The 100,258-nt window shown below is 61.4% G+C and carries 149 protein-coding genes, 1 tRNA gene and 1 pseudogene (2 of these 151 cut by a window edge); 80 read left to right on the forward strand and 71 right to left on the reverse strand.

Features of this window, described 5'->3' with window-relative positions; all coding sequences use genetic code 11:
* A protein-coding gene (locus tag ACLM42_RS06485) for an APC family permease (protein WP_415400143.1) crosses the window boundary here: on the reverse strand, positions 1 to 105 show its 5' portion. The gene continues 1,743 nt to the left of window position 1, outside the view; only the first 105 of its 1,848 coding nucleotides appear in the window; it begins with the start codon at positions 103 to 105; its stop codon lies beyond the left edge, outside the window.
* A gap of 70 nt (positions 106 to 175) precedes the next feature.
* Here ACLM42_RS06485 and ACLM42_RS06490 point away from each other — a divergent pair, with 70 nt between their 5' ends.
* Positions 176 to 574 (forward strand): hypothetical protein, encoded by a 399-nt coding sequence (locus ACLM42_RS06490; RefSeq protein ID WP_415398567.1) that lies wholly within the window; start codon positions 176 to 178, stop codon positions 572 to 574.
* Here the strand turns inward: ACLM42_RS06490 and ACLM42_RS06495 are convergent, their stop codons facing one another.
* Positions 575 to 1,009, reverse strand: a complete 435-nt coding sequence (locus tag ACLM42_RS06495) for a hypothetical protein (RefSeq protein WP_247910716.1) — start codon at positions 1,007 to 1,009, stop codon at positions 575 to 577.
* Between the two features lie 314 nt (positions 1,010 to 1,323).
* Between ACLM42_RS06495 and ACLM42_RS06500 the strand changes: the two genes are divergently transcribed.
* Positions 1,324 to 2,076: a BMC domain-containing protein gene (locus ACLM42_RS06500; protein WP_371820727.1), complete on the forward strand. Its 753-nt coding sequence runs from the start codon at positions 1,324 to 1,326 to the stop codon at positions 2,074 to 2,076.
* Between the two features lie 2 nt (positions 2,077 to 2,078).
* Here the strand turns inward: ACLM42_RS06500 and rdgB are convergent, their stop codons facing one another.
* Positions 2,079 to 2,675: an RdgB/HAM1 family non-canonical purine NTP pyrophosphatase gene (rdgB, locus tag ACLM42_RS06505; RefSeq protein ID WP_247910714.1), complete on the reverse strand. Its 597-nt coding sequence runs from the start codon at positions 2,673 to 2,675 to the stop codon at positions 2,079 to 2,081.
* Positions 2,676 to 2,893: 218 nt separating this feature from the next.
* Between rdgB and ACLM42_RS06510 the strand changes: the two genes are divergently transcribed.
* The 16 genes from ACLM42_RS06510 (at position 2,894) to cbbX (ending at position 18,493) form a co-directional block, all read left to right on the forward strand.
* On the forward strand, positions 2,894 to 3,889 hold the full coding sequence (locus ACLM42_RS06510; protein WP_415398568.1) for a sodium-dependent bicarbonate transport family permease: 996 nt from the start codon (positions 2,894 to 2,896) through the stop codon (positions 3,887 to 3,889).
* A 4-nt stretch (positions 3,890 to 3,893) separates the two neighbouring features.
* Positions 3,894 to 4,175 carry a P-II family nitrogen regulator gene (locus ACLM42_RS06515; RefSeq protein WP_415398569.1) on the forward strand — a complete coding sequence of 94 codons (282 nt, stop codon included), beginning with the start codon at positions 3,894 to 3,896 and terminating at the stop codon, positions 4,173 to 4,175.
* A gap of 204 nt (positions 4,176 to 4,379) precedes the next feature.
* Positions 4,380 to 4,694: a BMC domain-containing protein gene (locus tag ACLM42_RS06520; protein WP_094587519.1), complete on the forward strand. Its 315-nt coding sequence runs from the start codon at positions 4,380 to 4,382 to the stop codon at positions 4,692 to 4,694.
* A 71-nt stretch (positions 4,695 to 4,765) separates the two neighbouring features.
* The gene (locus ACLM42_RS06525) at positions 4,766 to 6,178 is read left to right on the forward strand and encodes a form I ribulose bisphosphate carboxylase large subunit (RefSeq protein ID WP_247910711.1); all 1,413 of its coding nucleotides are present in this window, start codon (positions 4,766 to 4,768) and stop codon (positions 6,176 to 6,178) included.
* 116 nt (positions 6,179 to 6,294) lie between these two features.
* Positions 6,295 to 6,636 (forward strand): ribulose bisphosphate carboxylase small subunit, encoded by a 342-nt coding sequence (locus tag ACLM42_RS06530; protein WP_010316537.1) that lies wholly within the window; start codon positions 6,295 to 6,297, stop codon positions 6,634 to 6,636.
* A 174-nt stretch (positions 6,637 to 6,810) separates the two neighbouring features.
* Positions 6,811 to 9,174: a CsoS2 family carboxysome shell protein gene (locus tag ACLM42_RS06535; RefSeq protein ID WP_415398570.1), complete on the forward strand. Its 2,364-nt coding sequence runs from the start codon at positions 6,811 to 6,813 to the stop codon at positions 9,172 to 9,174.
* A 13-nt stretch (positions 9,175 to 9,187) separates the two neighbouring features.
* On the forward strand, positions 9,188 to 10,924 hold the full coding sequence (locus ACLM42_RS06540) for a carboxysome shell carbonic anhydrase (protein ID WP_247910708.1): 1,737 nt from the start codon (positions 9,188 to 9,190) through the stop codon (positions 10,922 to 10,924).
* A gap of 1 nt (position 10,925) precedes the next feature.
* The gene (locus tag ACLM42_RS06545; RefSeq protein ID WP_247477759.1) at positions 10,926 to 11,216 is read left to right on the forward strand and encodes a carboxysome peptide A; all 291 of its coding nucleotides are present in this window, start codon (positions 10,926 to 10,928) and stop codon (positions 11,214 to 11,216) included.
* Positions 11,216 to 11,467, forward strand: a complete 252-nt coding sequence (locus tag ACLM42_RS06550) for a carboxysome peptide B (protein WP_415398571.1) — start codon at positions 11,216 to 11,218, stop codon at positions 11,465 to 11,467. The genes ACLM42_RS06545 and ACLM42_RS06550 overlap by 1 nt, the downstream gene beginning before the upstream one ends.
* 82 nt (positions 11,468 to 11,549) lie before the next feature.
* On the forward strand, positions 11,550 to 12,191 hold the full coding sequence (locus ACLM42_RS06555; RefSeq protein WP_415398572.1) for a BMC domain-containing protein: 642 nt from the start codon (positions 11,550 to 11,552) through the stop codon (positions 12,189 to 12,191).
* Entirely contained in the window at positions 12,191 to 12,700 is a 510-nt protein-coding gene (locus ACLM42_RS06560) for a ferritin-like domain-containing protein (protein WP_247910704.1), read from the forward strand. Before ACLM42_RS06555 ends, ACLM42_RS06560 begins: the two co-directional genes overlap by 1 nt.
* Positions 12,701 to 12,794: 94 nt before the next feature.
* Positions 12,795 to 14,654 carry an NAD(P)H-quinone oxidoreductase subunit F gene (locus ACLM42_RS06565; RefSeq protein WP_415398573.1) on the forward strand — a complete coding sequence of 620 codons (1,860 nt, stop codon included), beginning with the start codon at positions 12,795 to 12,797 and terminating at the stop codon, positions 14,652 to 14,654.
* 3 nt (positions 14,655 to 14,657) lie between these two features.
* Positions 14,658 to 16,166 (forward strand): NADH-quinone oxidoreductase subunit M, encoded by a 1,509-nt coding sequence (locus ACLM42_RS06570; protein ID WP_415398574.1) that lies wholly within the window; start codon positions 14,658 to 14,660, stop codon positions 16,164 to 16,166.
* A gap of 1 nt (position 16,167) precedes the next feature.
* Positions 16,168 to 17,310 (forward strand): CO2 hydration protein, encoded by a 1,143-nt coding sequence (locus tag ACLM42_RS06575; RefSeq protein WP_415398575.1) that lies wholly within the window; start codon positions 16,168 to 16,170, stop codon positions 17,308 to 17,310.
* A gap of 9 nt (positions 17,311 to 17,319) precedes the next feature.
* Positions 17,320 to 17,574 (forward strand): 4a-hydroxytetrahydrobiopterin dehydratase, encoded by a 255-nt coding sequence (locus ACLM42_RS06580; protein WP_415398576.1) that lies wholly within the window; start codon positions 17,320 to 17,322, stop codon positions 17,572 to 17,574.
* The gene (gene cbbX / locus ACLM42_RS06585; protein ID WP_415398577.1) at positions 17,561 to 18,493 is read left to right on the forward strand and encodes a CbbX protein; all 933 of its coding nucleotides are present in this window, start codon (positions 17,561 to 17,563) and stop codon (positions 18,491 to 18,493) included. Before ACLM42_RS06580 ends, cbbX begins: the two co-directional genes overlap by 14 nt.
* 3 nt (positions 18,494 to 18,496) lie before the next feature.
* On the opposite strand, the gene dnaA is transcribed toward cbbX, so the two are convergent.
* On the reverse strand, positions 18,497 to 19,903 hold the full coding sequence (gene dnaA / locus ACLM42_RS06590; protein ID WP_247910698.1) for a chromosomal replication initiator protein DnaA: 1,407 nt from the start codon (positions 19,901 to 19,903) through the stop codon (positions 18,497 to 18,499).
* Between the two features lie 105 nt (positions 19,904 to 20,008).
* On the opposite strand from dnaA, the gene ACLM42_RS06595 reads away from it, so the two are divergent.
* The 3 genes from ACLM42_RS06595 to ACLM42_RS06605 are packed head-to-tail and all read left to right on the forward strand — an operon-like array spanning position 20,009 to position 22,499.
* The gene (locus tag ACLM42_RS06595) at positions 20,009 to 21,142 is read left to right on the forward strand and encodes a trypsin-like peptidase domain-containing protein (protein ID WP_371820726.1); all 1,134 of its coding nucleotides are present in this window, start codon (positions 20,009 to 20,011) and stop codon (positions 21,140 to 21,142) included.
* Positions 21,143 to 21,150: 8 nt separating this feature from the next.
* Positions 21,151 to 21,810 carry a TIGR04282 family arsenosugar biosynthesis glycosyltransferase gene (locus ACLM42_RS06600; protein ID WP_415398578.1) on the forward strand — a complete coding sequence of 220 codons (660 nt, stop codon included), beginning with the start codon at positions 21,151 to 21,153 and terminating at the stop codon, positions 21,808 to 21,810.
* The gene (locus ACLM42_RS06605) at positions 21,807 to 22,499 is read left to right on the forward strand and encodes a TIGR04283 family arsenosugar biosynthesis glycosyltransferase (protein ID WP_415398579.1); all 693 of its coding nucleotides are present in this window, start codon (positions 21,807 to 21,809) and stop codon (positions 22,497 to 22,499) included. The genes ACLM42_RS06600 and ACLM42_RS06605 overlap by 4 nt, the downstream gene beginning before the upstream one ends.
* Here the strand turns inward: ACLM42_RS06605 and ACLM42_RS06610 are convergent.
* Positions 22,496 to 22,990 (reverse strand): GNAT family N-acetyltransferase, encoded by a 495-nt coding sequence (locus ACLM42_RS06610; protein ID WP_415400144.1) that lies wholly within the window; start codon positions 22,988 to 22,990, stop codon positions 22,496 to 22,498. The two genes, ACLM42_RS06605 and ACLM42_RS06610, sit on opposite strands and share 4 nt — an antisense overlap.
* 79 nt (positions 22,991 to 23,069) lie before the next feature.
* Here ACLM42_RS06610 and ACLM42_RS06615 point away from each other — a divergent pair, with 79 nt between their 5' ends.
* Entirely contained in the window at positions 23,070 to 23,798 is a 729-nt protein-coding gene (locus ACLM42_RS06615; protein WP_371820623.1) for an alpha/beta fold hydrolase, read from the forward strand.
* Here ACLM42_RS06615 and ACLM42_RS06620 read toward each other — a convergent pair.
* Together ACLM42_RS06620 and hisG are read right to left on the reverse strand one after the other, a co-directional pair.
* On the reverse strand, positions 23,795 to 25,594 hold the full coding sequence (locus ACLM42_RS06620; protein WP_415398580.1) for an ABC transporter ATP-binding protein: 1,800 nt from the start codon (positions 25,592 to 25,594) through the stop codon (positions 23,795 to 23,797). The two genes, ACLM42_RS06615 and ACLM42_RS06620, sit on opposite strands and share 4 nt — an antisense overlap.
* A complete protein-coding gene (gene hisG / locus ACLM42_RS06625) occupies positions 25,594 to 26,229 on the reverse strand; it encodes an ATP phosphoribosyltransferase (protein ID WP_247910692.1) in 636 nt (211 codons plus the stop codon). The genes ACLM42_RS06620 and hisG overlap by 1 nt, the downstream gene beginning before the upstream one ends.
* A gap of 29 nt (positions 26,230 to 26,258) precedes the next feature.
* Between hisG and gloB the strand changes: the two genes are divergently transcribed.
* Entirely contained in the window at positions 26,259 to 27,008 is a 750-nt protein-coding gene (gloB, locus tag ACLM42_RS06630) for a hydroxyacylglutathione hydrolase (RefSeq protein WP_415398581.1), read from the forward strand.
* A gap of 3 nt (positions 27,009 to 27,011) precedes the next feature.
* Here gloB and ACLM42_RS06635 read toward each other — a convergent pair whose 3' ends face one another.
* Positions 27,012 to 28,106 carry an ABC transporter ATP-binding protein gene (locus tag ACLM42_RS06635; protein ID WP_415398582.1) on the reverse strand — a complete coding sequence of 365 codons (1,095 nt, stop codon included), beginning with the start codon at positions 28,104 to 28,106 and terminating at the stop codon, positions 27,012 to 27,014.
* 55 nt (positions 28,107 to 28,161) lie between these two features.
* Here ACLM42_RS06635 and ACLM42_RS06640 point away from each other — a divergent pair, with 55 nt between their 5' ends.
* The gene (locus tag ACLM42_RS06640; RefSeq protein ID WP_247910688.1) at positions 28,162 to 28,560 is read left to right on the forward strand and encodes a Rid family detoxifying hydrolase; all 399 of its coding nucleotides are present in this window, start codon (positions 28,162 to 28,164) and stop codon (positions 28,558 to 28,560) included.
* On the opposite strand, the gene ACLM42_RS06645 is transcribed toward ACLM42_RS06640, so the two are convergent.
* Positions 28,449 to 29,138 carry an alpha-ketoglutarate-dependent dioxygenase AlkB family protein gene (locus ACLM42_RS06645; RefSeq protein ID WP_415398583.1) on the reverse strand — a complete coding sequence of 230 codons (690 nt, stop codon included), beginning with the start codon at positions 29,136 to 29,138 and terminating at the stop codon, positions 28,449 to 28,451. The two genes, ACLM42_RS06640 and ACLM42_RS06645, sit on opposite strands and share 112 nt — an antisense overlap.
* The gene (locus tag ACLM42_RS06650; protein WP_415398584.1) at positions 29,135 to 29,830 is read right to left on the reverse strand and encodes a M23 family metallopeptidase; all 696 of its coding nucleotides are present in this window, start codon (positions 29,828 to 29,830) and stop codon (positions 29,135 to 29,137) included. Before ACLM42_RS06650 ends, ACLM42_RS06645 begins: the two co-directional genes overlap by 4 nt.
* Positions 29,831 to 29,878: 48 nt before the next feature.
* On the opposite strand from ACLM42_RS06650, the gene ACLM42_RS06655 reads away from it, so the two are divergent.
* From ACLM42_RS06655 to ACLM42_RS06675, 5 genes are all read left to right on the forward strand, one after another.
* Positions 29,879 to 29,952 (forward strand) — tRNA-Pro (locus ACLM42_RS06655).
* A gap of 166 nt (positions 29,953 to 30,118) precedes the next feature.
* Positions 30,119 to 30,358: a hypothetical protein gene (locus ACLM42_RS06660; protein ID WP_247910683.1), complete on the forward strand. Its 240-nt coding sequence runs from the start codon at positions 30,119 to 30,121 to the stop codon at positions 30,356 to 30,358.
* A 36-nt stretch (positions 30,359 to 30,394) separates the two neighbouring features.
* Positions 30,395 to 30,535 (forward strand): hypothetical protein, encoded by a 141-nt coding sequence (locus tag ACLM42_RS06665; protein WP_247910682.1) that lies wholly within the window; start codon positions 30,395 to 30,397, stop codon positions 30,533 to 30,535.
* Positions 30,536 to 31,144: 609 nt separating this feature from the next.
* Positions 31,145 to 31,387, forward strand: coding sequence for a hypothetical protein (locus ACLM42_RS06670; RefSeq protein ID WP_247910681.1), 243 nt, complete (start codon positions 31,145 to 31,147; stop codon positions 31,385 to 31,387).
* 1,514 nt (positions 31,388 to 32,901) lie between these two features.
* A complete protein-coding gene (locus ACLM42_RS06675) occupies positions 32,902 to 33,192 on the forward strand; it encodes a hypothetical protein (protein WP_247910680.1) in 291 nt (96 codons plus the stop codon).
* A gap of 47 nt (positions 33,193 to 33,239) precedes the next feature.
* Here ACLM42_RS06675 and ACLM42_RS06680 read toward each other — a convergent pair whose 3' ends face one another.
* A complete protein-coding gene (locus tag ACLM42_RS06680) occupies positions 33,240 to 33,587 on the reverse strand; it encodes a DUF3104 domain-containing protein (protein WP_415398585.1) in 348 nt (115 codons plus the stop codon).
* A gap of 322 nt (positions 33,588 to 33,909) precedes the next feature.
* Here ACLM42_RS06680 and ACLM42_RS06685 point away from each other — a divergent pair, with 322 nt between their 5' ends.
* The 3 genes from ACLM42_RS06685 to ACLM42_RS06695 all read left to right on the forward strand — a co-directional run bounded on the left by ACLM42_RS06685 (position 33,910) and on the right by ACLM42_RS06695 (position 34,754).
* Positions 33,910 to 34,149: a hypothetical protein gene (locus ACLM42_RS06685; RefSeq protein WP_415398586.1), complete on the forward strand. Its 240-nt coding sequence runs from the start codon at positions 33,910 to 33,912 to the stop codon at positions 34,147 to 34,149.
* 170 nt (positions 34,150 to 34,319) lie between these two features.
* Positions 34,320 to 34,493: a metallothionein gene (locus ACLM42_RS06690; RefSeq protein WP_247910677.1), complete on the forward strand. Its 174-nt coding sequence runs from the start codon at positions 34,320 to 34,322 to the stop codon at positions 34,491 to 34,493.
* A 96-nt stretch (positions 34,494 to 34,589) separates the two neighbouring features.
* Positions 34,590 to 34,754 (forward strand): hypothetical protein, encoded by a 165-nt coding sequence (locus ACLM42_RS06695; RefSeq protein WP_415398587.1) that lies wholly within the window; start codon positions 34,590 to 34,592, stop codon positions 34,752 to 34,754.
* A gap of 421 nt (positions 34,755 to 35,175) precedes the next feature.
* On the opposite strand, the gene ACLM42_RS06700 is transcribed toward ACLM42_RS06695, so the two are convergent.
* Positions 35,176 to 35,862, reverse strand: a complete 687-nt coding sequence (locus tag ACLM42_RS06700) for a LysR substrate-binding domain-containing protein (protein WP_415398588.1) — start codon at positions 35,860 to 35,862, stop codon at positions 35,176 to 35,178.
* Between the two features lie 364 nt (positions 35,863 to 36,226).
* Complete coding sequence (locus tag ACLM42_RS06705; RefSeq protein WP_415398589.1) at positions 36,227 to 36,358, reverse strand: hypothetical protein; 132 nt, start codon at positions 36,356 to 36,358, stop codon at positions 36,227 to 36,229.
* A 281-nt stretch (positions 36,359 to 36,639) separates the two neighbouring features.
* Between ACLM42_RS06705 and ACLM42_RS06710 the strand changes: the two genes are divergently transcribed.
* Positions 36,640 to 36,870, forward strand: coding sequence for a ribbon-helix-helix domain-containing protein (locus ACLM42_RS06710; protein WP_415398590.1), 231 nt, complete (start codon positions 36,640 to 36,642; stop codon positions 36,868 to 36,870).
* Between the two features lie 59 nt (positions 36,871 to 36,929).
* Here ACLM42_RS06710 and ACLM42_RS06715 read toward each other — a convergent pair whose 3' ends face one another.
* Both ACLM42_RS06715 and ACLM42_RS06720 read right to left on the reverse strand, forming a co-directional pair.
* Positions 36,930 to 37,178 carry a hypothetical protein gene (locus ACLM42_RS06715; protein WP_247910673.1) on the reverse strand — a complete coding sequence of 83 codons (249 nt, stop codon included), beginning with the start codon at positions 37,176 to 37,178 and terminating at the stop codon, positions 36,930 to 36,932.
* The gene (locus ACLM42_RS06720; protein ID WP_415398591.1) at positions 37,175 to 37,531 is read right to left on the reverse strand and encodes a hypothetical protein; all 357 of its coding nucleotides are present in this window, start codon (positions 37,529 to 37,531) and stop codon (positions 37,175 to 37,177) included. Before ACLM42_RS06720 ends, ACLM42_RS06715 begins: the two co-directional genes overlap by 4 nt.
* Before the next feature lie 280 nt (positions 37,532 to 37,811).
* On the opposite strand from ACLM42_RS06720, the gene ACLM42_RS06725 reads away from it, so the two are divergent.
* Positions 37,812 to 38,096, forward strand: a complete 285-nt coding sequence (locus tag ACLM42_RS06725) for a hypothetical protein (protein WP_415398592.1) — start codon at positions 37,812 to 37,814, stop codon at positions 38,094 to 38,096.
* A gap of 177 nt (positions 38,097 to 38,273) precedes the next feature.
* Here the strand turns inward: ACLM42_RS06725 and ACLM42_RS06730 are convergent, their stop codons facing one another.
* The 6 genes from ACLM42_RS06730 to ACLM42_RS06755 form a co-directional block, all read right to left on the reverse strand.
* Entirely contained in the window at positions 38,274 to 39,053 is a 780-nt protein-coding gene (locus ACLM42_RS06730; protein ID WP_415398593.1) for a prohibitin family protein, read from the reverse strand.
* A 363-nt stretch (positions 39,054 to 39,416) separates the two neighbouring features.
* A complete protein-coding gene (locus ACLM42_RS06735) occupies positions 39,417 to 39,587 on the reverse strand; it encodes a DUF2973 domain-containing protein (RefSeq protein WP_415398594.1) in 171 nt (56 codons plus the stop codon).
* 1,007 nt (positions 39,588 to 40,594) lie between these two features.
* The gene (locus ACLM42_RS06740; RefSeq protein ID WP_247910668.1) at positions 40,595 to 40,990 is read right to left on the reverse strand and encodes a hypothetical protein; all 396 of its coding nucleotides are present in this window, start codon (positions 40,988 to 40,990) and stop codon (positions 40,595 to 40,597) included.
* 152 nt (positions 40,991 to 41,142) lie between these two features.
* Positions 41,143 to 41,820 (reverse strand): alpha/beta hydrolase, encoded by a 678-nt coding sequence (locus ACLM42_RS06745; RefSeq protein ID WP_415398595.1) that lies wholly within the window; start codon positions 41,818 to 41,820, stop codon positions 41,143 to 41,145.
* Between the two features lie 224 nt (positions 41,821 to 42,044).
* Positions 42,045 to 42,293 carry a hypothetical protein gene (locus ACLM42_RS06750; RefSeq protein WP_247910666.1) on the reverse strand — a complete coding sequence of 83 codons (249 nt, stop codon included), beginning with the start codon at positions 42,291 to 42,293 and terminating at the stop codon, positions 42,045 to 42,047.
* A 369-nt stretch (positions 42,294 to 42,662) separates the two neighbouring features.
* On the reverse strand, positions 42,663 to 42,869 hold the full coding sequence (locus ACLM42_RS06755) for a hypothetical protein (protein ID WP_415398596.1): 207 nt from the start codon (positions 42,867 to 42,869) through the stop codon (positions 42,663 to 42,665).
* A 381-nt stretch (positions 42,870 to 43,250) separates the two neighbouring features.
* Here ACLM42_RS06755 and ACLM42_RS06760 point away from each other — a divergent pair, with 381 nt between their 5' ends.
* From ACLM42_RS06760 to ACLM42_RS06785, 6 genes are all read left to right on the forward strand, one after another.
* On the forward strand, positions 43,251 to 43,400 hold the full coding sequence (locus ACLM42_RS06760) for a hypothetical protein (RefSeq protein ID WP_247910664.1): 150 nt from the start codon (positions 43,251 to 43,253) through the stop codon (positions 43,398 to 43,400).
* Positions 43,401 to 43,460: 60 nt separating this feature from the next.
* Positions 43,461 to 43,637, forward strand: a complete 177-nt coding sequence (locus tag ACLM42_RS06765; protein WP_415398597.1) for a hypothetical protein — start codon at positions 43,461 to 43,463, stop codon at positions 43,635 to 43,637.
* Positions 43,638 to 43,639: 2 nt separating this feature from the next.
* Positions 43,640 to 43,813, forward strand: a complete 174-nt coding sequence (locus tag ACLM42_RS06770) for a hypothetical protein (RefSeq protein ID WP_247910662.1) — start codon at positions 43,640 to 43,642, stop codon at positions 43,811 to 43,813.
* A 168-nt stretch (positions 43,814 to 43,981) separates the two neighbouring features.
* Positions 43,982 to 44,110 carry a hypothetical protein gene (locus tag ACLM42_RS06775; RefSeq protein ID WP_255439396.1) on the forward strand — a complete coding sequence of 43 codons (129 nt, stop codon included), beginning with the start codon at positions 43,982 to 43,984 and terminating at the stop codon, positions 44,108 to 44,110.
* 271 nt (positions 44,111 to 44,381) lie between these two features.
* Positions 44,382 to 44,561 (forward strand): hypothetical protein, encoded by a 180-nt coding sequence (locus tag ACLM42_RS06780; RefSeq protein WP_247910661.1) that lies wholly within the window; start codon positions 44,382 to 44,384, stop codon positions 44,559 to 44,561.
* A 58-nt stretch (positions 44,562 to 44,619) separates the two neighbouring features.
* On the forward strand, positions 44,620 to 44,799 hold the full coding sequence (locus ACLM42_RS06785) for a hypothetical protein (protein WP_247910660.1): 180 nt from the start codon (positions 44,620 to 44,622) through the stop codon (positions 44,797 to 44,799).
* Between the two features lie 10 nt (positions 44,800 to 44,809).
* Here the strand turns inward: ACLM42_RS06785 and ACLM42_RS06790 are convergent, their stop codons facing one another.
* From ACLM42_RS06790 to ACLM42_RS06805, 4 genes are all read right to left on the reverse strand, one after another.
* Positions 44,810 to 45,073 (reverse strand): DUF3764 family protein, encoded by a 264-nt coding sequence (locus ACLM42_RS06790; RefSeq protein ID WP_247910659.1) that lies wholly within the window; start codon positions 45,071 to 45,073, stop codon positions 44,810 to 44,812.
* 71 nt (positions 45,074 to 45,144) lie between these two features.
* Positions 45,145 to 45,357: a hypothetical protein gene (locus ACLM42_RS06795; RefSeq protein WP_415398598.1), complete on the reverse strand. Its 213-nt coding sequence runs from the start codon at positions 45,355 to 45,357 to the stop codon at positions 45,145 to 45,147.
* A 465-nt stretch (positions 45,358 to 45,822) separates the two neighbouring features.
* A complete protein-coding gene (locus ACLM42_RS06800; protein WP_415398599.1) occupies positions 45,823 to 46,047 on the reverse strand; it encodes a hypothetical protein in 225 nt (74 codons plus the stop codon).
* Positions 46,048 to 46,086: 39 nt separating this feature from the next.
* Entirely contained in the window at positions 46,087 to 46,485 is a 399-nt protein-coding gene (locus tag ACLM42_RS06805) for a hypothetical protein (protein ID WP_415398600.1), read from the reverse strand.
* A gap of 242 nt (positions 46,486 to 46,727) precedes the next feature.
* Here ACLM42_RS06805 and ACLM42_RS06810 point away from each other — a divergent pair, with 242 nt between their 5' ends.
* Entirely contained in the window at positions 46,728 to 47,069 is a 342-nt protein-coding gene (locus ACLM42_RS06810; RefSeq protein WP_415398601.1) for a hypothetical protein, read from the forward strand.
* On the opposite strand, the gene ACLM42_RS06815 is transcribed toward ACLM42_RS06810, so the two are convergent.
* Entirely contained in the window at positions 47,066 to 47,209 is a 144-nt protein-coding gene (locus tag ACLM42_RS06815; protein WP_247910654.1) for a hypothetical protein, read from the reverse strand. The genes ACLM42_RS06810 and ACLM42_RS06815 overlap by 4 nt on opposite strands.
* A gap of 61 nt (positions 47,210 to 47,270) precedes the next feature.
* Positions 47,271 to 47,801: a dienelactone hydrolase gene (locus ACLM42_RS06820; protein WP_415398602.1), complete on the reverse strand. Its 531-nt coding sequence runs from the start codon at positions 47,799 to 47,801 to the stop codon at positions 47,271 to 47,273.
* A gap of 129 nt (positions 47,802 to 47,930) precedes the next feature.
* Here ACLM42_RS06820 and ACLM42_RS06825 point away from each other — a divergent pair, with 129 nt between their 5' ends.
* The 3 genes from ACLM42_RS06825 (at position 47,931) to ACLM42_RS06835 (ending at position 48,866) form a co-directional block, all read left to right on the forward strand.
* The gene (locus ACLM42_RS06825) at positions 47,931 to 48,143 is read left to right on the forward strand and encodes a galactose oxidase (protein WP_415398603.1); all 213 of its coding nucleotides are present in this window, start codon (positions 47,931 to 47,933) and stop codon (positions 48,141 to 48,143) included.
* An 82-nt stretch (positions 48,144 to 48,225) separates the two neighbouring features.
* Positions 48,226 to 48,447 (forward strand): hypothetical protein, encoded by a 222-nt coding sequence (locus ACLM42_RS06830; RefSeq protein ID WP_247910651.1) that lies wholly within the window; start codon positions 48,226 to 48,228, stop codon positions 48,445 to 48,447.
* A gap of 149 nt (positions 48,448 to 48,596) precedes the next feature.
* The gene (locus tag ACLM42_RS06835; protein ID WP_415398604.1) at positions 48,597 to 48,866 is read left to right on the forward strand and encodes a hypothetical protein; all 270 of its coding nucleotides are present in this window, start codon (positions 48,597 to 48,599) and stop codon (positions 48,864 to 48,866) included.
* On the opposite strand, the gene ACLM42_RS06840 is transcribed toward ACLM42_RS06835, so the two are convergent.
* A complete protein-coding gene (locus ACLM42_RS06840) occupies positions 48,850 to 49,035 on the reverse strand; it encodes a hypothetical protein (RefSeq protein ID WP_415398605.1) in 186 nt (61 codons plus the stop codon). The genes ACLM42_RS06835 and ACLM42_RS06840 overlap by 17 nt on opposite strands.
* Before the next feature lie 74 nt (positions 49,036 to 49,109).
* On the opposite strand from ACLM42_RS06840, the gene ACLM42_RS06845 reads away from it, so the two are divergent.
* From ACLM42_RS06845 to ACLM42_RS06865, 5 genes are all read left to right on the forward strand, one after another.
* Positions 49,110 to 49,364 carry a hypothetical protein gene (locus ACLM42_RS06845; RefSeq protein WP_415398606.1) on the forward strand — a complete coding sequence of 85 codons (255 nt, stop codon included), beginning with the start codon at positions 49,110 to 49,112 and terminating at the stop codon, positions 49,362 to 49,364.
* Between the two features lie 58 nt (positions 49,365 to 49,422).
* Complete coding sequence (locus tag ACLM42_RS06850) at positions 49,423 to 49,593, forward strand: hypothetical protein (RefSeq protein WP_247910647.1); 171 nt, start codon at positions 49,423 to 49,425, stop codon at positions 49,591 to 49,593.
* Between the two features lie 203 nt (positions 49,594 to 49,796).
* Positions 49,797 to 51,524, forward strand: coding sequence for a SulP family inorganic anion transporter (locus tag ACLM42_RS06855; RefSeq protein WP_415398607.1), 1,728 nt, complete (start codon positions 49,797 to 49,799; stop codon positions 51,522 to 51,524).
* 46 nt (positions 51,525 to 51,570) lie between these two features.
* The gene (locus tag ACLM42_RS06860; RefSeq protein ID WP_371820725.1) at positions 51,571 to 51,813 is read left to right on the forward strand and encodes a hypothetical protein; all 243 of its coding nucleotides are present in this window, start codon (positions 51,571 to 51,573) and stop codon (positions 51,811 to 51,813) included.
* A 266-nt stretch (positions 51,814 to 52,079) separates the two neighbouring features.
* Complete coding sequence (locus tag ACLM42_RS06865; RefSeq protein WP_247910644.1) at positions 52,080 to 52,226, forward strand: hypothetical protein; 147 nt, start codon at positions 52,080 to 52,082, stop codon at positions 52,224 to 52,226.
* A gap of 9 nt (positions 52,227 to 52,235) precedes the next feature.
* Here ACLM42_RS06865 and ACLM42_RS06870 read toward each other — a convergent pair whose 3' ends face one another.
* The 8 genes from ACLM42_RS06870 to ACLM42_RS06905 all read right to left on the reverse strand — a co-directional run bounded on the left by ACLM42_RS06870 (position 52,236) and on the right by ACLM42_RS06905 (position 54,982).
* Positions 52,236 to 52,415, reverse strand: a complete 180-nt coding sequence (locus tag ACLM42_RS06870) for a hypothetical protein (RefSeq protein WP_247910643.1) — start codon at positions 52,413 to 52,415, stop codon at positions 52,236 to 52,238.
* On the reverse strand, positions 52,400 to 52,489 hold the full coding sequence (locus ACLM42_RS06875; RefSeq protein ID WP_415398608.1) for a hypothetical protein: 90 nt from the start codon (positions 52,487 to 52,489) through the stop codon (positions 52,400 to 52,402). The genes ACLM42_RS06870 and ACLM42_RS06875 overlap by 16 nt, the downstream gene beginning before the upstream one ends.
* Before the next feature lie 54 nt (positions 52,490 to 52,543).
* Positions 52,544 to 52,726, reverse strand: coding sequence for a hypothetical protein (locus ACLM42_RS06880; RefSeq protein ID WP_247910642.1), 183 nt, complete (start codon positions 52,724 to 52,726; stop codon positions 52,544 to 52,546).
* Between the two features lie 75 nt (positions 52,727 to 52,801).
* A complete protein-coding gene (locus ACLM42_RS06885) occupies positions 52,802 to 52,963 on the reverse strand; it encodes a hypothetical protein (RefSeq protein WP_247910641.1) in 162 nt (53 codons plus the stop codon).
* A gap of 268 nt (positions 52,964 to 53,231) precedes the next feature.
* Positions 53,232 to 53,378, reverse strand: coding sequence for a hypothetical protein (locus ACLM42_RS06890; RefSeq protein ID WP_247910640.1), 147 nt, complete (start codon positions 53,376 to 53,378; stop codon positions 53,232 to 53,234).
* A gap of 242 nt (positions 53,379 to 53,620) precedes the next feature.
* Positions 53,621 to 54,088: a cupin domain-containing protein gene (locus ACLM42_RS06895; protein ID WP_415398609.1), complete on the reverse strand. Its 468-nt coding sequence runs from the start codon at positions 54,086 to 54,088 to the stop codon at positions 53,621 to 53,623.
* 36 nt (positions 54,089 to 54,124) lie between these two features.
* Positions 54,125 to 54,361: a hypothetical protein gene (locus ACLM42_RS06900; RefSeq protein ID WP_415398610.1), complete on the reverse strand. Its 237-nt coding sequence runs from the start codon at positions 54,359 to 54,361 to the stop codon at positions 54,125 to 54,127.
* Between the two features lie 219 nt (positions 54,362 to 54,580).
* Entirely contained in the window at positions 54,581 to 54,982 is a 402-nt protein-coding gene (locus tag ACLM42_RS06905; protein ID WP_415398611.1) for a YccF domain-containing protein, read from the reverse strand.
* Positions 54,983 to 55,276: 294 nt separating this feature from the next.
* Here ACLM42_RS06905 and ACLM42_RS06910 point away from each other — a divergent pair, with 294 nt between their 5' ends.
* The 3 genes from ACLM42_RS06910 to ACLM42_RS06920 are packed head-to-tail and all read left to right on the forward strand — an operon-like array spanning position 55,277 to position 56,003.
* Positions 55,277 to 55,513 (forward strand): high light inducible protein, encoded by a 237-nt coding sequence (locus ACLM42_RS06910; RefSeq protein ID WP_247910636.1) that lies wholly within the window; start codon positions 55,277 to 55,279, stop codon positions 55,511 to 55,513.
* A gap of 20 nt (positions 55,514 to 55,533) precedes the next feature.
* Positions 55,534 to 55,749: a chlorophyll a/b-binding protein gene (locus ACLM42_RS06915; protein WP_247910635.1), complete on the forward strand. Its 216-nt coding sequence runs from the start codon at positions 55,534 to 55,536 to the stop codon at positions 55,747 to 55,749.
* Positions 55,750 to 55,805: 56 nt separating this feature from the next.
* Positions 55,806 to 56,003, forward strand: coding sequence for a hypothetical protein (locus ACLM42_RS06920; RefSeq protein ID WP_415398612.1), 198 nt, complete (start codon positions 55,806 to 55,808; stop codon positions 56,001 to 56,003).
* A 19-nt stretch (positions 56,004 to 56,022) separates the two neighbouring features.
* Here ACLM42_RS06920 and ACLM42_RS06925 read toward each other — a convergent pair whose 3' ends face one another.
* On the reverse strand, positions 56,023 to 56,346 hold the full coding sequence (locus tag ACLM42_RS06925; RefSeq protein WP_415398613.1) for a hypothetical protein: 324 nt from the start codon (positions 56,344 to 56,346) through the stop codon (positions 56,023 to 56,025).
* Between the two features lie 89 nt (positions 56,347 to 56,435).
* On the opposite strand from ACLM42_RS06925, the gene ACLM42_RS06930 reads away from it, so the two are divergent.
* A complete protein-coding gene (locus tag ACLM42_RS06930) occupies positions 56,436 to 56,744 on the forward strand; it encodes a hypothetical protein (protein ID WP_415398614.1) in 309 nt (102 codons plus the stop codon).
* A gap of 45 nt (positions 56,745 to 56,789) precedes the next feature.
* A complete protein-coding gene (locus ACLM42_RS06935; protein WP_247910631.1) occupies positions 56,790 to 56,960 on the forward strand; it encodes a hypothetical protein in 171 nt (56 codons plus the stop codon).
* A gap of 61 nt (positions 56,961 to 57,021) precedes the next feature.
* Here the strand turns inward: ACLM42_RS06935 and ACLM42_RS06940 are convergent, their stop codons facing one another.
* From ACLM42_RS06940 to ACLM42_RS06950, 3 genes and pseudogenes are all read right to left on the reverse strand, one after another.
* Positions 57,022 to 58,044, reverse strand: a complete 1,023-nt coding sequence (locus tag ACLM42_RS06940) for a rod shape-determining protein (protein ID WP_247910630.1) — start codon at positions 58,042 to 58,044, stop codon at positions 57,022 to 57,024.
* A 101-nt stretch (positions 58,045 to 58,145) separates the two neighbouring features.
* Complete coding sequence (locus ACLM42_RS06945) at positions 58,146 to 59,474, reverse strand: FAD-dependent monooxygenase (RefSeq protein ID WP_415398615.1); 1,329 nt, start codon at positions 59,472 to 59,474, stop codon at positions 58,146 to 58,148.
* A 79-nt stretch (positions 59,475 to 59,553) separates the two neighbouring features.
* A pseudogene (locus ACLM42_RS06950) lies at positions 59,554 to 59,631 on the reverse strand (hypothetical protein); the annotation flags it as partial.
* A 149-nt stretch (positions 59,632 to 59,780) separates the two neighbouring features.
* On the opposite strand from ACLM42_RS06950, the gene ACLM42_RS06955 reads away from it, so the two are divergent.
* From ACLM42_RS06955 to ACLM42_RS06965, 3 genes are read left to right on the forward strand one after another with little or no spacing between them, the layout of a single operon-like run.
* Positions 59,781 to 59,915 (forward strand): hypothetical protein, encoded by a 135-nt coding sequence (locus ACLM42_RS06955; RefSeq protein WP_010316060.1) that lies wholly within the window; start codon positions 59,781 to 59,783, stop codon positions 59,913 to 59,915.
* A gap of 4 nt (positions 59,916 to 59,919) precedes the next feature.
* Positions 59,920 to 60,114: a hypothetical protein gene (locus ACLM42_RS06960; RefSeq protein WP_247910628.1), complete on the forward strand. Its 195-nt coding sequence runs from the start codon at positions 59,920 to 59,922 to the stop codon at positions 60,112 to 60,114.
* A gap of 2 nt (positions 60,115 to 60,116) precedes the next feature.
* Positions 60,117 to 60,326 carry a hypothetical protein gene (locus ACLM42_RS06965; protein ID WP_247910627.1) on the forward strand — a complete coding sequence of 70 codons (210 nt, stop codon included), beginning with the start codon at positions 60,117 to 60,119 and terminating at the stop codon, positions 60,324 to 60,326.
* Positions 60,327 to 60,329: 3 nt separating this feature from the next.
* Here ACLM42_RS06965 and ACLM42_RS06970 read toward each other — a convergent pair whose 3' ends face one another.
* A complete protein-coding gene (locus ACLM42_RS06970; protein WP_415398616.1) occupies positions 60,330 to 60,689 on the reverse strand; it encodes a hypothetical protein in 360 nt (119 codons plus the stop codon).
* 217 nt (positions 60,690 to 60,906) lie between these two features.
* Here ACLM42_RS06970 and ACLM42_RS06975 point away from each other — a divergent pair, with 217 nt between their 5' ends.
* The 4 genes from ACLM42_RS06975 (at position 60,907) to ACLM42_RS06990 (ending at position 62,388) form a co-directional block, all read left to right on the forward strand.
* Positions 60,907 to 61,074 carry a hypothetical protein gene (locus tag ACLM42_RS06975; protein WP_247910625.1) on the forward strand — a complete coding sequence of 56 codons (168 nt, stop codon included), beginning with the start codon at positions 60,907 to 60,909 and terminating at the stop codon, positions 61,072 to 61,074.
* Between the two features lie 348 nt (positions 61,075 to 61,422).
* On the forward strand, positions 61,423 to 61,752 hold the full coding sequence (locus tag ACLM42_RS06980) for a hypothetical protein (protein WP_415398617.1): 330 nt from the start codon (positions 61,423 to 61,425) through the stop codon (positions 61,750 to 61,752).
* A gap of 48 nt (positions 61,753 to 61,800) precedes the next feature.
* Positions 61,801 to 62,082 (forward strand): hypothetical protein, encoded by a 282-nt coding sequence (locus ACLM42_RS06985; protein WP_247910623.1) that lies wholly within the window; start codon positions 61,801 to 61,803, stop codon positions 62,080 to 62,082.
* Between the two features lie 6 nt (positions 62,083 to 62,088).
* Positions 62,089 to 62,388 carry a hypothetical protein gene (locus ACLM42_RS06990; protein ID WP_415398618.1) on the forward strand — a complete coding sequence of 100 codons (300 nt, stop codon included), beginning with the start codon at positions 62,089 to 62,091 and terminating at the stop codon, positions 62,386 to 62,388.
* Positions 62,389 to 62,411: 23 nt separating this feature from the next.
* Here the strand turns inward: ACLM42_RS06990 and ACLM42_RS06995 are convergent, their stop codons facing one another.
* The 3 genes from ACLM42_RS06995 to ACLM42_RS07005 all read right to left on the reverse strand — a co-directional run bounded on the left by ACLM42_RS06995 (position 62,412) and on the right by ACLM42_RS07005 (position 64,684).
* Complete coding sequence (locus ACLM42_RS06995) at positions 62,412 to 62,540, reverse strand: hypothetical protein (RefSeq protein ID WP_255439388.1); 129 nt, start codon at positions 62,538 to 62,540, stop codon at positions 62,412 to 62,414.
* A 122-nt stretch (positions 62,541 to 62,662) separates the two neighbouring features.
* Positions 62,663 to 63,691 (reverse strand): DUF4912 domain-containing protein, encoded by a 1,029-nt coding sequence (locus ACLM42_RS07000; protein WP_415398619.1) that lies wholly within the window; start codon positions 63,689 to 63,691, stop codon positions 62,663 to 62,665.
* Positions 63,692 to 63,784: 93 nt separating this feature from the next.
* Positions 63,785 to 64,684, reverse strand: coding sequence for a polyphosphate kinase 2 family protein (locus tag ACLM42_RS07005; protein WP_415398620.1), 900 nt, complete (start codon positions 64,682 to 64,684; stop codon positions 63,785 to 63,787).
* Between the two features lie 158 nt (positions 64,685 to 64,842).
* On the opposite strand from ACLM42_RS07005, the gene ACLM42_RS07010 reads away from it, so the two are divergent.
* Positions 64,843 to 65,370 (forward strand): L,D-transpeptidase, encoded by a 528-nt coding sequence (locus ACLM42_RS07010; RefSeq protein ID WP_247910619.1) that lies wholly within the window; start codon positions 64,843 to 64,845, stop codon positions 65,368 to 65,370.
* A 348-nt stretch (positions 65,371 to 65,718) separates the two neighbouring features.
* Here ACLM42_RS07010 and ACLM42_RS07015 read toward each other — a convergent pair whose 3' ends face one another.
* Both ACLM42_RS07015 and ACLM42_RS07020 read right to left on the reverse strand, forming a co-directional pair.
* A complete protein-coding gene (locus tag ACLM42_RS07015; protein WP_247910618.1) occupies positions 65,719 to 65,877 on the reverse strand; it encodes a hypothetical protein in 159 nt (52 codons plus the stop codon).
* Between the two features lie 14 nt (positions 65,878 to 65,891).
* Positions 65,892 to 67,166: a glycosyl transferase gene (locus ACLM42_RS07020; RefSeq protein WP_415398621.1), complete on the reverse strand. Its 1,275-nt coding sequence runs from the start codon at positions 67,164 to 67,166 to the stop codon at positions 65,892 to 65,894.
* Between the two features lie 193 nt (positions 67,167 to 67,359).
* Here ACLM42_RS07020 and ACLM42_RS07025 point away from each other — a divergent pair, with 193 nt between their 5' ends.
* Together ACLM42_RS07025 and ACLM42_RS07030 are read left to right on the forward strand one after the other, a co-directional pair.
* The gene (locus ACLM42_RS07025; protein WP_415398622.1) at positions 67,360 to 68,964 is read left to right on the forward strand and encodes an alpha-amylase family glycosyl hydrolase; all 1,605 of its coding nucleotides are present in this window, start codon (positions 67,360 to 67,362) and stop codon (positions 68,962 to 68,964) included.
* The gene (locus ACLM42_RS07030; RefSeq protein WP_415398623.1) at positions 68,961 to 69,743 is read left to right on the forward strand and encodes an HAD-IIB family hydrolase; all 783 of its coding nucleotides are present in this window, start codon (positions 68,961 to 68,963) and stop codon (positions 69,741 to 69,743) included. The genes ACLM42_RS07025 and ACLM42_RS07030 overlap by 4 nt, the downstream gene beginning before the upstream one ends.
* On the opposite strand, the gene ACLM42_RS07035 is transcribed toward ACLM42_RS07030, so the two are convergent.
* From ACLM42_RS07035 to ACLM42_RS07075, 9 genes are all read right to left on the reverse strand, one after another.
* Positions 69,740 to 70,459 (reverse strand): DUF1028 domain-containing protein, encoded by a 720-nt coding sequence (locus ACLM42_RS07035; protein WP_415398624.1) that lies wholly within the window; start codon positions 70,457 to 70,459, stop codon positions 69,740 to 69,742. The genes ACLM42_RS07030 and ACLM42_RS07035 overlap by 4 nt on opposite strands.
* Positions 70,456 to 71,736: a Zn-dependent hydrolase gene (locus tag ACLM42_RS07040; protein WP_415398625.1), complete on the reverse strand. Its 1,281-nt coding sequence runs from the start codon at positions 71,734 to 71,736 to the stop codon at positions 70,456 to 70,458. The genes ACLM42_RS07035 and ACLM42_RS07040 overlap by 4 nt, the downstream gene beginning before the upstream one ends.
* 90 nt (positions 71,737 to 71,826) lie before the next feature.
* A complete protein-coding gene (gene asnB / locus ACLM42_RS07045; RefSeq protein WP_415398626.1) occupies positions 71,827 to 73,875 on the reverse strand; it encodes an asparagine synthase (glutamine-hydrolyzing) in 2,049 nt (682 codons plus the stop codon).
* Positions 73,876 to 73,887: 12 nt separating this feature from the next.
* Complete coding sequence (locus ACLM42_RS07050) at positions 73,888 to 75,006, reverse strand: aspartate/ornithine carbamoyltransferase family protein (protein ID WP_415398627.1); 1,119 nt, start codon at positions 75,004 to 75,006, stop codon at positions 73,888 to 73,890.
* A 189-nt stretch (positions 75,007 to 75,195) separates the two neighbouring features.
* Positions 75,196 to 75,405 (reverse strand): hypothetical protein, encoded by a 210-nt coding sequence (locus ACLM42_RS07055; protein WP_415398628.1) that lies wholly within the window; start codon positions 75,403 to 75,405, stop codon positions 75,196 to 75,198.
* A gap of 18 nt (positions 75,406 to 75,423) precedes the next feature.
* Positions 75,424 to 76,863, reverse strand: a complete 1,440-nt coding sequence (locus ACLM42_RS07060) for a sodium:solute symporter family transporter (RefSeq protein ID WP_415398629.1) — start codon at positions 76,861 to 76,863, stop codon at positions 75,424 to 75,426.
* A 3-nt stretch (positions 76,864 to 76,866) separates the two neighbouring features.
* On the reverse strand, positions 76,867 to 76,992 hold the full coding sequence (locus ACLM42_RS07065) for a hypothetical protein (RefSeq protein ID WP_256463414.1): 126 nt from the start codon (positions 76,990 to 76,992) through the stop codon (positions 76,867 to 76,869).
* On the reverse strand, positions 76,992 to 77,843 hold the full coding sequence (locus ACLM42_RS07070) for an SAM-dependent methyltransferase (RefSeq protein WP_415398630.1): 852 nt from the start codon (positions 77,841 to 77,843) through the stop codon (positions 76,992 to 76,994). Before ACLM42_RS07070 ends, ACLM42_RS07065 begins: the two co-directional genes overlap by 1 nt.
* A 2-nt stretch (positions 77,844 to 77,845) precedes the next feature.
* A complete protein-coding gene (locus ACLM42_RS07075; RefSeq protein WP_415398631.1) occupies positions 77,846 to 78,718 on the reverse strand; it encodes a class I SAM-dependent methyltransferase in 873 nt (290 codons plus the stop codon).
* Positions 78,719 to 79,003: 285 nt separating this feature from the next.
* Here ACLM42_RS07075 and ACLM42_RS07080 point away from each other — a divergent pair, with 285 nt between their 5' ends.
* The 4 genes from ACLM42_RS07080 (at position 79,004) to ACLM42_RS07095 (ending at position 82,156) form a co-directional block, all read left to right on the forward strand.
* Positions 79,004 to 80,110: a quaternary amine ABC transporter ATP-binding protein gene (locus tag ACLM42_RS07080; protein ID WP_415398632.1), complete on the forward strand. Its 1,107-nt coding sequence runs from the start codon at positions 79,004 to 79,006 to the stop codon at positions 80,108 to 80,110.
* An 11-nt stretch (positions 80,111 to 80,121) separates the two neighbouring features.
* A complete protein-coding gene (locus ACLM42_RS07085) occupies positions 80,122 to 80,979 on the forward strand; it encodes an ABC transporter permease (protein ID WP_415398633.1) in 858 nt (285 codons plus the stop codon).
* Positions 80,980 to 81,158: 179 nt separating this feature from the next.
* Complete coding sequence (locus ACLM42_RS07090; RefSeq protein WP_415398634.1) at positions 81,159 to 81,950, forward strand: glycine betaine ABC transporter substrate-binding protein; 792 nt, start codon at positions 81,159 to 81,161, stop codon at positions 81,948 to 81,950.
* A gap of 50 nt (positions 81,951 to 82,000) precedes the next feature.
* Positions 82,001 to 82,156, forward strand: coding sequence for a hypothetical protein (locus ACLM42_RS07095; RefSeq protein WP_415398635.1), 156 nt, complete (start codon positions 82,001 to 82,003; stop codon positions 82,154 to 82,156).
* On the opposite strand, the gene ACLM42_RS07100 is transcribed toward ACLM42_RS07095, so the two are convergent.
* From ACLM42_RS07100 to ACLM42_RS07110, 3 genes are read right to left on the reverse strand one after another with little or no spacing between them, the layout of a single operon-like run.
* Complete coding sequence (locus ACLM42_RS07100; protein WP_415398636.1) at positions 82,131 to 83,000, reverse strand: MBL fold metallo-hydrolase; 870 nt, start codon at positions 82,998 to 83,000, stop codon at positions 82,131 to 82,133. The genes ACLM42_RS07095 and ACLM42_RS07100 overlap by 26 nt on opposite strands.
* The gene (locus ACLM42_RS07105; RefSeq protein WP_415398637.1) at positions 83,000 to 84,043 is read right to left on the reverse strand and encodes a methyltransferase domain-containing protein; all 1,044 of its coding nucleotides are present in this window, start codon (positions 84,041 to 84,043) and stop codon (positions 83,000 to 83,002) included. The genes ACLM42_RS07100 and ACLM42_RS07105 overlap by 1 nt, the downstream gene beginning before the upstream one ends.
* A 17-nt stretch (positions 84,044 to 84,060) precedes the next feature.
* The gene (locus ACLM42_RS07110; RefSeq protein WP_415398638.1) at positions 84,061 to 84,471 is read right to left on the reverse strand and encodes a DCC1-like thiol-disulfide oxidoreductase family protein; all 411 of its coding nucleotides are present in this window, start codon (positions 84,469 to 84,471) and stop codon (positions 84,061 to 84,063) included.
* Positions 84,472 to 84,503: 32 nt separating this feature from the next.
* On the opposite strand from ACLM42_RS07110, the gene ACLM42_RS07115 reads away from it, so the two are divergent.
* Both ACLM42_RS07115 and ACLM42_RS07120 read left to right on the forward strand, forming a co-directional pair.
* Positions 84,504 to 84,857 carry a hypothetical protein gene (locus ACLM42_RS07115; RefSeq protein WP_247910608.1) on the forward strand — a complete coding sequence of 118 codons (354 nt, stop codon included), beginning with the start codon at positions 84,504 to 84,506 and terminating at the stop codon, positions 84,855 to 84,857.
* The gene (locus ACLM42_RS07120; RefSeq protein ID WP_415398639.1) at positions 84,854 to 85,420 is read left to right on the forward strand and encodes a pyridoxamine 5'-phosphate oxidase family protein; all 567 of its coding nucleotides are present in this window, start codon (positions 84,854 to 84,856) and stop codon (positions 85,418 to 85,420) included. Before ACLM42_RS07115 ends, ACLM42_RS07120 begins: the two co-directional genes overlap by 4 nt.
* Here the strand turns inward: ACLM42_RS07120 and ACLM42_RS07125 are convergent.
* The 3 genes from ACLM42_RS07125 to ACLM42_RS07135 are packed head-to-tail and all read right to left on the reverse strand — an operon-like array spanning position 85,410 to position 86,249.
* Complete coding sequence (locus tag ACLM42_RS07125; RefSeq protein WP_415398640.1) at positions 85,410 to 85,817, reverse strand: DUF1499 domain-containing protein; 408 nt, start codon at positions 85,815 to 85,817, stop codon at positions 85,410 to 85,412. The genes ACLM42_RS07120 and ACLM42_RS07125 overlap by 11 nt on opposite strands.
* Entirely contained in the window at positions 85,814 to 85,954 is a 141-nt protein-coding gene (locus tag ACLM42_RS07130; RefSeq protein WP_415398641.1) for a hypothetical protein, read from the reverse strand. Before ACLM42_RS07130 ends, ACLM42_RS07125 begins: the two co-directional genes overlap by 4 nt.
* Before the next feature lie 37 nt (positions 85,955 to 85,991).
* Positions 85,992 to 86,249 carry a ribbon-helix-helix domain-containing protein gene (locus ACLM42_RS07135; RefSeq protein ID WP_247910604.1) on the reverse strand — a complete coding sequence of 86 codons (258 nt, stop codon included), beginning with the start codon at positions 86,247 to 86,249 and terminating at the stop codon, positions 85,992 to 85,994.
* Positions 86,250 to 86,567: 318 nt separating this feature from the next.
* On the opposite strand from ACLM42_RS07135, the gene ACLM42_RS07140 reads away from it, so the two are divergent.
* From ACLM42_RS07140 to ACLM42_RS07150, 3 genes are read left to right on the forward strand one after another with little or no spacing between them, the layout of a single operon-like run.
* Positions 86,568 to 87,251 carry an AhpC/TSA family protein gene (locus tag ACLM42_RS07140; RefSeq protein ID WP_415398642.1) on the forward strand — a complete coding sequence of 228 codons (684 nt, stop codon included), beginning with the start codon at positions 86,568 to 86,570 and terminating at the stop codon, positions 87,249 to 87,251.
* Between the two features lie 7 nt (positions 87,252 to 87,258).
* Entirely contained in the window at positions 87,259 to 87,777 is a 519-nt protein-coding gene (locus tag ACLM42_RS07145; RefSeq protein WP_247910588.1) for an HPP family protein, read from the forward strand.
* A gap of 40 nt (positions 87,778 to 87,817) precedes the next feature.
* Positions 87,818 to 88,033, forward strand: coding sequence for a Nif11-like leader peptide family natural product precursor (locus ACLM42_RS07150; RefSeq protein ID WP_415398643.1), 216 nt, complete (start codon positions 87,818 to 87,820; stop codon positions 88,031 to 88,033).
* Between the two features lie 4 nt (positions 88,034 to 88,037).
* Here the strand turns inward: ACLM42_RS07150 and ACLM42_RS07155 are convergent, their stop codons facing one another.
* The 3 genes from ACLM42_RS07155 to ACLM42_RS07165 are packed head-to-tail and all read right to left on the reverse strand — an operon-like array spanning position 88,038 to position 89,243.
* A complete protein-coding gene (locus ACLM42_RS07155; RefSeq protein ID WP_415398644.1) occupies positions 88,038 to 88,427 on the reverse strand; it encodes a hypothetical protein in 390 nt (129 codons plus the stop codon).
* A 37-nt stretch (positions 88,428 to 88,464) separates the two neighbouring features.
* Positions 88,465 to 88,728 (reverse strand): hypothetical protein, encoded by a 264-nt coding sequence (locus ACLM42_RS07160; protein ID WP_415398645.1) that lies wholly within the window; start codon positions 88,726 to 88,728, stop codon positions 88,465 to 88,467.
* A 14-nt stretch (positions 88,729 to 88,742) separates the two neighbouring features.
* Complete coding sequence (locus tag ACLM42_RS07165; protein ID WP_415398646.1) at positions 88,743 to 89,243, reverse strand: hypothetical protein; 501 nt, start codon at positions 89,241 to 89,243, stop codon at positions 88,743 to 88,745.
* 47 nt (positions 89,244 to 89,290) lie between these two features.
* Here ACLM42_RS07165 and ACLM42_RS07170 point away from each other — a divergent pair, with 47 nt between their 5' ends.
* Positions 89,291 to 90,490, forward strand: coding sequence for an NAD(P)-binding protein (locus ACLM42_RS07170; protein WP_415398647.1), 1,200 nt, complete (start codon positions 89,291 to 89,293; stop codon positions 90,488 to 90,490).
* A gap of 3 nt (positions 90,491 to 90,493) precedes the next feature.
* Here ACLM42_RS07170 and ACLM42_RS07175 read toward each other — a convergent pair whose 3' ends face one another.
* Together ACLM42_RS07175 and ACLM42_RS07180 are read right to left on the reverse strand one after the other, a co-directional pair.
* Positions 90,494 to 90,754, reverse strand: a complete 261-nt coding sequence (locus ACLM42_RS07175; protein WP_247910582.1) for a hypothetical protein — start codon at positions 90,752 to 90,754, stop codon at positions 90,494 to 90,496.
* Between the two features lie 106 nt (positions 90,755 to 90,860).
* Positions 90,861 to 91,199 carry an ArsR/SmtB family transcription factor gene (locus tag ACLM42_RS07180; RefSeq protein ID WP_415398648.1) on the reverse strand — a complete coding sequence of 113 codons (339 nt, stop codon included), beginning with the start codon at positions 91,197 to 91,199 and terminating at the stop codon, positions 90,861 to 90,863.
* A gap of 44 nt (positions 91,200 to 91,243) precedes the next feature.
* Between ACLM42_RS07180 and ACLM42_RS07185 the strand changes: the two genes are divergently transcribed.
* From ACLM42_RS07185 to ACLM42_RS07205, 5 genes are all read left to right on the forward strand, one after another.
* Entirely contained in the window at positions 91,244 to 91,849 is a 606-nt protein-coding gene (locus ACLM42_RS07185; protein ID WP_415398649.1) for a class I SAM-dependent methyltransferase, read from the forward strand.
* Positions 91,850 to 91,898: 49 nt separating this feature from the next.
* Positions 91,899 to 93,020, forward strand: a complete 1,122-nt coding sequence (locus ACLM42_RS07190; protein WP_415398650.1) for an MBL fold metallo-hydrolase — start codon at positions 91,899 to 91,901, stop codon at positions 93,018 to 93,020.
* A gap of 30 nt (positions 93,021 to 93,050) precedes the next feature.
* Positions 93,051 to 93,572: a rhodanese-like domain-containing protein gene (locus ACLM42_RS07195; RefSeq protein ID WP_415398651.1), complete on the forward strand. Its 522-nt coding sequence runs from the start codon at positions 93,051 to 93,053 to the stop codon at positions 93,570 to 93,572.
* Positions 93,569 to 94,252, forward strand: coding sequence for a TSUP family transporter (locus tag ACLM42_RS07200; RefSeq protein ID WP_415398652.1), 684 nt, complete (start codon positions 93,569 to 93,571; stop codon positions 94,250 to 94,252). Before ACLM42_RS07195 ends, ACLM42_RS07200 begins: the two co-directional genes overlap by 4 nt.
* Positions 94,253 to 94,678: 426 nt before the next feature.
* Positions 94,679 to 95,263 (forward strand): ferritin, encoded by a 585-nt coding sequence (locus tag ACLM42_RS07205; RefSeq protein WP_415398653.1) that lies wholly within the window; start codon positions 94,679 to 94,681, stop codon positions 95,261 to 95,263.
* Here the strand turns inward: ACLM42_RS07205 and ACLM42_RS07210 are convergent.
* The 3 genes from ACLM42_RS07210 to ACLM42_RS07220 form a co-directional block, all read right to left on the reverse strand.
* The gene (locus tag ACLM42_RS07210; protein WP_247910577.1) at positions 95,260 to 95,544 is read right to left on the reverse strand and encodes a hypothetical protein; all 285 of its coding nucleotides are present in this window, start codon (positions 95,542 to 95,544) and stop codon (positions 95,260 to 95,262) included. The two genes, ACLM42_RS07205 and ACLM42_RS07210, sit on opposite strands and share 4 nt — an antisense overlap.
* A gap of 3 nt (positions 95,545 to 95,547) precedes the next feature.
* Complete coding sequence (locus tag ACLM42_RS07215; RefSeq protein ID WP_415398654.1) at positions 95,548 to 96,147, reverse strand: Crp/Fnr family transcriptional regulator; 600 nt, start codon at positions 96,145 to 96,147, stop codon at positions 95,548 to 95,550.
* A gap of 174 nt (positions 96,148 to 96,321) precedes the next feature.
* Positions 96,322 to 97,374 (reverse strand): extracellular solute-binding protein, encoded by a 1,053-nt coding sequence (locus ACLM42_RS07220; RefSeq protein ID WP_247910575.1) that lies wholly within the window; start codon positions 97,372 to 97,374, stop codon positions 96,322 to 96,324.
* Positions 97,375 to 97,402: 28 nt separating this feature from the next.
* Here ACLM42_RS07220 and ACLM42_RS07225 point away from each other — a divergent pair, with 28 nt between their 5' ends.
* Positions 97,403 to 99,037, forward strand: a complete 1,635-nt coding sequence (locus ACLM42_RS07225; protein ID WP_415398655.1) for an ABC transporter permease — start codon at positions 97,403 to 97,405, stop codon at positions 99,035 to 99,037.
* Here ACLM42_RS07225 and ACLM42_RS07230 read toward each other — a convergent pair.
* A complete protein-coding gene (locus tag ACLM42_RS07230; RefSeq protein ID WP_415398656.1) occupies positions 99,034 to 99,894 on the reverse strand; it encodes a metallophosphoesterase in 861 nt (286 codons plus the stop codon). The two genes, ACLM42_RS07225 and ACLM42_RS07230, sit on opposite strands and share 4 nt — an antisense overlap.
* Positions 99,895 to 100,122: 228 nt before the next feature.
* Positions 100,123 to 100,258, reverse strand: the final stretch of a protein-coding gene (locus tag ACLM42_RS07235) for an esterase/lipase family protein (protein ID WP_415398657.1). The gene runs 542 nt beyond the window's last position; 136 of the gene's 678 nt are visible here — the last part of the coding sequence; its start codon lies off the right edge, out of view — the gene reads right to left on this strand; the stop codon is at positions 100,123 to 100,125.

The following is a 100,258-nucleotide window of genomic DNA, read 5'->3' on the forward strand; positions in this document are numbered from 1 at the left end:
GGCATCCGACGAGAGGATCGGCAGCGCAATCAGGCTGGGGAGACGCTGCGCGTCAGCCTCAGAGCGCGGCAGAGGACGCCCTAGAAGACGACGGGCAAAGGACAGCACCCCTGTGGCGTGCAACTGGCTTCACCATGGCCGGATCTGCGCTTGCTGGCATCCCACAACCCATGCCATGACAGAGGCACCCCATTGGGGGGAGTCCATGCGCACCAGCCTCAACGACCTTCTGGAACAACTGGTGCTGCGGGGTTGGGCCAAGCTTGACCTGCCATCCGGGGTTCCCAAAGTCACACCGGAGTGCCCCTGGTGGAGCATTGACCTGGGGCCCGTCACGACTGTTTCTCTCCACCCCTGGCCCGGCGGCCTATTGGAGTTCAGCATCTGCGTGCTGATCGATGCTGAGGACCACATCCAGTCCTACGAACTGGAATGCAATGCCATGCCCGTCCCCGTGGCCCTCATCAACTGGTGGGGAGGACTGGAGATTGCTCTGCTTCAGGGGGAAGCCCTGAAAGACCAGCTGATCGCCGCCTGGGACCAAGAGATCAGCGCTGGCGGCGAATTGCCTTAATCAGCCGAAGCGACGACGACCGTCGTTGAAGCTTGCAAAGCTCGTGACCTCACCCCGACGCTCCTGGGCAGAAGCGGTTTGGGCGAGCTTCCAGACGTTGCGGCTGATCCGCCGGGCACGCAGGCCACCACGCTCCACCTCAGCGCCGCCGGGGCGAGCTCCCATCAGATAGGTCACCTCAGCGGTGGAGAGGGGTGCGCCCGTTTGCAGAGCCAACTGGGTCAGCTCCAAGCGATGGCGCAGGGCCGAGACATCACAGGAACCGCCGTCCTCCGCCTCACTCCAAACCCAAGGCAGATCACCTTGGGCGGCGAGCTTCTGCATCAGGGTCATGCTGACGAGAGCCAGAGCCTGATCTGCGTTGAGATCACCGCCCTCTTGAACGGAAGCAGCGCCCTGGGCGGGCGCAGAAGAGGCAGAGCGCTTAGCAGCCACGGGCAGTCCTGCGGGGATGGCCGGACGGTACCGGCTCTCGCCCGCGGCGCAAGACCCCAGAGAAAAGCGGACATCAGCTGCGGCGCAACCAATCCGGGGCAAACCCAAACCAATCGCCGAGATCCCCTGGATCCTCTGGATCACCTCCCTCAAGCCAGCTCCGGGAAAACAGAGATCGGGCAGTAAGATCACCCCGCTCCTCCCGCTGGTCAGCTGAGGACCTCACCGCCGCTGAAGCGGCGCTGAACCAACTTCAGGGAGCACCCGACCCCTTGATCGAACGCAATCCCAGGCGACGCAGTTCATCGGTCCAGATCACTGGCACCGACCTGGGATTCAGCGGCAGTGGCACCTCGCTGGATGAGCTCCACCCATCGGCAGCCAGCTGCGTCATTACCACCGACAGCGAAGCGCGGCTGGTCAGTCAAGCCAGTGCGGTCGAATCGATCGAGCTGCGCACTTACGTTTTCCTCGATTCGCTTCAGCCCCAACTCGCCACCTATATGGGAACGGTGAGCCAGGGCTTTCTGCCCATTCCAGGCGACGCATGCCTCTGGCTGGAGGTTTCCCCGGGCATGGCCGTTCACCGGGTCACGGACATCGCCCTCAAGGCGAGCACGGTTCGGCTCGGCCAGATGATTGTCGAGCGGGCCTTCGGATCGCTCGCCCTCTATCACCGCGACCAGAGCAATGTGCTCCACTCCGGCGATGTGGTGCTCGAGGCGATCGGCAGCAGTGTCCATGAGCGAACCCGCTGCAGCGTGACCTGGACTGAAGTCATCCGGGCGATCACCCCGGACCACGCCGTGCTGATTAACCGTCAGAACCGGCGCGGCTCCATGATCCAGGCCGGCATGAGCATGTTCATCCTGGAGACCGAACCTGCCGGTTACGTCCTGCTGGCGGCCAACGAAGCCGAAAAGTCCAGCAACATCACGGTCGTTGACGTCAAAGCCGTGGGTGCCTTTGGCCGACTGACCCTGGCGGGCTGGGAAGGGGATGTGAACGAAGCAGCCGCCGCTGCCATGCGCGCGGTCGAACAAATCAACCTGCGCTCGGGCCGCTGAATTCAGGCCAAACCAAAGATCTCCTTTAAGCCTGGAGCCAAAGCGCGGGCAGCTTTGCCGCGGGAGCCCAATTTGTCCTTGAGGTGCTGGCCCATCTGGGCGTAGGTCAACCCTGCCTCACGCACCCAGAAGATCGGGTCATAGCCACCGCCTTGGCCCCGGGGGCTGGCGAGGATCTCACCGCGACAAATCCCCTGGGATTCGAGCACCGGGCGACCTTGCGGGTCTGACAGAACCATCGCACTGTTGAAGCTGCCGCTGCGGTAAGGGCTCGTGCCCAATTCCTTGAGCAGCCGTTGAATGCGTTCAGGGTCGCTCGCGGCGTAGCGCGCCGAATAGAGCCCAGGCGCACCACCGAGGGCATCCACCTCCAGGCCGGAATCGTCAGCCAAGGCCCATTGGCCCGTCAGCTGGGCCACGGCGCAAGCCTTCAAGCGAGCATTTTCCAGATAGGTCGTGCCAGTTTCTTCAACCTCCAGACCATCCGGCTGCTGACGGACCTCCAGGGCCACGGCGTCAAGCATCGACTGGATCTCGGCCACCTTGTAAGGGTTGCCACTGGCAATCACCAAGATCGGATGGGGAGTGCCAGGTCGCATCCAATAACGCCAGGGGACGCCATTGTGCCGTCAAAAGGGGTGAGGCAGGTTGGGTTGAACATTCCACCCCAGAAAAATCCAGGGGCACCTGCCTCAGTTGAACCGTAGGGAGACTCCCTTGGCCCTGCAAGAGCCTTATTGCCGGATATGTGAAGCCGTGAACAGCTTGAGACCTCACCCCTAGCGTCAAGAATCGGCGCCTCTGAGCGGGTTCATCAATGGATACCAGCCTGGTTCTCCAGAACCTGTTTACCCCCCCCGTCCTGTTCTTCTTTCTGGGCGTTCTCGCCGTGTTGCTGGGCTCGGATCTTGAGATTCCAGCGCCACTGCCGAAGCTCTTTTCGCTCTATCTCTTGCTGGCCATCGGCTTTAAAGGCGGCCTCGAACTACAGCACAGCGGCATCAGTGGTCAGGTCCTCCCGACGATTGGCGCGGCGGTCTTGATGTCGCTCGCCGTCCCCCTCTATTCCTATGGGGTCTTGCGCTGGAAGCTGGACAGCTTCAATGCGGCTGCGATCGCCGGGACCTATGGCTCAATTTCGGCGGTGACCTTCATTACGGCCGAAAGCTTCCTGGAAACCCAACAGCTGCAGCACGACGGGTTCATGGTGGCGGCGTTGGCCCTCATGGAATCGCCGGCGATCATTGTTGGGCTTCTGCTTGTGAAGCTGGCAGGGCCACAGCAACGTCCCAACGACGGGGGGATGCGATGGGGGGCGGTGCTGCACGAAGCGCTGCTGAATGGATCGGTTTACTTGTTGATCGGCAGCTTGTTGGTGGGTTTCCTTAGCGCCTCCCAGAGTCCAAGCAGTGTCGAAAAAATGCTGCCCTTCACCGACCAATTGTTCTACGGAGCCCTGAGCTTTTTCCTGCTGGACATGGGCATCGTTGCCGCCCAACGCATCCGCGAGCTGAAGGAAGTCGGAGGCTTTCTGATCGGCTTTGCCGTGCTGATGCCACTGTTTAACGCCGCCCTGGGCACCTTGATTGCCAAAGGATTAGGGCTAGGTCCAGGCAATGCTCTGCTGTTTGTGGTGCTTTGCGCGAGCGCCTCCTACATCGCGGTACCAGCGGCGATGCGGATGACGGTGCCGGAAGCCAACCCCAGCTTCTACATCTCCACGGCCCTGGGATTGACCTTTCCCTTCAACATCCTGATCGGGATCCCGCTCTACATGGCCCTGATCAATAAGGTCCTCCCTGCCGCCAGCTGAGCCGATGAAACGTCTCGATTTAATCGTCAGCGAGCGCGAGCTCGAGGCCATCCTCAAGGCGATCGACGGGGCGGGGTCCCCGGGTTACACGGTGATGAAACACGTCACAGGCAAGGGGCCCCATGGCGCTGTCTCCGAGTCAATGGACTTCAGCGGCCTTGGGGCCAATGCCCATGTCGTCGTTTTTTGCGAATCCGACATCGCTGAAGGACTGCGATCCGCACTCAGGCCACTGCTGGATTACTACGGCGGGGTGGGCTATCTCTCTGAGGCGGAATCGCTCTAGCTGCAGTGCTTTTGGAGACCTCAAGCGCGCTCTGCTCAGTCAGCTTCAGAAGCATCTCCAAAGTTTTGTGATGCACTGATCAGCCCCGCTTATCTGACACTGCTGTGACGGTGATCGTGATTGTCGACCAAATGTCTTGACTTACGGATCGTTGCCGAAGCAAGGTTGCTGGCGAACATTCCACCCCTCCTCCAGGAGCAGGTAATGGCTAACGAAACCATGGGCATCGCCCTCGGCATGATCGAGACCCGGGGTCTGGTCCCCGCGATCGAAGCCGCTGACGCCATGACCAAGGCAGCCGAAGTGCGCCTGATTGGTCGCGAATTCGTGGGCGGCGGTTACGTCACCGTTCTGGTCCGCGGCGAAACCGGTGCTGTGAACGCAGCCGTTCGCGCTGGCGCCGATGCATGCGAGCGCGTGGGTGATGGCCTGGTTGCCGCCCACATCATTGCCCGTCCCCACCGTGAAGTGGAGCCTGCTCTGAACAGCAGCGCCGGCTTCGTTGGTTCGAAGGATTGAGGCCTGAGTTAGGCCAGTGATGGCCACTCATCCCTCTGACTTATTTCCCTCGACCCACTCGGAGACTCTCCATGGCTAAGAAGTACGACGCTGGGGTTAAGGAGTACCGCGACACGTATTGGACTCCTGATTACGTACCCCTCGACACCGACCTGCTGGCTTGCTTCAAGTGCACCGGCCAGGAAGGCGTCCCCAAGGAAGAAGTTGCCGCTGCTGTGGCCGCTGAATCCTCCACCGGCACCTGGTCCACTGTGTGGTCCGAGCTCCTCACCGACCTCGACTTCTACAAAGGCCGTTGCTACCGCATCGAAGACGTTCCTGGCGACAAGGAAGCCTTCTATGCCTTCATTGCCTACCCCCTCGATCTGTTCGAAGAGGGTTCTGTCACCAACGTTCTGACCTCCCTGGTTGGCAACGTCTTCGGTTTCAAGGCTCTGCGCCACCTGCGTCTGGAAGACATCCGCTTCCCGATGGCGTTCATCAAGACCTGCATGGGTCCCCCGAACGGCATCCAGGTCGAGCGCGACCGTATGAACAAGTACGGCCGTCCCCTGCTGGGTTGCACCATCAAGCCGAAGCTCGGCCTGAGCGGTAAGAACTACGGCCGGGTTGTGTATGAATGCCTCCGCGGTGGTCTCGACTTCACCAAGGACGACGAAAACATCAACTCTCAGCCCTTCCAGCGCTGGCAGAACCGTTTCGAGTTCGTTGCCGAAGCTGTGAAGTCCGCTGAACAGGAGACCGGCGAGCGTAAGGGTCACTACCTGAACTGCACCGCCGCCACCCCTGAGCAGATGTACGAGCGGGCCGAGTTCGCCAAGGAACTCGGGCAGCCGATCATCATGCACGACTACATCACTGGTGGCTTCACCGCTAACACCGGTCTGTCCCACTGGTGCCGTAAGAACGGCATCCTGCTTCACATCCACCGCGCCATGCACGCGGTGATCGACCGTCACCCCAAGCACGGCATCCACTTCCGCGTTCTCGCCAAGTGCCTGCGTCTCTCCGGTGGTGACCAGCTCCACACCGGCACCGTGGTCGGCAAGCTCGAGGGCGACCGTCAGTCCACCCTCGGCTACATCGACCAGCTGCGCGAATCCTTCGTTCCCGAAGATCGCAGCCGCGGTAACTTCTTCGACCAGGATTGGGGCTCCATGGGCGGCGTGTTCGCCGTGGCCTCTGGCGGTATCCACGTCTGGCACATGCCAGCCCTGGTGAGCATCTTCGGCGACGACTCGGTGCTCCAGTTCGGTGGTGGTACCCACGGTCACCCCTGGGGTTCTGCTGCTGGTGCTGCCGCTAACCGTGTGGCACTGGAAGCCTGCGTTAAAGCCCGTAACGCCGGTCGCGAGATTGAGCGCGAAGGCCGCGACATCCTCATGGAAGCCGCGAAGCACAGCCCTGAGCTGGCCATCGCCCTCGAGACCTGGAAGGAAATCAAGTTCGAGTTCGACACCGTCGACAAGCTCGACGTCAACTGATTTCGAAACGATTGGGTATGGGAGTCAACTTCAGTTGGCTCCATCCCATTCAGTGATCGGAACAGGACATCGAACCAAATCAAGGTTCATTCATTCCATCCATCTCAAGGAACCCCATGCCTTTCAAGAGCACCGTGGGTGACTACCAAACAGTCGCCACCCTGGAGACCTTCGGCTTCCTCCCGCCGATGACCCAGGACGAGATCTACGACCAGATCGCGTACATCATTGCCCAGGGTTGGAGCCCGCTCGTTGAGCACGTCCATCCCAGCCGCTCCATGGCCACCTACTGGTCTTACTGGAAGCTGCCCTTCTTCGGTGAGAAGGATCTGAGCGTCATCGTGAACGAGCTCGAAGCTTGCCACCGCGCTTACCCCGACCACCACGTGCGCCTCGTGGGCTACGACGCCTACACCCAAAGCCAAGGCGCTTGCTTCGTGGTGTTCGAAGGCCGCTGATTCAGCGCCTTCATCAAGTTGTGGTCTCGAGTTCTCTCGAGACCACTCCTTCTTCTACTCATTAACTGTCTGATTGCGGATTTCCGTTCTCAGATTCCACGCATTACTGCGCTGGGTTGAATGTGATCAACCAGCCCACTGATGCCATCCAGTCATTCCATACACCGGGCGGACATGGCCACTAAATCGAGTCGCGAAGCAGCCCTGGAGCGCCGCAAGGCCCTCACTGATGGCGGCAAGAAAGCCTCCGGCCGCTATGGCAGCGGTGGCGGCCGTGTTCGCAGCGCCTCTGATGCCCGCCCGACCCGGACCAACGCTGCACCCAGCAGCGCTCCCCGTGCAGCCGCAGCTGAAGCTCCTGCTGCTGCCCATGCACCCGCTCGGCAGCTGTCAGCACCCAGCAGCTCCCACCGCTCCTCCCCCGGCAAGCGGGTCTCCAACCCCAGTCGCGACCTGGTTCTGTCCCGCCGAGAGGCCATGACCCGCGGTGGCAAGCGCGCAGATACCTCCAAAGACCGCACCCGCACCGACCTCGCCAAGGAAGCCCCGAAGGCAGTGGCAGCTTCGGCTGCGGAGCACAAGTGCAAGTGCGAAGAGAAGAAGAGCGATACCACCCAATCCCGTTCTGCCACCCTGTCGCTCTCCAGCGAGCGGGCCTCCGCGGGCTCGAGTCGCGCTAGCTCTGAACGCCGGGCAGCCTCCCGCAAGGGAACCGCTCAGCACAACGCCAGCCGCGCCGTGGTGCTGGCTCGCCGCGAAGCACTGAGCAAGCGCGGTAAGTCCGCCAGCAACGCCACCAAAACCGGTGCAGCTGCTGTTGCACGTCAGATCAACCCGGATCTGAGCGCCCGTGAACTGGCTCAAAAAGTCCGAGAACTGAAGAGCAAAACCGGTTCCGCAGGCAGCGCCCGCAATAGCGGAACCCGCCCGAGTGGCCCCAACCGTCATGGCGCCAAGCAAGCCGCGGCTGCCGACGCCGCTTGGAAGGTAGGGGCCAGCGAAACCCTCTCGGGTCAAACCGTCACCGGCACCCAAGCGAACCGTTCGGTGAAGACCACCGGGAACGAAGCTGCCACCTGTCGCTCAATCACCGGTACCGAATATCTCGGTGCGGAGGTCTTCCAAACCTTCTGCGGCGGACAACCGGCCAGCAGCAATCAGCCGGCCAAGGTCCGCGTTACCGCCACCAGCCATGGCAACCGTGTGACCGGCAACGAAGTCGGCCGCAGTGAGAAGGTCACCGGCGATGAGCCAGGCACCTGTAAGACCGTGACCGGCACCGAGTACATCTCGGCGAACCAGTCCAGTTCCTACTGCGGCGATGTGAATCCTTCCGTCCGCAAGGTCGGCCGCAGCCAGACCCAAGGTGGCCAGGCTGTAAGCGGCGTCATGGTGGGCCGCAGCGAGCGCGTCACCGGTGATGAGGCCGGTTCCGGACGCAACCTGACGGGCGACCAATACCTCGGCTCTGATGCCAGCGTCGCTGGTCGCGCTGCCACCAAGGTCAGCAGCCAGAACACCCTCCGCGGCACCGGTGTGACCGGCACCGCCGTGGGTCGCAGCAAGCAAGTCACCGGAGACGAGCCCGGAAGCTGCCGCAACGTCACCGGCGATGAGTACATCGGCAGTGAGCAGTTCGACGGTTTCTGCGGCGCTCGCCCTGCGCCTGAAGCCGCGAAGGTGGGCTTCAGCATTACCAACCGGAACCAGGTGGTCAGCGGCAGTCGCACCGGCCGTTCCGAAAAAGTGACTGGCGATGAACCCGGCAGCTGCAAGGTCGTGACCGGCACCCCCTACGCCGGCCTCGAGCAGGCTGGTGATTTCTGCAACACCACAGCCGTCCGCGCGGTGCGTGAGCGAACCCCCGTCCGCAACTCCAACCGCATGACCGGGATTCAACCCGGTATCGGTGGTGCGATGACCGGAGCAGAGCGAGGCGCATGCGAAGACGTCACCGGGACCCCCTACGTCGGTGCCGACCAACAAGCAAGTGCCTGCGGCACCGCACCCAGCCGTGATGCTGACTTTCCCCAGGCCCTCAATGGTGCCGCTTGGCAGGAATTCAGCGTTCAATCCCCCGCCCGCGCCGCTCAGGAAGAGCGTGAGAGCACCGGTCGCGTGACCGGCAGCACCTACGAGCAAGGCGGACGCATTACGGGCCCTTTCGACATGGCCAGCGGCAAGATCACCGGCACTGAACAGTTCCGCTTCGATCGCCGCTCTAGCCAGCGCCTGGCCCAGGCCCAAGAGCCCGTGGCCATCGCTGCCCAGGAAGCCCCGCTGTCCCGCGTGACCGGCGAGGGTTCGGGCACCAAAATCACCGGCGACGACTGGGACCGTGGTGATCGTGTCACCGGCACCGAAGGTCGCTCGGCCCGACGCCGGAACCCCACCCGCGTGGGCCCCATGAGTGCCATGCCCGGTGTTCAGCCCAAGCGCAACGACGAAGTCCCCGCCCCGAACAACAAGGTGACTGGCTCCAGCGGCAGCACCGATCAGGGTTCTCTGATCACGGTCTCCGGCGGCGCCCGGGGCTGAGGAGCACTTCGTAATGCCCCAGCGTTCCGCCAAAAACGAGCGGCCGCTAGCCCCTACGGCCCCCAGCCGCCGCCAACGCGGTGCTGGGGACCAGGTCTCGGTCAGCCCAGCGGACAATCCCGCTGAGCTCAACCCAAGCAGCGCCTTCAGCAAGGTTCTGCGCCAGCGTGAATTAGCGAACGCCTCCCGCACTCCCAGCGGGGCCTCACGCCCAAGCGGTCCAAGGGCCAAAAAGGCATCCATTGCAGCGACCAACACCAAATTGGGCAGCGCGCGCAGAGTTCGTCCTGTTGCGACCCAGGTCGTTCTGGACCGTCGCTCCAGCGGGCCGGTCAGTTCCGGTGGCTTGCATCCTCTGAGCAACGGCCAGGCCAATGCCGCTCTACGGGCCTACGAGGAACAGACCCTTGGCTCTTTTGATCGGATCGTTCCAGTCCTGAAGCGTCTTTCAGCGCTGCAGCACGACAACAATTTTGTTGAGCAGGCCCAGAGGCTGGCTCTAGCGGAACTGGGCCATGAATTGCCCCAGCCAATCCTTGAGACCGCATGGACCAGCCAGCTGGACATGCGCACGCTCTTCGCTTGGTGCGTGTTCGAGGCCTATGAGCAGGCCAGCCTCTCGTTCTTCAACGACGATCCGCTTGCTGCCCAGTCCGGCAGCAGCGATGCCGAAGCCTTCAACGCCTTTTTGTTGGAGTGCGGCTTCCATCTGTTGGATGTCACCCCTTGCGCCGATGGTCGCCTGGCCCATGCCATCGCCTACGCCCTGAGACTGCCCTTCAGTTCCGTGCGCCGCCGATCCCACGCCGGTGCGATGTTCGATGTCGAAAACACCGTCAACCGCTGGGTCAAGACCGAGCACCGGCGCTACCGCGAAGGACTGCCCAATCCAGCGCACTCCGACACCCGTTACCTGAAGACGGTCGTTTATCACTTCAGTTCGAAAGATCCCTGCCACGAGGGCTGCGCTGCCCATGGCAGCGACGACACCGCCGCCGCCGCCCAGGGGCTGCAACGTCTGCAGGACTTCCAACAAGCTGTCGAGAACAGCTTCTGCTGCGGGGCCTCCGTCGATCTGTTGTTGATCGGCATGGACACAGACACCGATGCCATTCGTGTCCACGTTCCCGGCGCCGACGGCAGCACCAACCTGGAGAGCTGGCTCGATGCCCGCGACGTCTATGAGGCGACCCGGGGCATGCGTGCGGACCAGGCCCGGGACGAGGTCGAGAAGCAGGTCAGCTCCGCTGCAGCCGGAAGCCCGGATCAGGGCATGGTCAAGCTCATCAGCCGGCTGATCGAAAACAACTTGTCCCAAATTGACTACGTCCGCCAGTATCACGGCGGCAACTACAGCGATTTCGGCCATGCCGAACGCTTCATTGGGGTTGGCATCGGGTTCAAGGAGATCCACCTCCGCAACCTGACCTACTTCGCCTACATGGACACCGTTGAAGAGGGTGCTCCCGATCTCGATGTCGGGGTCAAGATCTTCAAGGGCCTGAACGTCTCTCGCGGTCTACCGATTCCGGTCGTGCTGCGCTTCGACTACCACGGCGCTGTTCCCGGTGCGCGCGAGCGCGCTATCCAACACTGCGAGCGGGTCAAGGCTGCAATCGAGGCCCGTTACCGCGAACTCTGTGAGCAGGGGCTTCTGCACACCCTGCTCACCGTGCGGGATCGGGATCGGCACGTGCCAGCCGAAACCGTAAGTTCCTCAATCACGTTCAACACAGGAGGGGGGCACTGAGATGTTGATCTGCAAAGTGGTGAAGCCACTGGTTTCAACCAACCGCATCGCGGACTTCCAGCACAAGCACCTTCAGGTGGTGCTTGATGGCAGTACCCAAAAGGTTGCCGTCGATGCCGTCGGCGCCATCCCCGGAGATTGGGTGATCTGCGTCGGCAGCTCCGCTGCCCGTGAGGCAGCGGGAAGTAAGTCCTATCCCAGCGATCTCACGATCGTCGGGATCATTGACCACTGGGATCCTGAGGCTGGCAAGGAGATGGCGGCAGGCAAACCCCAAGGGGGTGCCAAGTAATGGAAATCATGCAGGTGATGGGATCGATGGTCTGCACCCAACGGGTGGAGGGCTTTGCGCACCAGAACCTGCGGATTTTGCGCAGCTCCAAAGGCAAATTGAGCGTGGCCACCGATCCAGTGGGCGCCTCCCCCGGCAACTGGGTGTTCACCGCGAGCGGCTCCGCTGCTCGCCACGCCACGGGCAACGCCAGCCTGTTCACCGATCTGACGATCGGCGGCATCATCGACCACTGGTCGCCCGACGGCTAAGGAGCAGTTCGTTCCTCCCAGCCAGCCTGGGTCCATTCCGTTCAAACCAGCGACCATCCACCGGGCTTAGCCCATCACCGTCATGGCCACTCCACGATCCCGAGCCACCAACACTTCGGCTAGCGCCAAGTCCAGCGTTAAACCCGCTGCCGCAAAGCCAGCTGCCGAGACCACTCTGGTGACCGCGATTCCAGCAGCGGCGGCCAAGGCCACCACCCCTGCTCCCGTGGCGGCCTCTGCCCCCGTGACGGTGACAGCCAAGACGGTCGCCTCGACCCCTGCGAAAACAACGGCCAGCTCGGCAGCCAAGGCTGCTCCGGCCGCGCGTCGCACCACCCGTGCTGCGACCTCTCGCTCCTCTGCCTCCGGCTCAGGCTCCGGCGGCAATCGCTCCACCCCCTCCACTCGCACCTCCCCCATGGCTTCTTCCGTTCAAGGCATCGCTCTCGGCATGATCGAGACCCGCGGTCTGGTGCCCGCGATCGAGGCCGCTGATGCCATGACCAAGGCAGCCGAAGTCACTCTGATCGCTCGCGAGTTCGTTGGTGGCGGCTACGTCACCGTTCTGGTGCGCGGTGAGACCGGTGCTGTGAATGCTGCCGTCCGCGCTGGCGCCGATGCCTGCGAGCGGGTGGGTGATGGACTGGTGGCAGCCCACATCATTGCCCGCCCCCACTCCGAAGTGGAGCCCGCCCTGGTCAGCACCAACAACCGCCGGGCCTGATGACCATGGACGCCGTCCATCCGCGCGTCCTGGGTTTTCTGGGGCGTGCCCTCAGCCTTGAGCTGACCGCTGTTCAGCAGTACATGACCCAGGCCTCCCTCGTGGGGCTCTGGGGTGATGCCGCATCATCCGAACGGTTCCGAGAGGAAACGGTCGAAGAGATGCAGCACGCTGAACGAATTGTGCAGCAGATGCTCTCGCTTGGCGTGGCACCGGCCGCCTCACAGCTGCAGCCGGTGACCCATGCCAGCGATTTGGTCGGACTGCTTGAGCAGAACGCCGATCTGGAGCAGCAACTCGTCAGCCACTACGACGAAGCCGTTCGCTTCTGTCGCCTGGTGAATGACCAGAACAACGCTGAATTCTTCCAGTCCCTGCTGGAGGACGAGCAGCACCACATGCGTGACCTTGAAAGCTGGCTCAACGAGCTCGGTGGTCGCCGTCCCCGCGGTTATGGCCGTTACGGCTCCCGCCGCCGTGGGTCCCTGCAAGACCGCGCCTCGTTCTGAGTCGATTCAGCGCTTCGCAGTCCGACCAATTTGGATCAGAAGCGCTTAGATTCCGCCGCCGAAGCCGCTTTCGGCGGCCCAATTCTTAAACCGTTTGAGCGCTGCTCTTCCCCTTCCCCTGCAACTGATCTGGCTGATCCCGCTGTACGGGTTCAGCGGGATGCTCCTGTCGTTGCCCTGGGCGACTGGCTGGATTAAGCGGAACGGCCCTCGGCCTGCGGCTTACCTCAATCTTCTCGTCACCCTGCTAGCGGTGATCCACGGCAGCGTCGTGATCAGCTCGGTCTACGAGATCGGTCCCCAGCATGTCGATCTGGCTTGGTTTCAAGCCGCTGACCTGGACCTGCGCATTGGCTTCGATCTCTCGCTGACGAACCTCGCGGCATTGGAGTTCGTCGCGACGATGAGCCTGATCTGCCAGGTCTATGCGCTGGGCTACCTCGATAAAGAGTGGTCCCTGGCCCGCTTCTACGCCCTGATTGGCTTCTTTGAAGGGGCCATGAGCGGGGTGGTGCTCAGCAGCAACCTTTTTATGAGCTATTTCCTGCTGGAGATGCTCACCCTCTCCACCTACCTGCTGGTGGGGTTCTGGTACGCCCAGCCCCTGGTCGTGACCGCCGCCCGCGACGCCTTCCTGACCAAGCGCGTTGGAGATGTTCTGCTGCTGATGGGGGTGGTCGCACTCTCGGCCTTTGCAGGCTCGATGGAGTTCACCGACCTCTACGACTGGGCCGGCAACCTCAAAGGAACGGGTGCCCTCGGACCGGTCGGCATCAGCCTGCTGGGCCTGGGACTAATCGCAGGTCCGATGGGCAAATGTGCCCAATTCCCAATGCACCTCTGGCTCGATGAAGCCATGGAGGGACCAAACCCGGCCTCGATCCTGAGGAATTCCGTCGTGGTGACCTGCGGCGCGATTGTGCTGATGAAGCTGATGCCGATCGTTCGGCTCTCTCCGGTCGCAACAGACGTCTTATTGGCGGTGGGAGCGATCAGTGCCATCGGCGGAGCGCTGGTCTCCCTGGCCCAGGTCGACCTCAAACGCGCCTTCAGTTATTCGACAACCTCCTATCTAGGTCTCGTCTTCATCGCGATCGCCCTCCAGCTGCCAGGCATTGCCCTGCTCTTGCTCTTTGCCCATGGCCTGGCCCGGGCGCTGCAGTTCATGGGCGTTGGAAGCATCATCGCCACCACCAACTGTCAGGACCTGACCGAACTAGGCGGCATTGGCACCCGCATGCCAGCCACGTCCTTGGCCTTCATCATCGGCAGCGCCGGTGTGGTCGGACTCCTGCCCCTGGGTTCCTTCTGGTGCTACGGCTTGATGGTCAACAGCCTCCAGGACAGCGCCCCGGGCTTTGCGGTGGTTTTCTTGCTCACCAACCTGCTGACAGCCACGAACTCCACCCGGGTCTATCGCTCCCTGTTCCTTGGCCAGCCTCTGCCGAAGACCAAGCGTGCACCTGAGGTCAATTGGTTGATGGCCCTGCCAATGGTCAGCCTGAGCGTGATCGTGCTACTGCTGCCCGCGATGATGCAGCGCATCGATCCCGTACCAGGGATCGCCTCCTTCAGTATTCCGGTGGGCGTTGCGGTCTCGGTCTCCGGACTGATCGGCGTGGTGATTGGAGCCCTGATTCCCCTTGATCAGTTCTGGTCCCGCTCAACGACACCTTGGGTACGAACCCTGCAGGACCTGCTGGCCTACGACTTCTACACACCGGAGATCTACAACCGCACGGTGGTGAGCCTGGTGGCCAACTTGGCGCAATTCACCCGCTGGTTTGATCTGAACGTGGTCAAAGGGATGGCCGATGGTGTGGGTCGCCTCTCGATGGCAACGGCCAACGGACTGAAGCTCAGTGTCAGCGGCCAGATGCAGAGCTACGTGCTCACAGTCCTTGTGGCCATCGTCTTGCTGCTCGGTGTTCTGCAGATCGGACGGGGTGGTTGATCGATGTTGCTGAGTTCTCTCCTTCTGATCCCCTTCCTGGGTGCCGCCGCCCTGCTGCTCTGGCCTGGGGAACAAGCCCTGGGGCGGCTTCGTCTCATCACGATCGCAATCCTGGTGATCCAGCTGGTCGCCAGCCTGGCCATCACCGTCCAGTTCGATCCCAGCATTCCCGGAATGCAGCTGCAGGAATTCCACAGCTGGCTGCCTGGAATTGGCCTGGATTATTCCCTCGGGATCGACGGCCTCTCCCTGCCCTTGGTGCTGATCAACGCAGCACTGACCTTGGTGTCAGCGATCATCACCCGCGACATCGACCGGAGACCGCGGATTTACTTCGCGATGCTGCTGCTGATCACCGGGGCTGTGAACGGGGCCTTCATCGCCGACAACCTGCTGCTGTTCTTCCTCTTCTATGAGCTGGAACTCATTCCGCTTTGGCTGTTGATCTCCGTTTGGGGAGGTGCCAACAAGTCCTACGCCGCGACCAAGTTCCTGATCTTCACGGCCATCTCCGGGATGCTGATCCTGGGGGCGTTCCTTGGATTGGCCCTGCTGACCGGCAGCGTGGACTTCAGCATCACCCCGGTCCTGTCCGATCGCTTAGCCATGGGCGGGCAGATCGTTCTGCTGGTGGCCATCCTGCTGGGCTTTGGCATCAAGATCCCGCTGGTGCCGCTGCACAACTGGCTCCCCGATGCCCACACCCAGGCGGCGACCCCCGTCTCGGTTCTGCTGGCCGGTGTTCTCCTGAAGCTCGGCACCTATGGCCTGCTGCGCTTCGGGCTGCAACTCTTCCCGGAAGCCTGGGCTGAACTGGCCCCTGGCCTGGCCATCTGGGCAGCGATCTCGGTGCTCTATGGCTCCCTGGCGGCCATTGCCCAGACCGACATGAAGCGAATGGTGGCCTTCAGCTCCGTCGGCCACATGGGCTATGTGCTCTTGGCCGCCGCGGCCAACACCCCCATCAGCCTGCTGGGGGCTGTCTTCCAGATGGTCGCCCATGGTCTGATCTCGGCACTGCTGTTTCTCTTGGTGGGGATCGTCTATCGCAAGACCGGCACCCGGGATCTCAAGGTGCTCCATGGTTTGTTGAGCCCAGAGAAGGGACTGCCCCTGACCGGAACCCTGATGATCCTGGCGGTGATGGCCAGTGCTGGACTGCCTGGGATGGCCGGATTCATCTCCGAGTTCCTGGTCTTCCGGGGCAGCATTGCCGCCTTCCCCGTTGCCACCCTGCTCTCGATGGTGGGATCGGGTCTAACGGCGGTCTACTTCCTCCTTCTGGTGAACCGCGCCTTCTTTGGCCGCCTGTCCATTACGCCTGACAGCGAAGATGCAATCAAGGACGCACGTCTGGACGTCCAACTGGCCCCGGTGGCCCCCCGGGAGACCTACCCGGCCATTGCCCTTGCCGCAGCCATTGTTGGGCTGGGTCTCCTACCGTTTGGCCTCAGTTATCTGAGCGAGACCTCAATCACCGCCTTGGCCCTGCAATCGATGGGAGTGAGCTGAGATGCCCGTTATTCCTGCCGAGCTGGTTCACAGCAACCCCGGCCTCGACACCGACCAGATCATCGCCAAGCTCATTGGCGGTGAGACCTTGCTAACCGATACCCCCGATCACCTGATCGAGGTGGTCGATGTGCTCGAGAGCTATGGCGAGGTGCTCGATGCCTACAGCAAAAATTTGATCTTCCAGGGGGAGCATCAGTTCCTCAATCCATTCCCGATCTTCAAGTATCTCGACGGGGACCTCAGCCCGGCGAAGATCTGGCGCCACCTCAACCACGACAGGATCAACTTCGAGTACGCCGAGTACTGCATGAAGGGGATGCTCTGGCATGCCACCGGTGGAATGGATGCCTACTTCGACAGTGAGGCCTTCAAGGACAACTGCAAGGCGATCATTGCCACCAAGCGTCGCCGCGATCCGCTGCTCGCCATCCTGCATCCGCTCTTCCCAGACTTCCTGAGCGAATTGATCCGCAATGCCGCCACAACCCATGCGCTGGGTCAGTTCTGGCGGGTGATGAGCGATCTATTTATCGATTTGGCCAAGGCTGAACGCTCCGCTCAAGTGCGCTCGATACCCGATGTCGTCGACTTCATCAAACAGGGGCTGGTGGCCGCCGCCGCAAACCCCATCGAATACGGAGTGATGATCGGCGGACAGAAGTTCTGGGTCCTTCCGCCCGAGGCCAAGCTGACCTTCCTCGTGGATGTGGCTGTTCCCTACGTCGAGGCGGTCTTCCTGCGGGGGATGCCCTTCCTTGGGACCGTCAGTTACAACGCCCAGGCCCAGCAAATCTCCCCCGATCAGGCGACCTTCACCTACGGCGCCCTCTACGCCGATCCACTGCCGACGATGGGTGCCGGTGTTCCCCCCAGCCTGCTGATGCAGGACATGTATCGCCATCTGCCGCATCGCTTGCACCAGTGGTATCTAGAGCGCACCCGCGGCGAAGGGGACGTGCGCGAAAAGATCTGCCGCAGCTTCCAGAAGTCGATGTTCTGCGTGACCAACGCCGCCATCAGCGGCACCATGCCCCACCCCTTGGACACCACCAACCCCGAGGAGCAGGAGGCCAACCGCGCCTATGCAGCCTCCTGGGCTGCTCGACTCGTCATCGGCCGGACCGATTGCCTCGCGGCCTAGGGTCAAAGAATGGATCAACTCTGGAATCCCCGGCCCAGGCCCGATCGTGTCGAGTGGTTGGAGCGTCGGATCGAATTTGAGGACTACGCGGCCAACCGAGCTTTTCTGGATCGCCTGAACGACTTCTGCGAAAAGGAGGGGCGCTACCCCGACATCAGTTTCGGACGTACATACGTGAACATCACCCTGCGGCCCGAGGAGGAGAAGGCCAGCATCGGCGAGGCTGACCATGTGTTTGCCGCTGCCATCGATGGCCTCGTCTGAGCAGCCCGACAACACGCCAGTTGATCTTCAGGCCGCCTACGAAGGGGCTGAGGTCCAGGGAGTTCTGGATCAACTCGACCAAGAGCTGATCGGACTCAAACCGGTCAAAACCCGGATCCGTGAAATTGCTGCCCTGCTGGTGGTGGACCGGGCCCGCAAGCAAGTGGGCCTCTCCACCACGGCCCCAAGCCTGCACATGTCCTTTACGGGCCGGCCAGGAACGGGCAAGACAACCGTGGCCGAGCGGATGTCGCAAATCCTGCACAAGCTTGGGTACGTGCGCAAAGGCCATGTGGTCACCGCCACCCGTGACGACCTGGTGGGGCAATACATCGGCCATACCGCTCCGAAGACCCGGGAGATGCTGAAAAAGGCGATGGGCGGGGTGTTGTTTATCGATGAGGCCTACTACCTCTATCGCCCCGAAAACGAACGGGACTACGGAGCAGAGGCGATCGAGATCCTGCTCCAGGTGATGGAGAACAACCGTGATGACCTGGTGGTCATCTTTGCGGGCTACAAGGAGCGGATGGATGTTTTCTACCAAAGCAATCCAGGCCTCTCCTCCAGGGTCGCCAATCACATCGACTTCCCGGATTACAGCGCCGCGGAGCTATCAGCGATTGCCCGGCTGATCCTGGCGGAGGAGAACTACCGCTTCAGCGATGAAGCCCTTGCGGCCTTCACGGATTACATCGATCGGCGGATGCAATTGCCGTTCTTTGCCAATGCCCGCTCCATCCGCAATGCGATCGATCGTGCTCGGATGCGCCAAGCCAATCGCCTGTTCAATGTGATGAACAGCAGTCAGCTCACCAAACTGGATCTGATGACCTTGGAGGCCGAAGACATCACCGCCAGCCGAGTCTTTTCCGGCGAGGTCGAAGGTCTGGACCCCAGTGAACCCATCACCGGCTGAGTCCTAACGCGTGCGGCGACGGGAATCGATCTGCAGCAGATCCCGCACCTGCTGAACCTGGCGGCCCAACTGGGGGTCAGCTCCCAGTTTCTTCTCGGTTTGCTCAACGGCGTACATCACAGTTGAGTGATCCTTACCGCCAAAGGCATCGCCAATGCGGGGAAGGGAGAGGTTGGTGCCTTGGCGCATCAGATACATCCCCACCTGGCGCGCTTGGCTGACGGCCCGTTTGCGGCTCGCGCTCTTCATCTCATCCACTCCAACCCCGAACACCTCGGCGACCTTGCTGAGCACTTGATCGGGAGTGACCTCCACTTCGACGCCAGCGGGTTCGAGCATCGGGGCGACCGATTCCACGGTCATCGGCAAACCAGTGATCGAAGCGAAGGCCACCGCACGTGTCAGGGCACCCTCCAGCTCACGGATGTTCGAGGTGAAGCGACCCGCCAGGTATTGGATCAAGTCCCTAGGCAGGCTGACCCGCTCGTGCTCGGCTTTCTTGTGAAGAATCGCCATCCGCGTTTCCAGGTCGGGCGTCTGGATGTCGGCGATCAGGCCCATGGAGAAGCGTGAGATCAAGCGCTCCTGCAAACGGGGGATCTGACTGGGGGGGCGATCACTGGCAATCACGATCTGACGCCCGGCCTCATGCAGGGCGTTGAAGGTGTGGAAGAACTCCTCTTGGGTGTATTCCTTGCCCTCGATGAACTGGATGTCGTCCACCAGGATCAGATCGGCGGCCCGATAACGGTCCCGAAATTTCTGCATGCCGTCCTTGCGGATGGCCTGGATCAGGTCGTTGGTGAAGGTCTCGGTGCTGACGTAGGCGACGCGGGCCTCTGGATCAATCTCCAAGCGGTAGTGGCCAATGGCCTGCATCAAGTGGGTTTTACCCAGACCCACCCCACCGCAAATGAAGAGCGGATTGAATTCACGGCCGGGGGCTTCGGCAACGGCCAAGGCCGCAGCATGGGCCATGCGGCTGTTGGGCCCCACCACAAAGCGATTAAAGACGTAGCGGGGATTGAGGCCCGGAGCCAACTTCCTGGGGGCCTCGCCAGTGGCGGTGCGCTGCTGGGGAGCTGAACTGCCCTGGGAAACGTCAACGCCAGCGGTGGTTGGGGGCTGGCCGTTGAGGGTGATGCCCTGGGCCGACTCGCCACCGGCTTCGACGCTGACCGCAATCGAGCGTCCAGCGATTTCGCTGGCCACCGCGGCAATCGTGCTCAGGTAGTTCTTGCGCAGCCAACCACAGGCGAAGGTGTTGGGCGCAAGCAGCTGCAGCTCATTGCCCTGGAGGGCCACGCACGTGGCTGGACGAATCCAGGTTTCAAACGTGGGCTTGGAGAGATTCCCTTGGAGTGCTTCTTGAACCTGACGCCACAGCGCTTCTCCCTGCTGCACCGTCACGACGTCCCTTGGGGTTCATGAATATAGGGGTGGTCTGAGGAGGGAGTGTCTCCGATGATGCGCCTGAACACCTGCCCCACACCTTCGCTCCGCATGACCCGTTTGATGCATGGCGTTCGCCCCCAGCTCACCTTGGGTTGCCTGCTGCTGAGCATGGGCTTGAGCGGCTGCGCCACGGGTGTCCTGCGGCTGCCGGGCTGGAACGGCGGCAAGGGAGGTGATCCCGCTCAGGTCAGCGATGCCCCCGCCGCCGCACCGCTGCCAGGGGGCAAAAGCTTTGTTGTGAACGCGGTCGACAAGGTGGGACCAGCGGTGGTTCGGATCGACACGGTGCGGCGGGTGGTCAACCCGATGGGCGGACTGTTCGGCAGTGGCCCGTCGGTGCAGCAACAGCAGGGTCAAGGCTCGGGCTTCATCACCCGATCCGACGGGGTGATCCTGACCAACGCGCACGTGGTGGAGGGTACCAATGAGGTGGGCGTGACCCTGCCCGATGGCCGCAACTTCAAAGGGAAAGTGCTGGGCTCGGACCCGATCACCGATGTCGCCGTGGTGAAGGTGGCCGCAGCCAACCTGCCGGTGGCGCCCCTGGGTAACTCCAAAAGCGTGCGTCCTGGGGAATGGGCGATCGCCATTGGCAACCCCCTGGGTCTCGACAACACCGTCACCTTGGGAATCATCAGCGCGGTGCAACGCACCAATGCCCTGGGGGAGGGGCAGCGGGTTCCCTACATCCAGACCGATGCAGCCGTGAATCCGGGCAACAGCGGCGGGCCACTGATCAATGACCGGGGCCAGGTGATTGGGATCAACACCGCCATCCGACAAGCTCCTGGGGCGGGCCTGAGCTTTGCCATCCCGATCAACCTCGGGCGCCAGATTGCTGCCCAAATCCTCGATCGCGGCCAGGTCTCACACCCGTACATCGGTGTTCGGCTGCAGGCCCTCACCCCGCAGTTAGCCAGAGAAGTGAATGCCACCGATGCCGAATGCCGTCTGCCGGAGACCAAGGGCGTCGTGGTGGTGGAGGTCATCCCCGGCAGTCCCGCCGCCAAGGGAGGCATGCGCTCCTGTGACCTGATCGAGCAGGTGGGGGGCAAGCCGGTGAAGAACCCCTCTGAAGTGCAGGTCGCCGTGGACCAGGGACGCGTCGGCCAGAACCTGGCGATCGTGATCCAGCGAAAAGAACGGACCCTGACCCTGCAGATCAAACCCGCTGAACTCCCCCGCGGGAAGTAAGCGCAGCCGTGGCAGCCCCTCTCACGCTGGTGGTCATGGCCCGCTGGCCGGCCCCCGGGCGCTGCAAAACCCGCCTGGCCCGCCATGCGGGTCGCTGGGCGGCCGCCCAGATACAACGACGGCTCACGCACCACACCCTTCAGGTCAGCGGCCACTGGAGTCAAGGGAACAACCACTCCCTCCAGGTCGCCGTCGATGGACTGGCCCCCCGTGCACTGCGCCGCTGGCAGCAGGAGCTGCAGACCCTTGCTCCAGGGATTCGCCTGGGTGCTCAAGGGGGCGGAAACCTGGGCTGCCGCATGCAGCGGCAATTGCGCCGGGCCTTCCAGGGGGGGGCGCAACGGGTGCTCGTGATCGGCACGGACCTACCGGCCCTGGAAACCCGGGACCTGCAAGACGCGGCTGATGCATTGCTTCAGGCGCCGCTGGCCTTCGGGCCGGCCCGCGATGGCGGCTACTGGTTGATTGGTTGGAACCGCTCTGGCTTCTGCAGCGGCGGCGCCCATCTCATGAGTGGCATTCCCTGGGGCAGCGACCAGGTGCTGGAGCGAAGCCTCGCGGCCGCGAGCGCGCTTCAGCTGCCGGTCAGCCTGCTGCGGGAGCAGAACGATCTCGATGAACGCAGTGATCTTGAGGACTGGCTGCGCTGCCAGCTGCCGCCGCCATGAACCGGCCATCCCTCACCGTCGTGATTCCCGCTCGCCAGGAAGCGCAGCGGCTACCGCTATTGCTGGCGGATTTGCAGCAGGCTCCTCCGGACCTGGTGACGGAGACCATCGTGGTGGACTCCAGCCCTGATCCAGAGACCGCTGCCGTGGCCCAACTGGCAGGTGCACAGGTGGTTCGCAGCCAAGCCAATCGGGGACTGCAACTGCAAGTTGGCATTGGGGCCTCAACGTCTCTGTGGCTGTTGCTGTTGCATGCCGATTCGCGACTCCCCCTCCATTGGGGGGCACTGGTGGAGCGAGCCATGGCCAAGCCCCCTGCAGCTTGGTATTTCGATTTCAAGGTCGCCGCGACCGGAGCCAACCTGCGGCTGCTGGAGTTCGCCGTCCAGTGGCGCTGCAGGATCAGGGCCCTGCCCTATGGCGATCAAGGGCTCCTGCTCCCCCGCTCCCTGCTGAATCAGGCCGGCGGGATGCGGCCACTACCGCTGATGGAGGATTTGGATCTGATCCAACGGCTGCAACCACTGGCCCCGATCCGCCGGCTGGGCCAGCCCTTAACGATCGATGGTCGCCGCTGGAAACGGGATGGGGTGCTGAGGACAGCGCAGCGCAACGCCGCCCTGCGGCGGGACTGGCGCCAGGGTGCGATAGCGGAAGCCCTCGCTCAGCGCTACTACCGAAACGGCTAGGGGGCGTACCAAAAGGCACAGCGCCGATTCTGCGGTTCCAGCTCCCAACCCTGGGCGCCATAGAACTCGATCACGCCTGGATCGGCAAAGAGGCTGATGCGCTCCACCTGCATCTGCTGCAGGCGCTCAATCACGTACTGCATCAGCTGTTTGCCCAGGCCCAAGCCTTGGTAGTGGGGATGAACGGCCACATCCCAGACGGTGGCTTCAATCACACCATCGCCAGTGCAACGGGCAAAGCCCACCAGGCGGGGCAGGCGCGTGTCATGGCGCCAGAGGGCCACCACCAAGAGGCTGTGCTCCAGGGCTTTGCGAACCCGCCGCATGGGACGACGGCTCCAACCCACCGCATCGGTGAGTTGCTCGAGCTCATAGAGATCAATCTCCCGCTCCTGGCTCAAGACCAAGGAGGCCTGGGGATTGGGAGTCGCGCACAGGCGATAGTCCCGGCCGTAGAGACCCTCCAGTTCAGTGGCGGTGGAACCAATCAGAACGGGATCCGCTCCAGTGCTGGGTTGATCCTGACCCACCAGGTCACCCCCTTGATGCAGGCTGGGTCCGTTTCTTGCATTGGGATCCCTGAAGGCTGCACCTCTGCTGGTTGGCGTGCACGGCTGGCTGCTCTCAGGGCGGCTCTGGGAGCCGTTGACCCAGGCCCTGGAGCCCAGGTGGGACTGCTGGGCCCCTGATCTACCGGGCTTTGGCCAACGCCAACGCCCGAAAGAGCTGAGAACCAACCTGGTCAGCTATGGCCGCTGGCTCGCCGAGGCCGCCCAGGAACGGGCCCAGGGCCGGCCCATTGTCCTGATCGGCCACTCCTTGGGAGGAAGCCTCGTCCTGCATGCCGCCCCCCAACTGGGGGAGCAGCTGCGGGGCATCATCCAGATCGCCTCGGGGGGCGGGGTCTATCAGCCACGTCCCTTTCGGATGGTGCGCAATGGCGGAGCCGCTTTTCTGCGCTGGCGCCCCACCTGGCTCGCGCAACTGCCTGGAACTGAAGCCATTCGCAGCCCTCTGGTGGCTGAACTCCGCGCCGCCCGTGGACTCCTGGCCTGCAGCATGCAGCGCGGGGCCGTGCGCCAGCTCCCAGCGTTGGCCAGCCAACTGACGGTGCCCAGTCTCTGGGTGGTCGGCAGCAAGGACAGCGTGATGGAACCGCGCTATGTCAGGCATCTGGCGGGATATGCGCCAAGCGCAGAGGTCCAAGAGTTGAACGGGGAGGGGCATCTGCCGATGCGAACGGCCCCAGGGCAACTGGCCCAGGTCATGGAGAACTGGCTGGATCGAACCCTGGCCTAGAGCTTGGCCAGGCCGCGTTCCTGCAGTTCAGCCAACTGGGCATAGAGCCCACCGGCGGCCCGCAGAGCCGAGTGGGTCCCCTCTTCAATCAGGCGACCGCGCTGGAGCACCAGGATCCGATGGGCTGCTTCAACGGTCGCCAAGCGGTGAGCGATGACGATGGCCGTGCGTTGGCGCAGCAACTTGTCGAGGTCCCGCTGGAGGGTGGCTTCGGTGGAGGGATCCAGAAACGCCGTTGCCTCATCCATGACCAAGACCGATGGGTTGCGGATCGCCACCCGCGCCACCGAGAGCAGCTGACGCTCACCGGAAGAGAGGTTGCTCCCGCGCTCCCGCAGCTCCGTGGCCAAACCGGAAGGGAGTCGATCCAGCAGGGGCTCGAGCCCCAGCTCAAAGCAGAGGCGCTCGAGCTCCGAATCGCTGACCGCACCATCGAGGCGGAGGTTGTCAGCGACGTTGCCGCTGAACAAGAACGTGTCCTGGAGAACGACCCCCAAGCGATGGCGAAGGGTGGGGATGGGCAACTCCCGGATGTCGACACCATCCAGCAGGATCCGGCCCTGCTGGGGTTCGTACAGACGGCAAAGCAGACGGATCACCGTGGTCTTGCCCGAACCGGTCGGTCCCACCAGAGCCACATGCTCCCCAGGGGCAATGCGGAAGGAGAGATCCGTCAGGATCGGATCATCAGGCCGATAGGCAAAAGAGACGTTTTCAAAGACCACCTCACCGGCACTACTGAAATCACTACCGCTACGGATGGCGGCGGCGGAGCGCTGGTTGAGGGGGAGCTCCTGAATCTCAACGGGCTCTTCAAGCAATTCACCGATCCGCTCCACGGCGGTCAGGCCCCCTTGGATCTGAGTGAAGCGCTCTGCCAATTGGCGCAGGGGATCAAACAGACGCTGCGAGTAAAGGATGAAGGTGGTCAGGGTGCCGAGGCCCATGGCTCCAGCGGTCACCATCCAGCCCCCCAGGGCCAGCACCAGGGAAATCGCCCCGAGGGAAACCCACTCGATCAGAGCCGAGATCGAGGAGTCATAAAAGATCGTGCCGTTGACCGCACTGCGGTAGGCATCAGCGGTGCGGGAAAAGCGGGCTGAGTTGTGGGATTCCCGGCGGAACATCTGAACCACCTCCAGACCCTGCAGGTTCTCCTGCAAATCCGCATTCAGCTGAGAAAGTTCTTCGCGGACTCGGTAATTGGCCTTGCGATACCGCTTCTGCAGCCAGAGCATCGTCAAGGTGACGGGCAACTGCACAGCCAGCAGCAGCACCCCCAGGCGGGGTTCGATCGCCACCATCGTTCCAGCGATCACCATCAGGGTCACCAGATCAGCAAGCAAACCCACGGCGCCGCTGCCGAAGACCTCAGCGAGGGCATCGACATCGCTGGTCAGTCGCGTCAGCAATTTGCCGACCGGGGTGCGGTCATGGAAGCGCAGCGACAGATCGAGGGAATGGGCGAATAGGTCGTTGCGAATCCGAGCCGTGAGGCGTTGCCCCACGGCCTGGACGTTGAAGCTCTGCAGCCCCTGCAGGCCAAGGCGGATCAAGACCGCCACCGAAAGCAGGAGAACCAGTGTCCGCAACTGGGCCGAAAGGGGCAGGGCCTGCAGCCAGGGCAAAACGGGCTCCTGACGCAACGCCGAAATCGCCTGCCCCACCAGCAGGGGTTGAACCGCCGCTGCCCCCGCCACGGGGATCAGAAGCACCACGGTGAGGAGGAGGCGTTTTCGGTCCCGCCCCAGGTAGGGCAGAAGACGCACCAGGCGCTGACGATCACGCTTGGCCATCAGGCGCCTGCGCTGGCGATCTGATCAACGATCGATTGGATCGGGCCGGAATCGAGTCGCAGGGACAGTGGATGGCCCACCAGACGAGCGGTGGAGTGGAACAGATCCTCGATGGCAATCAAGCCGTTCTCCTCAAGGGTGCGCCCCGTGGCCACCAGATCGACGATGGCTTCACTCATGCCGGTGATCGGACCCAGCTCCACAGAGCCCGCCAGATGGATCAGCTCCACAGGGAGATCCAGAGCCTCGAAATGCTCTTCTGCGCAGCGGGTGAATTTGCTGGCGATGCGGCAGTGGGCCGGCAGATCACTGGCACGGCGGTAGGGACTGGAGGCCTTCACAGCCACGCTCATCCGGCAACCACCGAAACCCAAATCCACCAACTGAGCGACAGGCAGCTGGTGTTCCTTCAAGACGTCGTAGCCCACCACCCCAAGTTGGGCCTGCCCGTAGGCCACATAGACCGGGACATCGGCATTACGGACCAACAGGGCCCGGGCCCGGCCGCAGACGCTGGGCACCATCAGCTGGCGGTTTCCAGGCTCAAGCACCGCCGCGAAATCCAGACCAGCGGCTGCGAAGCGGCGAACCGAGTCCTTCAGCAGGGCTCCCTTGGCCAGCGCGACGGTGATCATGGTTGGCAGCCAGAACCGGGACTTTAACGATGCATGCCGCCACAACGGTTTCGCTGATCCCTGTCCTGAACGACAACTACGTGTTCGTCTTGCACGGCGGCGGCCGCGGTGCTGCGGTGGTGGATCCAGCGGTGGCCGAGCCAGTGGTCGCCTGGCTGGAGGAGAGGGGCCTGGAGCTCGAGGCCATCCTGCACACCCACCACCACAACGACCACATCGGCGGGGCGCCGGGGTTGCTGCAGCGCTGGCCCCAGGCGGCCGTGATCGCCAGTGCCGCTGATCGAGAGCGGATCCCGCTGCAGACCCAAGGGGTCCAGGGGGGCGATCAGTTCATGCTGCTGGGACGAAGGCTGCGGGTGATCGAGGTGCCCGGCCACACTCGCCATCACATTGCCTATGCACTGGAGCCCGAGGCCGAGGAAGCGCCGGAGCTGTTCTGCGGCGACACCCTGTTTGCCGGTGGGTGCGGGCGACTCTTTGAGGGCACGCCGGAGCAGATGCTCAGCTCCCTGCAAAGCCTCAGCGCCCTGGGGGCCGACACCCGGGTGTGGTGCGCCCACGAATACACCGAAGGCAATCTGCGCTGGGCCGCGGAAGTGGAACCCGAGAACGAAGCCATCCGAAAGCGGCTTGCGTTTGTCCAGCAGCTTCGAAGCGAGGGACGTCCCACCATTCCCAGCAGCATTGGCCTTGAGCAGGCCACAAACTTGTTTATGCGGGCCAAAAACGCCGCTGCCCTGCGGCAACTGCGCGGCCACAAAGATCTGTGGCGCGGCTAGGGCTCAGCCGCGGGCGATGAGAGCTGTCCCGCTGGGGTAAAGGCGGGCCGGCTCACCCGAGCGCAGGCGCAGGTGACAGCGCTGGCCGCGGGAGTAATTGAGATCCAGGGGCAGACGCAGGCGCAGCCGCAGGTCGTTGAGCTGCACCTGGTACAGCCATTCGCGGCCCAGGAATTCCCTGCCCACGACCCAGGCCTCGGCGTCATCGTCCGGGACCAATTCGATGGCCTGCTGGCTCACCAGGACCTCTGAGGCACTGGCCGGTCCAACTGTCGCGGCCTGATCCACCGGATCCAGGACTCCGATCGGCGTCTCGCACTGGCCCTCCTGGACCTGAGCCGGGAGCAGGTTCCCCTGGAGGACAAAGCGCCCCACAAAGGAGGTCGCCGGGGCGGTGACCAGATCCCGAGGGCTGGCGCATTGATGCAGGTGCCCGGACTCGAGCACAGCCACCCGATCACAAATCGCCATCGCCTCCTCAGGGTCGTGGGTGACGATCACACCACTGGCGCCGCAACGGGCCAGGACTCCTGGGAGCTCAGCGCGCAGGCGTAAGCGCACCTCCACATCCAAGTTGGAGAAGGGCTCGTCCAGGAGCACCAAGGAGCAGCCAGGAGCCAAGGCGCGGGCCAAGGCCAGGCGTTGCCGCTGCCCGCCGGAGAGTTCATGGGGATAGCGGCGCTCAAGGCCCTTCAGGCCGAGCAGTTCCAACAGCCAGGCCGCTCGGCTGCTGTCTTGGCCGCGCTTGAGGCCAAAGCAGGCGTTGCGCCAGGCATCGAGATGGGGAAAGAGGGCGTAGTCCTGAAAGACCATTCCCACGCCGCGGCGCTCGGGCGGCAACCAACGTCCCTGACCAGCCACGGGGCGGCCACCAATCGAAACGGAGCCGCGCTCGGGCTTCTCAAAGCCGGCAATCAGCCGCAGCAGCGTGGTCTTGCCACAACCCGAGGGCCCCAGCAGACCCACCAACTCGCCGGGCTTGAGCTGGAAGTCAATGTCGCGCAGCGTCCAGTCACCGTTGGAAGCGGGACCGCTGTAGCGATGCCAGAGACCACTGAGCTCCACCTGCGGCTCCTGGGGGAGATCAGGACTGGGCATCTCAGGGGGCATTCAGCGGGTTCGCCATAGGCTCGGCGCCACATCCTCTCGTGCAATGACCCTTCCAGCGATTGAGGCGGTAACAACCGCAGCAGCTCCAGCACCGGTGGGCCCCTACAACCAAGCCGTGAAGGCTGGTGGGATGCTCTATTGCTCCGGCCAGATCGCCCTGGATCCGAGCACCGGCGCGATGGTCGGAGGCGGTGATGTGGAAGCGGAGACCCGGCAGGTGCTGAGCAACCTGCAGGCGGTACTCAAGGAAGCCGGCTGCACGCCTCAGCAGGTGGTGCGCACCACAGTATTCCTGGCCGATCTGGGCGACTTCGCCAAGGTGAACGCGCTCTACGCCGAGGTCTTCGGAGAGGGGGTCTCACCGGCTCGGGCCTGCGTCGAGGTGGCGGCACTACCGAAGGCCGCCCGGGTGGAAATCGACTGCATCGCCGTTCTGGGCTGAATCCGCCGAAAGGTGAGGTTGATCCGCTCGGTCTTGACCCGAGCGCGCGCCGGAAGGGCGTGCTGCCAGTGGGCCTGGGTGGGCGGATCCATCACCAAGAGATCACCGTCATCAAGGCAGACGGAAAAAGGCGCCTCGCCCGCAGAGCGGGGCCGAAAGCGCAGATCGCGGGGTACACCGACACTCAAGGAGGCGATGGGAGCGTTGTTGTCGAGTTCCGGTTCGTCATCGGCATGCCAGCCCATGCGATCGGCTCCGCTGCGGTAGCGATTGAGCAGCAGGCTGTTGAAGCGAACCCCCAACTCGTGCTCCAACAGATCCCTGAGCGCCTGCACTGAGGGAGTCCAGGGGGTAATCGGCTGCACCTGGCCGCTGTAGCGGTAGCTGCAGCCGGGGTCGGCCATCCAGCAGGTCAGGCGTGGCGTGGGGTGCTGCTTGCCAAAGACCCGTACTAGGGGCTGCTCCCAAGGAATCTCTTGAACCAGGCACTGACGCAGCGCCGCGGTCTCGACCCCATGGGCTTGGAGCCAGGCAGAGCCATGGTGGAGCCTGAGGCCCGGGCGCTCAATCGTGATCAAGGTTGAACGCGGGCTTCCGCCAAGGGGGGCGGAGCAAGCGGCAGCAGGCGTGTGGCCTGATCCAGAACAGGAGTGGGATCGAGGGCCAGCATCTGCTCACCCTGACGTTGGCGCAGCTCCACATGGAGATGGGGACCGCTGGCTCGGCCGCTCTGGCCAACCAAGCCAAGGGTGGAGGCGGCCGTCAAAAAGTCGCCCTGACGGACGTTGGCACTTTGCAGGTGGGCATAGAGGCTCTGCCAACCGCGGCCATGGTCCAGGACCACGGTCAGGCCATAGCCATCGATCGGCTCCGCCAGGACCACGCGGCCCGGAAGCATCGCCAGCACGGGGGTCCCAGCGGGAGCCACCAGGTCCTGGCCGGCATGCATCCGCCAGACCCCACGGGAGCTGGAATAGCGCCAGCCGTAGGGGTCCACCTCACTGGCTTTGACCGCCAGCGGATAGACCACCCGAATCGGCTGACCGGGGCGCAGGGGCCAGGCCAAGGCATCCGGCATCGCCCCGGTGATTCCCAGCTCTGGTGTCAGGTCGGCAACAGGGGTGTCAGCGGGAATGCGCAGGGGCTTCTCGGGGAGGTCAGCAGCGCGGAGGGGCAAGGCGCCCACGACCAACCCCACGACAACAGCAACAGCTCGAACCGGGTCGAATCCCATGGAGGGGAGAACACTGCGGGCCCGTTGTAACGGCACCTGCCGACGCTGCCAGCCCTCCGGATCGACCGGTAAGCTCCACTCATACGGGGCGTGGCGCAGCTTGGTAGCGCGGGTGCTTTGGGAGCACTAGGTCGCAGGTTCGAATCCTGTCGCCCCGATTGATTGCTTGGGTTCAACCTCGTACGCGAGGTTCCCAATCTGGCCCCCAACTGGTGCCTGGAGAGTTGTCTTGCACTCCTGAAGCGACCTAAGTCAAATCCTTTTCAGGACTTCATTCGATCAAAGCAAAGCCCTTTCGCGATGGAAAGTGGGCGAGGGCTCCAGGTGAAAGGACTCACCCCGCTAGCGTTGGGGAGACAGAGTCAGCAGATGCAAAAAGTCCAGCTGAACATCAAAATTGATGTTGACCTTCTTCAGAAAATCAAATCTCATTCGATCCGAGAAGGCCTGACCACCACTGAGTTTGTATCCAAGACTCTCGAACAGGCCATTGCAGAGCACAAGGCGCTGAACGTCGAAGAGCGCCTTTCGAGACTCGAAGAGAAGCTTGGCCTGAGAGGCTAGCTATACAATCTAGGTCAACTAGTGGCCTCTGACGACTTGGATCGCGCTGCTGAGATCGTCGTACAACTCGAAAAGGGCGGGCATGACTGGTTGCGCGCCAAGGCTGAGGAGCTTGGCGTCACCCTTGAAGAGTTAGCGGCAAAGCTACTCGCCGAAAAGATTTCAGATAAAGAATAGCCCACAGTTACGACTACTTGATATACATATTCATGGAGTTTCTAGGTCAAGTCGGCGCCTCAGCGAGACAGGGCGAATAAGACGCTTCGGCCACCGCACACCACTCACATGCGGCACGACGAGGCCTGCACCTCTGCCGCTGAAAGGGAGCCACTCACCGACCAAGTCCTGATCACCCTGTTCCCATGGACGACAGCGGCTGTCATCAGCAAGAAGGCGTCCACGCTGAAGGTACGAAGAAAATCTGAGCAGAACTACCGATGCCCTTCACGATTGAAGTCGGCGATAAAAGTCTTGGTGCGCCGTCCACGAGCCAGAGCCGGTCCTTACCGCCCTGCTTGTCCTAGAGGCACCGCCACCAAACACAACCCAAGCGCTCCTGCTAGGAGCGTTTTTTATGCCTGCACCGCTGAGGCAACCAAGGCCGTAACCACCGAGGACACAGTTGTCGTCGCGCCCCGATCCAAGAGAAGGTATCGCTTAACGGCTACACCACAACGTTCCCGAATGACGAGCGGTGGCGTTGGGAGATATTGCAGGAGTTGCAATCCACTTCACTTGGAATCGTGCGAAGTGGGAAGATGGGCTCTTCATCTGAGCAATCCGCACATGAAGTGGGAGTACACGCAACTGCGATTCATCCCACGAGGCAAAAGCTGGACAGGAGAAATCGAAGAGCTCTGGCTTGATCAACGACAAATCATCTTCAGATCAAGGCCGCGTCCGGACATCACCCTTGGTGGGGTGATGAACGAGCTCGGCGATGACGGCTGGGAGTTGGTGACGTACTCCCAGCCGTTTACTGGCTACCACGGAGGCTGCTACACGTTCAAGCGAGAGAAAGGCCGTTAGCACAAGCACCTAGGGCCTGGTCAAATCAAGCCAAAAGTGTTGGGTCCATACGCTCTTGTCGCTCTACATCTCAGTCAGCCGTCACAACAGTGGAGATGGAACAAGCCCTACGAGCACTCTCCAAACAGGAAGAGCTCGCCATCGCACACCCGATAATAATTCCGACAACTGGGCAGTGAATTAGGGAGCTGACGCAGGCGCCAGACTTCCCAAGGGAAGAGCTTGATGACCAGGAAGCTTGCCGAGCAAAGAGACCAACCTCGCCTTCTCTTCTCTGACACGATTGAGCGCAGCGATTAACTCATGTTCGGAATCCTCCAGGTGAGAGATTTTCTTAGCGATGCCAGCGGGTAATTCCATGGTTTATTCAGTCGGTCCTGAAAGGCTCATGCAATCTGTAGAGCGCGAGAATTCAGGATCAAGCGCACAAAGACGTCTTAAGATCTCTTGCTTATCTCTGATAGACAGAGATCCATCACGAGACCATTTGAGGCATGTTCTACCGTCACAAGTCTGTGGATGATTTTTGATTGAGGATGGAGCCATGACACCTCTCCTCTTTGGTGATGCAATCCTTGGACAGAGCAGAACATACCGATACCCCCATATAGGGGCAATCACTTCATTGCATTGACTGCCCTCAGCCATAACTGAAAGAGAGGCGCACTTGAGCACCTCCATCTGAGCGGAGTCCATCCGGCCATGCCACCGGCGAGCCCTTCAGCAACCCACCAGTTCCGCTGAGGGCTTGTTGTGACCGTCAATAAAAATCCCCCTGCCCACCGGAAAGTGTCAGGGGGGATGAACATCAGGTCCCTCCTTTCGGAGTCATACCAGTTAAAAACTGATGGCCGTGTTGGCGATAGCCCCAAATGGGGTCAAATTGCCAAGTCATTCAGAGTCAGTACCAAGAAGATGCCAGAAAGCACCTCTCCATACCTCATGCGGTGGGCAACTGAGGTCATTCCTGCTCTTGGGGTTGAGGGCGACCTTTTGCACCTAAATGAGACTGACGAATAAAGCGCTTTCGCTGTGCGCTGTCCTCTGGGCTGACGTCCAAGGGGACAACATTCCAGCCACCGTTGAATAGCGCCTCGCTTTCTGTTTCTGTCATACGAGATCCCCTCGATCAAAAGAAGAAGTGCGGGGGGGCGTATCTCAGGCTCCCCCCTCTCGAGGTTGAAGTCACTGTCGATCTGGTCAGCGCAACACCGATAGCCCCATATGGGGTCATTCGCCAAGGCCAGCCAAAACAGCGCCAAGCCGTGCGCCTGGCTTTCCTGATCTCAGCCTCGAGCAGCATCCACTCCGCAGCGGTGTGCTCACCCTTGGATTTCTTGCCGGTGATCCACAACTCGACACCGCTATTACGGGTGCAGAGCGTCCACAACTGCCCTTACAGGCTGAATGCTTTGAATGGTTCCAGCGCGGCTCGCACGCGAGTCGCCAACTCTCTAAGTTTCTTGCCATCTGGGCAGAGGGCAGCAAGGCTGGGGGCACAGGCCACGCCCCCCGTGAGCACAAACCCTCAAAAGGACATCCGCGACCTCCAGTGCGAACTTGACAAGGAACAAGGTCAAACGCGCAAGGCGATTGTCAAAACAGGGCCGTCCAGCGGCAAGGCCCAGAAGTCAGGCAGCTTCGAGGCGGTAGCCGTTGCAGTCATCGGCTTAATCCTCAGCGCGGTAGCTGTTGTGAGCGTTGGCCGGATGAGCGAAGTCGACCGGCGAGCACTTGCCATTGGACTCACCAGCGGCGCTGCCGGCCTCGCAGTCGGATACGGAGTAGGTCGAGTGCGGCGGTAGAGCACCTTTCCCATCGAAGGCCCGGGGCAAAGGCTCGAGTGGTTCTCCTAGATGGCCTTGCCGAGGATGCTGATCTCCACTGTCCGGTGGACAGCATTGGCAGGCGCCTGAGTGGACTTGCTCTGCCGATTGCGGGCCTGAAGAACTCGCGGCTTGTGCGCCTGCGACTCCACCGGCTCCATCTTCCCCTTGCGGACGATGCCCGTGACGATGTTGGGGTTCACGGTTTGGATCCGGCCGGTGTCGACATCAGCGATCTGGAAGAAGGAGTTGGCCTGACAGCGGGCTCCACCCTCGCAGTGCAGGACCTGACCAACCCACCACTCGGCCCCATGGGGCTCGACCAGGACGCAATCGCCAGCCTGGACTTGAAGGAACAGCGGATCAGAAGCCATCGGAAGCGAGCTAGTACAGACGTTCTAGCTCGGGGCGTCAAGCTCGCCATGCGCACTTGCGCTTCAGGAGCATGAAAAAAGCCGGTCACCAACCCGGCTTCTTCCCTCAATGTGCCTGCATGACACCCCTTAGTCATGGCTCATGGCGACATGGAACTGTTGAGCACAACTACTGATGAACCTGAAGAGTTGATCGGCCATGACCGTCAAAGTGCGCAGCCCACGAGCCTGAGCTGGTCCTCACCACCCCGCTCGTCCTAGCGGCTGCGCCACCACCAGCAGCAATGGCTCAGCGCACTGTTGGCTCCGCCCCGCCGTTGCAGTGGCTAACAACTTCATCAGGGACGTAAGCGCTGTTCTCTTCGAGATGAACAGCGACGCAGCTATTGAACAGAGCTGCCTGCTCAGCAATGACACCAAGCTTTTGGTTGGCCTTAATGGTGTTAACCATTCCTATCCCAAGGAAGAGCGTTGCCAGCGCCGCGAGCACGGGATAGAGGTGAGCGTTGATCAGATCCCTTGGATTCGCCATGAGTTCGTGGGTGACTCACTCAAACTGTGACCGTGGATGGGACCCGCGTCCACAACAGGAGAAGGGATGGCAGCTGGTCCCTTGGGGCCAGCATGCGGCGAAAGCTCCACCATCAGAGGTACAGAGGTCAGGGCATCGCGACACCCTGATGGTCGCAACAGCAGGACCTGGCTTAGAACGGAGTTAGCCGCCAGATAGAGATGCCCGCCGTACTGACCAAATGCGCCTGCCCACGCTGCAAATGTGATGTCCCTGAGGTTGGAGCCGTTGTTCGCAATGGCCTGAGCTACTGCTCTCAGGCTTGCGCCTTAGGTCATCCAAACAATGAACCTTGCCACCCAACAGGTGCGTGCGGCTGCGACTGCGGCAAATAATCCGATCTGCCCTGGAGCAAGACAAGCAGGGGGATTGGGCTTTAACCATGACGGCGTGGCTGACTCGCTAGCGTCGCCGCCACAGCTTTAAGTCCGATGGATCAAGAGGAACTGAACAACTGGCGCAAGCTGGCTGCAGAGCTGGAGAATTCGGGAGCGACTGACAGCAAGTTCTACGAGCGTGCCAAAACAATCGCTCTTGGCTTCCCAGATCCTTTAAAGCTTGAGAGCGTCAGTGACTCAAGCTCGGCCACCGCATAAAGCAGTGACCTTGGACTAGAACTTCACAAGAGCGTTCACAGGTGAAACGTCTTTTTTTGGTGTCTGCGACTGACTTTGATTCACGAGAAGTGGAGTGCTCGGGATGCAGCGGCGATGCTCTGAACTTGGCATTGCAAGGTGAACGCATTGAACAATGGAAAGTCAATCGGAGAAGCCCAGATGGAAGTGATTGGTTTTTTGACGTGACGATTTCAGGCGAAACGAGAGAATTTAAGGTTCACACACAGGCATGAGAGAACATCCCCTTCATTAGCGCCTCAAGCAGCATCCACTCCGCCTCAGGAGGCGCGATTCGCCCTCAGCTGCGAATCAATTGCATGCTCAGGGCTGATCCCAGCCTGACCCTGGACCCAACGTCCAACCCTTTGAACCGCGAAGAGGATATCGGGATCAGAATCAATCAGAAACAAGGGATTAAGTCACTATGAACAGCCGACTTTTCCAAGACTCGCTCTTTAAGACAGGAAACGAGATCCCGAATTCTTTGTTGATCCATTAAAGCTCTTTTGACAACAAGGCTCTCACCACTCAGGAGATTGAGGTCATAATCAAGGACGGTGAGATCCTTCATGACCTCCAGGCCCAAGCACGTGGCATAGCAAAGGGTGGCCTGATCCTCCGTCTGGCCGTCCCACAGATGCCTTTTGTATCGCTTCATTCGAGCTTCTGTCGACCACAAGCCATGCGACCGTAGGCACTCTTCAGTGCGCGGGAACCAGCTATCTGGTAGCGACAGCGCCGGGAAGGCCTCAAGGTCTTCCCGGGAGATATCTTTTTTGTTAGCCAAGGGGTGCAGCTTATTAGCAACGAGCCTGACCGGAGTTGTGCACAGGTCAATCACGCAAAAATCAGGATCGTCTTGCGAAGGGAGATCAGGTTGATAGCTTCCGATCCACGCGTCGATGATTCCCTTCTTGAGCAAGCGAAGAGGCCGAACCATTCCCAAATGATCCCAGACACCGTTCATCCACCCTGCAGGCTCTGGCGTAGCTAAAGCCGGACCAGCCCAAAACGTTGCTTCAAGTCGAAGCCGTTCATCATCACGAGTCAATCGATAGAGTTGGTGCGTTTCTCTTTCGAGATCCAAGAAAGTTGTATCACCCTGTTCTTGCCACTCGCCGAACTGATCCCTCTTAAGCCAGATCCCTAAAGTTTTTTTGTGTTTCAGCGTTTCGACGAGAGATAGTACTTTGCGTCACGAAGAGACGCTTTGCACATTCCTCGCCAGAACGAAGCCATATTTGCATATCTAGACATTTCAGGTCGTCAACAGAGATCACCTGCCCACCCCGCGATCGGGTGAATGTAGTCACCAAGGCACACCAAATCAATGGCGACTCACCATTTATGCAGTTCTCGCATAAATATTCTTTGTAGCGTTGTATTCAAGCAACAGCCCAAGAGAAGCAATCTCCGCCAAAAGCACTAACAAAGGGCTGACAAGCCCCGTCCTACAGGCAGCGACTGCAGCACCAATAGACGAAGGAAGCAAAGCAACGACCTCTCAAGGCATCACACACAGCACGCCGCTGCCAGCCCATTGAGCCGATCGCCGTCGTCACCACCTGGATCATGGCGCTCAACAACCAAGCCTGGGAAACCTCTACGGACCCAAGAACCCAGAGGGCCTCTGCCGAGTCTCACGAGACTGCCGATGCGGCAATTCCGCAGCAGTGTGCAGCACTTTCGAGTATGCACTTGTTGCAAGCTTCTGGATATGACTACATTTTCGCTAGAGGCTTAACGGCAGCGCGATAGCAATTGCAGTGTCTCATTGGCTTTTCGGTTATGTCGCCGCTTCGAAAAAGGGTTGATCAATAACCACTTGACCCTTAATAGTTCCTTCAGGATTCATTCACTCACGATGTCCCCGGAGCGTCGTCTCGCCATCTCCTCCAAGACAGTGCTGGACCCTCGTCGCTACGAGCTGGCCATCCGAAAGCCGCAGCGCGTGACCATCACCGTGCCTTGGGCGCTCTATGAGCGGATGCTCAAGCAGAGCGATGTTCAAGGTCGTTCGCTATCGAACTTGGCTTGCCACTGGCTTGAGCTGCACGCGGATCAGTTGGATCGAGCTGGGATGTTGAGTCACTAGGAGCACCAAGCCTTTGCTTAGGGCCAAAGGCCGGGATTGACTTCGGTGGCCGATGTTCTCTACGGGTCAGTGTCGTCGGGATAGAGCAGACCGTTCAGCACAACACACATCGCATCCGACAGTCCAATGGCCAATGAATGAAAGCTGTCATCGATGAGCGCTTGCGTCCCATCACTGGGGTGCTCAAGACAAAGCTGAATCCGTGCTGCTTCTTCTGGCGTGCATTGCTGAAGCATGGCATCGACGGCAGCGTTCCACGCCGCCTCGAGGTGGCTGTTGATTTCAACCTCCGCAGGAGTGAGCCTCATGCTTGATGCCTCAATAACAGATGTGTGATCAGCAACAGATCACCGGCTTGAAGCTCGATCAATTCATCAGCATCGATACTGCTGGGCAGCTTGTCTAAGCGCTGCTGAAGCCGGACCAGGAGTTCAGCAACCTGCCCCCGACGGAAGACAGGATGGTCATCGAGACGCTTGCTGTAATCCGCCAGTGGAACCATCGCCCATTCCTTGCGGCTATCGGTCAAGGCTTCCCATAGAGAAACCTGATCGGGCAGGAATGGCGCCCGATCAAGGTCACCACGAGCTCCAGCGTGAGCAGGGGCGCTCCTAGAGGCAAGCTCTCCGTGGGTGCGATCCCATTTCAATTCGATCACCATCTGAACTCCGCAAAGATGCAGCCCTGAACTCGATCGAAAACAGGGTCTACGGGGGCACACTCCCGAGCCAATGATCGAGAAGCGGAGGCTTTCAATCTCGACTCGGAAGTGCTGGGATTGACAGACCGCATCAACTGCGCCGTCATCTCGTTTGGATCACCATCGAAGTCCCTCCGGCCCTGTTCCACGAACTGGCGCAGACCGCGGCCGAGATTCCAAGATCACCCCCTTGCCGTTGCATTGAGCCTCAATCCACTCACGGGGCGGTGGGGGCAGTGGAGTGATCCTCTGGATCTTGGATTTGAGCGCTAGTCGCTTCTTATTTGCAGCTCTTCGCGCTGCCACCTCTGCTGTGAACTTGTTGGGATTGCAATTGGTGTTCTTGGTTGGATCCATGGGGTCAAACCTCGGTAACGGCAGCAAAAGCGCTGTTCCAATTGGCGTCTACACCAATCCTGGCGCAGGACAGATGCTCGCCTCAGAACGCCAGACAACGGGCGCCAAGCACGGAACATCACCGCCGAACCCACTAAAAGCAACCCTGATCGACATCGCAGTTTTCTGAAGCGAAACTGCGGCAATTACGGCACCAATCGACAGCTTGAACGCTCAACACGCCACTAAGAGCCGCTTCCACTCAAACGCCTGAGAGGTGATTCACTACGACCACTTAGCCAACAGAGGGATTAAGAATCCACAACGCGCTTGAACAAGTAACGGTCAGCGCAGTTCAGCGCAGTGTTTAACTGCGCCCAACAATCACGGGTGGAGTGCTGGAGCCAAGACCCGGCACGACTTGCGTCTTTCCATCCCACTTGTCGAGAAAGAGCTTGTAGAGAACCTGTTCGTTTAGTCCTTTGTTGAGTGTTTCGAACTTGATCGCCTCTTGCTCGGCGATCTTCACTTCCGTTTCCGCTCGAAGCAGCTGCTGCTCGGCAATTTGCTTTTGCTCAATAGCAGAGCGGTATTCCTCGGCGATCTTCAAGCCTGTAAGGTCAAGGCCTTTGACAGATACATAATCAAACTTCTGGAGCTCCCTAGCAACACTGTCTTCTACAATTGATGAAATAGTGTTCCAGTCCGTGGCAATCTCAACAAGCTCGTACTTAGAGAAAACAGATTTTAGAGCCTTGAGCAAAGAAGGCTGGATAATACGCGAATAGATTCCATCATCACCAACAGAAATTGTACTATAGATTCTAGGCGCTTCTTCAGTTTTTACTGCGTACTTAATCGTAGCCGTCGCCTCGATCACCTGAAGATCCTTCGTCAGGGTCGAGAAAGCCTCAGGCTTCACCTGAGTTCGGACATTAAAGAGGTGAATCGATTGAACAAGTGGGACTTTGATGTTGAGGCCTGGGAGCCTTGGCTGGTCACTGACCTTGCCAAGTGTCGTAACAACAGCGACCTGACCCGCGGGAACAACAAAAACAGCACCCAGTAAAAGTATTGCCGCTACAAAAGCCCCAACAATGGCAAGGGGAATGCTGGTCTCTGAATTTCCAGGTGTAATGTTCTGCATTGACATTGATGATTGATTCCATCGTGCAGCGGATAGGTAAGCGATGTGGCCCTGTTGAGGGTCTCGTCACATACCGATGTGCAAAGAATGCACAACTGTCCTCTGCTCGATTTTGAGTGACCCCAACTTCAAAGGAACACGCCTGGGACCACGGTTAGATGGCTGACGTGATCTTGAGAGTTGAGGCAAGTTTGAGCCTTCTCTCTTCACTCTTGAGAAAATCACCCCACATTCCGATCAAAAAGCTCAACATATTCAAGGCCCGCAGCTGCTCCCTCGACCCCGGGGCCGTGCACTTGAAGTCCATGAGCAGCTGATCTGCAACGAGCCGCTGCTCTTTGCAGCGAGCATCAATCGTCATGGTCAGCTCTCCGAGGACGCGATGCCTTTCATGTCCGAAAAACGAACGGCCCAAAGCTCTTCCTTGGTGATCTCTCCGTCTTCGTTCAACAGCTCTGGGTGCACCGTTCGACGGCCCGTCCGATCCAGCGATCGACTGGGGGCTGAAGGCCCCGCGCTGGTCGCCAACCGCATCATTCCAAACGCCCGAACAAGCAGGAAAACTCCAGCTGCCGCGTAAGCAAGCGGGAAGAGAGTCGAAAGCATCGAGCCTCCAAGGCGGATGTGAAGAAACGTTAACGGCAAGTCCGTGCTGGCTGAGAGTCTCGCCATCGGGGACGGCAAGCAGAAAGGTCCCCATGGCTGTCAAAGCATTGGCCGACTCTGTCCAGGAACCGGCTCAAAGCCCTTGGGGAATCTCGAGTGCACACATCTGAAGGAAGAACGCGTCAGATCTGCAGAGGATCCGAGATCGACCAAGAGTGATCGTTAGCTTGCCTTTGGTGTCGCCACCACGCACCCTGCAAAGCCCCCGGTCTTGTCGGCCCGGGGGCTTTGTTGTGCTCGATCGATGCACCGCTTCAACGTGGGCCTTTCGACGTTTTGGCAATCGGATTCATCGACTGGACTGGATAAACCATCGCTGACTTGAGGTATGAAGAATTCGTTTCAAGCCTCTCAACAGAGTGCCTGGAAGGCCGATCAGGAGAGTGAGGGTCCTGCCCACGGCACTGAGCTCGCAATCACCTGACCCTCGAGAGACTATGCAACAAAAAAAGCGCCCAGAAAGGGCGCTTTGGATTCACGTGGACACGATCAGAAAATCGGAACCACCCCACGACCCAAACCGGCCAATTGGGCCTGCTCAAGACGCTTGGCCTTGAGGATCTGAGCGCGAATGAGGGCGAGTGTGTTCATGGCGTGAGCCTCGAAATGGCAGCCCCGTTCCCTGCTGCCAAATCATGCATCCCCAGAGGAGACGAACGTGGAGAAAACTGTAGCAACAAATACACCCCATGGATGTATCACGGTGCGCTAATCCATGTGTTCGCGCACTCGGCAGACTGAGTCACCAGTGACCAGGCACAGATCCGTCGTCTGCCGGATGCGTTCTATGCCTCCGATCGATCAAAACGCCATCGGGAAGCGATCCAGCTCAGGTCAATGGCTGGTCAACACCAAGGAAACGGCGGGCAAGCCTTTTAGTTCATCAAGTTCTGAATGTTTAACAGCGCTTTGCCATCGGCACTGACTGACACTTCAGTGGTGACAGAAGGGGAACGGCCCTCCGCCTGCCAACCGGGAGATCCGCCGGAGAACCTGAAAACGAACCCCAAGCTGTCGGATTGGATCAGGCAACTCTGCCTTGCAAGAGTTGTCGAGAACATGCATGCAGCTGGCACATAGTGGCGTAGACCACCGTTCAGGCTGACTGCCTTGGTGCGCGCCAGATTCATGGCTCGTTGAAGAGAAGGTCCTTCCTTCTGCAAACGATCGATCTTGTCGAAGGTCTGCTGAACGTCCTGGGCACAGACCGGAGAGGTGATGGATGCCAAAGCCGACAGAGCGACCAATGATCTCAACGAAAAGCTGGCCATGCGTTTCCCTGTCGCGATGGGAGAGTCACAGAAAACTCTGGGGCAACCGAGGCTTGAAAGCAAGGACCCAGACAAGGCCGCGTGGTTCATGAAGGAGCAAAAAAAAGCGCCCTCCAACAGGGCGCTTCAGCAGCACAGATTTTGCCCAGGATTTACCAGAGGCCGCGAACGGGCTGCTGCACCGGCTCGGGTGCTTCAGCGGTGTAAGCCGCAATGCAAGCCGGGGTGTTCACGTACCAGCTGAGCAGCGAGGTGGCCTGCTGGCTGTTCTCGATGCTGTTCACATCACAGACCTTCATTGAGCCCTGCAGGCGCTGGTCAGTGGGCAACATCTTCATCATCCCGTAGCTCGACAGCTTGCCGTCGGCAGAGTCAAGGATGATGGCGCTACGCACGGCCTGCAGGCTGTTCTGCTGGCTGTAGTAGGGGGTGTAGTTGTTCTCCTGAATGCTCTCTTTCAGGAACTGCTCACCCATAGGGGAATACAGGAAGCGAGCCACTGCGGCCACATCCACGTCGTATTCCTGTTGGAGACCAGCCTGAAGCTGATCGTTCGACCAACCAGACAAATCAGCGAGATTTTGAGGCACGGGGTTGTCGATCACCTCAGAACCGCCCAGGGGCAGCAGGGTGTTGGAGCGAACAAAGCCGTAACCGACAGCACGGGCCGTCATCCGCGGTCCGCCATGGGGAGGGACAAATACGGCAGGCCCATAGGCCACACCAGACTCATCAGAATTCAGGGGAATGGGCGACTGGGGATTGGCTTGAGCGGAAAGGCCCAGGAACAAACAACTGGCACCCGCAAGAGGAATAACGAATTTCAACATTGGATGAAGAGAGAGAAGACTCTGCAAACAAACCCTTCCCGATATGGGAATGCCATGCTCAAGAGGTCCTAGAGCCACTCCTTGTCTTCAGCTTTGAACCCAATGCGTCACAAAAGACTGACAAATTAGCTACAAAAAACCAAAGAAATGTAGCCGTCATCACAAATCCCGGCGGTGGAATATCTTGCGCGAAAGAAAATTGCGCCTCTCGAAAACCTTGCCTATCAACGAATGTCGATTGGTGGCGTCTGCTTGCGCGTGATCCGCTCAACCTCCGCCGCGCGGCGAGCGGTTCCGGCCTCGCCCAGCTCAACCGGAAAACGATTGGTCTTGAGATTGCTCTGGAAGCGGTTCCAGAACGCGTGGAACTTGTCTTTGCAATGGGCACCCATATCGACTCTCTCGAAGCGAAGACTCAAATCAAGGACGAGGGGTCCACTCTCAAACGGGTTGGCCGCCGAGGCAATGGGCATTTAGTCCGATTGCATCGGTGATGAATCCGAATGATGCTGAGCACATCGACCTCGGAGGCGTTTTGGACGACACTCCACCTCAGAAGACGATTGGAGCGAGCTGACTGCAGACCCCTGCTCCATACAGTTTTCTCATCCACCCACGGGCCCGTCCTCAATCTCGGCAATGACCGGGGGACGCTCCATCCACACCCAGAGAGGTGTCCTCAGGAGCAAGAAGGCCCGCCACTTGGAAGCTTGGCCCCAGGCGCCCCGTTCAGCAGCTCCAAACCAATTCAGTCTTGTCCTTCGCCGTTGATCCAATGCGCGAACGAGCGAGGTCGGCCGCCACTTCCACCTGGGAGGGGCGGCCTTCCCATAGCAATCCCTTCATGCGGCAACGGGCTGATCGAGCTCCCAACAGCTCGAGCCCTGCCGGGTAAACACGCACAAAATGCTCAATTCAGGGCTTGTGACGCGGTAAGTCTTTCCATCGGCCTGACTCTTGAGCATGGCCTGCAATTCAGCAAGTTCTCGCTGTTCATGCGTCTCCGTCTGACTCCAGCCCTGGCGTGTGAGGAGCTCGATCGTGAACATGGACCCCTGCATCTAGTGGATGCTCAAGGTTGATTGATACGCGACTTTTCGCATCAATTAACAGAAAGACTTCGGGATTACCAAGCCAAGGGGCAGGGGTGGGATGACGAGAGAGCACCCCTCAGTCCCCGCCTCCACGCCCTGAACTCCCAGCTACAACGTGAATAAGACGAGGGAGTTCGATGGATCCAATTGCAGATGTCATCCTCATCCTGCTGTTCCTTTGGGCCACCGTTGCTGTGGTGCGCAAGCGATCAAGGCCCAAAGGAGGTGCCTGAATCGTCCAAGCCCTAAGTAGAAATACCGAACAGAAAAGAACTGTTCGGGACGAACGCGCGGCCTAGAGGAATTCAGGGACCCTCAGGCAACTGAAGAAGAGCCATGGGGTTCATCGCCGTTTTCGCCGCCTGCTACGTCGCCGGTGCCGCCGCAGTGCAGTTGCAGAACGCCGGAAAGCCTCGCGAAAAGGCGGCACCAGGGTCCTGGGAGAGCGCTTCGCGCTTTTCCGCCCTGAAGCAAAACAGCTACTGAGGCCGCTCGCGGCCCAGGAGCGCGCCAGACAGAATGTAAAGACTTCGTTACAGGTCTCTCATGTCGCTAGGCGCTGTCTTCCTGAGCTCGATGGCCACAGGGGTACTCACCGAGGCCGAGGTCTCCTGGATTGCTGACCACCAGGCCGGCTTCAACCGCCATGAGGCCGCCGTCGCCCTGCGGCTTGGGCGCCTTCTCGACGAGGGAACGATCAATCTCGGCTGCCGCCTGGGTTAGCCATGGGTGATCTGCAAACCCCCGTGTGGACCAAGGAAGAAACCCTTCAGTACTGGTGGTCCATGCGCCGGGCCATGGAATCAGCCGGTGACCGATCGAGTGCCATCTACCACCGCTCCGTGGCCATCACCGAAGGACAACCTGACCCATTGGCGGCTGACAACGCACTGCGTTGACACCCAAGAACATCCTGAGCCATAACCGCTGAGGAGACGGGCGAGTGCATTCCCCCGTTGTCCGATACGGGGGGCCCCATTCCGGCCCCCCAACCAACACTCCCGACAAGGCCCCCGATCGGGGAGCTGTCGGCTGCAGGTCACACTGAAGCCAGCAGCCGTCTGGGAATGAAGCTCGATCAGCAACAACCATGGGGCGTCTGGGCCTTTGTGATCGGCCTGAATGTTCTCGGCTTTACGGGCTACTTCATCCTTAAAGCGATGGGGATCACGCTCTACTCCATTCACGCCAGCTGATTGCAGCGGAGGCAACAGGCAGGGGAAGACCCCAGTCGTTCTCCTTAAGGGTGTCAAAAGGAGCGGGAGAAGTCTGTTTCAGCATCTGAAACCGCACCGGTATCTCCGTTGTCGCCGGATCGCTGTCGACAGCACAGAAGTAGTCGAGGTAGCTGCCCTCCGATTTGGAAGGAACAAAGAAGAGCTGGTGGAGCATCACGTCACGGTCCGAAATACTCCTGACCGCACGGAAAGAATCATCCTTAGGACCAATTTTTCATGCTTAACAGTGATGGCAGAGCCCAAGCGGATATGCCGCACCTCCCGCGGCTCCACGATTGATGCGGTCGGCAACGGTCGCTATCGGGTCTGCGACCGCAACCTCAAATGCGCCGAAGTGGAAGGGCTATGGCAGGCCTATGAAGTGGTCAAGGATCAGGAGTGCCGCAACCCTGTCGCCTGGCACCACTAGGGATTAAGCCACGACAACAGACCACAACCGCCAGGATTCAGCAAACGCTGCCATCCTCATGGAGCCCATCACCTGGCTGATCATCACCTGGGCGACCTACTCACCGCATCGGACGACGGCCGCCCTGGAGAAGGTTGCTCAAGCCAACATGGAGCAGTGCAGGGCCAACGCTGAGCTCATTACCGAATGGCAGCCCAAAGCCAGCGTCAAATGCATTGAGGGCGTGCGCGGCTTCTAGGCAGCTCCCCCTAAAGAAAGACCTGACTGATCGTGCTCTCAAGGATGTGGCCGGAGGACGCAATCATCTCGGCGTTCTCCGCGATGAACTGCTCCATCACGCCGGTTTCAGCCTGCATCACGGCGCAGACCTGGGTCGGGTCGTCCTTGCTCACCCCTCGAAACAGACACTTGATCCCAGCTGCCTCCAGAAGCGACGCAGAGGAGTCATAGGTCGTGACCCACTCCTCGAAAGGCTTATTGATCGAGAAGGTGAGCACGTGGGTTTCAAGCATGACCATTCGTCTTTGCCTGAATAAATCACGGTTTCCCCTCGCCGTCCAACAACAGGTCAGCGGCACTTCGCTCAGCGCTGCAGTGGGCCTGAAGCCGGTAGGCGCCTCCGCTTGAAACGCTCGTAATACAGGTACATCGCAAGCCAGACCCATCCCAAGCCGCAGGTGGTCAGCCCAACCAAGGCGATTTTGATCATGCGCAGGCTCCAGCGAGCCAACCAACGCCGCAGGGGAGGTCTGGGACGCTGACGCGGCGGACGTGCTCGACTCGGGCTGCGGTTCATCGCGCACCAGCGAAGCCCAGAGCAGTCATCTTGGGCAAGCAACCTGCCATTCTTGGACGCTCCTGCCCGCGAGGCAATGGGCATTAAGCCCGATTGCACTGCCCCTCCATCTGGCTGAAGCTAGGGCCATCGAGATCGGAGACGCCTCAGATGGCCGACACTCCACCCAACCAGATGTCAGGAGCGAGCTGACTGAAGGCGCCTGCTCCAACAGTCTTCTCAAACCGTGAGCGGGCCGTCAGATCAAACAAGCGTGTTCGTTTGAGCTGTCGGCACTCCATCTGCACCGCTACAGGTGCCCTAGGAGAAACAACTGCTCCACACCTGGACACCTGGCCCCAGGTGACCTCCCTCAGCAGCTCCGACCCACTCTTTCGTTTCTCACGAAGCGGGTCATCCCATGCATGAACGAGCGAACTAGGCCGTCTCTTCCATCCGGGAGGGGCGGCCTCCGCCTTTGGAGGTTCAAGCGATCCAATTGTCCTGATCCATGATTGTTTTGATCAGCAGTCCCAACCGCTTGAACTCTGAGAAGTTCAGCTCCTTGACCGCTTGATCCAGGCCGCTATCCACCCACTCGCCGCCCTGCTTCTGGTAAATCGTGAAGTCTTGATTGAGGGACTCGCGCTTGATGCAGTAGGTCACTCCGTCGTCGTGCAGGAACTCTGCGGAGTGCAGCTGCAAACCCATGGATCCTGATCAAGCTCCCGCAAGATTAGGAGCCATTGCTCAAGGCTCTGACTGGCTCAGTTGATCGATCGCAAAGAGCCTCTGCTCAATCTGCCTAGCGATTCCCTTGTAGATCCCGACCCGCTCCTTGGATTTGATGGCGATCTCCAGGTAGAGCAAGACTCCGATGGTCAACATCCAAGGAGAAGCTCCCGGACTGAAGCTGAACACCACCAAGAGAACGGCAATGAAAGCCCGCAGAAAGCGGGTGAAGGTGTTGCGTTTCTGAGCCAAGAACCTGGCCGAATCCTCCTGGGCTCTCAGACGATCTGCCCCTTCCAACGGATCACCATCGGTATCCAACCAGTCAATGGGCAGACCACCACGCCGTTGATAGACGATGCGATAACTCAGACCCTGCGGCGTTTCCTGGATACGGGTTCCTGAATAGGGCGCCAACTGGAGAGCTCGTCTGCGATCTCCCGATTTTGACAAAGGTCGATCGCCTCCCTTGCCGCTCCAGCCCCACCTGAGTCATGACTGCAGTGGAGAAGGCTCGACGTCACGGACCGTCCTCATCAGGGGTGCGGTGCAACGCGCCCCATCCACAACCCTCCAGTGCGCGCCTCTCCACCTGCCGCTGGGGAGTTTGTTGCGTTGGCCCAAGACAGCCAACATGCAAAGAGCAACCGAGCAGAGCCATGTCGGAAGAAGACTTTCTGCAGGCGCTCTCCAGCGTTGATGAGCAGCTCAGCAGCCACTCGAGCTGGCAACAGATCAAAGACGTTGCCTCGGTCTACCCCTGGTCCCTCGGAGGAACCCAGCTGACACCAGGGCAGCAGTGCGTGCTCGCGTTCTGGCGGATCTTGTCTCGGGATGATCAAGGCCAATCGACTGCCCCAATGCCCGGCGAGGGAACCTCCGAGCAAATTCAGCAAAGCCTGAGCGATTTTCAAGAGGACTTCGAAACCTCGGTCCTGATCAACACGGATCTGGACCTCGACTCCATCCGGGAGCTGTTTGCAGCGCTGGCCCCGACCTAGGCCAAAGAACGCTGCGAAGGAGCTGCACTGAGGAGCGATTCAGCCAGCCAGAGCTCCATCGCCGTTTTCAGCACCAACAGGCTGGCGGCAAACGTCAACATCCGAAGCATGAGGACTCGGTCGACTGCAACCAATGTCACGGCAACAACGATCCGCAACTGTTGCCGTCACTGCAGAGATCAGCGATCCCACACCTCTGCTTCAAGCCTCGTTGAAGAACGGATCCGGCAAGGACGGGTCCAACAGTTTGGCGACGGCGCCCTGTCCCACCACGGGTAGACCTTCTGGCTGCAACAACCCCAACTGAACAAGGACCGTGGCTTGATCCCAGTAGATGTGCTCGTAACTGACCGTCTCTCCTTCAATCCCAACGATCACCACGAAGGCCACTTCGACCCTCCGATTCGTGGGTTCCACACCCGGCAGCATCCAATCGATGCGGTGGGTATGGGTGAAGCGAATCACCAATTCATCCACCAGACGCTCCGGCGAATGGGTGCGCGTGATCGGCGTAAAGATCACATCGGGCGGGAAAAACTGTCCAACGAGCCGCTTGGCGTAAAAACGGCGAACACCCTCAGCCCCTGAACCACCAACCATGGTCGGGACATTCACCAGATGGGGATTGGCGCTCATCGTCCCCAACGTGCCATCCAAATCTCCCGCCAGCTCCGCGTCCATATGACGTTCAAAAATCGCGTCGATGCGCTCGGCCAATCCATCCGTCGCCATCGTCAGCCCGCGAAGTGCTTCATTCTCAAGCTTCAAATCGGCAAGGACAAGGCACAGCCCTTGCGCCAAACCCCAACCAGGAGTAGTACAGGTGTACCACGCACGAAGCGTATGGACGAATGGGAATTCATGGAGGCCAAGCTGCTGCGGGCCTCCCGATCAGGACGGGTCTGCATCACTTGCCAGCACTTCACCTACGGAACCGACGCCCATTGCCGAACCCTGCTCGGCTGCAAGCTTCAATCCAAACAGCTTGACCAAGGCGAACACCTAACTAAAAAGTGCCAGCACTGGCTCACCAGACGAGAACTCCAGGTGGGATGGTGCCCAGAGGCCGCATGACCACAGCTCATGACAAGACAGCGCGCCTTTTCGAATTGCTGAGAAGCTGTGAAAACACTCGCCTTCCACCGTCCGTACAACCGTGCCCTGGGAACCAACTGAGGACTTCCTCAACAGCGGCTATCAAGACGTCGTTGCGCTGGTCGAACACTGGCAGAAGCAGTACGGCGCCGATCCCCACGCCTGTGGAATGCTCCTGCGCACAGTGGGGCTCTCCTACCTAGAGCACTACGGAGAGGGGGGAGACCACAGCAGCACCCACCCCTTCCCCAATCACGCTGGCTCAAGCCAGCCAAAGCCCTGAAGAGGGCTCAAGCCGCCCCATACGGGGACAATTCGGAAGAAAAACGAAAGGAATAGGTATTAATTCCCTGGGCGGCGGCGGCTTGAGCCGATTAGTCCGGATGCAAGAGGTGAGTTTCCAATCCTTGTCTCCTCCTGCTCCCCATGACCATGGCCCAAAACATCCAGGAGCAGGTCAAACGCTCAGCCCATGAGCGCTGGATTAGCACAGGCCTGGCTGGTCGTCTGATGAGGCTGTGCCCGACCCTCTTCCCCGACCTGCAGTCGGCGGGCGCGTGGGTGAGCGAGCAAACGGGCACGGCGATCGGAGGAATGGGAGGGACCCGGCTGATGCTGCTTTTGCGGGATCACGAGCTCCGGCGCATGGTCGAGGACCAGCACGCCTGCGCCCTGACCTGTGCGATCAGGAGCGATCAGTAGGGGATCGCTTCAGCCAAATTCGCTCGAGCACCTGGCGAAACTCCTGCTCTGTCAACGGCCGCGCCAGACGCCGCCGGCGGGTGATGGCGCTGAGCCACCAGATCTGCAACGCCACAAAGACCAACGCCAGAACAGCGAGTTCAACCCATCCGCTCTGCAGTGCTGGCATCAGGCCCTCAGCGCTCGATCCATCCAAGCGTCCCCTGAAGACATCCAGGAACTGTTGCTAAGAGAAGAGCAGTGATGCATTCGGCCATGGGCTACGTCATCGGCCTGTTGATGGTCTGCCTGCCCTGCGGCTTCATCTCCGCCTCCATCGCCCGCGCCAAAGCCAGGCGGGGAGCCCGTTGGTTTTGGGCCGGCCTGCTCTTTGGGCCGCTGGGCCTGGTTGGAGCAGCAGGGATGCCCGATCGCAAAAGCCAGGTCTGGTTGCGCTACCTAGCCCAGGCCCAGGGCTATCAGCCGCGCCACCAAAAAGAGAGCGAAGTGCCTGAATAGCTGACACCAGCCATCCCCCATGGCTACGACGTGGAGATATGACTGATCGGCATCTGTTGTGCCCTGTTTTGATCTCACCGTTCACTTCCCCGATGGGGATTCAGAACTGCACCTGATTGCCTTCAGCGAGGGCCATGCCTTCACCTTGGCCAGGCGGCAATTCGGCAATCGCCCGCTGACGATTCGCAAGCGCCCCATGCCGCCCAGGCCCTCTCCCAAAAGCAACTGACAGCTAGTGCGTCTAAGCACTTCCACTCATGACAGGAGCCAAGGGCTCGGAGTCATAACAATGCTGGAAGCGATCGCCTTGTCGCCGCTCTCCAACTCGGGGGCCTCTCTTTGCTGATCCTGGCCCCCACCCCACAGCTCCATGCGAAGCAGCTGACGGCTACTCCAGCCTTGGCATCCTGAAGGACTCACGGCGGCAGCAGCATGCGTTCTCCATTCCGCGAGCCCCCTGAGTCGAGGGTCTGGCGGCTCAGTCGCACCTGGAGCCAACCCTGGCTGAAGAACTGGCGAGGAGACATCACCGGTGGCATCACCACCGCCGTGGTGGCCTTACCGCTGGCCATGGCCTTTGGCCTGACCTCCGGAGCGGGTGCGATCGCGGGCCTTTGGGGCGCGATTGTTTTGGGATTCATCGCCGCTCCCCTCGGCGGAACCCCCTCCCAAGTCTCAGGACCCACCGGTCCGATGACCGTGATCATGGCCGCGGTCATCACGGCACTGGTTGGTCGGTACGGGCCAGAAGCCGGCCTTGCCGTGGCCTTCACCGTGGCGCTTCTGGCTGGCATCTTGCAAGTGCTGTTTGGGGTGTTTCGCCTCGGGCAGTACATCGTGCAGATGCCCTACTCGGTGATCTCGGGCTTCATGTCAGGGATCGGCGTGATCGTGGTGGTGCTCCAGTTGCCGATCCTGCTGGGGCTGAACCTCAAGGGCACGATCCCGCAGATCCTGGCGGCGCTGCCGGCTCAGCTCCCCAACCTGAACGGCCTAGCCCTGCTGGTCGGCTGTCTGACCTTTGCACTAATCCGCTCCTACCCCCGGCGCTGGAACCGCTGGATCCCCGCTCCACTGGTGGCCTTGGTCCTGATCTCGGCGCTCAGCACCCTGCTGCCAGAGGAATCCATCCCCCGCCTGGGTGCCATACCCCAGGGATTGCCGACCCTGCGCTGGCCGGAACTGCGCTTCGATGAGATTCGGCTTTTGGGCGGCTATGCCATCACCCTCGCCGTTCTGGGCTCCATCGACTCGCTGCTCACCTCCCTGGTCGCCGACAACATCACCCGCACCCAACACCGCTCCGATCGTGAACTGATCGGCCAGGGGCTCGGAAACATGGCCGCCGCCCTTGTGGGGGGCCTGCCTGGAGCCGGCGCGACAATGCGCACCGTCACCAACGTGCAGGCCGGCGGCAGGACTCCCCTTTCGGGGATGGTGCACTCGATGGCCCTGCTGATCGTGACCCTGGGAGCGGGCCCCTTCGCCGCTGGCATTCCCCTGGCCGTACTCGGGGGAATCCTGCTGCATGTGGGCCTAGAGATCGTGGACTGGAGCTTCCTGAAGCGCGCCCCACGCCTCTCCTGGAAAGCCACGGGGCTGATGTGGCTGGTCCTCTTGCTCACGGTCTTTTGGGACCTGGTCACCGCCGTGGTGATCGGGGTCTCGATCGCCAACGTGATCACCATCAAGGACCAGGCCGATGCCCTGCACAAAACAAGCCAACGGATCGCCGGCGGCGATGGCGATCCCAACGGCCCCTCCGCCCTCAGACTCAATGCCGAGGAGCAAGCCCTCCTGCGGGAGGCTGGCAGTGAAGTCGCGCTCTTGAACCTTGCGGGCCCCCTGAGCTTTGGTGCCAGCCGCTACCTGACCCAGTTGCTTCAAGAGAGCGCCGCCTACGCCACCTTGATCCTGGATCTCACAGCCGTCTCCCATCTGGGAGTCACGGCGTCGCTAGCCATCGATGCGGTCTGCCGGGATGCCACACGCCAGGGACGACGGGTGATCATCGCCGCTCCCCAGGAGCGCTACCGGGAACGCCTCGGACGGCTCGCCGTCACCCGTTTCATCGGCGTGGAGCTGTGCCTCACCAGGCAGGAGGCGCTGCTCTGCGCCCGCAGCCATCAGCTTGCGGCCGGGTCCCAGCAGGCTTCCTAGCTTGATCCCAGTGGAACCTGGCCCCTTGAAGCGCACGTCCCTCAATCTGACTGGCAGCTGTCTGCTGCTGGTTGCCCTGACAGCCCCGAGCCCGAGCTGGGCACAAAAGCGGATTCCCAAGGCCGCGGGGCACGACCAATGCCCACTCGGCTATGTCAACGACCTGGGTAGCTATTGCGTCTCGCCCATCTACTACCAAGTGGCACCCACCAATGGCCAACCCTGCCGCTCCGGCTGGATGAACATCGGGGCGGGCTACTGCAAGAAAAAGACCCTGGGCATCTTTTAAAACCCGTCAATGTGCCTATGGCCTTTCGCGAAGGCACAGAGCCATAAAGGGTCTGGAGGCGGTCGAGTACCAACCCGCTCTCCAAACGGGGGCCGCCCCCCCTTGAGGCCCCCAACAACAACCCTCTAGCGCTCCCGCCGAACGCTGGAGGGTTTGTTGCAAGGGCGACTGCCGGACCTTGGAGCGCCACCATCTAAGCCAATGTGCTCATGCCAACGCAGCGTCGACGTTTTTAGCCCTGGAGGAGTTCCACCCTCCAGGCCGAAATGATTCGATCGCCTGAGCATCAGGTCCACCCCGAAGGCCACCTCCGCCATGAGGTGATCGACACCTTCAAAGGTGTTCTGCCCTTACTGGTCGCCTTGACCGCCGCCTGGCTGGCCATCGACCTTGCCACCCACCTGGTGACCTAAGCGGGATCCTTAATCGTCAGATTGGCGCCGCTGATAATCCATGCAGCCCTGGTAATCACTGGCCTTGAGACAGCGTTCATGGGCCGGCAGCCTCCCGTCGCTGGGCTTACCAAACAACTGGTCGGTGTCGTCTTCTGACAAGCCAAAAAAGGCGAACAGGACCGGGACCAGGATCAAGCCGCTGAACATCTGCTGGGGGAAGAGGGCTTCACAACGCCAGTGACGCTATGGGGGTTCACCGTTCGAATCACCCCCGTATCCACGCAGGCGATCTGAAAAAAGCTGCTGCCATTGTCCCTAGCGCCAGCACACCCGCACTAGCGCTTTGGTGTTGTGCGGTCAGCCTCGGCCAGGTTGCAATCCACGCGGGCCAGGCGCTCCATCACCCGATGGAGATCCAGCTCCGAGAGCTCGCCGCTAGCCGTCCACTTCATGCAGGTGGAACCCAGGCAATCGCTGGGCCCTGGCTGACCAACTCCAGGCTTGTTCAGGGCTTTCATCACGCCCTCCTGTCTTCTGATGGATTCACTCTCGAACCGCCGAAGGCGGAGGGCCTACCCCCAGATGGGGGCAGTTCACTCGGCGTAGGTCTGCGCCAAGGCCGTGAGCAACTCGGAGATGAATTCACCAGGGCAACCCAGCTCCTGCTGCAGCTCGTCGCACTCATCGCGGAAGAACTCCAGCGTGCGCGCGATCACTCCATCCCGCTGCTCAGGGGTAGGCGTCCAATCAGCCATGGGCAACACTCGAGCTGGGGGAATGATGATCAAACCAGCCCAGCGATCCCCCGTGAGTCAGCCGCCCCAGATGGTTCTGGCTGGCGTTTCTCAGCATTTTTAAAGATCTGGTTGTAGCAATGAGCACGCTGCCCCAGCTCGAAGCGAGGCCAAGATCACAGGGCTGGCGGAGCGCCTTGGCGCCCGCAGAGGAAGACACCCTGCGCCGTCAGCATCCATGAGAACGCGGGCCCGACAGAGCGGGCCCGCCCCTCAACCCCAGGCGTCCTCAATACGGAAGCGTGAAGCCCGACTGCATGTTTTTCACGTCGAGCATCACCCAAGTGAGCCAGACGATGAGGCCAATCACCCCAGAGACAGCCGCAACCCTGCCGGAGAGGCGCAGGAGCCATTCCCAAAGACTGATCTCTTTCACCGGCCTCGCCGCAACAGCTGCATCCTGCCTGGTCAAAACACCAACCGACGCGGCAGAAGCCAGGCAAATCTGGCAGGCTTAAGCGACTGCAAGGGAAGTCCCCATCAGCCTTCCGGCCTCCGATTTAGCGCATCTGGCGCGCTGTGCCTGGCTCCGGCAGCAGTGCACCAGCGATAGCGAGCGCGCCAACCGCGAGTTCGCGACCTTGCTGATGTGGCACCAGGCCGCCAGCTCCTTTGGGGCTAATGCGGGGGCTGGGCCGTCGTTGTCAAAACCGTCGTAGGGGAACCCTCTACGCCCGCATAAAAGACCACGAGCTCCACCGGTTCAGTCCCCAGGGCACGCCCGGTGTGGACGGTATTGACCACCTCAACCAAGGCCTCTCCCTGACGGAAGGTGTGACTAGAGCCATCGAGTAATTCCAGGGTCAAGGCACCCTTGAGAACCACAGCAGCGTTGATCACGGGATGCCAATGCAGCGGCAGACGCACCCCCGAAGGAATCGTGATTTTCAGCACCTTGATCTGGGGCTGACCGGACGGATAGCGAGGCAAGGTCTGTCCATCCCACTCCCGACTGGAGTTGGCGAGTTCCGTGACCTCGACACCAAGGGCCCCCGCGCCATGGTCATCGTGGGCCTTGACCTCAAGCGTCAGGGTGCTGCAGAGGACAGCCAGGGCTAAAGGGGTTAACCACGAGCAACGGTTCACGGGCATGCGTCCTAGAAGGGAGCCATGGAACACGTCTTATTGGCCTTTCTGGCGTTTGGAGCCGCCGTGTTGAGCCTGATGGCCTGGATGGTCGCCTCCTTCACGAGCGGCCGGGTGCGCTAACTCCATCAGCTCCGCATCAATCGCCACCAAGGGCCCGCTCAGATGGGAACGCCGCGCCAGGGCGATCGCCTGCTCACGGCTTTCCGCCTGCACTGAGCGCGTGCCACCGGCGGAGGAGTTACAGCTCCAGACCTGATAGCGCCGAAGCATGGCAAGCAAGAGGTGGACCCTCGTCCTAGCCACAGAGTCGCCCAGCGACACAAGGGGCAGCAAAAGCTGAACAGAACCCAGCCTCCCCCAACCCAGATGCACTGACGTCGCTATGGAGAGGGACCCAGCCCTGCTTCCGTGCCGCTCCTCACCGATCCCATTGAACTGATCTGGGGAATCGCAGGCCTACTCAAAGCCTCCCTCTGGGACGAACCGAGCTCAACGCTTCGGAACGACCGTCATCCCAATGGGAGCCAAGGCAATCAGCGCCAACTTGATGTGCTGCAGCCCAAAGGGAATGCCCACAACCGTCAAGAAGCAAGCCAAGGCTGACGCCAGATGACCAATCGCCAGCCACCAACCCGCAACTAGAAACCAAATCACGTTCCCCACGCTCCCCAGGGGCCCAGTCCCCCAATCGCGGCGGCCCGTTAGAGCGTGGCGTGAGATTGCCTCTTGACCAAAGGGCCAGAAGGAAAAGTTCCCGATCACAAAACAAGAGCGGGCCCAGGGCAAGCCCACGACACTGATGGCGCAGAGCAAGCCTGCGAACCACCAACCCAGGCCCATCACCAAACCACCCAGGACAAACCAGAGGAGGTTGAACAGGAAGCGGAACAAGACCGAGGCGCATCAACTGATGGGACTGTCGAGGCGATCCGGACGGCTTGCCAAGGCCGGTTACAAACGGTTACAGTCGCTTTACGTTTCGCAACACCGCCATGGAATCCGATTACGGAATGGCCATCACAGCGATGGTTGTGGTGGGTGTACTCCTCACCGCAGGGGTGGTGTTCGTTCTCTCTCGGCCCACCGATCTGGGCCCCACCCGCAAATAACGATGGCACTGACCGCACTGCTTCTCTTTGCCAGCTGGATCGCCGCTTCTCTGCTTCAACCCACCCCTCAACAACCATGAACAACAACCAAGTCACTGATCAGTGGTGCCAGCACCGCGCTGAAGAGTCCATCCACCAGCAACAACTCCAAGACGTCGAGCGCTTCAACGGCCGGATGGCGATGCTGGGCATCGTGATCGGAGTCATCACTGAAGGCCTCACCGGTCAGGGCATTGCTCACCAGATCGGCCTTGGTCCTCTGATCGACGGCTACGCCACCTGCCACACCCAGTACCTTCCCTTCTGCTTCTGAGTCAGCCAAACCCGCTCGAGATGAACAAACAGGAGTTCCGCTACGAACCGGTTGAGTCCTTCGGCAAGAGCATGACGTCACCAAGGCCTTGGGACGTCTCGGCTCTCAGTGGCGTCGAGCGACTCAATGGCCGAGTCGCCATGCTCGGTTTCGCCGCCGCGCTGATTGGTGAATGGCTCACCGGCTATGGCCCTGCCGGCCAGGTCATGGCGCTCGTGCGCTGGTACCTGAGCTGAAAGACTGACATCGCTCCCATTGCGTTGCTAGGCCTAGGTCAGAGACCAAGGACGCGATGAACCACATTTATGAGGTCTTTCACTCCGGGCCGGCAGACTTCGGCCGGTTTCATGTCGTCGCTGAAAATCGGCAGCACGCCAAGGCCATGGCTGAGGCAGATTTCCCGCAGCACCAATTCGCGGTGTTTCGCAGCGAACTGATCAGGCCGGAATGGCGCTACCAGTTGCTCAGCGAGTGGCGCTCAACGCTCTAGCGGCGTCCTTGGAATCCCCTCAATCACAGCTGGTGGAGCGGGAATAAATCAACCCCAACTCTGAGGCCCAAGCCAAGAGATTGTTGGTGGCGGTCAGAACCTCGAGGGATCGACTCCAGGCCTCATGCAGATCCGAGGCCTCGAGCACATAGCGCTCTGCCCAGTCGTAAGAACGCACCAATCCACAAGCCTCCTTGAGGCGATGTGGAGTGAGAGCGTGGGACTCCACGCGCTCGATCAGGCCCTTATCCCAAAAGGCCCGGCCGACGCCACGCTCACCAGCAAAACTCTGGTGAAGGGTCGAGAGCACAGTCTCGAATTCTGGTCGTTGGATCTGGTCCATGAACCAGGCCTAACACTCTCTAAATAACTCGCGCAGGCGAAAAAACACTGGCGAGGACCAAGGCTTGCCTTAGCCAGTCGACCTGAGCCATGACAAGACCGGTGGCAGGGGCAGAACCCGAAACCCCGCCAGCGATGGCCCTCGGACCACCCGGGGGCTTTTGCATCCCAGGGCACCGACGAAACGACGAAGCGATGGAGCGTTGCGCGATCAATCCAGAACGAATCCTGGTGATCACCCCGAAGGGGTCCACCATTGAGGCACTCAGCGATGGCGACTATCGGGTCTGCTGGGCCTCAGGGGTTTGTCAAACCGTCAGCGGATTGCATCGGGCCAATGTTCTGCTCTATTGGCATGAGGAAAACAACAGGGAGCGCTGCCACCCGAGCCACCCTTGACGGCGCATTCGGGACTTGTTTGATGGGCTCGACTGCGGATCCTTGATGAAGATCAAGACAACGTCCCTCCAGGTCGCAACCCGGGAATCCCTGAGCCTGCTAGACGACCTGCGCTCTGAACTAGCACCCAGCACGATGGGCACCGCGCAGTGGAGGCGGATTAACCAGTTAGAAGACAAATTGCTGGCACTCTTGGCCCTTGCTCAAGTCAGCTGAGGCACAAAAAGGCCCCCGGGATAGAACCCCGGGGGCCTTGGCTTTGAGGCCGGAGTAGACCTCAGGAATCAGCGCTGGTGCAGCGCTTGAGGTTTTGCCAATCCTCAATCACTTGTCCACAGCCATTAACCACGCAGTGCAGCGGGTCATCGGCAACGATGGTGAAGATACCCGTGGATTCCGTAATCAAATCGCTAATGCCCGGGATCAAGGCACCACCACCGGCGAGCACGATGCCGCGGGCGTGAACATCAGCGGCGAGCTCAGGGGGAGTGCTTTCCAAGACACGCTTGATCGTGTCAACGATGGCACCCAGGGGCTGTTGGATTGCTTCGCGAATTTCACCAGCGGTCACGGTGATGCTCTCGGGCAGTCCGGTGCGGTTGTTGAAACCGCTGACCTCCATGTGGCGATCATCATTGCGAGCATTCGCATGGGCAGAGCCAATGCTGATCTTGACCTTCTCGGCGGTGGCTTCACCGATCACCAAGCCATAGGTCTTCTTCAAGTAATCGGCGATGCTCTCGGTGATTTCATCACCAGCAATTCGGATCGACTCACTCTCCACCGGAGAGCCCAGGCTCAAAACCGCGACATCGGTTGTACCACCTCCGATATCCACAATCATGCTGCCGACGGGCTCGGTGATCGGCAGCCCAGCACCAATGGCAGCGGCCACCGTTTCATCGATCAGATAGACCTCTTTCGACCCGGTGATTCCGGCTTCACGGACAGCCCGGCGCTCTACATCGGTGATGCTGCTGGGGATTCCAACGACCATCCGAGGCGCGGTCGACTTACCGGCATTGCCTCGGCGCATGAAGGTTTGAATCATGAGCTCAGCGGCGGCATAATCAGCAATCACGCCATCGCGCAGGGGGCGAATCGCCTGAATCGCTTTGGGGGTTTTACCGATCATGCGTTTCGCGCCTTCTCCCACCTCCAGTGGGACGCCTCTCTCTAAATCAAGAGCGACAACAGAGGGTTCGTCGAGGACAATTCCCTTGCCTGATACGTACATCAGGGTGTTCGCCGTCCCCAGATCGACACCGATGGAAGAGGTAGTCCGGAAAGGCCAGAACATGGTTTTTTTGCTGATCAACCCAAAACTGATCAAATGCGAATATCCGTTGTCCGGACTTAATCAAGTCTTCCACTTCTCGATGCAAGTCGTCGAAAAGCGGCTCAGCGCCACTGATCCCAAAGCGCCAGCAGGTCATCCTGATCAGCGCTGGAGGTGCAGCTGCAGAGATAGGCGTCCGGTCGGATCAGGTAGGTCCTGCCAGCGGCATACCCGGGCCGGGGCTCAGCGCTAGCCGGGACCACCCAATCCCTGGCCAAAGAGAGCTCCAGGGACGGCAGGGGAGCGCCAACGGACAGCAGTACAAAGCAACCTCTACGAAGGAGCTCATAAAGCCGGGTCTCCCCGCTGGGGGCCTGGCAAGGCAGGTCAGGCGTGCGATCCCCGGGTTGCAATCCCGGTCCTGAGCGAGCCAAGACCGGAGACAAGGCGCTGCCGCGGTAGTGCAGATCGGTTTCACAGAGCTGCTGCACGAACCGGCCTTGGAGACGGCGGCTGCGGCCCAGGTTCGAGAACAGCAGATTGCGCAAGCGACGCAGCAGGGGCTGCCGCAGCAGGGCCACCCGAGTCAAAACAGAGGCATTGCGCAGCACCTGATCGCCAATTCGGCTGCGTTCAGGGGAATAGGTCTCCAGCAGCTGCATCCCCGCTTTGTTCTGAATCACCAAGGCCAACTTCCAAGCCAGATTGAAGGCGTCCTGCATCCCGGTGTTCATGCCCTGCCCCCCCGCTGGACTGTGGATATGGGCCGCATCCCCGGCCAAAAAGACCCGTCCGACGCTGTAGCGATCGACCTTGCGCTCGTTGATTCGGAAATGGCTCAACCAGATCGGATCGTGGGCGCGGAAGCCTGATCCCAAGCGCTGCTGCACCAGGCTTTGAACCTGCTCCAGGCTGGGATCAGCCGCCTCCGCTCCTGAGACATCGCCAATGATGCGGAAGCGATCCCCAACGATCGGGAAGAGCGCCAAGATCCCATCGGGGTTCCAGACCACCGCCACCTGATCGGCAGCCGCAGGTCCATCAAGCTTGACGTCCGCCAGGACCCAGTTCGATTCGAGGGTTTCACCGCTGTAGGCCAGACCCAGTCGGTGGCGCACAACACTGTGGGCACCATCGCAGCCCAACAGGTAACTGCACTGCATCGTTTCCTTGCTGCCGTCAGCGCGGGTGAGTTCGGCGCATACACCGCTCTCAGATGCAGCGAAGTCGGTGAGTTCCAGTTGACGTTCAACCTGCACCCCCCGCTCCGCCAGCAGCTGGGCCAGAACCGCCTCTGTGCGGTTCTGGGGAATCATCAAGGCATAGGGAAAACGACTCTGCACCTTGGAAAAGGAGAGTGCAACGAGCAAGCGCTGTCCCACCTGAATCCGAGCGCCATGGCCCTGAATGCCAGCCTTCAAGAAAGGCTCGACGCAGCCGTGGAGATCCAACAGCTCCAGGGCTCGGCCAGATCACCAAGGCCTTGGAGCGATCGCTGGGTTGAGGGGCAAGGTCCACCAGCCGAACGGCGATGTCCTGCTGTCTCAGGGCGAGCGCCAGGGTGAGCCCCACGGGGCCCGCGCCTACAACCAACACAGGACCTGACATCACAACTGCAGCAGATCTCTGCCAAAGCTGCACAACAACTCGGGTTGCTCTTCGGCAGTTCCATTTGTTTTTTGGCAGTTGCTTTTGCTGAAAGAGCAACCGGCACAGTGCGTTAAGGTCAGTTCCTCAAGCTGAATACAGCAGCAGATATGACTCTCGGCCGATTCCTGGTCTTCTTTGTGATCGGCCTGGTGCTAGCGACGGTGCTGAACCTGACCTGGCTCTACTGGATCCTGGCTGCTGCTGCCGCAACGGTCGCGATCAAGCTCTGGCTGAACCGATAGCCCCATGAAGGAGACCACCACCCACAACGGGGTCAACTACAAACTGACACGGCTGCCCTCGGCCTTGGATGCCAGCAAGGCGGCCAATCGGATCCGTCCTTGGATGAGCCGCAGTGAAGAACAGCAGCGCGCTCTCGAGCGGATTGCGCGGGTTCGCCGCGAGAGCGGAATCCCTTCCCCCGACGAGTGGATGTGGTGAGCATGGAACGCACGCTCAAAGGGATCGCCTATGTCTCGGTCTGGGTGATCCTGTGGGGAACGGTGGCCTCCTTGATGGACTACGTCCTGCTGGAGCGAGAGCTCTACGCCACCGGAAGCTTCGGTCAAGCGACGACCTTTGTTGGCTACGGCCTCGCCACGCTCGTGCTCGCCTGGCGATTCGCTCCTCGCTTTCTGCAGTCCGACGACTGATCCTTAGGTCTGCGGTTCAGGAGCTTGCTCTTTGACCTTGGGCTTGCTCTTCTGCGGAACGCTGACCTGGCCACACTGGTCATCCAGCACGGGCTTGTAAGAGGCTCGCACCTCCATCCAGTCGGTGCTGGGATCCCGCTGTTCAAACACCGCGAAGTGTTCAATCAACAGCCCATCCATCGCCTGCATGGAGCGGCAAAGGCTGTAGAGATCACCGGATTCCTGAGCTTTTAAGACCTGCGCGTAATGGCCCATGAACCGGGCATAGGGATCGGTCTCCGCCGCGGTGACGGACCCGGCGAGCAAGGCGACGAAAGCAGCACAGCCACCCAAGAGCGTGGCCGGACGAATAGCAACGTTCATGGCCACGACCCTACCGATCAGGGCAAGGGAGAGAGCCCCCGATGGCCAGAGAAAGGAACCAGACCAGATGATTTTTCTCTGAACAGAGACAACAAAGATGCCTGATTAGGAACGCAAAGAGAAGCTGAACTCTTGAGGATCGTCAGCAGACAATCGCTAGCGGTAGGACGATCTTTCCATGGAATTAGCCATGTCAAGACACCAACTTGAACTGTTCATGCGTAAAGCCAAGGGCAACACCACCATGCAGCGCGAGCTCGACAAGTGCGGCTCAAACAACAGCTGCGTGGCCGCTGTTGCCCGCAAGCATGGACACAAGTTCTCACCAGCCACCCTGACCCGCTGGCAAAACGACCACACCGAGGAGGCCCCGCCGGTTCACTAGGGAATGGGTATTAAGCCTCATTGCGCCTTCTCAAGAGCAGATCGATGCTGATGACATCGATCTCGGAGGCGTTGATGGACGACACTCCACCCCGCCAGAACCCAGGAGCGAGCTGACTGAAGGCCCCTGCTCCAACAGTCTTTCGAAACCGTGGGTGGGTCCTCTGCCCCGCAGCTGGACACTCCAACCTGCACCGTCTCAGGTGCCCTCCTGGAGTACACCGCCCCACACCTGGACACCTGGCCCCAGGTGACTTCCCTCAGCAGCTCCGACCACAATTCAAGACTGAGAAAGCCGGTTCCAACAGGGACCGGCTTCTTTATGGTCAGTTCACCAGCTCATCCCCCGTTGAACTGCCGCTGGCCCCTGCCGCTGGGCATCCTCAGCCTTGTGCTTTTGGCGACCCAAGCCGCCCAAGCCCAGTCTCTGATGGGCTTACAACAGGCGGCAATCCGCTGCTTGAACGGAACCTCTCGGGCCGACTGCAGCGCAGCACTGGGAACCTCCCATCAACTGAAGAACCGCGCGGATGCCGCCAACGAACTGCGCTGCTACACAGCCCTACTGGGACTGGAATCGCGCCTGAGCATGGCCATGCAGGGGAGCGGATCGGTGGCTCGTGACCACAGCAGCCTCAAGGAAACGATTTTCGAATGTCGGGCTTTGAATCCTGGCTAGCCAAGCCATCCGCTGCCAGCCTTGGGAAGACAGGGGAAGGCCAAGTCCATGCACTCTGCACAAGCGCTTCGAGAGCGTTATGCCAACGGCAGCAGCAGCCCTGGTGAGGTCAACGCGATCGCGCTGGTCTACGCCTCGATCAAGACACTGAGCTTTCCCCAGGCGCTCGAGGAGGTTCACGACGGACTGGGCTACGGGATGGCCGAAGACATCGACTGCAGTCAAGGGGGGTTCCCCTGGGTCGAGGTGGAACGGTCCTTGGTCCCCTCTGGTCGACGCTGGATTAACGGACTGGAGTCATCCGTGGCTATCTCTAGGGAGAGCCGCTGAACCCCGATGATCGGTTGGCGCCACTGCAGCACGGCGTTCGCCGCCGCCGCACTGCTTGGTTTGGGAGCACAGGGACTGGCCGCAGAAGGATCGGTCTCAGCGCAGTCTCCCCTGAGCCGTCAGCAGGCCTGGCAGGAGGCCATGTCAAAACTCCCTACCGGAGCAGTGGTCACGAGCAGTCGCTGCAATGACGTGGAGATCGGCTACAGCAATACGCGCTATTACTGCGTCCTGACCTTTACTCAGCCCGTTCCAGAACGACCCCAAGACGACGTCACTGGAGAAGGAGCCGCAACGCAACGCTGAACGTTGCGGCTTGGTTTGATCGCTCAGCTCTTTGCCGAAGCCTGAGACAGGAAGAAGACCAGAAGCGCAATCAAGCCAGCACCACCAATGGCCGGCAAGATCACGGGAACGCCTCGGGGAGCAACGGCAGAGGCAAGCACGAGGTAATCCATTCCAGAGCATTCAGAACTGGAAATTTTTAGCACCGGCGGAGGGGAGAGCGAGAGAATCCGAGACCTGTCGAAAAGCAGAGTCCAAGCAGGCTCTGATCCGTCCTGGCGACGCCCCTATCGGCCTAGAACCACTCGGTCTGAGCCTCTTCGGCGGTGTTCACCCGAGCGTGTGGAGTGCGGCGCTCAAACTCCATCGAAATCGAGCGCTCCTGCTCGCCATCCGCAGCGATCGCGCGCACTGGATAGAGCTGCTCGCCATCTCGGAAGGGGACATGAATGCGGAAGCTGCCGTCTTGCTCAAGCTGAACCTGCTGGTCGCCAATGAACAGGCTTGCGGCGGGATCCGTCGCGCCGTAGACAATCAGCTCAGCATCAGCCACCAACCAGAAGGACCGCTCACGCACGGCACCGGTGCCTGATTCGCTGCGACCGCTTGCCCAGACACCGGTACCGGAATCATTCAGAGGACCCGGGGAATCCAGGTCGTATTCATGCAGCACCTCTGAGCCGACGCGGCGGCTGCGGGTGGGAAGCGTCGCGCGCTGGTAGTGCTGTTCGTGCTGCACCCCTGCACCCATGACGGGAGCGACCACTGCTTCAGCCACAGCGGTCGGGCCAGCCTCAAGGGAGAAGGGCACAAAGGCATCAGCGATGCGCTCGGAGGGTTCCAAACCAGGAACCTGGGCCACCGCAGAGAAGGCCAGGGAGTACCAACCGCCAGAGCGCAGGCGGTAGCCCAACTCAACGCGATAGTCACGGCCATCGAGGGGAACAGGCACGAACCATTCGCTGGCGTTCGCGTCCACCACCAACTCCTGGAGGGTGTGGGGGTGGGACTGCTCAGCGGCCAGGCCCGTGACATCCGCCAAGCGGATGCAGAGCTGGGTCGCCCCTGCCCGCTGGGCCTTTTTGCGATCCGCGGCAGCGATGGACCAGAAGCAATAAGCCCACTGGGGATCCCGAGGCAAAAAGACCACGTGAGTGGTGACCTCAGGCAGCCCCTCAGAGACCTCGATTTGACCAATCGCTGATGGTGCGATCCCGGGGACCGACTGCTTGATTTTCAGCTTGATCCCTGAGGGGATCAGATCACGAAGCCAGCCGAGGGGACGTTGGTTGCTGCTCTTATCGGTGAAGTTGCGTTGCGTCACGGGTCTCCCCCTGCTGGCCATGGGGACCATCGTCACCGACTCCCCTTGCCCAGCAGCCGCTCTGTCAGCGGATCGCTACCACATGCGCAGCACCTATTCCGACAACAGTTGCTCGCGAGCCCTGGCCAAGGCCTGCTTTGCCTCAGGGCTGACCTCGGGATAGCGCAGGTCCAAGGCATCCAGGCGCTCAATCACGGCAGCAGCAACCACCAAACGGGTGAACCACTTGTGATCGGCGGGCACGACATACCACGGAGCCTGGGCTGTCGCCGTCTCGCGAATCATCTCCTGATAGGCCTGCATGTAGTCCTCCCAAAACCCCCTCTCGCGAATATCAGCCGCTGAAAACTTCCAGTTCTTCTCGGGCCGTTCCAATCGCTGCAGGAAGCGGCGCTTTTGCTCCTTCTTGGAGAGATGCAAGAAGAACTTCAGAACGACCACCCCGTTCCGGTTCAGATACTGCTCGTAGTGGCGGATGTCCTCGAAACGCTGTTTCCAGAGTTTTGGCCCCAGCAATGCAGGCGGCAGAGACTGCTTGGCCAACAGTTCCGGATGGACCCGGACAACCAAGGTCTCCTCGTAGTAGCTGCGGTTAAAAATGCCAATGCGCCCTCGCTCTGGCAGGGATTGGTTCGCGCGCCAGAGGTAGTCGTGGTCCAGATCCAGAGCGGAGGGAGCCTTAAAGGAACACACCTGGCAGCCCTGGGGATTCACGCCACTCATCACGTGTTTGATCGTTCCGTCTTTGCCGGCGGCATCCATCGCTTGAAAGACCAGCAGCACCGCCCATTTGTTTTGGGCATAGAGCCGCTGCTGAAGCTCCGAGAGCATCTCAACGCCCTGCTCTAAGGCCTCACGGGCACCCTTCTTATCGGTGGGCAGATCCAGGGTGTCGCCAGGGTCGATTTGCTCCAGTCGAAATCCATCCCCGTTTTGGATCCGATAGGGATTGACGAGGTGTTGGCACTGCTTGAGGACCTGGCTCAATTCCATCTCCATGGGCACCACAGAACACGAACCGCCTGAATTCACCCTGCCCACCGCAGACGGCACTGTCAGCCCTCAGGCTTGAGCCGACTGGACAAGTGGTTTTTATCTGGTGAGAGAAAAAAAAGCCCCCCTAGGACACCTCGATCTCACAGGTGAGTCCCATGGGTCGCGGTCTCGGTCAATTGCTGGGCGGATGCGCGCTCCTGGCCTCCCTTCTTCAGCCCGCCACGGCCCAAGACCTGGCCCTCAGCACAAGCCCAAGGTTGACCTTTGAGCGCACCAACCGCCGCCTGCCTCGCACCGGCGATCCGATCTGGGACCTGAGGGTCGAGATCCCTGGACAACCCGTGCGGCATTTCGAGGCAGTCAGTGGACGCGCGGAATTCCAAGGGGCCAACCGACACCAGATGGGCAGCGAGGCACCCTTACCCCCGGGCCAGTACGTCATCGGCGCAGTGGAACCCCTCGGCCTGGAGTACCCACGAGAGCTCGGTCCGGTCTGGATCGGCCTCGAGCCTCTCTTTACGACGGGCCGGCGCGTCCTGGGCATCCACCTCGATCCCAGCGCCGGCCGCAACTGGAACAGTGGAACCGGAGGCTGCATCGGCCTGATCCATCGAGCCGACATGCTGACGCTCGCTGAGCTGGTGCGCCGCAGCTCAGCCCAGAACTTGGTCGTCAGCAACTAGGGAGACGCAGTGCTGCCAACTGCAACGATCGTGGCTAGATCAGGATTACCGCCGAGGTGGAACAGCGGCCACCAGCGCTCCACTGATTCATGCCGGCGGCATGGTCTTCCTGCACAGGTTGCACCATTCCTCACACCACCCGACCCCGCCTCTGGCGGGGTTTTTTGTACGCGAGCAAACCACAGGCTGTGCGGTTGAACAAGTGGTTAAAGAGAACTGGCACAGTGCCAGTCCGCTAGCGACAGTTGGTGCGTGTGAGGAGTGGATTCGCCCCAAGGCGTGGAAACAAGGTCACACCCTTGGTACGAATCCCGACCAGCCCTGCCTTTGGCGGGGCCTTTTTTTGGCTCAATCAGCGATCAATTCGCGCTTAAGCAGAACAGCCCCGTGGGAGAGCAGCAGGCGATGGCGCTTCACCTCCTCATCAAGGGGAACCACAACGCTCTGGGCCCCGCCATTGGTCCAGTAATGGAGCTTGACCTGAGGCGTGATGGATGAAGGCGACATCTCAATCGAACCCATCATGCGGCGACGAATGACTCTGCCAATTGAGCCGTATTCGGCTTGGGGTTGACGTAGTCAGCGTTACGCCCCAAAACAGTCGCTGAACGGCACTGGCCAGCCGCGGCCAAGGCCTGCTGCAGATCCTGACTACAGCTCAGCACCCGTGACCAACTGGGGAGTTGCTGAACCGATGGAGTCTCCATCAGATCTGTAATTGCCGGCCGAAGTAACTGAGCAAAATCGTGAACAGCGAGCTCTTCACCATGGCGGTCGTGGGGAAGACCATTAATGGCTGAATCCAACCCAAATTGCCGAACCCGGTCCTGGCCCACCCGGCGGTAGAGCGCTTCCAAGGTAGGAAGCTGCTCGCTGAGCAAGTTGCAACCTTCATGCTCCATCAATGCACGCAAGACCGTCCGCAGGATTTCGCTGGCCATCCGCTTAAGGCCTTCATCTGGGGTATTGCCCAGGTCCTTGTGTTTGTGGTCAAAGACCCCCAGATCCACCTGGGCAATCCGGCTGATGGCGACATGGCGGTAGACCTCAGAGAGAAGACCGATCTCCAAGCCCCAATCGCAGGGAATGCGAAGGTTCATCGCCAGATCAGTGGTGAAGGCAAACTCCCCGGCCAGGGGATAGCGAAAGGACTGGAGATAGCGGAGGTAGGGAAGGGGGCCGACGATCTGCTCCAAGCTGCTCAAAAGGGGACCCACAAACAAACGAGTCGCCCGGCCCTGTAATGCGTGGGTTTCAAGGGAAAGTCGGCTGTAGAAGGCTTTGACATAAGCGACACCTGTTGAGCGATCCAACAGGGGCTGAAGCATCCGCTTGGGATAATCCGGCGTAAAGGTGCGGATATCAGCGTCGAACAGCCCCACCACTTCGGCCTGACGGCAGGCCACCCCGAGGCCCTGCCAAACAGCCCACCCCTTGCCAGGGGGGACCAGCACGTCCAAGCCCAAGGATTTGACCGACTTCAAAAGCTCGATCACCGCTGGGCCATTGGTCCAGTGCACGTGCACGGGGAAAGGCATCTCGGCCCAGAACGCCTCGGCTTCCAAGACCTCCTCAACGGAGTTCGCCGCAAGGGCGATCACCAGCGATTGAAGTCCTTCCAGCCCGGTCAACACCTCACGAATCAGGCGCAAAGCAGGGCGGCGAAACTCTTCCATCAAGCAAGGAAGTAGCAGAGCAGTGGGGCGATCACGCAACTGCTGGTGGAACAGATCGGGGGCCGCCCCTGAGAAGCCGTAGTCGTGAACTGTGGTGATCAGTCCTTGCTGGAAGTCCATGCAGTAATCAATGCGACAACACCTAAAAGCCAGCTGCTCGATATGTGGGGGAGTGGCGGGAGCGTTGGTGGTTGGGTTCGACCGGCAAATACAGCTGGAACTGTTGCTGAGCGGTCTTTACCCGGGACAGTCTTCAAACGAGATCAAAAGCTTGTCGTCTCATTTGCTGCAATCCGGCCCCATCGGTCCGCAGATGCACACCCAAGCGAAGCCGCCTTGGAAGGCCTCGACCAGCGTCCTGATCTGTTACGCCGATTCGGTGATCGAAACCGATCGCACCAGCCTTCCTCTCCTGCGGCAGCTGCTCGATGGCCCGCTGAGTTCCCTGTCTTCCATCGTCCATGTGCTGCCGTTTTGGCGCTCCAGCAGCGACGGGGGCTTCGCGATCTCCAGCCACGATGAGCTCGAGCCGCGCTTCGGTGATTGGGAAGACCTCGCAGCCTTGAGCCGCGGACGCCTCCTGATGGCAGACCTCGTACTAAACCACGTCTCGGCCTCTCATCCCTGGGTACACCAATGCCTCCAAGACGAGGAACCCGGGCGCTCCTGCATCCTTCAAGCCAGTCCCGATCCCTGCTGGTCTGACGTCGTCAGACCGCGTAGTTCTCCATTGATCAGCCGTCTAGCCGGCAGGACCGGAAGTAAGCATGTCTGGACCACCTTCGGCCCCGACCAGGTGGACCTGAATTGGCAGGAGCCGGAGGTCCTCCGGCACTTCAATCGCTTGATGCAACGTCTTTTCAGCCACGGCGTGGGCTGGTTGCGGCTAGACGCGGTTGGGTACGTCTGGAAGGAGCCCTTCACCAGCTGCATCCATCGGCCCCAAGCTCACGCCATCGTTGAAGTGCTGCGCCTACTGCAGAAAGCCCACTATCCGGCGGGCGCCGTAGTGACCGAGACGAACGTCCCTGAGGCAGAGAACCTCTCCTATCTGCAATCCGGCCGAGAGGCGCACCTCGCCTACAACTTCCCCCTGCCACCGCTGTTGCTTGAGGCCAGCCAGAGCGAGCGCTGCGATCTCCTCAACCGCTGGCTAGCTGGGTGGCCGAATCTCCCCGATGGCACCAACCTGCTGAACTTCAGCGCTAGCCATGACGGGGTCGGGCTTCGGCCGCTGGAGGGCTTAATGGATCAGCCCCGGCTATTGCAGCTCCTGGCGGGATGCGAACAACGGGGAGGTCTAATCAGCCACCGGCGACTGAGTGATGGCACAGAGGTTCCCTACGAAATCAATATCAGCTGGTGGAGTGCAATGGCAGATCCCGGCCGGGATCCGACGCGCTGGCAACGGGAACGCTTCCTGCTCAGCCAGCGCTTCAAGCTGGCCCTCCCCGGGGTGCCTGCCTTTTATTTGCCAGCCCTGCTTGCCGCCCCAAACGACACCGCGCGATTTCAAGCCAGCGGCCATCGGAGGGACCTGAACCGGCCGCAGTTCAAAGCTGCGACCTTGCAACACCAACTCCAAGACCCTGAACAGGATGCCAGCAGCAACATTGCCCAGCTGCAATACGCCATGGGTCAGCGAGCCAACCTCCCCGCCCTGGAGCCAGACGCACCCATGCGGGTACTCAGCACCGGCCGCTCCGATCTTGTGATCCTGGAGCGGGGCCTGGCGCACGCGCGTCTGTGGGCTATCCACAACTTCAGCTCCACACGCCAATCGCTCGTGTTGGCATCGCTCTGGGATGCGTCCACTCCGCAGGAATGGATCGATCACCTCAATCCGGCTGGAACGGTGAAGACCGAGCGCCAACTGGAGTTGGAACCCTTTGGCGTCTATTGGATCAGCAACCGATGAGTCAGCCCAACACCTGGTGGATCGTCACCGACCTGGATGGGACGTTGATGGACCACAGCTACAGCTGGGAGCCAGCCCAAGAGACCCTGCGCTGGCTGCAAGCCAGACAGATCCCCGTGATCCCCTGCACAAGCAAAACCGCAGAAGAGGTCCGGGGCTTTCGGCAAGTCGCTGGCCTCCGCGATCCGTTCATCGTCGAAAATGGAGGAGCGATCCATGGCGAGGCCGCCAGCGGTGAGGAGTGGGAAGAAGCCTTGGGCATCCACCACAGCCTTTTAAGGCCTCGCCTCAATGAGTTGGAGGCGTTGCTGGGGGAATCCCTGCTCCCGCTGGAGGACCTCAGCGAAAGTGAAGGCCTACGCCTGTTGGGCCTCGCCGGTGAAGCTCTGGCCCAAGCCCAGCGGCGCTGCTGGAGTGTGCCGTTTGTCCCCCCCTCCGCTGAAGGGCGGGAACGCCTACCGGCCCTTGCCGATGCCCTCGGTCTAAGCGTGGTGCAGGGGAACCGCATGGGCCATCTACTTGGACCTGACGTGAGTAAAGGCGGAGCGTTGGCCCGCCTGAAGCAACGCCTTGGTGACCAAAGGCCGCGAGTGCTGGGGCTGGGTGATTCGCCCAATGACATCCCGTTGCTAGAGGCCTGCGATGTGGCTGTCGTTGTCCCCGGCCCTGATGGACCGCACCCGGCATTTCGCCGTGCCTTGGAGCAGAAGCGCTATCTCTTGGCTCCTGCGCCCCACGCCGATGGATGGGCACGGATGATTCGCCAACTCATCGCCTAAGCAACCGAAGAGTCCTCCCCAAACAGTGGAGCGACGGTTCGGTTTAAGGCCTTGCTAGCGGGATTGGGAAGTTCAGCAAAGGAATCACGCCATTGCTGCACCCAGAGTTGCTGACTGCGCTCATACAGCGCAGTCAAAGAATCAACAGCGTGCTCCTCGAAATCCACCCGCAGATCCAACAGAGGGAAAGCGGCTTCACCACTGACCTGTAGGGCAGCAGAGGTGGCATGAGTGGAGCGCAGATCTCCACCGGCCTCCTCACCCGCCCGCAGGGCTGTGAGGAGGCGTCGCCCCAACTTCCAAGAGGGGTCACTCAAGAGAAAGGCCTCCTCCATCGCCAGCAGAACCCCTTCACCGCTGAGCAAGTTCCCCGCGACGGCCAGATCGGAATGGCAGCGATGACTGGCGAAGGGACCGCAGGCCCCACCGGTCCAACCCGCCGTGCGGCCGCAGGCATCAATCAGATGCAACTGGCGGTGCTCGATCTGGGGGTCATCCCGCAACAGGCTCGCCAAGACCGACTCCGCATCGCGGTTCTGCTCCATCCGCTCCAGACCGCAGATGCCGAGGTGGGGGTTCGTATGGGCCTGGGTGGCCACGGCGCCGACACCGGAGCGGATGTGGGGCACGGTCGATCCAACGGCGAGATGACAGGTGGCCACGGCCACTCCAAAGCGGCCGTTGGAGGGATCACGCGCCAGGATCGAGAAGGTCATCCCTGAAGCTGCGCGTCGAGTCGCAGGAACGCCGAAAGCAGCACCGATGTCCCGGCCACGCACTGCTCAAGGCTGGTGTATTCCGCCGAGGAATGGCTGAGTCCCCGATGGCTGGGGACAAAGACCATGCCCATGGGCCAACGCCGGCCGAGTTCTTGGGCGTCATGGCTGGCACGACTGGGCAGCGGGCTGTGGGAGAGGCCCAGTTCTCGGGCCGCGTCGGCAATCGCGTCCATCAGCGCCGGGGCAGCCGGAGTGGGGTCGACGGAAAACTGAGGGTCCATCGTCACGCTGCAAGCGGTCGCCTCAGCGATGAAGGCAAGGCGCCGCTGCAGCTCTGCCGTCAAAGAGGACAACACCTCGGGATCCAGATCACGCAGATCAACACTGCACTGCACCTCGCCGGGAACGACATTGGCGGCATTCGGCCAGACCTCAAACTTGCCAACCGTGGCCACGGGATCACCGGGATGCTCCAGGGCCAGGGCCTGAACAGCCAAGACCACCTGGGAAGCAGCCACTAGGGCGTCCTGACGCTGACCCATCGGCGTGGTGCCTGCATGGTTGGCCTGGCCGCTCACCCGAATCGTGAAACGCCGTTGTCCAACAACCCCCTGGACAACACCAATGCTGTCCCCACGCCGCTCGAGCACGGCCCCCTGCTCCACATGCAGTTCGATAAAGGCTGCAATCGCGTCATCACTGCGGGCGGCGCTGGCAAGCCGTTCCCAATCCCCCCCCAGACGGGCCAGGTTCCGCTGGATCGGCTCACCGTTGCTGGTGGCGTAATCGCTGGGATCACCGCTAGCGGTGCCGGCCATCCCCTTGCAGCCCACCATCGTGGACTCCTCGTCGGCAAAGACGATCAACTCAAAGGGATGCCGGAGGCGAAGCGAAGCATCCTGAAGAGAGCGAACCAACTCCAAGCCCGCCAAGACTCCGAGGGTGCCGTCGTAGCGGCCCCCCGTTGGAACGGTGTCGAGGTGTGAGCCGGTGACCAGAGCCGGGAGGCTTGGATCCAGGCCCTCAAGCCGGCCAATCAGATTTCCAGCGGCATCGATCCGCAGGCTCAAGCCTGCATCGATCATCCACTCGCTCAGCCGTTCGCGGCCCTGGCGATCTTCTGCACTGAAGCCGCGACGGCAAATCGAACCATCAGGCTGCAGTCCCAACTCCGCCATGGCCTCCAAAGACGCCAGCAGTCGCATGGCATTTGGAGTAGGCCGCCGCTGTTGGGTGGTGACGAGGGTGTCTAAGCCCGGGGCAGAGAGAACCAACCGGAGACCTTTCCGTTCAAAAGAGCACCCCCACCATCCAGGAGAGGTCCCAGAGGCCCCGTAACGGTTGTGACCGTTACGGGATGAACGTCAGCAAACGACCGCAGCCTCCTGAGCTGGGTGCCAGCCGAGGGCATCGGCCTTGGCCCGGGCCTGGGCCGGCACATCCGCGGCAATGAACATCCGGTGCAGCATCTGCACCCCGAGAAGGTGGTTGATCATTGCGTCCATCTGTACCCGGTCGGCATCGGTCGTCGACGGGTCGTCATGGCGGGCGAAGAGGGCCCGAACACCCTCGACGCTGAGTAGTCCCGCGGCCTCGATCGCCTCATCGCTGAGGTAGTCATTGGCCAACTGCTTCATCTGCTCCCACTTCTCGGGCTCGGTGTGGGCCGGCGGAGCCATGAAGGCGAATTTTTCGCGTTTGTAGAGCACCTCCGGCAGCAAGCCGGCCATGGCTTCGCGCAGGACGTACTTCTCCGTCTTGCCCTTGATCCGTAACTCCGGCGGCACCTGAACCGCCGCCGCGGCGAGGTGGTGATCCAAGAAAGCCGGACGGGCCTCCATGGAGTTGGCCATGTCCACCCGGTCACCGCCCCAGGTCAGGATTTGGCCCTCCAACATCGTCTTGATCCAGACGTACTGGGCCTTGTCGAGGGCATGGCGTCCCTCCAGTTGTTCGGGATCCAGGGTCTTGGCGATGGCCTTGCCCGGGGAATAGCCGCTGAGGGCCTGGCGATGGGCGTCCGCCAGCAGGGCCGGCACCAGCGGCGCACAGGCCAACCACGGTTGGAGACAACTGGGGGTGAAACCCACAACCGCATCGAGGTCCGGATCATCCACTTGATCCGCCGCCAACATCGCCCCCTGCACCAGAGCATTGGACTGCTGCAGCAGGCCTTCCCAGACTTTGCGCTCCTGCTCAGGCAGGTCCTGCAGACCATGCAGAAACATGTCGCGGCGGAACGCCGGATAGCCACCAAAGAGCTCATCGGAGCCCTCCCCGGTCATCACCACCTTGTAGTTGACCTGGTTGACGTGGCGGCTCATCAGGAATTTCGCCACCGCCAAGGTGTTGTAGATCGTGCGCTCGGTGTGCCAGAGGGTGCGCTCCATCCAGCCGTAGAGCTCCTTGCCCGACAGACGCATGACGTCCTGCTCGGCCGCAGTGGCCTCGGCCATCTCCCTAGCAATCGGCGACTCGTCGTAGCGGGCGTCGTCAAAACCAATGGTGAAGGCCTTCACCGGGCTCTGGCTCACGGCGGCGGCCAGCCCGAGGATGGAGCAACTGTCGATGCCCCCGGAGAGGTAGCAACCCACCGGCACATCGGCGACCATCCGCAGCTCCACTGCTTCCAGCAGCGCCGCGCGAATCGCCTCAATGTGATCGGCCTCGCTCTTGCTGCTGTCCCGCTCGCCCTGGCGCGGGAAGTCCATATCCCAGTACTTCCACGTCTCGACCTGGAGACTGCCGTTCTGGCGGCGCACGCTGATGCCGTGGCCAGGCGGCACCTGGTGAATCCCTTCAAAGGCCGTGGTCCCGGGGACCATCGTTTGCATCAACTGGTGGAAGAGCCCTTCCGAGGTGAAGCGGCGCTCCACCGCCGGATGGGCAAACAGCACCTTCAACTCGGAGCCGAAGACCAAGCCCTGGGGTGTCATCGTCCAGTACTGGGGCTTGATGCCGAAGCGATCCCGGACCAGATGCAAAACATCACCGGCTTCGTCGTAGATCGCGAAGGCGAACTCACCCCGGAGTTGAGGCAGGGTCGCCTTTAAACCCTGCTGTTGATAGAGGCGCAGCAGGATCTCGGAATCGCTCTTGCTGCTGAAGCGAACGCCGCGGGCCGTCAGATCGGCGCGAATCCGCTGAAAGTCATAGAACTCGCCGTTGTGGGCCATCAAGACCCGCGCTCCCGACCCCGGCTCTCCGCTCAGGAACGGTTGGCGCGCCCTGGTCTCGTTGAGATCAATGATCGAGAGGCGGGCGTGGCAAAAGCCCACCCCAGCTGCATCGAGCGTGCGATAGCCAAAGCCGTCAGGACCGCGATGCTCCTGGATCGCCGCCATGTTGACCAGAAGCTGCGGATCAACGGGTTGGTCCGCCCTAGTGCTGAAGACACCGCCAATTCCACACATGCGCGTACCTCCTCAGATCACATCCATGACCCGGTTGGTGCGGCCCACCATGCAGGTGAGCAGCGCCATCCGCAAAAAGACCGCTCCCCGGGCCTGACTGAAGTACCAGTTGTGGGGGGTGTCATCGAGGCAGGTGCTGAGCTCCGGCCCTCGAGCCAGGGGATGCAGAACGATGGCGTCTGGCTTGTAGGGCAGATCCCGAGTCAGCCGGAAGGCATTGCCGTGCACCTCGTAGCTATCGCCCACCCAGGCGATGGCATTGATGTAGATGACATCCAGCCCTGGGATCTCGGCCTGCAGGTCACCGGTCCAGCGCACCTTCAGCCCCGCCTGCTGCAGCTCCTCCAGTTGCCCGGGATCAAACAACTCATCGGTAGCGTTCTTGGCCGGGTCGTGGATGAGGACCAACTCCTCCACCATCTGCGGGAATTTGGAGAGGATCCGCAGGAGCGATCGCACCGTGCGCATTCGGCTGGGGATGCCAACCACGCCAATACGCGCCCGCTGATCAGCGGGGACCTCAGGGGCCGCCAAGGCCGGACGCCACTTGAGAATCGTGTAAAGGTCGGCCATGGCCTGGGTGGGATGTTCATCAATCCCATTACCAGCGTTGATGATCGGGATCCGCAGGGTGTCGGTCATCGAATAGATGGCCTGGGAGTCGTTGTCCCGCAGAACGATGCAATCGCCGTAGTTGTTGAACATGTGGGCGACGTCTTCTAAGGACTCCCCCTTTGCCAACCCGGTGGTAGCCCGGTCGGTGATGTTGATCGAGTCACCGCCGAGCCGGTGCCAGGCGCTGTCAAAGGACAAGCGCGTGCGGGTACTGGGCTCGTAGAACGCGTTGATCAGGATCTTTCCCTTCAGCGGCGTGTTGTGGGCCGTGTAGCGGTCGGGATTGCTCTCGAACTTGGCCGCCAAACGAAACAGTTGCAGCAGGGTCTCGGGCTGGAAGGGCTGGATCGAGATCACGTGCTGACCCACCAGGTCCTGGAGTGCCTCGCCGTCCTCTTGAATCGCCCCCAACAGCGCCTGGGGTGAGGCCGCGCCGAACACATCCGGACCCATGGGCTCAAAACGCAGGGATGCGTCGACGCCGGCGCTCGTCGTGAGGGAAGAGAGTGTCGTCATAGCGATTAGGGGACCCAGGCCCACTGCCGCAAAGCAGCACAGCGGAGTTGGTCGCACTGAGTCTCAATCCAAAATCCACCCTGCCACATCACTTTCTTCAAATTCAAGAGGCTCAAAACGGAGGCCTTTTGTGTAGCGATTACTACGCAATTAAGGGTTGAGTTGCAGCCGGAGGTCAAAAGGAAGGTGCTACCAAACATCACCGCGCCTCCACTCTTTCCACCAAATGATCAACAGGATCAGCACCGAGAGGGCCAGGCCCACAACACTTCCGTAGACGAGCAACTGCAGCAAGGGCAAATCCGCAAGCCAGCGCGGTGGCACGCTCGAGTCGCCGGCCCTGGCAACGGGCAACAGGAAGGCCAACACGGCAAGGGAGAGGGCCCAGCTGGTTGTCATCCGGAACCGTTCCATGGCCTATCCCTCCTTCAGTGTGAGCCAGTTGAAGCGCTCGGGCTGCAGCTGGGTCCCCACAGCCATCACCACTGCTGAAACCGCTGCAGAGAGCAAAGCCGCGCAGTAGGGAGCGATCAGGAAATAGGCACCCAAACCCACGGCGCTGCCAGAGACCATCGCGGCAATGGCGGCCCAACGGTTCGCGCTGGGCCAATACAGGCCGTAGGCCACTGGCCAAATCGTGGAGGCCACGAGGGCACCCGTGAAGAACAGCACCGACGCCAAAGAATCAAGCCGCGGCCAGGACAGGAGCAAGGTCAACAGCCCCAGGCCCAAGACCACCATGCGCGTGGCCTGCCGTAACTGGGCATCACTCAAGTTGGGATTCAGCAGCTTGAAGACCACGTCTTCGGCCACCAAATCCGCCGTCGAAGCCAGCAGGGAATCCAAGGTGGAGGTCAACGAGGCAAAGACCACCACAAAGACCAAGGCCGCACCCCCTGCCCCCAAGAGCTGAGAGGCCACCACCGGAAAGAGCATGTTCACCTGGGGCAGTTCCACCGACTGGGCCAAGGCCACCAGGCCAATGGAGCCGGTCACCAGCGGCACCGTCATCCAGGCCAATCCGCCCAGCACAAATGACGTGAAGACGACGGAGGCGCGACTGGAGAAAACCCGCGACCACCAGATGTTGTTGTGAAAGACCTCGCCCATGGAGAAAAGGGCGGAGTTCCAAGCGATCAATAAACCCGCCGGCAAGAGCAAATTCAGTCGCTCCGGGTGTTCCGCCGCCAAGGCGCGATGGAGCTCAGAAACCGGGAACTGCTGCAGCGCCAGCAGGGCGACCAAGACCAGCAGCCCCATGATCAATAGGGATTGAATGAAGTCGGTTCCCACCACAGCGCGCATGCCGCCATAGAGGGTGTAGATCGTGGAAACGCCAATCACCAGAACCATCCCCAGGCGGTAGTCGAAACCCGAGAGGGCCTCCAGCAGAATCCCGGCCCCCATCGCCTGGGTCATCAGGAAGCCCAGGGTGTAGATCGCGGTGATCACCATGAAGACCCACCAGGCCGCGCGGCCGTAGCGCAGACGAATGAAATCGCCGCTGGTACGCCCCTTGGGCATCAGGGTTTTGATCCGCAGGGCCAACGGCGCGAACAGGACCAAGCCCAGACCGGCCAGGGCGTAACTGAACATCCCCCAGAGGCCGTTCCGGTAACCAAACTCCGGCGCCAACAAGGTGGTGTTGCCGGTCACCCAGGAGGCCATCAAGGTGGCCGTGCTCAGGGCCAAACCGATGTTGCGGCCGGCCAGCATGTAGTCATCGGCATCACCTGAACCACGCCGTCCCCAGGAGACCCCGAGGGCAATCCAGAGCACCGAAAAGATGACCACCAGGGCCCAGGCAATACCTGGGGCCAAGAAGGGCTGAACCGCAAAAGTGAGGCCGGAAGTCATCACTTATCCCTGCCCCCAGGGATCACGGCCGCGCCAATGCAGATGGCCCTGAATCACCATCACGGTGGTGGCCAAGGTGACGACACCGCCCACCACAAAAATCACCACCGCGCCGGCGAAGGACTCCATCAGGCCTCCTGCAGGGGCTTGCGGAAGCGCATCAGCCCCCAACTCAGGCGTCCCTGGCGTCCCCCTTCAATCCAATGGCCCAAGCCAGCGGCCATGCGCTGGAGGTACTCCGGGCTGATCTTGGTCTGTAACTCCTGCTCACGGCGCAGGAGCTCCTCGCGGACGCGGCTGTAATGGCGAATCAACATCGCCGTCTGGTCCTGCCAGACCTCCCGAACCAAGCCGGCCTGACTGGCCCAGGCCCGATAGCGATCCGGTGAGCCCATGTCGGGCAGGTGAATGCGGGCGAGGATCGCGCTGAGGGAACCGGTCTCCACCCCATCGGCGGCCATCGGATCCGTGAGGACCATCACCCCGCCTGGCTTCAACAACCGCGCCGCCTCCTGCAGCACCTGCTGACGGTTGCCGGAATGCAGGATCGCATCCTGACTCCAAACCACATCGGCACAGCCCGAGGGCAGGGGGACGTCCTCAAAGGACGCGTCGTGCACCTGAATTTGGTCCTGCAATCCGGCGCTCTGGTTGAGCAGGCGATGCCTGGCGTTTTCAACGGCCGAGATGTTGATCGCTTCGACATGCGCCCCGAACTCCTTGACGAGACGCCGGGCAGCACCGCCATATCCCGAACCCAAATCAACAACCGTGGCCCCGCTCGGGAGGGTACCGATCAGCTCGATTAAGGCGTTGACCGTGCGCTGACTGGCCGGAGCGATGGCTTCGGCCTCCGAGGCATAGAGGCCGATGTGAATGTCTTCGCCGCCCCAAACCTCTTCATAGAAACGATCGGCATCGGCGCTGTCGTAATAGTCCGAAGCCGTGCGCTCTGCGGCGGAGAAATGCGTCTGAGTCATGACTAGATCACCGTCGTATCGCCATCGATCTCGTAGGCCTTATGGGCGACATGGGCGTAGAAGTCGGGATCGTCCTTACTGCGCTGATAGTCCCCATAGCTAGTGATCTTTTGGAAGCCAACCTCCCGCATCAACCGGCGCACATAGCCATAGCGAAGTGGAAACATATTCAGGTGGAAGGTGCTTCCATCACTGAAGGCATAGCGAAAGCGCGCTAAGCCCTCATCGACACAGTCTGGACTCACGGATACATCTTCTCCGCAATACACAGTTCCCTTCCCCTGCTTCACCGCCGCACCACCTTCTAAGAGGCGGTCATAGTTGCGGTGATCAAGAATCAAGAGACCGTTATGTTTCAAGACGGCGTAGTACTCAGCCAGAGATTTACGACGATCTTTTTCGCGAAAGAGATGGGTGAACGAGTTACCCAGACAAATCACCGCATCAAAGGTTCCGTGAATATCACGGTTCAAAAAGCGCCAATCGGCCTGAGCTGTCCTCAACAACTGATTGCGGTCACGGGCATTGCGAAAAGCCCTGGCCAACATGTTGGGACTCCCGTCGGCACTGACCACGTCAAACCCCTCCTGAAGGAGCCGAATCGAGTGAAAGCCTGTTCCAGTAGCGACATCGAGCACTGACTTTGCGCCGTGCTCGCGAAGGATGCGGATATAAAAGTCACCTTCAGCCTGCGCTCTGGCCTCCCAATCAATCAGCCGATCCCAACGATCAGCGAATTGCTCGATGTATTCCTGTTGATAGTGATCGGTCTCACGAACAGCTTCAGGGACCGCACCGAAACGCTGTTCATCCTTCGCTCCAACGAACTTTGGCCGATGGGCCGCCGAGGTCTTGATGCGAGGGGATGTTGTCATTCAAACCAGGGGAGCAACTGACAGGCGCAGACCGTTCAGAGCTCAGCAAGAGGGCTGGGGGATCACCTCAAACGAGGCCTCCGGACACACTTCACGAAGCCATGAAGTGAGCCATGGCCGCAACCTATCGATGAGCTCCAGGGCTGTCAGCGCAAACAGCGGCGTATGACAGATCGACGGTGTAGTGCTGTCGCCGACATCAAAGTGAGCAAAGGCCATCCGAGCAAATATTTGAACTTGCTAAAGACCTGAGTTCTTGCGTCATTCCTGTTGCACTGCCAATGCATGGCTAGCGTTTCCGAAGTGCGTCGGAGAACCGTGTCTTCAGCGATCACGCTCGACGCCCTCTCCAAACGCTTTCCAGGCCAGTCCGATGCCGCCGTCAAGCAGGTATCCCTGGCAATTCAACCGGGCGAGATTTTTGTCGTCATGGGCCTCTCGGGCTCAGGCAAATCGACCTTGTTGCGGATGATTAACGGACTGATCGAACCCAGCTCGGGCTCGGTCGAAGTCCGCGGTCAAAACCTCTCCAAGCTCTCGAAGAGAGAACTGAACCACCTGCGCCGGCAAGCCATGGCCATGGTGTTCCAGTCGTTCGCCCTCTTCCCCCAGCGAAGCGTTCTCGACAATGCGGCCTTTGGACTTGAAGTCGCAGGCCTGCCAAAGGCCAAGCGGCTCGCTCCGGCCAGAAGGGCGCTTGAGCGCGTGGGTCTAGGACATCAGCTCAACCAGAAACCGGCGCAACTCTCCGGGGGCATGCAACAACGGGTGGGATTGGCCCGGGCCCTCGCACTCGATCCCCCCATCCTGTTGATGGATGAGGCCTTCTCCGCCCTGGATCCCCTCATCCGCAGGGATATGCAGGACCTGCTGCTGGACCTGCAAGCCGAACATCGACGCACGGTGGTCTTCATCTCCCATGACCTCGATGAGGCGATTCGCCTTGGCGATCGAATCGCCCTGATGCAATCAGGACAGGTGCTCCAATGCGGCACTCCCCTGGAGCTGCTCACGGCTCCGGTCAGCCCCGAGGTCCGAGCCTTTTTCAAGGGCGTCGACCGGGGGGCCGTGCTGAACCTCGAGCACATCCTCGAGCCCTGCCCAGAGAGCATGGTCCTGCCTGGGGGTGCAGCTCCCGCCGCCACGGCCCATCAGCGACTGTGTTTTGGGCTGAACCAAGCGGGGCAATTCCTTGGGGTCATAAGCCCCCAGGACGGCTGGATCCAAGCCGATGCTGCAGGAGCGCTGGATTCCAAGCTGCTCGTGAACGCAGCCATCGCGGCGGTCGCCCGCAGCCCCTGGCCAACACCCGTTCTTGATCGCGACAGACGGCTGCTGGGTGTCGTAACGCCTCGGCGCCTGCTGGAGACCCTGCGGGAGAGCGAGCAATGAGCCTCCCCTTGATGCCTCTCTTCGCGAGCCTTGAGCAGGCCGGACCCTTGGGCCAGAGCGTCGATGCTGCCGTGGAGTGGTTGCTTGACCATGGCCAGGGCTTTTTTGCCGTTGTTCAACAGGGCATCCAGGCGCTGGCGATCGGACTGGACAGGGTGCTGGCACTCCCCGCGCCATGGTTGTTTGCACTGGGTGTTGCCCTCGCGGGATGGCGCCTGGTCAGTGGCGGGTTTGCCCTCTTCAGCCTCTTGGGCTTGAACCTGGTCTTGGCCCTTGGGCTGTGGGAGCCCATGGTGGAAACCCTGGCCCTGGTGCTGGCCTCTTCCCTTTTGGCCCTTCTACTGGGATTTCCCCTCGGTGTTCTGGGAACCCGTCAGCCCTGGATCTGGCGACTGCTCCGGCCTGGGCTGGACCTCATGCAGACCATGCCGGCCTTTGTCTATTTGATTCCGGCGGTGATGCTCTTCAGCACGGGAGCCGTACCCGCGATCATCGCCACCTTGATCTTCGCAATGCCTCCGGTCGTCCGGCTAACCCACCTTGGGATTCGCCAGGTGCCGGCGGATTTGGTGGAGGCGGGCCGCTCCTTTGGCTGCACGGATCTTCAACTGCTCTGGATGGTGCAGCTCCCGAACGCTTTGCCCACCGTGATGAGCGGTGTCAACCAGACGATCATGTTGGCCCTCTCGATGGTGGTGATCACCTCGATGATTGGCGGAGGCGGCTTGGGCGATGTGGTGCTCAGGGGCATCCAGCAACTGGATGTTGGGCTCGGGTTTGAAGGCGGAATCGCAGTTGTGATTTTGGCTGTGATCTTGGATCGCTTGAGTCAGGGGCTCTCCCCCAGCAGTCAAAGGAGAGGCCGATGAGTGACGCACCACGGCTGAGGCGGCGAGCCGCGCTCGTCGCAGGCATGGGGATCGCCGGATTATCCCTGGCCAGCATGATTCAGTTGAGCCGACGCCCAGGCAGTCCCGGATCCGAACCAAGCGGGACGCTGCTTGATCGCACAGCGCAGAAAACGGGAACCGGAGCGAAACGTCGGCCATTGCGCCTGGGTTGGTCGCCCTGGGCGGATGCCGAGGTGATCAGCTTGATGGCCAAACAGCTGATCGAAACACACCTGGATTGGCCGGTTGAGCGGGTGCTAGCCGACATCGGCATCCAATATGCCTCCGTTGCCCGAGGCGATCTGGATTTGATGTTGATGGCCTGGTTGCCCTTGACCCATGAGGACTACTGGAAGCGGGTCCGAGAACGGGTCCTGGACCTCGGTCCGATGTACTCCGGTCGCTTGGGCTGGGTGGTCCCCGACTACGTCGACTCGAACATCGTCAACAGCATCACCGACCTGCGCCAGCCCTCGGTGGCCGCGCGTTTCAAGAACCAGGTCCAGGGAATTGATCCTGGATCAGGTTTGAATCAACTCTCCCAAGTCGCCTTAAAGGACTACGGCTTAGCGGACATGCGCCTGGTGGCATCAAGCAGTGCAGCCATGACCGCCGTGCTGGACCAGGCGATCCGTGATCAGCGTTGGGTGATTGTCACCAGCTGGACGCCCCACTGGATGTTTGCCCGCTACAAGCTGCGCTTTCTGGAGGATCCCCAACGGGCCTTTGGGGGGACGGAGTGGATCCACGCCATCGCCCGCCAAGACCTGAGTGCCATCGCTCCTTCAGTGACGGACTTCCTGACGCGCTTCCGGATCCCCGATTCGGAGTTAGCAGAGATCCTCCTGCAAGCCCATCAAGGAACAGCCCAAGCCGCGGTCGATTCCTACCTCCAGCGCCATCCCGAACGGGTCCGTTACTGGGTCAGCGGAGAGATCGATCCCCGCTAAGGAGCCGCGGACCGGTAGAAGGGAACCTCATGCAACGCAGCAAGTAGACCGTGGCCAAAAGCAAAGCCAAAGCCAAAGCACCAGCCCCCAAGCCCGCTAAAGCTGAGCCCTCGGCCATGCGCATCAAGCTTCAGATCGCTGGGGCCGTCTTCGTACCGATGCTGGCCTTGGGACTGTGGCTCAACAGCAAGGGCTTCTTCGGTTAAACGCCAAGGTCTGCTCTAAGGCCGACCGCCACTCCCCCGGCGCAAACGAGTGGGCATGGCCGTGGCCTGGAAGGAGCCAGGCCACATCCAGCTCCTGCAAGCGTTCCACCGAGCGGAGCTGCTCCTGGAAATCCCACCAGCAGTAACGCTCCGAAGCGACAACGACCGCTTGCGCCGGACGCCACCAGAGGTGATCACCGCTGAAGAGCACCTGCCGGCTCTCACCCAGCAGGACGGCCATGGATCCCGCCGTGTGCCCGGGGCAGGGGATCAACTGCATCGGCCCATCGAGGGCCACGGCCGTGAGACCGCTGACCTGATGCTCAGCCCCTGGAGCGGCATCGGCATCGGCCTGGTGAATCCAACGACTGCAGCCAAAGGCCTTGGCCCAGCGCTGGTGATCGGCCACGTCGTCGCGGTGGGTCAACACCATGGTTTGAAGGCCGCCCAACGCGGAGATGCGCCGAGCCAAGGGGGCACTCCAGCGGGGCGAGTCGATCAGGACATTGCCTTCGGGCCGGACCACCAGCCAACTGCTGGCACCAAAACTGCGGCGCGACGCCCAGCCGCAGTAGTACACGTCACCAGCCGCGTGGCGGGTGACCAGGGCAGGGAAGCCATCGATGGGGGTTTGCTGGCGCAGCTCCGCGGTCGTGCCGATGGCCGCCACCGGACAGGCCTGCAGCGCCAGCAGGGCCTGGCGCGTTTCCACCGCTCCCTCGGGCTGGCGAATGACCTGGGAGCGACTGCCTGTGGGGGCGAAGTGCTGCGGATCGAATTGCCAACAGGTGCCGCAATCGATGCAGCGGTGGTTGACGGTAAAGGGACCCGGCGCGTTGGCCATCAGCAGCAGCTGGCGGCCGCCCCGGTCGCAGAACGGTCCTGATCAAAGGGAATGGCTGAACCGCAGCCTTCAAACAGGCCGTAGTGACGCTCGAAATCGCCCATGAACTGGAAGTGGGGGGCGAAGCGGGTCTGCTGCAGCATCCGATAGGTATTGCCGCAGACCGGGAACACCTTCCCGACTTCGATGCTGTGGTGCTTGTCGAACTCCAGCCGCGTGGGCGCTTGGTCGATGGAGCCCAGGTAGATGACGGCCTGACCGTGGTCTTCGCAGGCATCCTCCAGTTCAGGGATGTTGAAGAGCCGGTAGGTCGCGGAATAGAAGCGGGCCTCACCCACCAGGGCCGCCAGTTGGGGCTCGGTGATCTCAAGTGGACGGTCGCTGACCAGGCGCGGGTCCGTGAAAGCCGCCCCGCGGGCCATCCGCAGGAAATCATTCCAATAGAGCGCCCCACCCAGACATTCGCCGTAGAGCACCGGATGGCGCTGAACGGACTCAGGCAAACGTCGATCGACGTAGACGTCTGAAAAGTAGAACTCGCCGCCGGGCTTGAGCAGCCGCTGAATACCCCGGAGGACCGCCGGCTTGTCGGTGGAGAGGTTCAGGACGCATTTGCTGACGATGACATCAAAGCTTCCGGGCTCCAGATCCAGCTCCTCCAGTCGCTCGATCTGGCCCTCGAGGAAGCGGACATTGGCATAGCCAAATTGATCGGCGTGGAACGGGAGATACTCCCGAGCCACCGCCAACTGTTCAGGGGTCATATCCACCCCGACCACCTCACCGGAGGTCCCCACCAACTGCGAGAGCAGATAGACATCGCGGCCACTGCCGCTGCCGAGGTCCAGAACGCGGCAGCCCTCCAGCAGCGGCGGGCAGACCAAACCGCAGCCGTAATAGCGGCTACTCACCTCAGGATGGACCCGGCTTAGCAGGGGCTTGAGCCAGTCCGGGACCGCATCGGCATCGCAGCAGGCACTGGTCTTGAGATCAGCGGTGCTCTGCAGTTCCTTGCCGTAATAGGCCTGAACGACGTCTTGCATGCCTGGGCAGTGGGCGCTCACTGACCGTAGGGCCGGCGACGATCCTCATCTGGGGATTGATCGGGATCCTCAGGCAGACCTTTCCATTGCAGGGCCTGCCGCCGAGCCCAGAGCAAAAGGGGATAGAGACGCCGGGCCTGGGGCGGTGCAGCGAAGAGCTGACGCAGCAGGGCCAACAGGGGATCGCTCGGACGCAGACGGCTGCAGAGTTGAGCGATTGCCTCGGCCCCATGCCAGGCCTGATTGCCCTCGAGCAGCACGGCCCCCCGGGCCAGATCCAATCCCCGCTGCTTCAGCTCGGCCCGCAGGGCGTGATCGCCTCGCCCATCGCGAATGACCAGATCCGGAAGCCCACCCACCAGCTCGCTACGCAACGCGAAGTGCCGGCAAAACGGACAACCGCCGTCGTACACCAGGGTCAGGCTCATTGCGCCATCCTGATGACCGCTCTGCCCCTGCCGTGACCACGTTGCTCAACCTGGGATTGGCGCTGCTGCTCTTGCTTCTCCCGTACCCCGCGATCGCCGCGCAGTACGTCTGCGAGGGGGATCCACTCACCGCAGAGGTCCACCAAGGGGCCGTCGATGCAACCGAGATTCCCAACACAGTTGGCGGAACCGTCCCCGGGGCCTTTGTGGTGATCGCCTGGCGCGGCGTCAGTCTGCAACTCCCTCGCACCAACAACGCCGGAGCTCCGAGCTACACCGATGGGCACTGGTGGTGGCAGGCCGCAGATCCAGAACGCCCGGACTTTGCTGAACGGAAGCGCGGTGGCGGTGAGATCGCCCGATACCGATGTGAAGCCGCCGCATGATTGAAGCGCTGCCCCCCTGGAGGGCACTTCTGCGGGGAGCCCGCCAGCGGGAAGGACGGTCGCCCCAGGCCCGCTGGCTGCAGCTGGCCACCCTTGGGAGCGATGGAGCACCACGGGTGCGCACCTTGGTCTTCCGCGGCTGGGGCGGCCCATCCCAGCTGGACCTCCTAACGGATCGCCGCAGCGAGAAAAGCGCTGAACTCGCCCACGAACCCAGGGTCGAGCTCTGCTGGCTTCTGCCGAAAGCGAAATCACAATTTCGGCTCAGAGGCCATCGCCTGGCCCTGGGCGCCGAGACCGATCAACGCGCCCGGGATCAGCACTGGCAGCAACTCCAACCCGGCGCCCGCAGCCTCTGGGGCTGGCCCCAACCTGGGGCACCCTTTGATCCGCTGGGACCGTTTCCTGAGGCCCTCAGCGACGAGGTCCCGCAGCCAGAGAGTTTTGAACTCGTGCGGATCCAGGTGGAGCAGGTGGAGCTCTTGGAGCTCAAGGGCCATCCCCACCAGCGACGCCGCTGGCGTCTGGAGCAGGACTGGAGCGAGGAGCGACTTAATCCCTGAGCTGATCCGCCAGAGCCTTCAGACGGCCGGCATTCACCCCCAGGTCGGAATCCCCCAAGCGCGACACCGAGCGAGCCTGAAGCACCCCACGACTGGAGTCGGCATAGAGCTCAAGATCGTCGACGAAACCGAACAGAGCGCTGCTGGCCGTCGCATGCAAGTAGCCATTGCCCTGCTCAACGATCTCGGTCCGAGGTGTGGCTGCAACAACAGGCACCAAGGACTTCAGTGCAGCCTGCGGATCAGCCACCGTCCAATCCACCCGGGCGCAATGGGCCGGACTGGCACAGGGGGAAAGCGAGCCGTTCTGCACCCCTAGATCCGCAGGAACCGGTCCGACCACGTGAAACAGACCCAGGGTGAGCACCAGCAGGACCTGGGAGAACAGAGCGGTCATGGATTCGAGGGGGAAGCGACTGGGGGCTGGGCAGGGAGGGACTCTTCAATCCCCACATCAATCTCAGCAATCCAGAGCAGCAGGCTCCCGATGCAGGCCAGCGCTGCGATCAACAGCAGCCAACGTTGACGACGCATGTCCAGGTCTCCCCTGCTGGCCATTGTGGTGGATCCGTCAGCCGGCCTTCTTCTCAGCGAGGGATTCATCCCGATACCAAGCGGTGAATCGCTGGCTCTCGTCCTCCAGGCGATCCTTCAGTTTTCGTCCCTGGCGGAGTTTCTCTTCGGCCTCGATCACCGCCAACTCCAACTGGACAGCCGCCCAACTCGCAACCGATCGACGATCCTCCTCAGCCAAGGCCGCGAGGCGCCCGTATAAGTCGGGGGGAAGACTGACCGAAACACGCTTGGCCCGTTCGGGTTGTGGAGACATCTGGGGCTTTGCGGCCACGCCGAACCCAGTCTGCAGCGGGAACAAATACCCATGGCGCTGGGGCAGGTCGCGTTCGTAGGAAAGAACTGCGCTTCTGACGAAGAGACGCACCTCCGCCGGTCAGCCGACCAGCGGAGTTTTTTATGACTCCGCCTGGTTCGTCACGGCACAAAAAAAATCGTGGTCAATCGCCAGGGTTGATGGCATCAATGGATTGAGGCTGCTCTCTTCGTCAGACGCGCCTCAACCGGGGCGAGGTGCATCTCGCCCCACCCATCAGCGAGGCTGAGGGGACGTTCAGGCGATCGCCTCCGACCCATGCACGCGCCCGACGTCCTCCTGGACTCCCTCCGCTCGATCCCTGGGATGGAGTCCGGTTCCAAGCGGCTGGTGATCCTGATGACCCAGCTGGGGGATTTCGATTCGCTCGAATACGCCCAGGCCCTGGCGCCGGCCCTGCCCAAGCTGGAGCAGGCGGGAATCAAGACCCTGGCGATTGGCATTGGCGATGCAGCAGGAGCCGAGCGGTTCTGCCAATTCACCGGCTTTCCCCGGAACAACCTCAAGGTGGAGGCTGAACCCAGGTTGCACCGCGGTCTTGGGCTCTACGCCGGCCTACAGACCCCAGGCGGCCCCTGGCCTGGATTGCTCTTGATGTGTGCCGGCATTGGTTCCCCGGGAACCTTGAACGAGGTCTTTCGTGGTTACACGGGCGACCGCACAGCGCCGCAACGGTTTGACAGTCCCCTGTTCCGACTGGCGGGTGGCGACGGATTCCAGCGGCCCTTTGAGCTGGCCACCGTCCGCCTGCGGAACATGACCGAGGTGCTGGGGAAGTGGCGGACCTATGTCCCCCAGGACGACTTCATCACCCAGCGCGGCGCTACTTACCTGCTGGACGCTGACGACGCTCTGCTGTATCAGCACCTGGATCGGGGAATGCTGGGTTTCTCCGCAACCATGAATCGACCGCTGTCTTTCCTGGACCCTTATCTGGGCTGAAGACGAGATGGTCTGGAAGCGAATCCAGTCAGAACGTCAACGGGGACGGGACTATCAACCTCGCTTCCAGCAGCGCCAGGTCATCGGTTCCTGGCTGGGGGCCCTGCTGGCGATCACAGCCCTGGGCTTGATCAGTCTCTGGAGCAACTACCCGCTGGTCGTAGCACCCTTCGGCGCCTCCACCGTGCTGCTCTTTGGCCACCCCTCCAGTCCCCTGGCTCAACCGCGGAATGTGGTGCTGGGAAACACCCTGGCCGCCGTGGTCAGCGTCAGCTGCGTCATGGCCCTTGGTGATGGCCCTTGGGTCATGGGTCTGGCCGTGGCCCTGACCATTGCCCTGGGGCAAGTGCTGCGTTGCCTCCATCCACCGGCGGGGGCCGTGGCCTTGCTGGGGGTCCTGCTCAAGGCTCAACCCAGCTTCATCTGGATGCCCGTGCTAAGTGGCTCGCTGGTAATGATGCTGATCGCCGTGGCCTACAGCCGCCTCCAGCCGGGTGCTGAGCACTACCCCCATCACTGGCTCTGAGGCTCTGGGAGACTGGTGCGCCCGTCGGCCCGGCCCTGCCATGTCGCTCGATCAACTGAAGGCTTTCCTGGCACGCGTCCAGGCCGATGAATCCCTGAAGCAGCAGGTCCTGGCAGCCGCCACCGCCGATGACGTCGCCCAGATCGGACTGAAGCTGGGCTTTGAGTTCTCCGGCGATGAACTGCTGCGGGTCTCTGGCAAGACATTCGACCGGGTCACCGTCCTGAAGAACGACATGCCCGGCGAATACAACTGAACGCCTACCCCAACGCCTGATAGGCCAGGGGCTGGCGGTGCTCCATGGTCAGCGACCACAGTCCACTGCCTAGGTGGTTCAAGGCAGCAATCAAAGCCGCGGTGTCGCCGTCACTCAGCCACTGGGCCTTCAGGGCCGGCAGCTGATCTTGCAGTGACTCAATGGGAACGGTGACCATCAACAGACTCTGCTCACCGGCAGCGCGGCGCAGGCTGCCCTGGTCGCTGCGCTGCCAGATGCGAACCAACAAATCCAAGGCCTGTTGGCGCCCCACCTCGCCCGGATCAGAGCCTGCCGGCAAGGCCTCACGCAGGGACTTTCCCTGCAAGGGCATCGCCCTCTGTCCTCCTTGCTCCAGCAACGCCAGGACGATCAAATAGGGGGCATCGGCCATCGATAAGCACTCGCGCTAACACCCCCACCCTGACCGGTCAGAGGAACCCCTGGGAAGCCGGGGTGCGTTGCTGAGGAACAGGCTGGCGGGGGTTCCAGGCGGCAAACAGTGCGGCCAAAGCAACCAAGGCAATCAAGCCAACACGCCAGGGTTGACGGGTCATCCCGGAGAGCCTGGGCATCGGACCCCGGCCCCGCTGGGCAACCCCATCGAGGGGAGTGCCGCAGCGGCCGCAGACCATCCGGCCTCCCAAGCTCCGATCGGATTTCACCGACCAACTCCCGCAGCGGGGGCACCCCATCGCCCATCCAGCGCTCAACTCCGCCCATCTTGGCGAGAGAGCCGCCATTGGGCGAGACCGCCCCCACGCCCCCGGGCCGCCAGCCAACCGGACGAATCACGGCAGATCAAGGCAAAAAAGGGCATCCGCTGGGGAGACGGAGCAGGCAGCGCACGCCCCCACCACTGCCGGCCGGCGACGCGTAATCCCATGCGCAGGAACTGGAACTCCAGCAGGGGGCGTCGCCCCGTCAGTGTTCCTGGACCCTCGAAAAACAGTTCGACCCCGCCCAGCCGCACGCTGTTGCGCAGTTGCAGGTCCCCGCCCTGCTCCCGGATCTCCAACTGCGCCGCCAGGCCCCGCAACAGAACACCGGAGAACTGGGCCGCCTGGCGCTTCCCCTTGGGCCAGACCTGCTCCAACTGCCAGCAGCCCAGCAGGTCCGCCGCCTGGAGGCCCGTTCCCTGCGCTCGAACGCGCCCCTCCTCGTCCAGCAAAGCCGCGGCCGTGATGGATTGATCCGCCCCTTCCGCCACGACAGCCCAAGCAAAGACCCAGCATGGTCAAGTTCTGCTCCATCCCGTTGCCCTCTGCCACCCCGCACGCTGATCTCGCCATCGTTGGCGCAGGGGTGTCGGGTTGTGCGCTTGCGGCATCGCTGCGTAGCCGTGGCTGGCGCGGTTCCATCGAACTGCTGGAGATCGGCCGGGGGCCCGGGGGGCGTGCCGCGACCCGCTATTCCCGCCAGGACCCAGACCTGCGGATCAACCATGGGGCGCCGCTCTTCAACATTCGAGCCCAGACCCCTCCTCGCCTGCTGAACGCACTCGCGCAACGTGCTGCGATCAGCCCCTTCCGCGGACCCATTCGGAGCCTGGATGCAGAGCGGACACTGGGCTCTGCGATTGAGGATGGATTCAGCGACGGCACGCTCTGGCAGGGCCATGGAGCGATGGATCAGCTCTGTGCACAGCTGCTGGAGCTGGCCATGGAACAGGGCGGATCACTCCGCAGACGCTTTGGAACGCTGGTACGCCACCTGAGGCCCGAGCGCTTGGATGCCGCTCTGAGTTGGACCCTGCAAGACGACGCGGGAGGGGCCTTGGTGAAGGCCCGCTGGCTTGTGCTGAGCGGCACCCTCCTGGCCCATCCCCGTAGTCAGCAGGTTTTTGGCTGGGACGATATCCCGCTTGAGCAAGCAGCCCGGAGTTTGGCTGACCCCGAGCTAGAAGCGGCCCAAGCCCAGCTGGCCTCGATCGACGCCCAAGCCAGCTGCAACCTGCTGGTGACCCTTCCCCAGGAGGCCGCCAGCGCCTGGCTTGCGCTTCCTTGGCGACTACTGCAATGCACCCCAACCGCACAGGAGCGTTGGGGACTGCGCCGGATCAGCGTTCAACCGCTTGCCGATGGGCGCTGTGCGGTTGTGGCGGAATCCAGTCCCGCCTTTGCCGCAGACCATCTCGATATCTACGGCTCACGCTCATCGGCGGCCCAACTGCTGCGGGCCAAACCCGGTCCCTCCGCCGAAACCCGTGTGCTGGATGCCCTTGCCCAGGCCCTCACGGATCTGACTGAACTGCCGCTCGAAGGAGCCGCAAGACAACTGATGCGTTGGGGAGCCGCCTTCCCCATCGCTCCAGGCCTGGACCCCAGCCACCGGGTCTGCCCTGCCAGCGCCATCGGTTTCTGCGGCGACAACCTGTCAGGTGACGGCTTTGGCCGGATCGAGGGGGCGCTCAGCAGCGCTGAGGCATTAGCCGAAGAACTGCTTGAGAAGCTCTAGGCCTCAGGCCGCCACGGACGAGCGGCGCTGAGCTGACGGCACCGGCATGGTCAAGTGACGCTTGGCCCGCCAAACCGACTGGGCCGCATCAAAGAGGGTGTTCTGCACGTCCCAGACGAACCGCTGAACCCGAACCTGGGACTCCCGGCGCTGAGGCAGGAGGTCGGAGAAGGCCGCCGCATGGCAGAGATCGACAAGCATCGCCACTTCTTCGCGGCTCATCGTGATCTGGACGCTGTCCTCAGACCGGTGCGTGACCTGCATCGCCCCCTTTACCGAAGAAGACCAACCTACGCCGATTACCGCCGATCAAACAAAAATCAAGGGGCGCTTAAGCATTGAGAACAGGACGCGCAAGCTCAATCCGCCCTTAGGCCGATTGAAGCTGATCCAGCTGGGCCTGAAGCCTTTGCCTGAGCCTGTTCTGAACCAAGGAACAGAGGTCATCCACCAAATCGCCATCCGCCTGCCAGATCGTGCGCGTCCCCTCGCGCTCACAGCGAACCAAGCCAGCCCGCTGCAGCTGACCAAGCTGCCGGCTGATGTGGGACTGGGAAAACCCCGTGGCCTCGATCAATGAGGCGACATCGGTTGGACCCAGCTTGAGGTGACAGAGCAGCTGCAGGCGAGCCGGCTCGCTCAGAAGCCGAAAAAACTGACTGAACTCCTCCAGCAACCCCTGGGAGGGCATTGCGCCCGAGGCACCCATCGCAATGCTGTATGACGATAGACGCATTATGCCTGACCTCGTCAATGGATCAGGAGTTCTGGGATCAGCGCTTCCGCGAGAGCCACTACGCCTACGGAACCCAGCCCAACGACTTCCTCAGAGCCAAGGCGGCAGCTCTCCCCCCTGGGGATGCCCTCTGCCTGGCTGAAGGGGGTGGTCGCAACGCGGTTCATCTGGCCCAACAGGGGCATCGCGTGACCGCCCAAGACCTCAGCCCGATCGGCCTGGAGAAAGCCCAACAGCTTGCACAGAAAAAAGGAGTAACACTCCTCTGCAGCTGCGGAGATCTGCGGGACTTCACCCCCGAAGCCGAAAGCGTCGATCTCGTTGTCGCCATCTGGATGCACCTCGAGCCGGAACTGCGCGCCCTGGTTCACAGGCGCGCAGCTGACGCCCTGAAGCCCGGCGGGCACCTGATCCTCGAGGCCTACAACCCAGGCCAGCTTCAGCACGGAACCGGCGGACCACCCAACCCGGAGCTGCTCATCACAGCGGCGCAACTCCAAGAGGAACTCCAAGGGCTGACCTGGCTCGAACTACAGGAAACCGAACGCTGGATCGAAGAAGGCCCCCTCCACCAAGGCCAGAGCGCCGTCGTCCAAGCCTTCGGCCAGAAGCAGGCAACGTGACCACAAAGGCTTTATGCGCTTATAGTCATACAAGACTGAAGAGGGGCTCATGGTCTCCATCGCGCCATCCCCGATCGCGCTCCTGGATGCAGCAGGCGGGCACCCCCTGCTGCATCGCCAACTGTTCGATGCGACGACAGGGACCTACACCTACTTACTGGCCGATGTCGCCTCCGGGCAGGGCGTGCTCATCGACTCCGTGTTTGAACAACACGACCGGGATCTCTCCTTGATTCGAGAGCTGGGCATCGAGCTGGTCGCCACCCTGGATACCCATGCCCACGCGGATCACGTCACCGGCAGCTGGCTCATGCAGCAAGCCACCGGCTGCGCCATCGGCCTGGCCAAAGCCACCCGAGCCAAGAACGTCACCCTCCCCCTTCAGCACGGGGATCAGGTGAGCTTTGGCGGTCGGCACCTGGACGTGCGCAGCACCCCTGGCCACACCGATGGATGCATCACCTACGTCCTCGACGACCAGTCGGCGGCCTTCACCGGCGACGCCCTGCTGGTTCGAGGCTGCGGTCGCTGCGACTTCCAGCAGGGAGACCCCCATACCCTCTGGCGTTCGATCACCGAGCAGATCTTCAGCCTGCCCAACAGCTGCCTGCTCTACCCCGGCCACGACTACACCGGCCGCACGCTCTCCTCGGTCGCCGAGGAGAAAGCCTTCAACGCACGCCTAGGTGGGGGAGCCGATGAACGGGACTTCGTTGGCCACATGACCAACATGAAGCTCCCCCATCCGGGCCAGATCGCCATCGCCCTCCCCGGGAATATGCGCTCGGGCCAGCCGCCAGGGGAGCAGCCCGTTCAGCACTGGGCCCCGATTCAGCGCAGCTTTGCTGGGTTACCCGAGCTCCTCCCCAGCTGGCTGGCTGAACACAGCAGCGAGGTCACCGTTCTCGATGTCCGCTCTGAGGACGAAGTGGACGGGCCGGATGGCCGGATCGAAACCAGCCTCAACATCCCGCTGCCGGAGCTGGAGCAGCGCCAGGGGGAGCTGCCCTGCGAGCGCCCCCTCGTCGTGGTCTGCCATGCGGGGAGTCGCTCAGCCCTGGCGACCCAACAGCTCCTGAAGGCCGGCTTCGAGCGGGTCGCCAATCTCCGCGGCGGCCTCCTGTGCTGGAGCGACGAGGGCTACCCGCTCATTGGCTCCATCAACCACTGAATCGCCATTCGCACCACAGCACCCGATCCCATGACCCACGCCCAAGCCATCAGCGCCCAGGACCTGGCCGATCAACTCACCGCCAAACGCGTCAGCGTGATTGATGTCCGCGAACCAATGGAGTACGCCAGCGGTCACATCAGCGGCAGCCTGAACGTCCCACTCCATCGACTCCTGCAAGCGGATCTTCCCCAGGGCCCTCTGGTGCTCGTCTGCCAAAGCGGCAAACGCAGCAATCGCGGCCTGAGCCAATTGATGGCCCAAGGCCATCCCCACCCCCTAAGCGAATTGCAGGGGGGACTGCCCAGCTGGCAAGGGGCCGGCTTCCCCTTACGCAAACTCAAAAATGCACCCCTGCCGCTGATGCGTCAGGTGCAAATCGCCGCTGGATCGCTGATCCTGCTGGGCCTGATCCTCAGCAACACCGTTGCTCCCGGCTGGATTGCCCTCACCTGGTTCGTGGGTGCAGGCCTGACCTTCGCCGGTGTCAGCGGCTTCTGCGGCATGGCCAGGCTGCTGGCCGTGATGCCCTGGAACCGGGTGTCCCTGTGATCAGCCTGAGCGCCGCTGTCCTACTGGGACTAGGGGGAGGTCTGATTGGCTTTTTGCTCTCCGTCCTGGGGGCCGGGGGCTCAATCCTGCTGTTGCCTCTGTTGGTCACTGGGGCCGCCCTGCCCACCCGGGAGGCCGTTCCGCTCTCCTTAATCGTCGTGATGATCCTGGCCCTCGCGAATCTGGGGCCTTACCTGCGCCGCGGCCAGTTCGCCCCCAGGCAGGCCCTACTCCTGGGGCTCCCGGCCCTCGCCGGGAGCTGGATCGGTGGGAGCTGGGTCAAAGCTGGCCTGATCCCAGAAGCCGTTCAACTCAGCGTTTTTGCCATTGCGGCGGTCCTGGCCTCATGGCTTCTCCTCCGGAGCCAAGCCCAACCCCATCGAGGCCGAGGTCCAGCGGCCGAACCACTTCTGTTGCTGCAGGGTCTCTTGATCGGCCTTCTCACGGGCATCGCCGGCGTCGGCGGGGGCTTCGCGATCGTTCCAGCGCTCGTTCTGCTGGCGGGCCTACCGATGGCACTGGCCAGCGGCACCAGCCTGTTGCTGATCGCCGTCAATGCGCTGGTAGCCCTGGCCGCTCTCGGCCATTGGCCGCAGGCCAGCCTGCCTCTACTCATCCCTCTACTACTGGGGGGGGGCAGCGGGGGCTGTGGTCGGTCAACGGCTTGCCCCCCCATCTGAGCGATCGCCATCTGCGGCGCGGCTTCTCTTTTTTGCTGATGGCCTCAGCCCTTCTCAGCGGGGTCGAGGCCTGGAAACGCCAGTCCCCTGAGGCACTCGCCAGGGAAGAACTGATCAGCCCCCAGCGCAAGAGGCACCTAACGGCCTAGTCCCTTCCGCAGCGGCACTTGCCGCCCTTCCATTTCGAGCACTTCTTTTGCTTGCAGCCTTTTTTCTTGGCGCAGGCCTCAACCCTGCGCTGGGGCTGAAGAGGCAGATCCGAAGAAGGGCCAATGGATTGGGCCATCAGGTCGAAACGAGCTGGATCTCAATGGACCCATCTTATTGCAATCGATTCTCTTTTGCGCAAGCAGTGGCCATTGTCAGGGCCGATTTGCATGACCCCAATGGAGCCCGTAGCTTGCAGCTAGCTCCGCCCGTTAAGGCATGACCCAATCCATCGTTCGCGGAGATAGCAATCAAGCGATTGCTCGTGGGCCAGCTGGGCGGGCCATGGCTCAGCCGATGGCCGCCGATCTTCTCGGCGCCCTCCAAGAGCACCTCACCATGGAGCGCCAAGCCAGCACCGCCTACTGGGCGCTCTCGATCTGGTTTGCTGAGCGCGGCCTACGGGGCTTCAGCGCCTTCTTGAAACAAGAATCCACCGAAGAGCAGCACCACGCCGGCCTGTTTGCGGACTATCTCATTGCCCGCGGCCAGTCAGTCGCCCTTGAACCCCTCAACGCTCCGCGCCAGAGCTGGAGCTGCGTCGAAGAGGTCTTCTGCGGCATCTTCCAAATGGAAGCCGAGGTCACCACCTCCTTGCATCAGCTCTACGCCATGGCTGAGCGCAGTGGCGATGTCCGCACCACCGTCTTCCTCGATCCCATGGTTCAGGGGCAAATCGATGCGGAAAATCGCGCGGCCCACCTGCTGGATCGCATTGCCTTCACGCACTCCGACGCCGCGGCGCTCCTGGTCATCGATGGAGAACTGGCCGCCGGCCAGAGCACACCAGCCTCGGTGGCCTAACGACGGGGCAACGGCCGCCAGCACAACTCCTGAAACAGAGCCAGGCTCAATTCATCAACTGCCACGGGCGCAGATTGCAACCAAGTGGCGATCCGGCCCAGCTCGGCCAAACGCGAGAGCAAGTGCTCGGACTCCCGCTGCAACCGAAGGCAGAGCGCCCGGGTTTGGCACCGCTCCTGGTCCTCGTCGATCCGGACCAAACGCAACCTCAAGCCCTGTGCTTCGCGGCACAGCGATCCCAAAGCGCTAATTGAGATCCGAGGGTCAAGGATGTGCTGCATGAGTCAGAACCCTCCTGAAAGAGGGGCAGAGTCGACCAGAGCAGGAGCCAGACGAAGGCCGCCCTCCCCCACTGGCGCCTCCAGCAGCTCGGCCTGACGAAACCTGGAGATCATCCGGGTCGTGGTGACCCGGGTGGCGCCAATCAGCTCGCCAATCCGGTCATGGGTCAAGCGGAAGGGAAGGTCGCACCAGTCGCCGCAGCGGCGACCCAGACGATGAACCAAGAGGCTCAAGAGCGCATGCAAGCGCTGCTCAGCCGTACCCAGGTGGCGAATGCGCAGCAGCTGCAGGGTCCACTCATTGACGGAATCAAAACCGCTACCACCCGCGGCCTGGGCGTCACTGCTGAAGACCAACGGGGTCAAGGCCTCCACACAGACACCCTCACTGCAGAGCCGATCGGTGCGGAGCTGATCGCCAGGCTGCAAGAAGGCCAAGGTCATCCCTTCGGTCTCCTCACAGGGGCAATAGACACGGGCCATGCCCTCCAGGACCTCAATGCAGCTCCCGCCGGCGTGAAGCGCGGGGTCCAGCAAGACGGTTTGACCCACCGGCATCCGCACGGCACTGGCAGGGGCATCAGGGAGGAAGCGGAAGGACATGACCCCCGAAAACGGGCTAGTTGCGAATGCGTCGCAAGATAAACAAGAAGCGCCCCCTTTTGCAAGCGATTCTCAATAGCAGCTGCCAACTGCAAATGCTTTGTGTTCGTAGCAACAAAAAAGCCAGCCGCGGGAACGACTGGCTATTGAGATTCAGACTTTCGGGTTACCGCTTCAGCGCCAACCGCCGGCCTGCATCAAGGCCACGGCAGCCTTGTTCTTCGCTCCCATCTGCTGCGCCGAAACGCCATCGGCCTTGAACGTCCCCAGGCGCTTCAGGACCGCGTTGTTGCCAAAGCCCCGCAGGGGGTATTCGTTGTTGGCCTCCGCGTAACCGCGACCACCGCTCGGCGACGCCAAAAACTCGATCAAGCGCAATGCCGCTTCCGGGTTCTTGGAGGTTTTGACCACCCCGGCGCCGGTGATGTTCACGTGGGCGGGATCCGGGAAGCGAACCGTCACCCGATTCGCCAACTGCTGATCGGACGAACCGTTGCCCCCAGCCAACATCCGAGCGACGTAATAGGAATTGACCAGGCCGACGCCGCACTGGCCATTGGCGACCGCTCGAATCAAGGGAGTATCCGAACTGAAGTAAGGCTGCGTCACGTTGGCGGTCATGGCCTTGACCCAGGCCGATGCAGCCTTGTCACCCCGCAGGATCATCTGATCAGCCACCAGGGACTGGTTGTAGACGCTCTTGCGATTGCGCAGGCAGAGCTGACCTTTCAAGGCCGGGTTAGCCAGGTCGGCGTAGCTGCGGATGCTGCCTGGGTTCACGGCCTTGGGGTTCACCACCACCACCCGGACCCGGCGGGTCAAACCGAACCAAAGCCCCTTGGCATCCCGCAAGTTGGCGGGGACGTCTCGGTTAAGGGACACGGAACGGCTGGGACGGAACAGCCCGGCATCGGCAGCCTTATCCAGGCGGGCCGCATCGGCGAGGACCAGCACATCAGCAGGACTGTTGCCACCTTCCCGCTTGATCCGCTCAATCAAGGCGTCATCCTTCGCCTCCAGCAACTTCACCTTGATCCCCGTCTTCTGGGTGAACTGCTTGTAGAGCGCCTTATCGGTGTTGTAGTGCCGGCCGGAGTAGACCCCGATTTCCTGGCTGTTGGCCTTCGCCAGGGAGGTGAGCACCGCAGCCCCTGCCGTGGCCCCAAGCAAGGTGGCCAAAGCCAGGCGCTCAGGCGAGATGGAGGAACGAAGACGCTGAAACGCCAAGGCCAGAAGGGGTAGCAATTCTGGAACTATGCCCAGCCTCAACGCCCTCTGGAGAGGGGCCCATCATTCGCCACCTCGTGCTGTGACATTGGTTACATCCCTGCCCCGTAGGCTTTGCCCCGCAGCCTCAGGCAAAGCATTGGCACGGGGACAACTGCCGCAGAGGAGCCTGCTCAGCGTGGGGGTGCTGCTGGTTTGTGCAGCGGCGCTGGCCCCTGTGGTCGGACTGACTTGGTTTGCCCTCAGCGGCGCTGGCATCGAGAGCTTGGGCCTGGGGGAGGAAGGTCCGCTTCAGGTGAGCAACACCCTGGGATTGGTGGTCCTGGTGGGGGCGCTGGCCGCTGGACTGGGAACAGGGACGGGCTGGCTGACCGCCCGATGCGAGTTTCCCGGACGCCGCCTGCTGCGGGTGGCGCAGCTGCTGCCCCTGGCCACTCCTAGCTATTTGCTGGCGGCCACCTTGATTGACCTGGGCAGTCGCTTCGGCTACCGCATCTATGGCTTCAGCCCAACGCTGGCGGTGATGGTGCTGAGCACCTACAGCTATGTCTTCCTGCTCTCCACCGAAAGCTTTTCTGTCAGTGGCAAACGGCAGCTGGAGGCCTGCCGAAGTCTCGGGGTGGGCCCCTGGGGAAGCTTCTGGCGGGTCGCCCTGCCGATGGCCTTGCCCTCCATCGGAGCGGGAGTTGCCCTGACCGGGATGGAAGTGGTGAACGAACTCGGAGCAGTGCAGCTGCTCGGGGTACCGACTCTCTCCTCCGGGATCTTGATGCGCTGGCAGCAAGAGGGGGATCCCCAAGCAGCGGTCGCCCTGGCCCTGATGGCCCTGGTGATCGTCGGCCTGCTGGTGGGTGCAGAGCGGACCCTGAGACGCCGCAGCCGCTGCTGGACCATCAGCGCAGGCCGTGAACCGGAACAGCGCTGGACTCTTCAAGGGCATCAGCGCTGGCTGAGCCAACTCTTTTGCCTGACTCCACCACTCTTGAGCCTGGGGCTTCCCTTGGTCTGGGCGGCCTTCAGTTGGGACCAACTCCAAGGCGAGGACAGCGCCGAACTGCTGGAGCTCGGGCTGCGCTCCTTTGGCCTGGCCCTGGTCGCGGCCGTCTTGACGGTGATCGTCAGCCTGGTGCTGTCCATTGCCAAACGTTGGATTCCAAACGCCGGCATCCGCCGACTGAGCTTCGCAGCGGGGCTGGGTTACGCCATCCCCGGAACTGTTCTGGCCCTGGCTCTGATGCTGATTGGTGGTCCCTTGGCCCTGGCGCCTCTGCTGCTGCTGGCCTGGGGCTACGTCGATCGCTTCCTCGCGGTCTCCAAAGGCGGCCTCGACGCTGCCCTCGAGCGGATCCCGCCCAGCGTCGATGAAGCCGCCACCTCCCTCGGCCAGGGTTGGGGGGGCGTGCTTCAGCGCATCCATCTGCCGCTGTTGCGGGGCCCCTTGCTGATGGGCAGCCTGCTGGTCTTTGTCGACACGGTGAAGGAGCTCCCCCTCACCTTTGCCCTACGGCCGTTTGACTTCGACACCCTGGCGGTGCGGGTCTACCAGTACGCCAGTGATGAACGGGTGGGCGCCGCCCTGATCCCGGCCCTGCTGATCTTGAGCCTGGGGCTCATCGCTGCTGCCGCATTGATCCCCAGCCTGGAGCGACTGGAGCAGCGTTAACGCCGGGCAATCACGCCCTGGTCGATCAGCTTGCCGTCGCGGTCCCAGCCCCGGATGGTCAAGCTGTCGGGCCCCGCCTCCAACTCCGCGAAGCTGTAGACACTGACCGCCTTGGCAGATTGGGGTTTGGCAATCACCGGGCGGAGATAAGCGCCGCCACCGCCGACGATCAAATAGGTGATGCCCTCGATCGGCTTGCTGCGCTCGTAGTGGTGTTCATGGCCATTGATGTAGAGCTGCACCCCATGGCGCTGCATCAAGGAGCTCAACTTGCCCCGCAGTCCCGGGTTGTTGCCGTAGAGACCCGAGGAGTAAATCGGGTGATGCCCCACCACCACTTTCCAGGGGGCGTTGCTCTTGGCTAGGGCCGAACGCAGCCAGGACAACTGGGACGTCCAGGGGGCATTGCCGTTGGTGTCCAGCATGAAAAATTCGACCTCGCCGCGGCGGACGCTGTAGAAGCGCCCCTTCATGCCGTAGGGCTTGTAGGCCACCTGGGGATTGCCGTTAGCAGTGCGGATGTCGTGGTTCCCCAAGACCGCATGGAAGGGCACCTGGGCCTCCAGCAACGCGGCGTACGGACGCAAGAAGGTGGACTGAACCTTGCGAATGTCTCCTGAGGGGTAGATGTTGTCCCCCGCCAGCAGCACCAGGTCGACGGGCTTGCGGCGATGAACCGCAGCCATCTGAGTGCCCACGGCCCGCTGGTGGACATTGCCACTGCCCACATCACCCACCGCTAAGAAGCGGGTCGTACTCAGGGGGGGCGGGGTCGCCACCTGGGCCCAACTGTGTCCAACCGCAACGGTGGTCGTGGCCGCTCCAGCCAAGAGCAGCAGCAGCGCGCGACGGTGCATCGCTTCGATCGGGCAAGGTCCACCCAGGTTGACGCAATCAGGCCGCCGGCCGCTACTGCTAGCTGTGCTTTTTGGCGCACCCGGTCGCATCCTTTGCCGCAGCGCCTTCCTCAGCTGGGCCCAGCCTTGGCGGAGCGAAGCAACGAACATGCTCCGGATCTTTGGAGATCGCCAAAGCCTCTTGGCCGCCCTCAGTTGTCATTGGTCCTATGAATTGATCCAGCTGGATCAACCCCTCCACCAGCGCTCCACCACCTCTGGAGTGCCGTACCACCGCGGTCCAAAGGCTCCGCCATGGGCCACTCCCGGCAAGACCAGCTGTTGAGATCCGTCCAAGCAAGCTGAACCGACCGGAACCAAGCCG

Origin of the sequence: Synechococcus sp. W4D4 (genome assembly GCF_047716805.1) — a bacterium.
Classification (GTDB): domain Bacteria; phylum Cyanobacteriota; class Cyanobacteriia; order PCC-6307; family Cyanobiaceae; genus Vulcanococcus.

Excerpts from the sequence above, each read along its gene's own strand:
- ACLM42_RS06490 (WP_415398567.1), top strand. The coding sequence starts at position 176 with ATGACAGAGGCACCCCATTGGGGGGAGTCCATGCGCACCAGCCTCAAC.
- rdgB (WP_247910714.1), bottom strand. The coding sequence starts at position 2,675 with ATGCGACCTGGCACTCCCCATCCGATCTTGGTGATTGCCAGTGGCAAC.
- ACLM42_RS06510 (WP_415398568.1), top strand. The coding sequence starts at position 2,894 with ATGGATACCAGCCTGGTTCTCCAGAACCTGTTTACCCCCCCCGTCCTG.
- ACLM42_RS06515 (WP_415398569.1), top strand. The coding sequence starts at position 3,894 with ATGAAACGTCTCGATTTAATCGTCAGCGAGCGCGAGCTCGAGGCCATC.
- ACLM42_RS06520 (WP_094587519.1), top strand. The coding sequence starts at position 4,380 with ATGGCTAACGAAACCATGGGCATCGCCCTCGGCATGATCGAGACCCGG.
- ACLM42_RS06525 (WP_247910711.1), top strand. The coding sequence starts at position 4,766 with ATGGCTAAGAAGTACGACGCTGGGGTTAAGGAGTACCGCGACACGTAT.
- ACLM42_RS06530 (WP_010316537.1), top strand. The coding sequence starts at position 6,295 with ATGCCTTTCAAGAGCACCGTGGGTGACTACCAAACAGTCGCCACCCTG.
- ACLM42_RS06535 (WP_415398570.1), top strand. The coding sequence starts at position 6,811 with ATGGCCACTAAATCGAGTCGCGAAGCAGCCCTGGAGCGCCGCAAGGCC.
- ACLM42_RS06540 (WP_247910708.1), top strand. The coding sequence starts at position 9,188 with ATGCCCCAGCGTTCCGCCAAAAACGAGCGGCCGCTAGCCCCTACGGCC.
- ACLM42_RS06545 (WP_247477759.1), top strand. The coding sequence starts at position 10,926 with ATGTTGATCTGCAAAGTGGTGAAGCCACTGGTTTCAACCAACCGCATC.
- ACLM42_RS06550 (WP_415398571.1), top strand. The coding sequence starts at position 11,216 with ATGGAAATCATGCAGGTGATGGGATCGATGGTCTGCACCCAACGGGTG.
- ACLM42_RS06555 (WP_415398572.1), top strand. The coding sequence starts at position 11,550 with ATGGCCACTCCACGATCCCGAGCCACCAACACTTCGGCTAGCGCCAAG.
- ACLM42_RS06560 (WP_247910704.1), top strand. The coding sequence starts at position 12,191 with ATGACCATGGACGCCGTCCATCCGCGCGTCCTGGGTTTTCTGGGGCGT.
- ACLM42_RS06570 (WP_415398574.1), top strand. The coding sequence starts at position 14,658 with ATGTTGCTGAGTTCTCTCCTTCTGATCCCCTTCCTGGGTGCCGCCGCC.
- ACLM42_RS06575 (WP_415398575.1), top strand. The coding sequence starts at position 16,168 with ATGCCCGTTATTCCTGCCGAGCTGGTTCACAGCAACCCCGGCCTCGAC.
- ACLM42_RS06580 (WP_415398576.1), top strand. The coding sequence starts at position 17,320 with ATGGATCAACTCTGGAATCCCCGGCCCAGGCCCGATCGTGTCGAGTGG.
- cbbX (WP_415398577.1), top strand. The coding sequence starts at position 17,561 with ATGGCCTCGTCTGAGCAGCCCGACAACACGCCAGTTGATCTTCAGGCC.
- ACLM42_RS06595 (WP_371820726.1), top strand. The coding sequence starts at position 20,009 with ATGCATGGCGTTCGCCCCCAGCTCACCTTGGGTTGCCTGCTGCTGAGC.
- ACLM42_RS06605 (WP_415398579.1), top strand. The coding sequence starts at position 21,807 with ATGAACCGGCCATCCCTCACCGTCGTGATTCCCGCTCGCCAGGAAGCG.
- ACLM42_RS06620 (WP_415398580.1), bottom strand. The coding sequence starts at position 25,594 with ATGGCCAAGCGTGATCGTCAGCGCCTGGTGCGTCTTCTGCCCTACCTG.
- hisG (WP_247910692.1), bottom strand. The coding sequence starts at position 26,229 with ATGATCACCGTCGCGCTGGCCAAGGGAGCCCTGCTGAAGGACTCGGTT.
- gloB (WP_415398581.1), top strand. The coding sequence starts at position 26,259 with ATGCATGCCGCCACAACGGTTTCGCTGATCCCTGTCCTGAACGACAAC.
- ACLM42_RS06635 (WP_415398582.1), bottom strand. The coding sequence starts at position 28,106 with ATGCCCAGTCCTGATCTCCCCCAGGAGCCGCAGGTGGAGCTCAGTGGT.
- ACLM42_RS06640 (WP_247910688.1), top strand. The coding sequence starts at position 28,162 with ATGACCCTTCCAGCGATTGAGGCGGTAACAACCGCAGCAGCTCCAGCA.
- ACLM42_RS06670 (WP_247910681.1), top strand. The coding sequence starts at position 31,145 with ATGAAGTGGGAGTACACGCAACTGCGATTCATCCCACGAGGCAAAAGC.
- ACLM42_RS06680 (WP_415398585.1), bottom strand. The coding sequence starts at position 33,587 with ATGGCTTCTGATCCGCTGTTCCTTCAAGTCCAGGCTGGCGATTGCGTC.
- ACLM42_RS06690 (WP_247910677.1), top strand. The coding sequence starts at position 34,320 with ATGCCCGCCGTACTGACCAAATGCGCCTGCCCACGCTGCAAATGTGAT.
- ACLM42_RS06695 (WP_415398587.1), top strand. The coding sequence starts at position 34,590 with ATGGATCAAGAGGAACTGAACAACTGGCGCAAGCTGGCTGCAGAGCTG.
- ACLM42_RS06710 (WP_415398590.1), top strand. The coding sequence starts at position 36,640 with ATGTCCCCGGAGCGTCGTCTCGCCATCTCCTCCAAGACAGTGCTGGAC.
- ACLM42_RS06715 (WP_247910673.1), bottom strand. The coding sequence starts at position 37,178 with ATGAGGCTCACTCCTGCGGAGGTTGAAATCAACAGCCACCTCGAGGCG.
- ACLM42_RS06720 (WP_415398591.1), bottom strand. The coding sequence starts at position 37,531 with ATGGTGATCGAATTGAAATGGGATCGCACCCACGGAGAGCTTGCCTCT.
- ACLM42_RS06730 (WP_415398593.1), bottom strand. The coding sequence starts at position 39,053 with ATGCAGAACATTACACCTGGAAATTCAGAGACCAGCATTCCCCTTGCC.
- ACLM42_RS06735 (WP_415398594.1), bottom strand. The coding sequence starts at position 39,587 with ATGCGGTTGGCGACCAGCGCGGGGCCTTCAGCCCCCAGTCGATCGCTG.
- ACLM42_RS06740 (WP_247910668.1), bottom strand. The coding sequence starts at position 40,990 with ATGGCCAGCTTTTCGTTGAGATCATTGGTCGCTCTGTCGGCTTTGGCA.
- ACLM42_RS06745 (WP_415398595.1), bottom strand. The coding sequence starts at position 41,820 with ATGTTGAAATTCGTTATTCCTCTTGCGGGTGCCAGTTGTTTGTTCCTG.
- ACLM42_RS06750 (WP_247910666.1), bottom strand. The coding sequence starts at position 42,293 with ATGCCCATTGCCTCGGCGGCCAACCCGTTTGAGAGTGGACCCCTCGTC.
- ACLM42_RS06755 (WP_415398596.1), bottom strand. The coding sequence starts at position 42,869 with ATGTTCACGATCGAGCTCCTCACACGCCAGGGCTGGAGTCAGACGGAG.
- ACLM42_RS06760 (WP_247910664.1), top strand. The coding sequence starts at position 43,251 with ATGGGGTTCATCGCCGTTTTCGCCGCCTGCTACGTCGCCGGTGCCGCC.
- ACLM42_RS06765 (WP_415398597.1), top strand. The coding sequence starts at position 43,461 with ATGTCGCTAGGCGCTGTCTTCCTGAGCTCGATGGCCACAGGGGTACTC.
- ACLM42_RS06770 (WP_247910662.1), top strand. The coding sequence starts at position 43,640 with ATGGGTGATCTGCAAACCCCCGTGTGGACCAAGGAAGAAACCCTTCAG.
- ACLM42_RS06775 (WP_255439396.1), top strand. The coding sequence starts at position 43,982 with ATGAAGCTCGATCAGCAACAACCATGGGGCGTCTGGGCCTTTGTGATC.
- ACLM42_RS06780 (WP_247910661.1), top strand. The coding sequence starts at position 44,382 with ATGGCAGAGCCCAAGCGGATATGCCGCACCTCCCGCGGCTCCACGATT.
- ACLM42_RS06785 (WP_247910660.1), top strand. The coding sequence starts at position 44,620 with ATGGAGCCCATCACCTGGCTGATCATCACCTGGGCGACCTACTCACCG.
- ACLM42_RS06790 (WP_247910659.1), bottom strand. The coding sequence starts at position 45,073 with ATGCTTGAAACCCACGTGCTCACCTTCTCGATCAATAAGCCTTTCGAG.
- ACLM42_RS06795 (WP_415398598.1), bottom strand. The coding sequence starts at position 45,357 with ATGAACCGCAGCCCGAGTCGAGCACGTCCGCCGCGTCAGCGTCCCAGA.
- ACLM42_RS06800 (WP_415398599.1), bottom strand. The coding sequence starts at position 46,047 with ATGGGTTTGCAGCTGCACTCCGCAGAGTTCCTGCACGACGACGGAGTG.
- ACLM42_RS06810 (WP_415398601.1), top strand. The coding sequence starts at position 46,728 with ATGTCGGAAGAAGACTTTCTGCAGGCGCTCTCCAGCGTTGATGAGCAG.
- ACLM42_RS06820 (WP_415398602.1), bottom strand. The coding sequence starts at position 47,801 with ATGGCGACGGATGGATTGGCCGAGCGCATCGACGCGATTTTTGAACGT.
- ACLM42_RS06825 (WP_415398603.1), top strand. The coding sequence starts at position 47,931 with ATGGAGGCCAAGCTGCTGCGGGCCTCCCGATCAGGACGGGTCTGCATC.
- ACLM42_RS06835 (WP_415398604.1), top strand. The coding sequence starts at position 48,597 with ATGGCCCAAAACATCCAGGAGCAGGTCAAACGCTCAGCCCATGAGCGC.
- ACLM42_RS06840 (WP_415398605.1), bottom strand. The coding sequence starts at position 49,035 with ATGCCAGCACTGCAGAGCGGATGGGTTGAACTCGCTGTTCTGGCGTTG.
- ACLM42_RS06845 (WP_415398606.1), top strand. The coding sequence starts at position 49,110 with ATGCATTCGGCCATGGGCTACGTCATCGGCCTGTTGATGGTCTGCCTG.
- ACLM42_RS06855 (WP_415398607.1), top strand. The coding sequence starts at position 49,797 with ATGCGTTCTCCATTCCGCGAGCCCCCTGAGTCGAGGGTCTGGCGGCTC.
- ACLM42_RS06865 (WP_247910644.1), top strand. The coding sequence starts at position 52,080 with ATGATTCGATCGCCTGAGCATCAGGTCCACCCCGAAGGCCACCTCCGC.
- ACLM42_RS06870 (WP_247910643.1), bottom strand. The coding sequence starts at position 52,415 with ATGTTCAGCGGCTTGATCCTGGTCCCGGTCCTGTTCGCCTTTTTTGGC.
- ACLM42_RS06880 (WP_247910642.1), bottom strand. The coding sequence starts at position 52,726 with ATGAAAGCCCTGAACAAGCCTGGAGTTGGTCAGCCAGGGCCCAGCGAT.
- ACLM42_RS06885 (WP_247910641.1), bottom strand. The coding sequence starts at position 52,963 with ATGGCTGATTGGACGCCTACCCCTGAGCAGCGGGATGGAGTGATCGCG.
- ACLM42_RS06900 (WP_415398610.1), bottom strand. The coding sequence starts at position 54,361 with ATGCTTCGGCGCTATCAGGTCTGGAGCTGTAACTCCTCCGCCGGTGGC.
- ACLM42_RS06910 (WP_247910636.1), top strand. The coding sequence starts at position 55,277 with ATGAACAACAACCAAGTCACTGATCAGTGGTGCCAGCACCGCGCTGAA.
- ACLM42_RS06915 (WP_247910635.1), top strand. The coding sequence starts at position 55,534 with ATGAACAAACAGGAGTTCCGCTACGAACCGGTTGAGTCCTTCGGCAAG.
- ACLM42_RS06920 (WP_415398612.1), top strand. The coding sequence starts at position 55,806 with ATGAACCACATTTATGAGGTCTTTCACTCCGGGCCGGCAGACTTCGGC.
- ACLM42_RS06925 (WP_415398613.1), bottom strand. The coding sequence starts at position 56,346 with ATGGACCAGATCCAACGACCAGAATTCGAGACTGTGCTCTCGACCCTT.
- ACLM42_RS06930 (WP_415398614.1), top strand. The coding sequence starts at position 56,436 with ATGACAAGACCGGTGGCAGGGGCAGAACCCGAAACCCCGCCAGCGATG.
- ACLM42_RS06935 (WP_247910631.1), top strand. The coding sequence starts at position 56,790 with ATGAAGATCAAGACAACGTCCCTCCAGGTCGCAACCCGGGAATCCCTG.
- ACLM42_RS06940 (WP_247910630.1), bottom strand. The coding sequence starts at position 58,044 with ATGTTCTGGCCTTTCCGGACTACCTCTTCCATCGGTGTCGATCTGGGG.
- ACLM42_RS06955 (WP_010316060.1), top strand. The coding sequence starts at position 59,781 with ATGACTCTCGGCCGATTCCTGGTCTTCTTTGTGATCGGCCTGGTGCTA.
- ACLM42_RS06960 (WP_247910628.1), top strand. The coding sequence starts at position 59,920 with ATGAAGGAGACCACCACCCACAACGGGGTCAACTACAAACTGACACGG.
- ACLM42_RS06965 (WP_247910627.1), top strand. The coding sequence starts at position 60,117 with ATGGAACGCACGCTCAAAGGGATCGCCTATGTCTCGGTCTGGGTGATC.
- ACLM42_RS06970 (WP_415398616.1), bottom strand. The coding sequence starts at position 60,689 with ATGAACGTTGCTATTCGTCCGGCCACGCTCTTGGGTGGCTGTGCTGCT.
- ACLM42_RS06975 (WP_247910625.1), top strand. The coding sequence starts at position 60,907 with ATGCGTAAAGCCAAGGGCAACACCACCATGCAGCGCGAGCTCGACAAG.
- ACLM42_RS06985 (WP_247910623.1), top strand. The coding sequence starts at position 61,801 with ATGCACTCTGCACAAGCGCTTCGAGAGCGTTATGCCAACGGCAGCAGC.
- ACLM42_RS06990 (WP_415398618.1), top strand. The coding sequence starts at position 62,089 with ATGATCGGTTGGCGCCACTGCAGCACGGCGTTCGCCGCCGCCGCACTG.
- ACLM42_RS06995 (WP_255439388.1), bottom strand. The coding sequence starts at position 62,540 with ATGGATTACCTCGTGCTTGCCTCTGCCGTTGCTCCCCGAGGCGTTCCC.
- ACLM42_RS07005 (WP_415398620.1), bottom strand. The coding sequence starts at position 64,684 with ATGGAATTGAGCCAGGTCCTCAAGCAGTGCCAACACCTCGTCAATCCC.
- ACLM42_RS07010 (WP_247910619.1), top strand. The coding sequence starts at position 64,843 with ATGGGTCGCGGTCTCGGTCAATTGCTGGGCGGATGCGCGCTCCTGGCC.
- ACLM42_RS07015 (WP_247910618.1), bottom strand. The coding sequence starts at position 65,877 with ATGTCGCCTTCATCCATCACGCCTCAGGTCAAGCTCCATTACTGGACC.
- ACLM42_RS07020 (WP_415398621.1), bottom strand. The coding sequence starts at position 67,166 with ATGGACTTCCAGCAAGGACTGATCACCACAGTTCACGACTACGGCTTC.
- ACLM42_RS07025 (WP_415398622.1), top strand. The coding sequence starts at position 67,360 with ATGCACACCCAAGCGAAGCCGCCTTGGAAGGCCTCGACCAGCGTCCTG.
- ACLM42_RS07030 (WP_415398623.1), top strand. The coding sequence starts at position 68,961 with ATGAGTCAGCCCAACACCTGGTGGATCGTCACCGACCTGGATGGGACG.
- ACLM42_RS07035 (WP_415398624.1), bottom strand. The coding sequence starts at position 70,459 with ATGACCTTCTCGATCCTGGCGCGTGATCCCTCCAACGGCCGCTTTGGA.
- asnB (WP_415398626.1), bottom strand. The coding sequence starts at position 73,875 with ATGTGTGGAATTGGCGGTGTCTTCAGCACTAGGGCGGACCAACCCGTT.
- ACLM42_RS07050 (WP_415398627.1), bottom strand. The coding sequence starts at position 75,006 with ATGACGACACTCTCTTCCCTCACGACGAGCGCCGGCGTCGACGCATCC.
- ACLM42_RS07055 (WP_415398628.1), bottom strand. The coding sequence starts at position 75,405 with ATGACAACCAGCTGGGCCCTCTCCCTTGCCGTGTTGGCCTTCCTGTTG.
- ACLM42_RS07060 (WP_415398629.1), bottom strand. The coding sequence starts at position 76,863 with ATGACTTCCGGCCTCACTTTTGCGGTTCAGCCCTTCTTGGCCCCAGGT.
- ACLM42_RS07065 (WP_256463414.1), bottom strand. The coding sequence starts at position 76,992 with ATGGAGTCCTTCGCCGGCGCGGTGGTGATTTTTGTGGTGGGCGGTGTC.
- ACLM42_RS07070 (WP_415398630.1), bottom strand. The coding sequence starts at position 77,843 with ATGACTCAGACGCATTTCTCCGCCGCAGAGCGCACGGCTTCGGACTAT.
- ACLM42_RS07075 (WP_415398631.1), bottom strand. The coding sequence starts at position 78,718 with ATGACAACATCCCCTCGCATCAAGACCTCGGCGGCCCATCGGCCAAAG.
- ACLM42_RS07080 (WP_415398632.1), top strand. The coding sequence starts at position 79,004 with ATGGCTAGCGTTTCCGAAGTGCGTCGGAGAACCGTGTCTTCAGCGATC.
- ACLM42_RS07085 (WP_415398633.1), top strand. The coding sequence starts at position 80,122 with ATGCCTCTCTTCGCGAGCCTTGAGCAGGCCGGACCCTTGGGCCAGAGC.
- ACLM42_RS07100 (WP_415398636.1), bottom strand. The coding sequence starts at position 83,000 with ATGGCCAACGCGCCGGGTCCCTTTACCGTCAACCACCGCTGCATCGAT.
- ACLM42_RS07105 (WP_415398637.1), bottom strand. The coding sequence starts at position 84,043 with ATGCAAGACGTCGTTCAGGCCTATTACGGCAAGGAACTGCAGAGCACC.
- ACLM42_RS07110 (WP_415398638.1), bottom strand. The coding sequence starts at position 84,471 with ATGAGCCTGACCCTGGTGTACGACGGCGGTTGTCCGTTTTGCCGGCAC.
- ACLM42_RS07120 (WP_415398639.1), top strand. The coding sequence starts at position 84,854 with ATGATTGAAGCGCTGCCCCCCTGGAGGGCACTTCTGCGGGGAGCCCGC.
- ACLM42_RS07125 (WP_415398640.1), bottom strand. The coding sequence starts at position 85,817 with ATGACCGCTCTGTTCTCCCAGGTCCTGCTGGTGCTCACCCTGGGTCTG.
- ACLM42_RS07130 (WP_415398641.1), bottom strand. The coding sequence starts at position 85,954 with ATGCGTCGTCAACGTTGGCTGCTGTTGATCGCAGCGCTGGCCTGCATC.
- ACLM42_RS07135 (WP_247910604.1), bottom strand. The coding sequence starts at position 86,249 with ATGTCTCCACAACCCGAACGGGCCAAGCGTGTTTCGGTCAGTCTTCCC.
- ACLM42_RS07140 (WP_415398642.1), top strand. The coding sequence starts at position 86,568 with ATGCACGCGCCCGACGTCCTCCTGGACTCCCTCCGCTCGATCCCTGGG.
- ACLM42_RS07145 (WP_247910588.1), top strand. The coding sequence starts at position 87,259 with ATGGTCTGGAAGCGAATCCAGTCAGAACGTCAACGGGGACGGGACTAT.
- ACLM42_RS07150 (WP_415398643.1), top strand. The coding sequence starts at position 87,818 with ATGTCGCTCGATCAACTGAAGGCTTTCCTGGCACGCGTCCAGGCCGAT.
- ACLM42_RS07155 (WP_415398644.1), bottom strand. The coding sequence starts at position 88,427 with ATGGCCGATGCCCCCTATTTGATCGTCCTGGCGTTGCTGGAGCAAGGA.
- ACLM42_RS07160 (WP_415398645.1), bottom strand. The coding sequence starts at position 88,728 with ATGGGGTGCCCCCGCTGCGGGAGTTGGTCGGTGAAATCCGATCGGAGC.
- ACLM42_RS07175 (WP_247910582.1), bottom strand. The coding sequence starts at position 90,754 with ATGCAGGTCACGCACCGGTCTGAGGACAGCGTCCAGATCACGATGAGC.
- ACLM42_RS07180 (WP_415398648.1), bottom strand. The coding sequence starts at position 91,199 with ATGGGTGCCTCGGGCGCAATGCCCTCCCAGGGGTTGCTGGAGGAGTTC.
- ACLM42_RS07185 (WP_415398649.1), top strand. The coding sequence starts at position 91,244 with ATGGATCAGGAGTTCTGGGATCAGCGCTTCCGCGAGAGCCACTACGCC.
- ACLM42_RS07190 (WP_415398650.1), top strand. The coding sequence starts at position 91,899 with ATGGTCTCCATCGCGCCATCCCCGATCGCGCTCCTGGATGCAGCAGGC.
- ACLM42_RS07195 (WP_415398651.1), top strand. The coding sequence starts at position 93,051 with ATGACCCACGCCCAAGCCATCAGCGCCCAGGACCTGGCCGATCAACTC.
- ACLM42_RS07205 (WP_415398653.1), top strand. The coding sequence starts at position 94,679 with ATGACCCAATCCATCGTTCGCGGAGATAGCAATCAAGCGATTGCTCGT.
- ACLM42_RS07210 (WP_247910577.1), bottom strand. The coding sequence starts at position 95,544 with ATGCAGCACATCCTTGACCCTCGGATCTCAATTAGCGCTTTGGGATCG.
- ACLM42_RS07215 (WP_415398654.1), bottom strand. The coding sequence starts at position 96,147 with ATGTCCTTCCGCTTCCTCCCTGATGCCCCTGCCAGTGCCGTGCGGATG.
- ACLM42_RS07225 (WP_415398655.1), top strand. The coding sequence starts at position 97,403 with ATGCCCAGCCTCAACGCCCTCTGGAGAGGGGCCCATCATTCGCCACCT.
- ACLM42_RS07230 (WP_415398656.1), bottom strand. The coding sequence starts at position 99,894 with ATGCACCGTCGCGCGCTGCTGCTGCTCTTGGCTGGAGCGGCCACGACC.